The 115,343-nt window shown below is 39.4% G+C and carries 93 protein-coding genes, 12 tRNA genes, 6 rRNA genes and 3 pseudogenes (2 of these 114 only partly in view); 93 read left to right on the top strand and 21 right to left on the bottom strand.

Annotated features, from left to right (window positions below):
* The 8 genes from I6G50_RS08350 to I6G50_RS08315 form a co-directional block, all read left to right on the top strand.
* Positions 1–313: the 3' portion of an MmcQ/YjbR family DNA-binding protein gene (locus I6G50_RS08350; protein WP_197908531.1), read on the top strand. Its footprint begins 35 nt before the window's first position; only the last 313 of its 348 coding nucleotides appear in the window; the start codon falls outside the window, past its left edge; its stop codon occupies positions 311–313.
* A 2-nt stretch (positions 314–315) separates the two neighbouring features.
* Positions 316–564 carry a DUF1912 family protein gene (locus I6G50_RS08345; RefSeq protein WP_003134934.1) on the top strand — a complete coding sequence of 83 codons (249 nt, stop codon included), beginning with the start codon at positions 316–318 and terminating at the stop codon, positions 562–564.
* Between the two features lie 123 nt (positions 565–687).
* Positions 688–1,302 (top strand): FusB/FusC family EF-G-binding protein, encoded by a 615-nt coding sequence (locus I6G50_RS08340; protein ID WP_197908529.1) that lies wholly within the window; start codon positions 688–690, stop codon positions 1,300–1,302.
* A gap of 297 nt (positions 1,303–1,599) precedes the next feature.
* Entirely contained in the window at positions 1,600–4,242 is a 2,643-nt protein-coding gene (locus tag I6G50_RS08335; RefSeq protein WP_197908527.1) for a valine--tRNA ligase, read from the top strand.
* A gap of 149 nt (positions 4,243–4,391) precedes the next feature.
* Positions 4,392–5,738 carry a glucose-6-phosphate isomerase gene (locus tag I6G50_RS08330; protein ID WP_081168444.1) on the top strand — a complete coding sequence of 449 codons (1,347 nt, stop codon included), beginning with the start codon at positions 4,392–4,394 and terminating at the stop codon, positions 5,736–5,738.
* 92 nt (positions 5,739–5,830) lie between these two features.
* Positions 5,831–6,370 (top strand): 16S rRNA (guanine(966)-N(2))-methyltransferase RsmD, encoded by a 540-nt coding sequence (rsmD, locus tag I6G50_RS08325; protein ID WP_003134927.1) that lies wholly within the window; start codon positions 5,831–5,833, stop codon positions 6,368–6,370.
* Positions 6,360–6,857 (top strand): pantetheine-phosphate adenylyltransferase, encoded by a 498-nt coding sequence (gene coaD, locus I6G50_RS08320; protein WP_003134926.1) that lies wholly within the window; start codon positions 6,360–6,362, stop codon positions 6,855–6,857. The genes rsmD and coaD overlap by 11 nt, the downstream gene beginning before the upstream one ends.
* The gene (locus I6G50_RS08315) at positions 6,847–7,890 is read left to right on the top strand and encodes a SepM family pheromone-processing serine protease (RefSeq protein ID WP_197908526.1); all 1,044 of its coding nucleotides are present in this window, start codon (positions 6,847–6,849) and stop codon (positions 7,888–7,890) included. Before coaD ends, I6G50_RS08315 begins: the two co-directional genes overlap by 11 nt.
* A gap of 32 nt (positions 7,891–7,922) precedes the next feature.
* Here I6G50_RS08315 and adhE read toward each other — a convergent pair whose 3' ends face one another.
* Positions 7,923–10,622 carry a bifunctional acetaldehyde-CoA/alcohol dehydrogenase gene (gene adhE / locus I6G50_RS08310; RefSeq protein ID WP_197908524.1) on the bottom strand — a complete coding sequence of 900 codons (2,700 nt, stop codon included), beginning with the start codon at positions 10,620–10,622 and terminating at the stop codon, positions 7,923–7,925.
* A 157-nt stretch (positions 10,623–10,779) separates the two neighbouring features.
* Positions 10,780–11,820, bottom strand: a complete 1,041-nt coding sequence (locus tag I6G50_RS08305) for a lactonase family protein (protein WP_003134922.1) — start codon at positions 11,818–11,820, stop codon at positions 10,780–10,782.
* A gap of 272 nt (positions 11,821–12,092) precedes the next feature.
* On the opposite strand from I6G50_RS08305, the gene rpsB reads away from it, so the two are divergent.
* From rpsB to I6G50_RS08215, 18 genes are all read left to right on the top strand, one after another.
* Positions 12,093–12,866 (top strand): 30S ribosomal protein S2, encoded by a 774-nt coding sequence (gene rpsB, locus I6G50_RS08300; protein WP_003134921.1) that lies wholly within the window; start codon positions 12,093–12,095, stop codon positions 12,864–12,866.
* Between the two features lie 76 nt (positions 12,867–12,942).
* Positions 12,943–13,971 (top strand): translation elongation factor Ts, encoded by a 1,029-nt coding sequence (gene tsf / locus I6G50_RS08295; protein WP_003134920.1) that lies wholly within the window; start codon positions 12,943–12,945, stop codon positions 13,969–13,971.
* Positions 13,972–14,199: 228 nt separating this feature from the next.
* Positions 14,200–15,930 carry a septation ring formation regulator EzrA gene (gene ezrA, locus I6G50_RS08290; protein ID WP_197908522.1) on the top strand — a complete coding sequence of 577 codons (1,731 nt, stop codon included), beginning with the start codon at positions 14,200–14,202 and terminating at the stop codon, positions 15,928–15,930.
* A 491-nt stretch (positions 15,931–16,421) separates the two neighbouring features.
* Positions 16,422–17,528, top strand: coding sequence for a ribosome biogenesis GTPase YqeH (gene yqeH, locus I6G50_RS08285; RefSeq protein WP_197909424.1), 1,107 nt, complete (start codon positions 16,422–16,424; stop codon positions 17,526–17,528).
* Positions 17,529–17,530: 2 nt separating this feature from the next.
* Positions 17,531–18,766 (top strand): GTPase HflX, encoded by a 1,236-nt coding sequence (gene hflX, locus I6G50_RS08280; RefSeq protein WP_197908520.1) that lies wholly within the window; start codon positions 17,531–17,533, stop codon positions 18,764–18,766.
* A 14-nt stretch (positions 18,767–18,780) separates the two neighbouring features.
* Complete coding sequence (yhbY, locus tag I6G50_RS08275) at positions 18,781–19,089, top strand: ribosome assembly RNA-binding protein YhbY (RefSeq protein WP_003134915.1); 309 nt, start codon at positions 18,781–18,783, stop codon at positions 19,087–19,089.
* A 3-nt stretch (positions 19,090–19,092) separates the two neighbouring features.
* Positions 19,093–19,686, top strand: a complete 594-nt coding sequence (locus I6G50_RS08270; protein WP_197908518.1) for a nicotinate-nicotinamide nucleotide adenylyltransferase — start codon at positions 19,093–19,095, stop codon at positions 19,684–19,686.
* Complete coding sequence (yqeK, locus tag I6G50_RS08265; protein ID WP_197908517.1) at positions 19,679–20,272, top strand: bis(5'-nucleosyl)-tetraphosphatase (symmetrical) YqeK; 594 nt, start codon at positions 19,679–19,681, stop codon at positions 20,270–20,272. The genes I6G50_RS08270 and yqeK overlap by 8 nt, the downstream gene beginning before the upstream one ends.
* A gap of 22 nt (positions 20,273–20,294) precedes the next feature.
* Positions 20,295–20,654 (top strand): ribosome silencing factor, encoded by a 360-nt coding sequence (rsfS, locus tag I6G50_RS08260; protein WP_003134912.1) that lies wholly within the window; start codon positions 20,295–20,297, stop codon positions 20,652–20,654.
* Complete coding sequence (locus tag I6G50_RS08255) at positions 20,655–21,386, top strand: class I SAM-dependent DNA methyltransferase (protein ID WP_197908515.1); 732 nt, start codon at positions 20,655–20,657, stop codon at positions 21,384–21,386.
* Entirely contained in the window at positions 21,374–22,459 is a 1,086-nt protein-coding gene (locus tag I6G50_RS08250; protein WP_197908513.1) for a nucleotidyltransferase, read from the top strand. Before I6G50_RS08255 ends, I6G50_RS08250 begins: the two co-directional genes overlap by 13 nt.
* Before the next feature lie 39 nt (positions 22,460–22,498).
* A complete protein-coding gene (locus tag I6G50_RS08245; protein WP_081168461.1) occupies positions 22,499–23,212 on the top strand; it encodes a YebC/PmpR family DNA-binding transcriptional regulator in 714 nt (237 codons plus the stop codon).
* A gap of 353 nt (positions 23,213–23,565) precedes the next feature.
* Positions 23,566–25,114, top strand: a 16S ribosomal RNA gene (locus I6G50_RS08240).
* Positions 25,115–25,224: 110 nt separating this feature from the next.
* A tRNA-Ala gene (locus I6G50_RS08235) sits at positions 25,225–25,297 on the top strand.
* 167 nt (positions 25,298–25,464) lie between these two features.
* Positions 25,465–28,367 (top strand): 23S ribosomal RNA (locus tag I6G50_RS08230).
* 84 nt (positions 28,368–28,451) lie between these two features.
* A 5S ribosomal RNA gene (rrf, locus tag I6G50_RS08225) occupies positions 28,452–28,567 on the top strand.
* Together the 16S, 23S and 5S rRNA genes with 1 tRNA gene alongside form the textbook arrangement of a ribosomal RNA operon.
* A 56-nt stretch (positions 28,568–28,623) precedes the next feature.
* Positions 28,624–31,239 (top strand): DNA polymerase I, encoded by a 2,616-nt coding sequence (polA, locus tag I6G50_RS08220; protein WP_197908511.1) that lies wholly within the window; start codon positions 28,624–28,626, stop codon positions 31,237–31,239.
* A gap of 627 nt (positions 31,240–31,866) precedes the next feature.
* A complete protein-coding gene (locus I6G50_RS08215) occupies positions 31,867–33,045 on the top strand; it encodes an MFS transporter (protein WP_197908510.1) in 1,179 nt (392 codons plus the stop codon).
* 12 nt (positions 33,046–33,057) lie between these two features.
* Here I6G50_RS08215 and I6G50_RS08210 read toward each other — a convergent pair whose 3' ends face one another.
* Positions 33,058–33,780 (bottom strand): DUF975 family protein, encoded by a 723-nt coding sequence (locus I6G50_RS08210; RefSeq protein WP_197908508.1) that lies wholly within the window; start codon positions 33,778–33,780, stop codon positions 33,058–33,060.
* 132 nt (positions 33,781–33,912) lie between these two features.
* Here I6G50_RS08210 and tgt point away from each other — a divergent pair, with 132 nt between their 5' ends.
* The 4 genes from tgt (at position 33,913) to I6G50_RS08190 (ending at position 39,149) form a co-directional block, all read left to right on the top strand.
* On the top strand, positions 33,913–35,061 hold the full coding sequence (gene tgt / locus I6G50_RS08205; RefSeq protein WP_003136040.1) for a tRNA guanosine(34) transglycosylase Tgt: 1,149 nt from the start codon (positions 33,913–33,915) through the stop codon (positions 35,059–35,061).
* Positions 35,062–35,187: 126 nt separating this feature from the next.
* On the top strand, positions 35,188–37,137 hold the full coding sequence (locus I6G50_RS08200; RefSeq protein ID WP_197908507.1) for an alpha-amylase family glycosyl hydrolase: 1,950 nt from the start codon (positions 35,188–35,190) through the stop codon (positions 37,135–37,137).
* Between the two features lie 79 nt (positions 37,138–37,216).
* Positions 37,217–37,966: a tRNA1(Val) (adenine(37)-N6)-methyltransferase gene (locus I6G50_RS08195; RefSeq protein ID WP_197908505.1), complete on the top strand. Its 750-nt coding sequence runs from the start codon at positions 37,217–37,219 to the stop codon at positions 37,964–37,966.
* 133 nt (positions 37,967–38,099) lie between these two features.
* Positions 38,100–39,149: a BMP family lipoprotein gene (locus tag I6G50_RS08190; protein WP_197908503.1), complete on the top strand. Its 1,050-nt coding sequence runs from the start codon at positions 38,100–38,102 to the stop codon at positions 39,147–39,149.
* A 33-nt stretch (positions 39,150–39,182) separates the two neighbouring features.
* On the opposite strand, the gene I6G50_RS08185 is transcribed toward I6G50_RS08190, so the two are convergent.
* From I6G50_RS08185 to I6G50_RS08170, 4 genes are all read right to left on the bottom strand, one after another.
* Complete coding sequence (locus I6G50_RS08185; RefSeq protein WP_003136047.1) at positions 39,183–39,407, bottom strand: DUF1797 family protein; 225 nt, start codon at positions 39,405–39,407, stop codon at positions 39,183–39,185.
* A 54-nt stretch (positions 39,408–39,461) separates the two neighbouring features.
* Complete coding sequence (locus I6G50_RS08180) at positions 39,462–40,790, bottom strand: glycosyltransferase family 4 protein (protein ID WP_197908502.1); 1,329 nt, start codon at positions 40,788–40,790, stop codon at positions 39,462–39,464.
* Positions 40,791–40,802: 12 nt separating this feature from the next.
* The gene (locus tag I6G50_RS08175; protein WP_197908500.1) at positions 40,803–41,801 is read right to left on the bottom strand and encodes a glycosyltransferase; all 999 of its coding nucleotides are present in this window, start codon (positions 41,799–41,801) and stop codon (positions 40,803–40,805) included.
* A 97-nt stretch (positions 41,802–41,898) separates the two neighbouring features.
* A complete protein-coding gene (locus tag I6G50_RS08170; RefSeq protein ID WP_081165926.1) occupies positions 41,899–43,116 on the bottom strand; it encodes a S1C family serine protease in 1,218 nt (405 codons plus the stop codon).
* Between the two features lie 305 nt (positions 43,117–43,421).
* Here I6G50_RS08170 and rlmH point away from each other — a divergent pair, with 305 nt between their 5' ends.
* The 23 genes and pseudogenes from rlmH to I6G50_RS08060 all read left to right on the top strand — a co-directional run bounded on the left by rlmH (position 43,422) and on the right by I6G50_RS08060 (position 64,491).
* Positions 43,422–43,901 carry a 23S rRNA (pseudouridine(1915)-N(3))-methyltransferase RlmH gene (gene rlmH, locus I6G50_RS08165; RefSeq protein ID WP_081165923.1) on the top strand — a complete coding sequence of 160 codons (480 nt, stop codon included), beginning with the start codon at positions 43,422–43,424 and terminating at the stop codon, positions 43,899–43,901.
* Positions 43,898–44,545: a DNA alkylation repair protein gene (locus I6G50_RS08160; protein WP_197908498.1), complete on the top strand. Its 648-nt coding sequence runs from the start codon at positions 43,898–43,900 to the stop codon at positions 44,543–44,545. The genes rlmH and I6G50_RS08160 overlap by 4 nt, the downstream gene beginning before the upstream one ends.
* 74 nt (positions 44,546–44,619) lie before the next feature.
* On the top strand, positions 44,620–44,955 hold the full coding sequence (yajC, locus tag I6G50_RS08155; protein ID WP_003136054.1) for a preprotein translocase subunit YajC: 336 nt from the start codon (positions 44,620–44,622) through the stop codon (positions 44,953–44,955).
* 201 nt (positions 44,956–45,156) lie between these two features.
* Entirely contained in the window at positions 45,157–45,894 is a 738-nt protein-coding gene (locus tag I6G50_RS08150) for an isoprenyl transferase (RefSeq protein ID WP_003136055.1), read from the top strand.
* A complete protein-coding gene (locus I6G50_RS08145; RefSeq protein WP_003136056.1) occupies positions 45,891–46,685 on the top strand; it encodes a phosphatidate cytidylyltransferase in 795 nt (264 codons plus the stop codon). Before I6G50_RS08150 ends, I6G50_RS08145 begins: the two co-directional genes overlap by 4 nt.
* Positions 46,686–46,854: 169 nt before the next feature.
* The gene (rseP, locus tag I6G50_RS08140) at positions 46,855–48,102 is read left to right on the top strand and encodes an RIP metalloprotease RseP (RefSeq protein WP_197908496.1); all 1,248 of its coding nucleotides are present in this window, start codon (positions 46,855–46,857) and stop codon (positions 48,100–48,102) included.
* Between the two features lie 28 nt (positions 48,103–48,130).
* On the top strand, positions 48,131–49,981 hold the full coding sequence (locus I6G50_RS08135; protein ID WP_003136058.1) for a proline--tRNA ligase: 1,851 nt from the start codon (positions 48,131–48,133) through the stop codon (positions 49,979–49,981).
* Positions 49,982–50,099: 118 nt separating this feature from the next.
* Positions 50,100–50,633: pseudogene (locus I6G50_RS10565) on the top strand (PolC-type DNA polymerase III N-terminal domain-containing protein); the annotation flags it as partial.
* Positions 50,634–51,125: 492 nt separating this feature from the next.
* Positions 51,126–54,983: pseudogene (locus tag I6G50_RS08130) on the top strand (PolC-type DNA polymerase III); the annotation flags it as partial.
* Between the two features lie 310 nt (positions 54,984–55,293).
* Positions 55,294–56,842, top strand: a 16S ribosomal RNA gene (locus tag I6G50_RS08125).
* A 110-nt stretch (positions 56,843–56,952) separates the two neighbouring features.
* Positions 56,953–57,025 (top strand) — tRNA-Ala (locus tag I6G50_RS08120).
* A gap of 167 nt (positions 57,026–57,192) precedes the next feature.
* Positions 57,193–60,095, top strand: a 23S ribosomal RNA gene (locus tag I6G50_RS08115).
* Positions 60,096–60,179: 84 nt separating this feature from the next.
* Positions 60,180–60,295, top strand: a 5S ribosomal RNA gene (rrf, locus tag I6G50_RS08110).
* A gap of 4 nt (positions 60,296–60,299) precedes the next feature.
* Positions 60,300–60,372: transfer RNA gene (locus tag I6G50_RS08105), tRNA-Val, on the top strand.
* A 2-nt stretch (positions 60,373–60,374) separates the two neighbouring features.
* Positions 60,375–60,447: transfer RNA gene (locus I6G50_RS08100), tRNA-Asp, on the top strand.
* Positions 60,448–60,485: 38 nt separating this feature from the next.
* A tRNA-Lys gene (locus I6G50_RS08095) sits at positions 60,486–60,558 on the top strand.
* A gap of 46 nt (positions 60,559–60,604) precedes the next feature.
* A tRNA-Leu gene (locus tag I6G50_RS08090) sits at positions 60,605–60,686 on the top strand.
* A gap of 11 nt (positions 60,687–60,697) precedes the next feature.
* Positions 60,698–60,770: transfer RNA gene (locus I6G50_RS08085), tRNA-Thr, on the top strand.
* A gap of 50 nt (positions 60,771–60,820) precedes the next feature.
* Positions 60,821–60,892, top strand: a tRNA-Gly gene (locus I6G50_RS08080).
* 38 nt (positions 60,893–60,930) lie between these two features.
* Positions 60,931–61,016, top strand: a tRNA-Leu gene (locus tag I6G50_RS08075).
* A gap of 480 nt (positions 61,017–61,496) precedes the next feature.
* Entirely contained in the window at positions 61,497–61,985 is a 489-nt protein-coding gene (locus I6G50_RS08070; protein ID WP_197908492.1) for a competence protein, read from the top strand.
* A 92-nt stretch (positions 61,986–62,077) separates the two neighbouring features.
* Positions 62,078–63,274, top strand: a complete 1,197-nt coding sequence (locus I6G50_RS08065) for a phosphoglycerate kinase (RefSeq protein WP_197908491.1) — start codon at positions 62,078–62,080, stop codon at positions 63,272–63,274.
* Positions 63,275–63,321: 47 nt separating this feature from the next.
* Complete coding sequence (locus I6G50_RS08060; RefSeq protein ID WP_197908489.1) at positions 63,322–64,491, top strand: class I SAM-dependent rRNA methyltransferase; 1,170 nt, start codon at positions 63,322–63,324, stop codon at positions 64,489–64,491.
* A 56-nt stretch (positions 64,492–64,547) separates the two neighbouring features.
* Here the strand turns inward: I6G50_RS08060 and I6G50_RS08055 are convergent, their stop codons facing one another.
* The 5 genes from I6G50_RS08055 to I6G50_RS08035 form a co-directional block, all read right to left on the bottom strand.
* Complete coding sequence (locus I6G50_RS08055) at positions 64,548–65,582, bottom strand: YdcF family protein (RefSeq protein WP_197908487.1); 1,035 nt, start codon at positions 65,580–65,582, stop codon at positions 64,548–64,550.
* 161 nt (positions 65,583–65,743) lie between these two features.
* Positions 65,744–65,829, bottom strand: a tRNA-Leu gene (locus I6G50_RS08050).
* An 83-nt stretch (positions 65,830–65,912) separates the two neighbouring features.
* The gene (locus I6G50_RS08045; protein ID WP_197908485.1) at positions 65,913–67,181 is read right to left on the bottom strand and encodes an NAD(P)/FAD-dependent oxidoreductase; all 1,269 of its coding nucleotides are present in this window, start codon (positions 67,179–67,181) and stop codon (positions 65,913–65,915) included.
* Positions 67,182–67,296: 115 nt separating this feature from the next.
* Positions 67,297–68,799: an ABC transporter permease/substrate-binding protein gene (locus I6G50_RS08040; protein WP_197908483.1), complete on the bottom strand. Its 1,503-nt coding sequence runs from the start codon at positions 68,797–68,799 to the stop codon at positions 67,297–67,299.
* Positions 68,792–69,634 carry an ABC transporter ATP-binding protein gene (locus tag I6G50_RS08035; RefSeq protein ID WP_197908481.1) on the bottom strand — a complete coding sequence of 281 codons (843 nt, stop codon included), beginning with the start codon at positions 69,632–69,634 and terminating at the stop codon, positions 68,792–68,794. Before I6G50_RS08035 ends, I6G50_RS08040 begins: the two co-directional genes overlap by 8 nt.
* Before the next feature lie 449 nt (positions 69,635–70,083).
* Between I6G50_RS08035 and I6G50_RS08030 the strand changes: the two genes are divergently transcribed.
* On the top strand, positions 70,084–71,733 hold the full coding sequence (locus I6G50_RS08030; RefSeq protein WP_197908479.1) for a DUF6273 domain-containing protein: 1,650 nt from the start codon (positions 70,084–70,086) through the stop codon (positions 71,731–71,733).
* Between the two features lie 60 nt (positions 71,734–71,793).
* On the opposite strand, the gene I6G50_RS08025 is transcribed toward I6G50_RS08030, so the two are convergent.
* From I6G50_RS08025 to I6G50_RS08015, 3 genes are read right to left on the bottom strand one after another with little or no spacing between them, the layout of a single operon-like run.
* Complete coding sequence (locus I6G50_RS08025; RefSeq protein ID WP_003134868.1) at positions 71,794–72,807, bottom strand: Gfo/Idh/MocA family oxidoreductase; 1,014 nt, start codon at positions 72,805–72,807, stop codon at positions 71,794–71,796.
* Positions 72,804–72,953 carry a hypothetical protein gene (locus I6G50_RS08020; protein ID WP_003134867.1) on the bottom strand — a complete coding sequence of 50 codons (150 nt, stop codon included), beginning with the start codon at positions 72,951–72,953 and terminating at the stop codon, positions 72,804–72,806. Before I6G50_RS08020 ends, I6G50_RS08025 begins: the two co-directional genes overlap by 4 nt.
* 16 nt (positions 72,954–72,969) lie before the next feature.
* Positions 72,970–73,449: an S-ribosylhomocysteine lyase gene (locus tag I6G50_RS08015; protein WP_003134866.1), complete on the bottom strand. Its 480-nt coding sequence runs from the start codon at positions 73,447–73,449 to the stop codon at positions 72,970–72,972.
* Positions 73,450–73,563: 114 nt separating this feature from the next.
* Between I6G50_RS08015 and I6G50_RS08010 the strand changes: the two genes are divergently transcribed.
* The 21 genes from I6G50_RS08010 to rpsD all read left to right on the top strand — a co-directional run bounded on the left by I6G50_RS08010 (position 73,564) and on the right by rpsD (position 95,559).
* Entirely contained in the window at positions 73,564–74,409 is an 846-nt protein-coding gene (locus I6G50_RS08010; protein WP_197908478.1) for an aldo/keto reductase, read from the top strand.
* Between the two features lie 183 nt (positions 74,410–74,592).
* On the top strand, positions 74,593–75,687 hold the full coding sequence (locus tag I6G50_RS08005) for an alanine dehydrogenase (protein WP_003134864.1): 1,095 nt from the start codon (positions 74,593–74,595) through the stop codon (positions 75,685–75,687).
* Positions 75,688–75,711: 24 nt separating this feature from the next.
* Positions 75,712–76,719: a bifunctional threonine ammonia-lyase/L-serine ammonia-lyase TdcB gene (gene tdcB / locus I6G50_RS08000; protein WP_081168127.1), complete on the top strand. Its 1,008-nt coding sequence runs from the start codon at positions 75,712–75,714 to the stop codon at positions 76,717–76,719.
* Between the two features lie 250 nt (positions 76,720–76,969).
* Entirely contained in the window at positions 76,970–78,160 is a 1,191-nt protein-coding gene (locus I6G50_RS07995) for a glycine C-acetyltransferase (protein WP_003134862.1), read from the top strand.
* Between the two features lie 68 nt (positions 78,161–78,228).
* Entirely contained in the window at positions 78,229–79,182 is a 954-nt protein-coding gene (locus I6G50_RS07990; protein WP_003134861.1) for an L-threonine 3-dehydrogenase, read from the top strand.
* A 146-nt stretch (positions 79,183–79,328) separates the two neighbouring features.
* A complete protein-coding gene (locus tag I6G50_RS07985; RefSeq protein ID WP_003134860.1) occupies positions 79,329–80,690 on the top strand; it encodes an APC family permease in 1,362 nt (453 codons plus the stop codon).
* A gap of 109 nt (positions 80,691–80,799) precedes the next feature.
* Positions 80,800–81,312 carry a cysteine hydrolase family protein gene (locus I6G50_RS07980; protein WP_197908476.1) on the top strand — a complete coding sequence of 171 codons (513 nt, stop codon included), beginning with the start codon at positions 80,800–80,802 and terminating at the stop codon, positions 81,310–81,312.
* Positions 81,313–81,472: 160 nt separating this feature from the next.
* On the top strand, positions 81,473–83,713 hold the full coding sequence (gene nrdD / locus I6G50_RS07975) for an anaerobic ribonucleoside-triphosphate reductase (protein WP_197908474.1): 2,241 nt from the start codon (positions 81,473–81,475) through the stop codon (positions 83,711–83,713).
* Between the two features lie 212 nt (positions 83,714–83,925).
* The gene (locus I6G50_RS07970) at positions 83,926–85,371 is read left to right on the top strand and encodes an APC family permease (RefSeq protein WP_081168119.1); all 1,446 of its coding nucleotides are present in this window, start codon (positions 83,926–83,928) and stop codon (positions 85,369–85,371) included.
* 136 nt (positions 85,372–85,507) lie between these two features.
* Complete coding sequence (gene nrdG, locus I6G50_RS07965) at positions 85,508–86,107, top strand: anaerobic ribonucleoside-triphosphate reductase activating protein (protein ID WP_003134852.1); 600 nt, start codon at positions 85,508–85,510, stop codon at positions 86,105–86,107.
* Complete coding sequence (locus tag I6G50_RS07960) at positions 86,104–86,601, top strand: DUF2325 domain-containing protein (protein ID WP_197908472.1); 498 nt, start codon at positions 86,104–86,106, stop codon at positions 86,599–86,601. The genes nrdG and I6G50_RS07960 overlap by 4 nt, the downstream gene beginning before the upstream one ends.
* A 65-nt stretch (positions 86,602–86,666) precedes the next feature.
* The gene (locus I6G50_RS07955) at positions 86,667–87,500 is read left to right on the top strand and encodes an energy-coupling factor ABC transporter ATP-binding protein (protein ID WP_003134850.1); all 834 of its coding nucleotides are present in this window, start codon (positions 86,667–86,669) and stop codon (positions 87,498–87,500) included.
* Positions 87,497–88,342 (top strand): energy-coupling factor ABC transporter ATP-binding protein, encoded by an 846-nt coding sequence (locus I6G50_RS07950; RefSeq protein WP_003134848.1) that lies wholly within the window; start codon positions 87,497–87,499, stop codon positions 88,340–88,342. Before I6G50_RS07955 ends, I6G50_RS07950 begins: the two co-directional genes overlap by 4 nt.
* 1 nt (position 88,343) lies before the next feature.
* Positions 88,344–89,144: an energy-coupling factor transporter transmembrane component T family protein gene (locus tag I6G50_RS07945; protein ID WP_003134846.1), complete on the top strand. Its 801-nt coding sequence runs from the start codon at positions 88,344–88,346 to the stop codon at positions 89,142–89,144.
* A 118-nt stretch (positions 89,145–89,262) separates the two neighbouring features.
* A tRNA-Arg gene (locus tag I6G50_RS07940) sits at positions 89,263–89,336 on the top strand.
* A gap of 54 nt (positions 89,337–89,390) precedes the next feature.
* Positions 89,391–89,464, top strand: a tRNA-Pro gene (locus I6G50_RS07935).
* A gap of 339 nt (positions 89,465–89,803) precedes the next feature.
* Entirely contained in the window at positions 89,804–91,840 is a 2,037-nt protein-coding gene (locus I6G50_RS07930; RefSeq protein WP_197908470.1) for a DUF1430 domain-containing protein, read from the top strand.
* Positions 91,841–91,860: 20 nt separating this feature from the next.
* Positions 91,861–92,505 carry an ATP-binding cassette domain-containing protein gene (locus tag I6G50_RS07925; protein ID WP_197908468.1) on the top strand — a complete coding sequence of 215 codons (645 nt, stop codon included), beginning with the start codon at positions 91,861–91,863 and terminating at the stop codon, positions 92,503–92,505.
* 119 nt (positions 92,506–92,624) lie between these two features.
* Complete coding sequence (locus tag I6G50_RS07920; protein ID WP_197908466.1) at positions 92,625–93,074, top strand: hypothetical protein; 450 nt, start codon at positions 92,625–92,627, stop codon at positions 93,072–93,074.
* A 334-nt stretch (positions 93,075–93,408) separates the two neighbouring features.
* Positions 93,409–94,752 (top strand): APC family permease, encoded by a 1,344-nt coding sequence (locus tag I6G50_RS07915; protein WP_081168098.1) that lies wholly within the window; start codon positions 93,409–93,411, stop codon positions 94,750–94,752.
* 195 nt (positions 94,753–94,947) lie between these two features.
* Entirely contained in the window at positions 94,948–95,559 is a 612-nt protein-coding gene (gene rpsD, locus I6G50_RS07910) for a 30S ribosomal protein S4 (protein WP_003134840.1), read from the top strand.
* A 105-nt stretch (positions 95,560–95,664) separates the two neighbouring features.
* Here rpsD and I6G50_RS07905 read toward each other — a convergent pair whose 3' ends face one another.
* Both I6G50_RS07905 and I6G50_RS07900 read right to left on the bottom strand, forming a co-directional pair.
* Positions 95,665–96,861 carry a tyrosine-type recombinase/integrase gene (locus I6G50_RS07905; protein ID WP_197908464.1) on the bottom strand — a complete coding sequence of 399 codons (1,197 nt, stop codon included), beginning with the start codon at positions 96,859–96,861 and terminating at the stop codon, positions 95,665–95,667.
* A 92-nt stretch (positions 96,862–96,953) separates the two neighbouring features.
* On the bottom strand, positions 96,954–97,661 hold the full coding sequence (locus I6G50_RS07900; RefSeq protein WP_197908462.1) for a helix-turn-helix domain-containing protein: 708 nt from the start codon (positions 97,659–97,661) through the stop codon (positions 96,954–96,956).
* Between the two features lie 120 nt (positions 97,662–97,781).
* Between I6G50_RS07900 and I6G50_RS07895 the strand changes: the two genes are divergently transcribed.
* The 13 genes from I6G50_RS07895 to I6G50_RS07835 all read left to right on the top strand — a co-directional run bounded on the left by I6G50_RS07895 (position 97,782) and on the right by I6G50_RS07835 (position 106,505).
* Entirely contained in the window at positions 97,782–97,991 is a 210-nt protein-coding gene (locus tag I6G50_RS07895; protein WP_197908460.1) for a helix-turn-helix transcriptional regulator, read from the top strand.
* A gap of 331 nt (positions 97,992–98,322) precedes the next feature.
* Positions 98,323–98,496 (top strand): DUF1655 domain-containing protein, encoded by a 174-nt coding sequence (locus tag I6G50_RS07890; RefSeq protein ID WP_232252350.1) that lies wholly within the window; start codon positions 98,323–98,325, stop codon positions 98,494–98,496.
* A gap of 4 nt (positions 98,497–98,500) precedes the next feature.
* Positions 98,501–98,764, top strand: coding sequence for a hypothetical protein (locus I6G50_RS07885; RefSeq protein ID WP_232252349.1), 264 nt, complete (start codon positions 98,501–98,503; stop codon positions 98,762–98,764).
* 3 nt (positions 98,765–98,767) lie between these two features.
* Positions 98,768–99,037 (top strand): hypothetical protein, encoded by a 270-nt coding sequence (locus I6G50_RS07880; protein WP_197908458.1) that lies wholly within the window; start codon positions 98,768–98,770, stop codon positions 99,035–99,037.
* A gap of 337 nt (positions 99,038–99,374) precedes the next feature.
* Positions 99,375–99,704 (top strand): hypothetical protein, encoded by a 330-nt coding sequence (locus I6G50_RS07875; RefSeq protein WP_197908456.1) that lies wholly within the window; start codon positions 99,375–99,377, stop codon positions 99,702–99,704.
* Positions 99,701–101,416 carry a hypothetical protein gene (locus I6G50_RS07870; RefSeq protein ID WP_197908454.1) on the top strand — a complete coding sequence of 572 codons (1,716 nt, stop codon included), beginning with the start codon at positions 99,701–99,703 and terminating at the stop codon, positions 101,414–101,416. The genes I6G50_RS07875 and I6G50_RS07870 overlap by 4 nt, the downstream gene beginning before the upstream one ends.
* Before the next feature lie 482 nt (positions 101,417–101,898).
* Positions 101,899–102,402 (top strand): hypothetical protein, encoded by a 504-nt coding sequence (locus I6G50_RS07865; protein WP_197908453.1) that lies wholly within the window; start codon positions 101,899–101,901, stop codon positions 102,400–102,402.
* A 56-nt stretch (positions 102,403–102,458) separates the two neighbouring features.
* Entirely contained in the window at positions 102,459–102,638 is a 180-nt protein-coding gene (locus I6G50_RS07860) for a hypothetical protein (protein WP_197908451.1), read from the top strand.
* A gap of 177 nt (positions 102,639–102,815) precedes the next feature.
* Positions 102,816–103,352, top strand: a complete 537-nt coding sequence (locus tag I6G50_RS07855) for a hypothetical protein (RefSeq protein WP_197908449.1) — start codon at positions 102,816–102,818, stop codon at positions 103,350–103,352.
* Complete coding sequence (locus tag I6G50_RS07850) at positions 103,352–103,708, top strand: hypothetical protein (protein ID WP_197908448.1); 357 nt, start codon at positions 103,352–103,354, stop codon at positions 103,706–103,708. The genes I6G50_RS07855 and I6G50_RS07850 overlap by 1 nt, the downstream gene beginning before the upstream one ends.
* A gap of 733 nt (positions 103,709–104,441) precedes the next feature.
* Positions 104,442–104,765 (top strand): sigma-70 family RNA polymerase sigma factor, encoded by a 324-nt coding sequence (locus I6G50_RS07845; protein ID WP_197908446.1) that lies wholly within the window; start codon positions 104,442–104,444, stop codon positions 104,763–104,765.
* 158 nt (positions 104,766–104,923) lie between these two features.
* Positions 104,924–105,136, top strand: a complete 213-nt coding sequence (locus tag I6G50_RS07840) for a helix-turn-helix domain-containing protein (RefSeq protein ID WP_197908444.1) — start codon at positions 104,924–104,926, stop codon at positions 105,134–105,136.
* Positions 105,137–105,254: 118 nt separating this feature from the next.
* Positions 105,255–106,505, top strand: coding sequence for a hypothetical protein (locus I6G50_RS07835; RefSeq protein WP_197908442.1), 1,251 nt, complete (start codon positions 105,255–105,257; stop codon positions 106,503–106,505).
* Positions 106,506–106,824: 319 nt separating this feature from the next.
* On the opposite strand, the gene I6G50_RS07830 is transcribed toward I6G50_RS07835, so the two are convergent.
* Positions 106,825–107,436, bottom strand: a complete 612-nt coding sequence (locus I6G50_RS07830) for a nitroreductase family protein (protein ID WP_197908440.1) — start codon at positions 107,434–107,436, stop codon at positions 106,825–106,827.
* A 95-nt stretch (positions 107,437–107,531) separates the two neighbouring features.
* Here I6G50_RS07830 and I6G50_RS07825 point away from each other — a divergent pair, with 95 nt between their 5' ends.
* From I6G50_RS07825 to add, 3 genes and pseudogenes are all read left to right on the top strand, one after another.
* The gene (locus I6G50_RS07825) at positions 107,532–109,664 is read left to right on the top strand and encodes a Tex family protein (RefSeq protein ID WP_197908439.1); all 2,133 of its coding nucleotides are present in this window, start codon (positions 107,532–107,534) and stop codon (positions 109,662–109,664) included.
* Positions 109,645–110,094: pseudogene (locus tag I6G50_RS07820) on the top strand (SprT family protein). Before I6G50_RS07825 ends, I6G50_RS07820 begins: the two are co-directional and overlap by 20 nt.
* A gap of 101 nt (positions 110,095–110,195) precedes the next feature.
* Positions 110,196–111,230: an adenosine deaminase gene (gene add, locus I6G50_RS07815; protein WP_197908437.1), complete on the top strand. Its 1,035-nt coding sequence runs from the start codon at positions 110,196–110,198 to the stop codon at positions 111,228–111,230.
* Between the two features lie 16 nt (positions 111,231–111,246).
* On the opposite strand, the gene I6G50_RS07810 is transcribed toward add, so the two are convergent.
* The 3 genes from I6G50_RS07810 to I6G50_RS07800 form a co-directional block, all read right to left on the bottom strand.
* Entirely contained in the window at positions 111,247–111,711 is a 465-nt protein-coding gene (locus I6G50_RS07810; RefSeq protein ID WP_197908435.1) for a VanZ family protein, read from the bottom strand.
* A gap of 128 nt (positions 111,712–111,839) precedes the next feature.
* Positions 111,840–113,531: a ribonuclease J1 gene (gene rnjA / locus I6G50_RS07805; RefSeq protein WP_003134830.1), complete on the bottom strand. Its 1,692-nt coding sequence runs from the start codon at positions 113,529–113,531 to the stop codon at positions 111,840–111,842.
* 123 nt (positions 113,532–113,654) lie between these two features.
* Positions 113,655–113,885 (bottom strand): RNA polymerase epsilon subunit, encoded by a 231-nt coding sequence (locus tag I6G50_RS07800; RefSeq protein WP_003134829.1) that lies wholly within the window; start codon positions 113,883–113,885, stop codon positions 113,655–113,657.
* Between the two features lie 381 nt (positions 113,886–114,266).
* Between I6G50_RS07800 and tsaB the strand changes: the two genes are divergently transcribed.
* Together tsaB and rimI are read left to right on the top strand one after the other, a co-directional pair.
* The gene (gene tsaB, locus I6G50_RS07795; protein WP_197908433.1) at positions 114,267–114,977 is read left to right on the top strand and encodes a tRNA (adenosine(37)-N6)-threonylcarbamoyltransferase complex dimerization subunit type 1 TsaB; all 711 of its coding nucleotides are present in this window, start codon (positions 114,267–114,269) and stop codon (positions 114,975–114,977) included.
* A protein-coding gene (rimI, locus tag I6G50_RS07790; protein ID WP_042753095.1) for a ribosomal protein S18-alanine N-acetyltransferase crosses the window boundary here: on the top strand, positions 114,961–115,343 show its 5' portion. Its footprint extends 154 nt past the window's final position; only the first 383 of its 537 coding nucleotides appear in the window; it begins with the start codon at positions 114,961–114,963; its stop codon lies beyond the right edge, outside the window. The genes tsaB and rimI overlap by 17 nt, the downstream gene beginning before the upstream one ends.

Below are 115,343 nucleotides of genomic sequence, written 5' to 3'. Positions count from 1 at the left end.
ACTTGGCCCTACTTTTGCTGAGACACCTTTTGCAAAGATGGAAAAAGGACCAGCTACTCTTGTTGTGAAACATCTGAAAAACAAAAAATCTTTTGTTTATATCTCAGAGCGAGAAGGCAAAACCGTTGTTGCTGTCAAAGGTCTACCTGCAGTAAATGAAGAGCTGCGTGAAGCTTTTGACTCTGTAAAACCAGCCTGGCATATGAACAAAACCCACTGGAATGATATCCATTTTGAGGGCGATGTTTCTGATGCACAAGCAAAGCAAATGATTGAAAACAGTTATAATCTAATAAAACCAAAAAGAGAATAAACATGGAATACAAAGAAAAATTTTTAAAAGACTTTAGTGAGTGGGTTGATCAGCAGGTTGAACTTTCCGAAATGGCAATGAAAGCCGCTGAAAAGATTGCACACGAAGACAAAAAAATTGAAGCAAAAGAGGCTGCGATTCGTTATGAAAGTCGCCTTGATGCTTATAATTTTATTCAAGGAAAGTTTGAAAACTACAAGGCTGGTAAGGATTTTCATGATGTGCCAGATTTAGGAACAAAGACTTTTTAAAGAAAAAGGAGGATTTTATGTCTCTAAATACTATGGTTGGTAAACAAGTGCGAGTAATTGCTCTCGCATAAGTTTACCGCTAAGTAAAAAAATTCTCACTTAGCGGATAGTTAAGGAGAAAAAATGAAAGCATACGAATACAATAGAATAAAATATCTGACTTTTGACTTAATCAATGTCTATCACTCGGTAAATGATAAGGCGACTGTTGAGGCAGTCTATGCTCAAACTGTGTCGGAAGCACAAGAACTCTCTGATGAGATGGAACTTGCTCTTTTTCTGGAGAAACTTGCGGACAGCAAGATGACCAAAGAACAAGCTGAGAGAGACTTACTGGCCTTGAAAAACTTGGTAGAGCCCTTTGTTTTGCCTTCTGAGAGTCAGTTGAAGAAGATATTCAAGAAAGTAAAAAAACTCAAAGTCCCTGCTCAGTCAGCTTGGGATATGAGAGAAATCACTTACTTTTCTTGGAATGAAGTTTCGAGCAATCGTAAGTATATTGTGACGGCAGATGGTCGGGGCTTTTATGGCACCCTGTCTGGAAATTTGAAAAATATTTGTGCAATTTGTCAAAAAACAAGCCAAGTTACTCAGTTTTTAGCGACAACAAAAAGGGGTTCTGATGGAACTTATACTAAAAATGGAACCTACATCTGTGTGGATGGCGATACATGTAATCAGCAAATACAACAGATAGAGGGCTTTGAGCGATTTTTAGAAATTATCAAAGAACGCTAGTCATCTTGCAAAAATTAAATAAATCTGATAGAATAAATACACTAAATGAGGAGTAACAAACCTAATCTTTGAGAGAGAAATCGGTCGCTGCGAGATTTCAGATGAAGTTTGTGAAGGTTGCATGAAGGTCAGTTGAATAAAAAATAAGTGTCTGCTTTTCGTTAAGCAGGAATTTAGGTGGTACCGCGCGTGAGCGTCCTATTTTGGATGTTTGAGCGCGGTATTTTTATTACTCAAGACTTCTCTAAGCCCTACTCCATCAACATTAAGAGGTTTCGTACCGAAAGGAAAAAAGAAATGACCGAAGAATTATCGACAAAATTTAATCCTGCTGAAGTAGAAGCAGGTCGCTATGAAAAATGGCTTGAACAAGGCGTTTTTGCCCCTTCTGGTGATAAAAAAGCAAAGCCTTATAGTATTGTTATCCCACCACCAAATGTTACAGGTAAGCTCCATTTAGGACATGCGTGGGATACGACCCTGCAAGATATCATTATTCGTCAAAAACGTATGCAAGGTTTTGATACGCTCTGGGTACCGGGTATGGACCATGCGGGGATTGCTACACAAGCTAAGGTCGAAGCGCGTCTTGCAGAAGACGACATTACACGCTATGATTTAGGACGTGAAAAATTCTTGGACAAAGTCTGGGAATGGAAAGATGAATACGCCTCAACTATCAAGCAACAATGGGGTAAAATGGGTATTTCTGTCGATTACAGCCGGGAACGTTTTACTCTTGACGAAGGCTTATCCGAAGCAGTACGTAAAGTTTTTGTTAACCTTTACAAAAAAGGCTGGATTTACCGTGGTGAGTTTATCATCAACTGGGATCCTAAAGCCATGACTGCACTTTCTGATATTGAGGTTATTCACAAAGATGTGGAGGGCGCTTTCTATCACATTACTTACCCATTAGCAGACGGTTCAGGTGCGCTTGAAGTAGCAACGACACGTCCGGAAACTTTCTTTGGTGACACTGCAGTTGCTGTAAATCCGGCGGATGAGCGTTATGCTAAATATATTGGCCAAAGTGTCATCCTTCCAATCATTAATAAAGAAATTCCGATTGTGGGAGATGAACATGCAGACATGGAAAAAGGTACAGGTGTTGTTAAAATTACGCCTGCCCATGATCCTAATGACTTCCTAGTGGGTCAACGTCATGACTTGCCACAAGTAAATGTCATGAACGCTGATGGCACGATGAATGAGCTGACAGGTGAATTCAACGGAATGGATCGTTTTGAAGCCCGTGAAGCGATTATTAAGAAGCTGGACGAATCAGGTAACTTAGTCAAGGTTGAAAAAATGATGCACTCCGTAGGACACTCCGAACGTACAGGTGTCATGGTTGAGCCACGTTTATCTACCCAATGGTTTGTCAAAATGGAAGAATTGGCAAAAAATGCAATTGCCAACCAACAAACAGAAGATGCGGTTGAGTTTTACCCTCCACGTTTTAACGACACTTTCCTCCAATGGATGGAAAATGTTCATGACTGGGTTATTTCACGCCAACTCTGGTGGGGTCATCAAATTCCTGCATGGTACAATGAAGCGGGTGAAATGTATGTAGGCGAAGAAGCGCCCGAAGGTGAAGGTTGGGTACAAGATGAAGATGTACTTGACACATGGTTCTCCTCAGCCTTGTGGCCATTTTCAACTATGGGTTGGCCTGATGAAAATGCTGAAGACTTCCAACGCTATTTCCCAACTTCAACTTTGGTTACCGGATACGATATCATTTTCTTCTGGGTATCACGCATGATTTTCCAATCACTAGAATTCACGGGTAAAGCTCCCTTTAGCAATGTTCTCATCCACGGTTTGATTCGTGATGAAGAAGGACGTAAAATGTCTAAATCATTGGGTAATGGTATTGATCCGATGGATGTGATTGAAAAATATGGGGCCGATGCTTTGCGCTGGTTCTTGTCAAACGGCTCTGCACCAGGTCAAGATGTTCGTTTCAGCTATGATAAGATGGATGCATCTTGGAACTTTATCAATAAAATTTGGAATGTTTCACGCTATATCCTGATGAATGCTGAAGATATTACCGCAGAAGAAATTTCAGCCAATCTTGAAAAAGTTGCAGCGAAAACAGCGGGTAACGTTACAGACCGCTGGATTCTTACACGTTTGAACGATACTGTTGCACGTGTGACGGAGCAAATGGATAAATTTGAGTTCGGTGTAGCGGGCCACATTCTCTATAACTTCATCTGGGATGAATTTGCCAACTGGTATCTTGAGTTAACTAAGGAAGTCATGTTTGGTGATGATGAGTCAGAGAAAAACGTGACACGTTCGGTACTTGTTCACGTCCTTGATCAAGTCTTACGTTTGCTTCACCCAATCATGCCTTTCTTTACAGAAGAAATTTTTGAAAAGCTCCCTACTTCAAACGGTCAATCCATCGTCGTTTCAGCTTATCCAGAAGTTCATTCAGAGTTTGATGATGCAGAAGCTGGTGACGGAGTTGCTATGCTGATTGAAATTATTACAGCGGTACGTAATATTCGCGCCGAAGTAAATACACCTTTATCAAAAGCTGTGCCAATGCTCATCAAATCAGATAAAGAAGATTTTCTTAACAAGGTTGCTGCTTATATTCGCCGTTTCACAAACCTAAGTGAGTTGACTATTGCTGCTGAAATGGGAGTACCTGAACAAGCCATGTCCGCTGTAATCACGGGTGCAGAAATTTACTTACCTTTAGCAGGATTGATTAATATTGATGAAGAAATTGCCCGTCTTAATAAAGAGCTAGACAAATGGCAAAAAGAACTTGATATGGTTAACCGCAAGCTTTCAAATGAAAAATTTGTAGCAAATGCTAAAGCAGAGGTTGTAGACAAAGAACGTGCCAAACTGGCAGATTATCAAGAAAAATTTGAAAGTACACAAGCACGTATTGAAGAATTGAAGAAATAGAAATATATTGCTAGAAAAAGTTCCTAATTGTGGGAACTTTTTCGTTTTGGTATAGATAGGTTTACAATATCTTAAATTTTCATTTCTTGTTAAACCCATGAAAAAGTGATAAAATAAACAAAGAAAAAAACTCTAAGGAGAGATATAAAATGGCACATATTAAATTTGACTATTCTAAATTAAAACCATTTGTAGCTGATAAAGAACTTGACGAGATTCAATGGCAAGTTGACGGCGCAGATAAACTTCTTCGTGAAGGTACCGGTGCAGGTTCAGACTTCATCGGTTGGTTAGATCTTCCAGAAGACTATGATAAAGAAGAATTTGCTCGTATCCAAAAAGCAGCAAGCAAAATTCAATCTGACTCAGAAGTACTTATCGTTATCGGTATCGGTGGTTCATACCTTGGTGCACGCGCAGCGATTGATTTCTTGAACAACAGCTTTGTTAACCTTCAATCAAAAGAAGCCCGTAAAGCACCACAAATTCTTTACGCAGGAAACTCAATTTCTTCAAGCTATCTTGCTGACTTGGTAGAATATGTTGCAGATAAAGAATTCTCCGTGAATGTTATCTCTAAATCAGGTACGACAACTGAACCAGCTATTGCTTTCCGTGTATTTGAAGAACTTTTGGTTAAAAAATACGGCCGTGAAGAAGCAAACAAACGCATTTATGCAACTACCGATAAAGAAAAAGGTGCTGTTAAAGTAAATGCCGATGCAAACAACTGGGATACTTTCGTCGTTCCAGATTCTGTTGGTGGACGTTTCTCAGTCTTGACAGCTGTAGGTCTTTTGCCTATCGCTGCATCAGGTGCTGATATTACAGCGCTTATGGAAGGTGCTAATGCAGCACGTAAAGAATATACAGCTACAGATGTGCGCGAAAATGATGCTTATGCCTATGCTGCTCTCCGTAACATTCTTTACCGTAAAGGTAAACTGTCAGAAATCTTGATTAACTACGAGCCATCATTACAATATTTCTCAGAATGGTGGAAACAATTGGCAGGTGAATCTGAAGGGAAGGACCAAAAAGGTATTTATCCAACATCTGCAAACTTCTCAACAGATTTGCACTCTTTAGGACAATTTATCCAAGAAGGTACACGTTCTGTATTTGAAACAGCAATCCGTGTAGAAAAACCACGTAAAAACATCACTATTCCTGAACTTGAAGCTGATCTTGATGGACTTGGTTACTTGCAAGGTAAAGATGTTGACTTCGTTAACAAAAAAGCAGCTGACGGTGTCTTACTTGCCCACACAGATGGTGATGTGCCAAATATGATCGTGACATTGCCAGAGCAAGATGAATTTACTTTGGGTTACACTATCTACTTCTTCGAGCTTGCAATCGCAATCTCTGGTTACTTGAACGGTATCAACCCATTTGACCAACCAGGTGTTGAAGCTTACAAACGTAACATGTTTGCTCTTCTTGGTAAACCAGGATTTGAAGAATTAAGTGCAGAACTTAATGCTCGTCTTTAATAATAAAAACATTTAAAAAAAGTCATGATTCTTTGAGTCATGGCTTTTTTGTGCTCTTGGGTGATGGGCGATCAGTGTGCTATAATATAGAAATGAGAGTTGTAGCAGGAAACTATGGTGGTAGACCACTCAAAACATTAGCAGGAAAAACAACACGCCCAACGACAGATAAAGTAAAGGGTGCTATTTTTAATATGATTGGTCCTTATTTTGATGGGGGACGTGTCTTGGATTTGTTTTCAGGTTCAGGGTCTTTGGCTATTGAAGCCGTTTCACGTGGGATGGATAGTGCCGTGATGGTGGAGAAAGATCGATCTGCTCAAATGGTTATTCTTGAAAATATCAAGATGACAAAAGAAAGTGAAAAATTTCAACTTTTAAAAATGCCCGCAGAAAGAGCATTGACCAATATTACGGGGCAGTTTGATCTTGTTTTGCTAGATCCTCCTTATGCGAAAGAAACAATCGTTGCTAATCTAGAAAAAATGCAAGAAAAGAATCTGCTGGCAGAAGAAGCCATAATTGTTTGTGAGACAGATAAAGAAGTAGAGCTTCCTGAAGCGATTGGGCAGTTATCAATCTCTAAAGAAAAAATGTATGGAATTTCAAAGGTTACAATCTATGAAAAATAAAATTGGCTTATTTACAGGCACTTTTGACCCCGTGACAAAGGGCCATTTAGATATTATCCAACGCGCGAGTTTACTGTTTGATAAACTTTATATTGGTATTTTTAAGAACGAGACTAAAAGTCCGCTTTTCAGTCTTGAAGAACGTGTATTGCTGATTGAAGAAGCTGTCGCAGACCTACACTTGGATAATGTCGAAGTGATTGCACACAATAACGACCTGACAGTAAAGGTTGCTGACAAGCTGGAAGTCACGGCCCTTGTTCGTTCCGTACGTAATGCTACAGATTTAGAATATGAAAAAAATATGATTTATTTCAATCGCGAAATGACAGGAATAGAAACTATTTTACTGGCAGCAAGGCCTGAGCTGGAAAATATCAGTTCAACCCGGATGCGTGAGTTATATCATTTTGGGCAAGACCTTAGCCAATGGCTCCCTCAAAATGTTATTGAAGCACTGAATAAGAAGAAATCAAATGAAGACTGAAAAAATAAAAAATAAAAGAAAATTCAAGCTTATTTTATCGATAGGGCTACCGCTTATCCTTGTGGTAGGCCTATTCTTTCCTTTGCCTTATTATATTGAGCAACCGGGTGGAGCGATACCCGTGAATCAAATGGTAAATGTAGCAGGAAAAAAAGATGAGCATAAGGGAAATTTCTATCTGACTACAGTGGAAATGGTGCGAGGTTCTGCCGCAAGTATACTTTATTCTAAGTTCGACCCTTTTGCGGATGTGCTAAGCAGTAAGGAAATGACTGGTGGTTTGACGAACCAGCAATTTGACCTAGTTAATCAGTTTTACATGCAAACGGCACAGAACACAGCAGTTTATCAAGCTTTTAAACTGGCTGGTAAACCTTATGAAATGGAATATCAAGGTGTGTATGTTCTTAATATAAGTGAAGATTCGACTTTTAAAAATGAACTACAACTTTCCGATACGGTGACCGAAATTAATGGTAAAACATTTAAGTCTTCTGCAGAGATGATAAAGTATGTCTCTCAACAAAAAGTGGGTGACAGTGTAACTATCAAGTATACACGGATAGATGGAAGTCGCCATGAATCAATAGGGAAATATATTAAGTTAAGCAATGGTAAGACTAGTATTGGTATTGGCCTAGTTGATCATACACAAGTCGTAACTGACCCGAAAGTGAAAATTGATGCTGGAGCTATTGGTGGACCTAGCGCTGGCATGATGTTCACTCTAGAAATATATGGGCAACTTACAGGAAAGGACTTGCGTCAAGGACGAGAAGTAGCTGGAACTGGCACAATAAATGAAGATGGAAGTATAGGACAAATTGGAGGGGTAGACAAAAAAGTCACAACTGCCAGTAAAGAAGGTGCTAAAATCTTTCTCTGCCCAGATGAAACAGAAGAGCAAAGCAAGGCCTCAGGAACCAGTAACAACTATACTGATGCCTTGGCAGCAGCGAAAAAGTTAAAAACTGACATGAAAATCGTTCCTGTAAAAACGATTCAAGAAGCTCTGGATTATCTTGAAAAATAAAAAAGCTGTTATTCACAGCTTTTTTTATTTGTTTAATATTGATCTCTTAAGAGTGTTTTAATTTCGGCAATACTTGGCTGACGTGGATTTCCTGGTGTACATTGATCATCATAAACGAGGTTTGATAATTTATCTAATTCACGTTCCAAATGGTCTTTATCTACTCCATTGCCTGAGAGTGTTACATCAATGTCAATGCTGTCGGTCAACTTCTTAATCTCCATGATAAGTTTATCAACAAGTTCGGCATCATTTTGACCAGTCAATCCGATATAACGAGCAATTTCGGCATAGTCTTCTTGAGCACGATAAATTTCATAACGTGGGTAAGGCGTACGTTTCACATTGCCAGTAACTGCATTGAACTTAATCACGTGAGGCATAGCGATAGCAATAGCTAATCCGTGTGGTAATTCAAACTCTCCACCAACTTTATGGGCTAATGAGTGGTTGATTCCGAGGAAAGCATTGGCGAAAGCCATACCAGCTAGTGTTGCAGCATTATGCATATTGGCACGAGCGACCTGACCTTCTTTAGAAGGTTTTGAAGGATCGTATTGGTAAGAAGTTGTTAAGTTGTCAAAGATGAGTTTGATTGCGCGAAGTGACAATGGTTTAGTATAGTCAGAGGCCATTACAGAGACATATGATTCAAGCGCATGGCTGAGAGCATCAATACCTGACCAAGCGACTGTACGTTTTGGAACAGTCATAACAAACTCAGGATCCACGATAGCTACTTGAGGTGTTAATTGATAATCAGCTAAAGGATACTTCACGTGTGTCTCATCATCAGTAATAACAGCAAATGGTGTAACTTCTGATCCTGTACCAGAAGTGGTTGGGATACAGACTAACTGTGTTTGCTCTTGGTGAGGGAATTTGACAATACGCTTACGGATGTCGATGAATTTTTGGGCCAACTGCTCAAAGAGAGCTTTTAGGGCCACGTCATCATTAAGATCAACCTCGCCGCGTACAGAATATTCATAAATCAAGCGACCAATTTTAGCAGCATCAAGTGGAGAACCACCACCAAGGGCGATGACAGTATCTGGCTTGAAATCATTCATTTGGCGTGCGATTTCGATAGCTTGTGAGAGTGTTGGGTCGGGTTTTACAGAGCCATAGATAGCTGTCTGAACCTGTGTTTCACGTACGGCTAACTGTTCAAGCATGTGGTCAACAAAGCCAAATTGTAGCATGCCGTGGTCGGTTACGACAAAGGCGCGTTTCACATCAGGCATTTCTTGTAGATAAGAAATTGAGTTGTTTTCGTAGTAGATTTCTTTTGGCAGACGAACCCATTGTGGGCGATTACGACGACGTGCCACTGTTTTAATATTCAATAGATCATATGTACTCAAGTTGTGTGAGATTGAATTTTTACCCCATGAACCAGTTCCTAGCGTCAAAGATGGACGCATTGCATCAGTATAAATATCACCAACTCCCCCGATAGAGTCAGGTTGGTTGACCAAGATACGCGCTGCACCGATAGCATCCGCATATTCTTTGACGAATGGGTCGTCTTGTGCACCGATTTGGATCGCTGCATTGTGGCCTGCCCCTTGGTATGCTAAGAGCTTTTGGACAATTTCCTTACCATTCTCACGTGATGTAGATTTGTATAAGGAAAGAAGTGGACTAAGTTTTTCAGAAGATAAAGCTTCTCCAATGTTTTCTTGGTCAAGTTCAAAGAGAAGGACATCTTTACCCTCAGGTACTTTTACACCGGCTTGCTCAGCAATCCAAGGTCCTGGACGTCCTGCAACAGGTCCGGTTACTCCGAAACCTTCCCCTGCACGTTCAACAAAGACAAATTTTTCGATTGCTTCATAATCTTCCTTCGGTACTTTATAAGCCCCATGTTCTTGGAGTTTTTCAAGGAACTCATCGTAAATTTCTTCTGCAATGACAGCTGAATTTTCGGTTGCACAAATCATACCGTTATCAAAACGCTTAGAAAGAAGAAGGTCTTCAACAGCACGGTCAACATTGGCTGTAGCATCTACAAAGACTGCACCATTACCTGCACCAACACCTAAGGATGGATTACCAGATTTGAGGGCTGCATTTACCATACCCGGGCCACCAGTAGCTAAGATTGAAGCAATCCCCGTATTTTGAATAAGTGCTGTTGTATTATAAAGGCTAGGATCTTCAACCCATTGGATAAAGTTTTCTGGCGCTCCAGCTTTCAAGGCTGCTTCATAAACGATTCGTGCGGCATGTGAAGAGCATCTTTGGGCTTGAGGATGGAAGGCAAAAACGATAGCATTACGTGTTTTTGCTGATAATAGTGATTTGAAAATCGTTGTTGAGGTAGGGTTAGTTGTTGGCACAATACCGGCCAGAACACCTAGTGGGGCTGCAATCTCAACAGAGCCGGCAACTTTGTTTTCACTGATTACTCCGACAGTTTTATCATTTTTGATTGAATTATAAACGGATTCTGAAGCGAAACGGTTTTTAGTATCTTTATCTTCCACGATACCACGCCCTGTTTCATTATGAGCCTCGTGAGCCAGTTCGAGTGAATGTTCACTTGCGGCTAAAGCCATGGCAGCAACGATTTTGTCTACTTGAACTTGAGTGTAGCCTTCAAACTGCAAAGCGGCTTGATGGGCTTTTTTGACTAGACTATCTGTATAGGCTTCAGCTTTGGCTACTAACTCCATTTTATCAGCAGCTGTCAATTCTTTTTTGGTAGTGGTTTTATTGCTTGACATATATTAAATTTCTCCTTTGTGAAATTTATCACGTTATTATTTTAACAAAGTTTGTAAGTGCTGTCAAATAATATTGTGTAATTTAGCACAATATTATTCTTGATAAGATACTCCTCGCATTTTAATGCTAAAAAAACCGCCTTATTTGGCGGTTTTTTTAGAGTGTTGGTAAAATGCAAGTGCCCTCTGGGCTATAAAAGTCTTTTTGTTTAAGTGTAAGTAACCCTGTTTTCCTGTCTCGACGGAAAAGGCTAATGTTATCACTGTCTTGATGTGCTACGATAATGAAATCCTCTGTACTATTAAAATTAAAATCACGAGGCGTTTTGCCTTCGGTTTTTACGATATTTTCTAAAGTTATTTTTGTTCCTAATGGGCTGACACTGTAAATAGCTATTGAATTATCGCCTCGGTTGGAAGCATAAAGGAATTCTCCGTCGGAGGAGAGGCGAATCGCAGCTGCACTTTTTACACCATCATAATTAGCTGGAAGGGTACTGATAGTTTCTAAAGCTGCAAAGCGTCCTTTTTCTTCATTATAACTGAGAACAGTAACTGTTGAAGAAAACTCACCGATAGCGTAGGCTATTTTACCGTTAGGATGGAAAGTGAGGTGACGCACCCCTGTACCTGCTGGCATACGATACAAAGTAACAATAGAAAGCTTACCGTCTTCTCCGACCACATCATAAACAGTAATTTCATCTGTCCCAAGATCACACGTTACAAGACGACCATCTGGTGTAAGATCCGCATAATGTACATGTGGACGTTCTTGACCCGGATGAACTTTCGATCCTTCACCCTCATGTTTTACTGTATCAGTCAAAACCAATGAGCCATCTTTTTGAATTTTATAGACACGAATTTCACCCAAATGATAGTTTGCGCCATAAACAAAGCCACGTTTATCATCAACAGCTACATAACAAAGTGGAGCACCAGCGCCGGTAACATAATTTAAGAGCTCTGCTTTCCCTCTTTTATAAGATAAAGAAGCAATACCTCCGCCATGCTCATCCGCAGCACAGGTATAAAGGTGCTGTTTCTTTTTATCTAAAGCGAGATATGTTGCATTTTGAACAGTAGCAACCTCTGTTAAATTAGAAAGTTCTTCCTTTGCAATGTCTAAATCAAAACTGTAAATCCCCTTTGATTCACGCTTAGTGTATCCACCAACCAGAATTTTTTCGCGCATAGTTTGGCTCCTTTTACATTTAATATTCGTATAATTATTTTATCATAAATGAGCGTTTTCAGGAAACTAAATCTCTCACATTTTATAATACCGAGAGTGTCTCTCCAGAGATAAGAAGGTTACTTGCAATACAGCTTAACTTAGTGTATAATAGTAGTGTTGTCGCTTGGCAACAATTTCACATTTTGGCTTGACAGTGTCGTAGTGCACATGTGTAGCGGCATTGGCTGATGGTCAAAAGAGGAAAAACTATTTTAAAAGGAGACATTAATATGTCAGTTATTTCAATGAAACAACTTCTTGAAGCTGGTGTTCACTTCGGTCACCAAACTCGTCGTTGGAACCCAAAAATGAAACCATTCATCTTCACAGAACGTAATGGTATCCACGTTATCGACCTTCAAAAAACAGTTAAACTTGTTGACGATGCTTACAACTATGTACGTAACGCTTCAACTGAAGGTGCAGTAGTACTCTTTGTTGGTACTAAAAAACAAGCTTCAGAAGCTGTTAAAGAAGAAGCCCTCCGTGCTGGTCAATACTACGTAAACCACCGTTGGCTTGGTGGTATGCTCACTAACTGGAACACTATCCAAAAACGTGTTGCACGCCTTAAATCAATCAACAAAATGGAAGAAGACGGAACTTTCGAAGTTTTACCTAAGAAAGAAGTTGTTCTTTTGAATAAAGAACGCGAACGTCTTGAAAAATTCATCGGTGGTATCGCTGATATGCCTCGCATCCCAGATGTGATGTACGTTGTTGACCCACACAATGAACAAATCGCTATCCAAGAAGCACAAAAATTGGGAATCCCAGTTGTAGCTATGGTTGATACAAACGCGGATCCAGATCCAATCGACGTTATTATCCCAGCTAACGATGATGCTATCCGTGCAGTTAAATTGATTACTGCTAAAATGGCTGACGCTATCATCGAAGGTCGTCAAGGTGAAGATTCAGTAGAAGAAGAACTTGCAGTTAAAGATACTGCTGCTTCAGAAGAATCACTTGAAGAACTTGCTGAAATCGTTGAAGGCAAATAATTTGTAATGAATAATACAGGCGAGGCCCTACGCCTCCCTGTTTTTTTATAAAATATAATAATAGGAGAACTATACAATGGCAGTAACAGCAGCTCAAGTTAAAGAATTGCGTGAAAAAACTGGTGCAGGTATCATGGATGCTAAACGCGCACTTGTTGAAACTGATGGAAATATGGAAGCAGCAGCTGAGCTTCTTCGTGAAAAAGGTATTGCTAAAGCTGAGAAGAAAGCTGACCGTATTGCCGCTGAAGGTTTGACAGGTATCGCCGTAAATGGTAATACTGCAGCACTTATCGAATTGAACTCAGAAACAGACTTTGTTGCTAAAAATGAACAGTTTGTTGCTATCGTTAAAGAAACAGCTGAACTTATCGCAGAGAAAAAACCTGCAACAAATGAAGAAGCTTTGGCTTTGACAACTGCAGAAGGTATCAGTCTTGAAGACTCATATACTCAAGCTACAGCTACTATCGGTGAAAAAATTTCATTCCGTCGTTTCCAACTTATCGAAAAAACAGACGAACAAACTTTTGGTGTTTATCAACATAACCAAGGGCGTATTGGTGTAGTTACAGTTATCGAAGGTGGAGACGCTGAGCTTGCTAAATCTGTTGCAATGCACATTGCTGCTATGAATCCAACAGTTCTTTCATACAAAGACTTGGATGCTGAGTTTGTTCATGATGAATTAGCTAAAATGAACCACACTATTGATGAAGACAATGAAAGCCGCAAATTGGTTAACAAACCAATGCTTCCACATCTTGCATATGGTTCACGCAGCCAATTAACAGAAGAAGTTCTTGCTAATGCTGAAGCTGAAATGAAAGAAGAACTCTTGGCTGAAGGTAAACCTGAAGCTATCTTGGGTAAAATCATTCCAGGTAAGGTTGCTAAATTTATCATTGACAATACTAAAGTCGACCAAGCGTACACACTTCTTGGACAACTTTACGTAATGGATGACAGCAAAACAGTTGAAGCTTTCCTTGAAACTAAAGGGGCTAAAGTAGTTGCTTTCACACGCTATGAAGTTGGTGAAGGTATCGAAAAAGCTGAAAATAATTTTGCAGCTGAAGTTGCAGAAGCAGCAGGTCTTGCTTAATTTAAAAATAAAGAAAAAGCAGTTCAAAAGAACTGCTTTTTTCTTTGGAATTCATCCTTGTTTTTGGAAGAGTTTTCTAAAGGAATAGCTGTAATATTTTAGGCATTCTAAAAAATGTAGAAAAGTGATGTAAAATCAAATATAATGTGCTATAATAAAGAGTGAAACTTTGTATTTAAAAATAAGTTTAAATAAAAAGATAAAATTACCTAAAGTTTTGGAGAGAAGATGTCAAGTACAATAATTATTCTTTTGGGCGTTCTCATAGTCATTGTCGTTGGATTCTATGTTTTTTCAATGGTAATGCGTAAGAAAACAGAAAATCGTATTCTTGAGTTGGAAGAACGCAAGGAGCTGCTTTTTGATTTGCCAGTGCAAGAGGAATTAGATGCTGTCAAGAAAATGCATTTGGTTGGCCAATCGCAAACAATTTTTCGCGAGTGGAACCAAAAATGGATTGACTTGTCATCAGATTCTTTTGCTGACTTAGAAAACCATATTTTTGAAGCCGAGCAATTGAACGACTCCTTCCATTTTTTCCGTGCCCGTGAATCTGCAGACGACAGTGAAGCACAAATCGAGGTTATGGAATCAGAAGTTGAAGCTATTCGTGCAGGTGTTGCTGAATTAGTGGAACAAGAAAAACGTAATTCAACAAAGATTCAAGAATCCCTTGACTTATACGAAACACTGCGTGATGAGATTACTGACAATCAAGAAATCTATGGAACAGTTATCGATGAGATCAATCGTAATCTGGCAAATATTGAAACAGAATTTTCACAATTTGTAACCCTTAACTCAACCGGCGATCCAATAGAAGCGGCGGAAGTGTTAGAAACAGCCGAAGAGCATACTATTGCTTTGCGTGCGATCACTGAACAAATTCCAGATCTTTTAGTGGTTGTAGATAAAGAATTGCCTAAACAAATTGAAGAGTTAGAAGAAACAATCAAGAAGTTTGAAGATGAAGATTATGTTCTTCCTGCTAGCGTGGATCTTGAAAGTGAAATGGCAAGTGTTCATAAAGATCTAGAAGAAGCCAAAACACTACTTGATAGCTTTGAGCTTGAAGCAACTGAAGCACGTATTACATCAATCAATGACCGCATCAACAGTGTTTACGATATCTTTGAACGCGAGTATAAGGCACGCCGTAGTGTTGAAAAACGTGTGAATATTCTACGAAGCTATATTGAGCACACACGTGCCAACAACAAAAATCTTTTGTTGGAAATTGATCATACCATGCAATCTTACCTGCTTTCAGATAACGAAAAGGCAGCGGTACGAAGCTATTCCGAACATCTTGATATCCTTGAAAGAGAAGTTGACAGTGTACTTGAAGCTGTCACTGAAAAACAAAAACCTTATTCAGCTTTAGGTGGCAATGTAAATTCTATCGTTGATGCTTTGGAAGACATTGAAAAAAACCAAATCAGCATTAGTGAAGGTCTTGTTAACTTACGTGAACAAGAAAAAGTTGCGCAAGAAACTGCGGATCGTTTTGATTCAGAATTACGTATTATTAAGCGCTATGTTGAAAAACGTAATCTACCTGGTTTGCCAAAGGATTATTTGGATCTTTTCTTTGCTACGAGCGAACGCTTAGAAGCACTTTTCAAAGAGTTGGGTAAAGTACGAATCAATATTGATGTAGTGAATCATCAGTTAGATACTTCCACTCATGATATGGAAGCTCTGAAAGATGCGACAGATGACTTAGTCGATCATGCCGTTCTTGCAGAACAATTAATGCAATATGCTAATCGCTATAAAGCAAGTGACGAGCGTATAGCAGGAGCTATAGCACGTAGCTTACAACTCTTTGATCGTGCACGTAACTACGATGGTGCTTTCAATGAAATTTCTAATGCTCTAGAGATGGTTGAACCTGGTGCAGCTGAACGTATTGCTAACGTTTATAATAATCATAAAGAAAAACCAGATTATCGTTAAAAACAGCAAAAAGCGTAAGTATCAACTTATGCTTTTTATTTTTTCTCTTTTTTGTGAGGCTTTGTTTTTATTTGTTATTTAACTCGTGTCTTTTTCTAACACGTGAATGCACACGCATGCTGCAACAGGATGATTAAGGGGTATACATAGTGAGCCAATGAGGGGGGCCAGAGTGGGAGAATGCCCACCTTCTACAAGAGACACTTGCTAAAAGTGTAACGAGCATACCAGCTTTTCTTCACAGCTTATCTTAACATTGAAGGGGATTTTATGTATAATGTATCTGAAGAAGCCTTTTTTCATTTCTGAAGTTTTTTAGAAACATTCGTTTGGGATCTCAAAAGTGGTGAGTTCCTGATAGGAAGTCAAAAAACAGAAATAAAAGTACGAAGTGAGAAGAGATGAAAAAATATAGAAGCTTATGAAAGAACAGAGGAGAATAAAAGCACGATTTGTGTTAAAATAGCCCTATGACTGAAACTGAAAATATTATGGAAGAATTGCACTGTATTGGCTGCGGTGCTTTGATACAAACTGAAGATAAAAATGCTCTCGGCTTTCTGCCAGCAGGAGCTCTTGCCAAAAGAGGGGAAGACGACGCACTCTACTGTCAGCGTTGCTTCCGCTTGCGTCATTATAATGAGATTGCCGATGTCAGTTTGACAGACGATGATTTTTTGCGCCTTCTAAGTGAGATTGGAGAACATGATGCACTTATCGTGAATGTTGTTGATATCTTTGACTTTAATGGGTCTTTGATTCCGAGCTTGCATCGTTTTACAGGGAATAATGATTTGCTCTTGGTGGCCAATAAAAAAGATATACTACCTCACTCGTTAAAAGTTGGGAAGATGACTGCTTGGTTAAAAGAACAGGCCAAAAAAGCCGGCCTCCGTCCACTGGATGTACTCGTAACTTCAGCAAAAAACCAAGAAGATGTACGAGAACTCATGGAAAAAATTGAGAGAAGACGTAAAGGTCGTGATGTGTATGTGGTTGGTGTAACGAATGTGGGTAAATCAACTTTGATTAATGCGATCATCAAACTTGTTACAGGTGATGATAATGTGATTACGACAAGTCGTTTTCCAGGTACAACCTTGGATAAAATTGAGATACCATTAGACGATGATAGCCTTTTGATTGACACACCAGGAATTATTCATCGGGGGCAAATGGCTCACTACCTTGAGGCCAAAGATCTTAAGCTTGTTTCTCCTAAAAAGGAAATTAAACCGAAGACTTATCAGCTGAATGCTGGACAAACACTCTTTTTAGGAGGTTTAGCGCGCTTTGATTATATTAAAGGCGAAAAACAAGGGCTTACTGTTTTTTGTGATAATGAATTAAATATTCATCGTACAAAACTAGAAGGGGCTACTGAATTTTATGAAAAGCATGTAGGCAGTTTACTTGTGCCGCCAGGTGCCAAAGATCTTGCAGCTTTTCCAAAACTCATTCGTAAAGAGTTCTCTGTAAAAGAAAAATCAGACATTGTCTTCTCAGGACTAGGTTGGATTCGTGTAGCAGAGCGTGGTGTTGTTGCTGCATGGGTACCAGAAGGTGTCGATGTTGTTTTACGTAAGGCATTGGTATAAAAATGATAAATTTAGAAGAAAAACAAGAGCGTGTTTTACTCGCTGGCGTTGAAACCTTTGAAAACAGCGAGAATTTTGAGAGCTCCATGCTTGAGCTTGCCGAATTAACAAAAACGGCAGGAGGTCTTGTAGTTGACGCTTTTACCCAAAAGCGCGATAAATACGACAGCAGATTCTTGATTGGTACTGGTAAACTTGAGCAGATGCGTTGGGCAATTGAGGTCGGAGAAATAGACACTGTTATTTTCAATGATCGTTTGACTCCTCGACAAAATATCAATCTTGAAGAAGCTTTAGGCATTAAGGTTATTGACCGAATGCAATTAATTTTAGATATATTTGCTTTACGAGCACGTTCACATGAAGGGATGCTTCAAGTAGAGCAAGCCCAACTTAGCTATTTGCTGCCGCGTTTAGTCGGCCAAGGAATTATGCTGAGCCGCCAAGGTGGTGGAATTGGGTCCAAAGGGCCTGGGGAAAGCAAACTTGAAACAGACCGACGTTATATTCGTACGCGTATAGAGAATATCGAAAAACAACTCAAAAAAGTTGAAAAAACGCGCGAAACCATTCGGAAAAAACGTAATGAAAGCTCAATATTTAAAGTAGGACTCATTGGTTATACGAATGCAGGTAAATCAAGTATCATGAATGCTCTGACTGACAAAACACAGTACGAGAAAGATGAACTTTTTGCTACACTTGATGCAACGACAAAACTTGTTAAGATAAAAGAAGATTTTACTGTTAGTTTAACGGATACTGTCGGCTTTATACAAGATCTTCCTACAGAGTTAATCAAGGCCTTTAAGTCAACTCTCGAAGAGTCCACGCATGTTGATTTGCTTATTCATGTCATTGATGCCAGCAATCCACATCATGAAGTCCATGAGAAAACTGTTCAAAAATTAATGGAAGAGATGAATATTCAGGGTATACCTGTCTTGAATGTTTATAATAAAATGGATAAGGCTCAAGACTTTGTACCAACTTTGGCACCAGCTGTGCAACTTTCTATAAAATCAGAAGAAGGTGTGCAGTGGTTACGTACGGCTATTCTAGAAAAATTGCATGAACTTTTTGTTGATTTTGAATTGGAATTGCCTTATGCAATGGCTTATAAACTGCCTGAGTTGAAAAAAATAGCTATGGTCAATGATGTTGTTGAAGGCGAAACAGCTTACAAGGTTAGAGGGCTTATCGCTCCTAATATGACTTGGAAGCTTGATAATTATTAGAAAAGAGAAATAAAATGGAATTAACTGGAAAACAAAAGCGCTATTTGCGTAGTTTGGCTGTAAATATTCGTCCAATTGTTCAAATTGGTAAGTCAGGTTTGACTAATGAAATATTGACAAGCATTCGTCATGCTGCTGATGCGCGTGAATTAATCAAGGTCAACATCTTACAAAACTCTGATGAAACTGCTAAAGATGTTGCATCAATGATTGATGAAATGGGCCTTACTGTGGTGCAGATTATTGGGCGTAATGTTGTTGTTTTTAAGGTCAGTGACCGCAAAGAAAATCGTAAAATTTCAGAAGATGTAAAAAAGGTATAAAATATGTCGCTTGAACTTCTAACACCTTTTACTAAGGTGAATCTACAAGAGGAAAGTGCTGGTGTTCGCCGTGCTATCGGCCTTTTTTGGGGAAGCTTCAATCCTGTACACATTGCACACTTAACAATAGCTGATCAAGTGCGTCAGCAGCTTAATTTGGAAGAAGTCATCTTTCTCCCAGAGCATAACACAGATGGGCATGTAACCCGGATGCTGGAATTGGCTTTGGAGGGAAAAGAAGGCCTTAAACTTAATAAATGTCGATGCCAAGCCAAAGAGGGCATCTATGAAACGGTGAAAGCACTTAAAGCAGAGTATCCAGATACTGATTTTTACTTTATAGTTGGTGGTGATTTAATTAATAGTCTCTCTAGTTGGGAAAGTATCGACAAGCTCTTGGAGCTTGTACAACTTGTAGGAGTGCGACGCCCACGTTTTCGTGCAGGAACAAGTTATCCTATTTTATGGGTAGATGTTCCTGGTATGGATATATCGGGAAATATGATACGTGAACAGTTTAGTCGTGGAATCGTACCTAATTTTTTGCTGGCGCCAAAAGTGTTGGATTACATCAAAAAGGAGGGGCTGTATGTTTGAGTTTTACCCAGAAGTAGAATTGTCACGTGAGAGCCTGCTGGATAAAATAAAAGAACAGATGTCTGAAAAGCGTTTCCGACATATACTCGGTGTCGAAAAAGCGGCCATTTTTCTTGCTAAAAAATATGGTGTAGACCCTCATAAAGCGAGTCTTTCTGCTCTTTTACATGATTATGCAAAAGAAGTACCTGATCACGTTTTTTTAGAGCTGATTGATAAGTATGAGTTAGATGAAGACTTAAAAAACTGGGGCAATAATATCTGGCATGGGCGTGTAGGAATCTATAAGCTCCAAGAAGATTTAGGCTTGCGGGACCCGGAAATTTTACATGCTATCGAAGTCCACACTGTAGGCAGTGCAGAGATGTCCGCATTAGCTAAAGTTCTCTATGTAGCTGACTATATTGAAGAAGGTAGGGATTTTCCAGGTGTCATTGAAGCGAGAGCTATCGCGAATTGTTCACTTGATATGGCAGTAGCATTTGAAACCATGCGACTCATTGATTATTTAGCAGAACTCCGGGTAAAAATTTACCCTCAAAGTATTGAAACATACAATGCTTTTGTAAAATATTTAAAAAATTAATAAATAGAAAATAGGAATATTAATGAATTCAAAACAATTACTCGAAACAGTTGTAAAAGCAGCCGATGATAAAAAAGCCTTGGATATTGTAGCACTTGACGTAGCTGCTGTTTCAGGTGTAGCCGATTATTTTGTGGTGCTTGAAGCCATGAACATGCGTCAAATCGATGCAATTGTTGATAATGTTGCAGAAGAAGCCGAAAAACTTGGTGTTCAAGCTGCTGGACATATTGAAGGCGATGCGCGTACAGGTTGGGTTCTTGTTGACCTTGGTGATGTAATCGTCAATGTTTTTGATCACGATTCACGCTTACGTTTTAATTTAGAAAAACTTTGGTCAGATGCGCCGCTTGTTGATGTAAATGAATGGGTTTCTGAATAAATGACAGCTTCTTATGAAGAATTTGCCCGAGTTTATGACTCGGTCATGGATGAAGACCTGTATGAAGCATGGTTTGATTTTAGTCAGCGACATTTTTCGAAGAATACTGAAAAGCTTATGGAACTTGCTTGTGGTACAGGGATTTTGTCCGTGAGATTTAGTCAGGCCGGGTATGATGTAACTGGTGTTGACTTATCAGAGGAAATGCTAACAATTGCCGATCAACGCGCGCGACAAGCTGGAGAACAGATTACCTTTGCGGCTGGAGACATGCGAGAACTTGCCTCAAAAGCAGCCTTTGACGCTGTAACTTGTTATTCTGATTCCCTATGCTATATGTCGGACCCTTCAGAGGTTAAGCGTGTATTTGATGGCGTGTATGGTGCTTTGAAAGATAAGGGAACTTTTATCTTCGATGTGCACTCCACTTTTCAAATCAATGAGGTTTTTCCGGGCTACTCTTATCATGAAAATGAAGAAGATTTTGCTTTTCTCTGGGATTCTTTTGAAGGGGATGATTTGCACTCAATTGTTCATGAGTTAACTTTTTTTGTAAAGGATGCTGATGGAAAATTCGTGCGTAAAGATGAGGTACATCAAGAAAGAACGTATCCAATAGCTGAATATTTGAAATTACTTCACAAATTTTCAAAAGTTGAAGTATATGCTGACTTTCAAGATGAAAAACCTGATGATGAAAGCTTACGTTGGTTCTTTGTATGCAAAAAATAATAGGAATTATTGCTGAGTTCAATCCTTTCCATAATGGACATAAATATTTGTTAGATCAGGCAGGCGAAGGTATTAAAATCGTTGCCATGTCTGGGAATTTTATGCAAAGGGGCGAGCCAGCTCTTTTTGATAAGTGGACGAGAGCAGAAATGGCTCTAAGAAATGGAGCCGATATCGTTGTTGAGCTTCCGGTGATGGGAGCTGTACAATCTGCAGACTTTTTTGCAAAATCGGCAATAGCGATTCTTAGTGAGATGAATGTAGATGAAGTCGTCTTTGGATCTGAAACCACAATTGACTATCAAAAAATTGTTGAATTATATCAAAAACAGGCGGATGAGATGGATGACTTTGTTAAAAGTTTACCCGATAAACTCAGCTACCCTGAAAAAACGCAGCTGATGTGGCAGAAATTTTCCGGTTTAAATTTTGATGGTAATACTCCTAATCATGTGTTGGCTTTAGCTTACGCTAAAGCTAGTGCGGGGAAAGACATTCAACTTCGAGCGATTCGACGCAGCAATGATTTTCACTCTCAAAGTTTAAATGGTGATATAGCTTCTGCAACAGCTATCCGTGCCAATATTGGACGTGAAGATATTCGGAAATTTATTCCTGAAAATTCACATATGCTTTATCAAAATCCACGGGTTTCGTGGGAGGACTATTTTCATTTATTGCGCTACAAAATAATTTCAAGTAGTCTAGACTCCATCTTCCAAATGAATAAAGAATTAGAGAGTCGGATAAGAAATGCCATCAACAAAGTAGCATCCTTTGATGAGCTAGTAGAAGCCGTTCATACAAAACGCTACACAAGAGCAAGAGTGCGAAGACTCTTAACCTATGTGTTGTTAGATATCCCTCGGGAGTTTCAATTGCCTGAAAAAATTCATGTATTAGGCTTTACGAAAGAGGGACAGAATCATCTGGCATCAGTTAAGGATAAACTTGTAACACGCATAGGTAAAGAATCATGGGATTTACTCACGCAGAGATCTGACGATATTTATCAAATGGGTAATAGTGATTTAAAAGAACAGAACCATGGGCGCAAACCCTTGATTTTGTGATATAATATTTAAGAATAAATTGAAAATAGGAGGTGTCCCATGGGACGCAAATGGGCCAATATTGCCGCTAAAAAATCAGCAAAAGACGGAGCAACATCAAAAGTTTATGCAAAATTTGGTGTCGAAATATATGTAGCCGCAAAACAAGGAGAGCCAGATCCAGAATCAAATACTGCTCTTAAATTTGTTATTGAACGTGCTAAACAAGCACAAGTACCAAAACATGTTATCGATAAAGCGATTGATAAAGCTAAAGGTGGAGCAGAAGAAGCTTTTGTATCAGGACGTTATGAAGGATTTGGGCCAAACGGTTCAATGATTATCTGTGAAACCCTGACATCTAACGTGAACCGCACCATCTCAAATATCCGTACCATTTTCCATAAAAATGGTGGAAATATTGGTGCTGAAGGTTCAGTGGGCTATATGTTTGATAATACAGGTGTTATCGTTTTTGCAGGAGACGATGCAGATGAGATTTTCGAATATCTGATGGAAGAAGAAATCGATGTGCGTGATGTTTCAGCTGAAGAAGGTCAAATTGTAGTATATACAGAGCCTACTGACTTGCATAAAGCTATCGCAGCTCTTAAGGCAAAAGGAATTACTGAATTTACAACAACTGAACTTGAATTAATCGCTCAAAATGAAATTGAGCTTTCAGGAGAAGACTTAGAAATCTTTGAAGGACTCGTTGATGCGTTAGAAGACGACGACGATGTGCAAAAAGTTTATCATAATGTTGATATGTAAACGAAAAAGCTGACGAATTCGTCAGCTTTTTTTATTTTTAAACAACGTTTGAGCAAAATTACCAGTTTATTTTAAAATAAAAAAATAGCTATAAAGCCCATGATATAAGGGTAAAACCGAACAAGATAAAATTTTTTATAGAAATTCACAGTTTATTCTTGACAGCTGGGAGGTAGTTTGATAGAATATAATAGTTGTCGCGAGAGAGCACATCTCTTGAGAGAGCGATAGACCTTTGAAAACTGAATAAAGTAGAATGACTATATGCGAGAAGGGAACTTCTTGTATACCAACTGTCAATTCAATAATGAAAGACAAAACAAAAACACAGCCAGTTCATTTGTGAACTAAAATTAAATGAGAGTTTGATCCTGGCTCAGGACGAACGCTGGCGGCGTGCCTAATACATGCAAGTCGAGCGATGATTAGAGATAGCTTGCTATCTTTATGAAGAGCGGCGAACGGGTGAGTAACGCGTGGGAAATCTGCCGAGTAGCGGGGGACAACGTTTGGAAACGAACGCTAATACCGCATAACAATGAGGATCGCATGATTCTTATTTAAAAGAAGCAAATGCTTCACTACTTGATGATCCCGCGTTGTATTAGCTAGTTGGTAGTGTAAAGGACTACCAAGGCGATGATACATAGCCGACCTGAGAGGGTGATCGGCCACACTGGGACTGAGACACGGCCCAGACTCCTACGGGAGGCAGCAGTAGGGAATCTTCGGCAATGGGGGCAACCCTGACCGAGCAACGCCGCGTGAGTGAAGAAGGTTTTCGGATCGTAAAACTCTGTTGTTAGAGAAGAACGTTAAGTAGAGTGGAAAGTTACTTAAGTGACGGTATCTAACCAGAAAGGGACGGCTAACTACGTGCCAGCAGCCGCGGTAATACGTAGGTCCCAAGCGTTGTCCGGATTTATTGGGCGTAAAGCGAGCGCAGGTGGTTTCTTAAGTCTGATGTAAAAGGCAGTGGCTCAACCATTGTGTGCATTGGAAACTGGGAGACTTGAGTGCAGGAGAGGAGAGTGGAATTCCATGTGTAGCGGTGAAATGCGTAGATATATGGAGGAACACCGGAGGCGAAAGCGGCTCTCTGGCCTGTAACTGACACTGAGGCTCGAAAGCGTGGGGAGCAAACAGGATTAGATACCCTGGTAGTCCACGCCGTAAACGATGAGTGCTAGCTGTAGGGAGCTATAAGTTCTCTGTAGCGCAGCTAACGCATTAAGCACTCCGCCTGGGGAGTACGACCGCAAGGTTGAAACTCAAAGGAATTGACGGGGGCCCGCACAAGCGGTGGAGCATGTGGTTTAATTCGAAGCAACGCGAAGAACCTTACCAGGTCTTGACATACCAGTGCTATCCTTAGAGATAAGGAGTTCCTTCGGGACACTGGATACAGGTGGTGCATGGTTGTCGTCAGCTCGTGTCGTGAGATGTTGGGTTAAGTCCCGCAACGAGCGCAACCCTTATTACTAGTTGCCATCATTAAGTTGGGCACTCTAGTGAGACTGCCGGTGATAAACCGGAGGAAGGTGGGGATGACGTCAAATCATCATGCCCCTTATGACCTGGGCTACACACGTGCTACAATGGATGGTACAACGAGTCGCCAACCCGCGAGGGTGCGCTAATCTCTTAAAACCATTCTCAGTTCGGATTGCAGGCTGCAACTCGCCTGCATGAAGTCGGAATCGCTAGTAATCGCGGATCAGCACGCCGCGGTGAATACGTTCCCGGGCCTTGTACACACCGCCCGTCACACCACGGAAGTTGGGAGTACCCAAAGTAGGTTGCCTAACCGCAAGGAGGGCGCTTCCTAAGGTAAGACCGATGACTGGGGTGAAGTCGTAACAAGGTAGCCGTATCGGAAGGTGCGGCTGGATCACCTCCTTTCTAAGGAATATAAAAAAAGATGTTGTTCTACTTTATTCAGTTTTGAGGGGTCTATAAAGACCATACAAGCAGTCTTTTGATGCAAGATAGAGAAGATTGCGTTGAGAGAAGGGGCCTTAGCTCAGCTGGGAGAGCGCCTGCTTTGCACGCAGGAGGTCAGCGGTTCGATCCCGCTAGGCTCCATAAGATACGGAAGTATCTTGTCAACGAAGACGTAAAAATAGGAATTGATCATTGAAAACTAAATAACAATATCTTATAACGATAAATAAACCGAGAAATGTTTTAAACATTTCTGTAAAGCTGCGAATTATTTTAAATAGTTCGAAAAAACTTATACTTGTTTTAATGGCAAAGTTAATAAGGGCGCACGGTGGATGCCTTGGCATTAAGAGCCGAAGAAGGACGTGACTAACGACGATATTCTAGGGGGAGCAGTAAGTACGCATTGATCCCTAGGTCTCCGAATGGGGAAACCCACTATGTTATGCATAGTATCCGTAAGTGAATACATAGCTTACGTGAAGGTAACGCAGAGAACTGAAACATCTAAGTACCTGCAGGAAGAGAAAGTAAAAACGATTTCCTAAGTAGCGGCGAGCGAACGGGAAACAGGCCAAACCAAGAAGCTTGCTTCTTGGGGTTGTAGGACTGCAACGTGGACTTAAAGTTTATAGAAGAATTACCTGGGAAGGTAAGCCAAAGAGAGTAATAGCCTCGTATTTGAAATAGACTTTATACCTAGCAGTATCCTGAGTAGGGCTGGACACGCGAAATCCAGTTTGAATCCGGGAGGACCATCTCCCAAGCCTAAATACTCCTTAATGACCGATAGTGAACCAGTACCGTGAGGGAAAGGTGAAAAGAACCCCGGGAGGGGAGTGAAATAGCACCTGAAACCGTGTGCCTACAAGAAGTTCGAGCCCGTCAATGGGTGAGAGCGTGCCTTTTGTAGAATGAACCGGCGAGTTACGTTATGATGCGAGGTTAAGCTGAAGAGGCGGAGCCGTAGCGAAAGCGAGTCTGAATAGGGCGCTTTAGTATCATGATGTAGACCCGAAACCTAGTGACCTATCCATGAGCAGGTTGAAGGTGCGGTAAGACGCACTGGAGGACCGAACCAGGACACGTTGAAAAGTGTTTGGATGACTTGTGGATAGCGGAGAAATTCCAAACGAACTGGGAGATAGCTGGTTCTCTCCGAAATAGCTTTAGGGCTAGCGTCGCAATTTAAGTGTATTGGAGGTAGAGCACTGTTTGGATGAGGGGCCCATCTCGGGTTACCAATTTCAGATAAACTCCGAATGCTAATACACATGTGCGGCAGTCAGACTGCGAGTGCTAAGATCCGTAGTCGAAAGGGAAACAGCCCAGACCACCAGCTAAGGTCCCAAAATATATGTTAAGTGGAAAAGGATGTGGGGTTGCACAGACAACTAGGATGTTAGCTCAGAAGCAGCTATCATTCAAAGAGTGCGTAATAGCTCACTAGTCGAGTGACCCTGCGCCGAAAATGTACCGGGGCTAAACATATTACCGAAGCTGTGGATTTAATAATAATTAAATGGTAGGAGAGCGTTGTAATCAGCGATGAAGGTATACCGTGAGGGGTGCTGGAGCGATTACAAGTGAGAATGCCGGTATGAGTAGCGCAAGATAAGTGAGAATCTTATCCACCGTAAGACTAAGGTTTCCAGGGGAAGGCTCGTCCGCCCTGGGTTAGTCGGGACCTAAGGCGAGGCCGAAAGGCGTAGTCGATGGACAACAGGTTGATATTCCTGTACTAGTATTATAAGTGATGGAGGGACGCAGTAGGCTAAAGGGAGCCAGTTAATGGATTCTGGTCTAAGCAGTGAGGTGTGGAATGTGTCAAATGCATTTTCCTTTAACATTGAGCTGTGATGGGGAAGCAACTACGGTTGCGAAGCCCTTGATGTCACACTGCCAAGAAAATCTTCTAGCGTTTAATATAATACTACCCGTACCGCAAACCGACACAGGTAGTCGAGGCGAGTAGCCTCAGGTGATCGAGAGAACTCTCGTTAAGGAACTCGGCAAAATGACCCCGTAACTTCGGGAGAAGGGGTGCTGTACTATGTACAGCCGCAGTGAAAAGATCCAAGCAACTGTTTATCAAAAACACAGCTCTCTGCTAAACCGCAAGGTGATGTATAGGGGGTGACGCCTGCCCGGTGCTGGAAGGTTAAGAGGAGGGGTTAGACTTCGGTCGAAGCTCTGAATTGAAGCCCCAGTAAACGGCGGCCGTAACTATAACGGTCCTAAGGTAGCGAAATTCCTTGTCGGGTAAGTTCCGACCCGCACGAAAGGCGTAATGATTTGGATACTGTCTCAACGAGAGACTCGGTGAAATTTTAGTACCTGTGAAGATGCAGGTTACCCGCGACAGGACGGAAAGACCCCATGGAGCTTTACTGCAGATTGATATTGAGTACCTGTGAAGCATGTACAGGATAGGTAGGAGACTTTGACCTTGGGACGCTAGTTTCAAGTGAGTCGCTGTTGGGATACTACCCTTGCTTCATGGTTGCTCTAACCCACACGCATAATCGGCGTGGGAGACAGTGTCTGTCGGGCAGTTTGACTGGGGCGGTCGCCTCCTAAAGAGTAACGGAGGCGCCCAAAGGTTCCCTCAACATGGTTGGAAATCATGTGTAGAGTGTAAAGGTATAAGGGAGCTTGACTGCGAGAGCTACAACTCGAGCAGGTAGGAAACTAGGGCTTAGTGATCCGGTGGTACCGCATGGAAGGGCCATCGCTCAACGGATAAAAGCTACCCTGGGGATAACAGGCTTATCTCCCCCAAGAGTTCACATCGACGGGGAGGTTTGGCACCTCGATGTCGGCTCGTCGCATCCTGGGGCTGTAGTCGGTCCCAAGGGTTGGGCTGTTCGCCCATTAAAGCGGCACGCGAGCTGGGTTCAGAACGTCGTGAGACAGTTCGGTCCCTATCCGTCGCGGGCGTAGGAAATTTGAGAGGATCTGCCCTTAGTACGAGAGGACCGGGGTGGACTTACCGCTGGTGTACCAGTTGTTCCGCCAGGAGCACCGCTGGGTAGCTATGTAGGGAAGGGATAAGCGCTGAAAGCATCTAAGTGCGAAGCCCACCTCAAGATGAGATTTCCCATTCTTTATGAATTAAGAGCCCTGAGAGATGATCAGGTTGATAGGCTGGAAGTGGAAGTCCTGCGAGGGATGGAGCGGACCAGTACTAATAGCTCGAGGACTTTACCAAAGAATAGAACTTATGAGTTCAGCTTTACATATTTATTGTGAGATTGTTATTTAGTTTTGAGTGTTCAATACATTCAGACCATGATTTGGTATTCATTGCATAGGAGATACACCTGTTCCCATGTCGAACACAGAAGTTAAGTCCTATTACGCCGGAAGTAGTTGGGGGTTGCCCCCTGTGAGATATGGTAAATGCCAAGTGAACTAAAGAAGCTAAGGCTTCTTTTTTTTTATAGATTTGAGGTATAATAGGAGTTATGGAAAACAAGAAAAATAAATTACTGCTTATCGATGGTTCCTCGTTAGCTTTTCGAGCCTTTTTTGCTCTTTACAATCAAGTCGACCGTTTTGTGGCACCAAGTGGTTTGCATACGAATGCGATTTACGGCTTTCACCTTATGCTTAATAACTTGGTGGAAAGATTAGAACCTAACCATGTACTGATTGCCTTTGATGCTGGGAAAACTACGTTTAGAACGGAATTGTTCTCTGCTTATAAAGATGGTCGTGCACGCACACCAGATGAGTTCCGGGAACAGCTTCCTTTTATTAAAGAGCTGATCGAGAAACTTGGTTATAATCATTATGAACTAAAAAATTACGAAGCGGATGATATTATTGGTACTTTGGACAAATTGGCTGAGCTTCCAGAAGCAGGCGATTATGACGTTACCATTGTCACTGGTGATAAAGACTTAATCCAACTTGCTGATTCAAACACTACTGTTGAAATCTCTAAAAAAGGTGTAGCGGAGTTTGAAAGTTTTACCCCAGCTTATTTGATGGAGAAAACGGGCTTAACACCAGAACAATTTATTGACCTTAAAGGTTTAATGGGTGATAGTTCAGATAATTACCCGGGAGTAACCAAGGTAGGAGAAAAAACAGCTTTAAAATTGTTACAAGAGTGGGGTTCTATCGATAACCTTTATGAAAATATTGATTCACTCAAGCAAAGTAAAATGAAGGAAAATCTCATTGCTGATCGTGAGATGGCTTATTTGTCTCGTACTTTAGCAACAATTGATACAAAAGCACCTATTGAAATTGACCTTGCGGATACCCTGATAAAAGAAGCAGATGCCGCATCTCTAATTAAGTTTTATGATGAGATGGGCTTTGCTCAATTTAAAGCAAAGGTAGAAACGGCAGAAGCTGAAGAGGTTCCGATGACTTTTGAAGTTGTTGAAGATGCTTCTAATATAACCGTAGCGAAAGATGATTTCTTCTATATTGAGATTCTAAATGAAAACTACCATAAAGAAGAAATCATTGGCTTTGCTTGGGGGAATGAAGAAAAGATATTTGTTTCCAAAAATACAGATATTTTAAAAGGTTTTGCTTTCCCTGAAAATACATATGATTTTAAGAAAAATAGAGTATTACTTCAACGCTTAGGCATTGAGCTTCCGCTTGTAAAATATGACAGTATGCTAGCAAAATATCTCATCTCAACAACAGAGGACAATAAAATAGAGACAATTGGTCGTTTGTTTGCGAATCGGTTTTTGCCTACAGATGAAGAAGTGTATGGAAAAGGTACAAAACGTACAGTTCCTGAAGATGATGTGTTATATAAACATCTTGCGGGAAAAATACATATCTTAGCAGCGACCAAAGCTATAATGATTCGAAATTTGGAGGAAAATGAGCAATATCATCTTTTGACAGAGATGGAAATTCCTCTTGCGAATGTACTCGCGAAAATGGAAATAGCCGGTATTGGAGCTGAAGTAAGTACTTTAGAAGAAATTGGTCGTGAAAATGAGAAACTTCTTGCTGATTTAACGGAAAAAATTTATGAACTTGCAGGTGAGGAGTTTAATATTAATTCTCCAAAACAACTTGGTGTTATCCTCTTTGAAAAGCTCCAAATGCCACATGGTAAAAAGACGAAAACAGGTTATTCAACGGCAGCAGATATTTTAGAAAGTTTGGCACAGGAGTATGAGCTGGTAGCTAAGATACTCGAATACCGTCAAGTTTCCAAAATTCAGTCAACATATGTTCAAGGACTAATCCCTCAAATCGCAGCAGACGGGCGTATTCATACACGTTATGTTCAAGATTTGACGCAAACGGGACGATTATCTTCTGTTGAACCTAATCTGCAAAATATTCCTGTCCGCTTGGAAGCAGGGCGCTTAATCCGTAAAGCATTTGTCGCGGCTGAAGACAATATTCTCTTAAGTTCTGACTACTCACAGATCGAGCTACGTGTTTTAGCACATATGTCTAAGGATGAACACCTGATCGATGCTTTTAACCATGGGGCGGATATCCATAGTAGCACTGCTATGCGTGTTTTTGGAATAGATAAACCAGAAAATGTTACGCCAAATGATCGGCGTAATGCAAAAGCAGTAAATTTTGGAATTTCTTATGGGGAAACGGAATATGGCTTAGCTAAACGCCTAAATATTTCTAACAAAGAAGCGGGGGACATGATCCGCGCCTACTTTGAACGTTATCCCGGAGTTGCAAACTATATTGCGGAAACTAAGCGTGATGCTAAAGATAAGGGCTTCGTAAGCACGATGTTTAACCGCCGTCGTAAATTACCAGAGATTAATAACCGTAATTTTATGGTTCGACAAGGTGCGGAGCGTCAAGCCATTAATGCTCCTATTCAAGGTTCAGCAGGCGATATTCTTAAGATTGCTATGATTAATTTAGATAGTGCTTTGTCCGAAGGAAACTTCAAAGCAAGACTTTTACTCCAAGTCCACGATGAGATCATCCTTGAAGTACCTAAAGAGGAGCTCGCTGAAGTACAGGCCTTGGTAAAACAAACAATGGAGTCTGCTGTCGAATTGAATGTACCTCTTCTGGCTGATGAAAATACTGGTGCCAGCTGGTATGAAGCGAAATAAGCGGCTTAGACAGATAAAAACACCTCCCATCACTTGAGAAGTGTTTTTTATATATTAATAGTTTTGCCTTCTGACTGTGCTGATCAACCAAACGAAAAAGGCAATTATTGCTACTGTAAAGAGAAAGTGAGTGTTAAAGAAGAGAAATAAACCTCCTACAAAAAGTTTTATAAGTAAAAGGAAAATGAAGAGGGGAAGGATGAATTTGAACAGCCCTTTGAAAAATAGGTAAGTACATAAGAGGAAGAAGAACAAGAATAGCATATAAATTTTAACTCCTTAAATTTTTTATTTACTTTATTATACCTTCCAAAAAGCACAGAGAATTCAGTCTTTCGAATGATTTTTCCTATAATAAAAATAAAGTGAACTTTGAAGGAGAAATGGCAAACGGAAAATACAACAGTAATATTGTCGCAGTTTAAAAATACAACACTCGTTAAAGATTGCTGAATGAGGGTGGATATAATATAGGAAAGCTTCGGGAAATTAAAATAAGCAGAAAAATGATATAATAGTTTGTAACTAAAATAAGCTATAATCAATAAAATGATAGGATAAGCTCTCGGAAACGGGAGTTTTCCTGCTTTTTATTTGCTCGATAGCGCATACAAGAGAAGGAGAAAAATGAAAAAAGAAAAGTTATGGACGACAAGTTTTATTATTAATATGTTACTTAATTTTATATATTATTTAGTGTTTTATATTCCAACGATTGTTATCGGTACACATGCAATGGCAAAATATCATGCCTCAGCAGGTACAGCTGGTATTTTAACAGGACTTTTTATTGTCGGTAGTTTGTTTGCCCGTCTTTGGACAGGAAATAATATTGGAAAATGGGGAGCAAAGAAAATGCTCTATATAGGGACAAGTATCTACCTTCTTTTTGGGTTGGTATACTATATTGTTCCTAGTGTTGAGAGCTTACTTTTACTTCGCTTCTTACATGGTATAGGATTTGGTATTGCAACCACAGCTTCAGGTACACTTGCAGGAGCAACTGTCCCCCCATCTCGTAGAGGTGAAGGAATTGGTTACTATGCTTTATCTGTCACGATGTCTTCTGCGATTGGCCCTTTTCTTTCCATGTTTCTGTATGGTAAGTATGGTTTCACCCTTTTAATTCATCTTTCTAATGTGCTTTTGTTTATCGCACTTATTGGTGTTTTCTTTATCAAAGCGCCACATACAGTGCCAACTGTAGAAAGTCAAATGAAGAAAAAATTTGCTTGGTCAAATTATTTTGAGAAGAAAGCTGTTTCTATCTCAGTAGTGGGTATGCTCATAGGGGTATCCTATTCAAGTATTTTAGCTTTTATGAATGCTTATTCTTCAGCAATTGGTTTAACTACTGCGGGTTCCTTGTTTTTCCTCATCTACGCTCTGGCAATCTTATTTTCTCGTCCTGTAACTGGGCGTATCTTTGATACAAAAGGAGACAACTATGTTATGTATCCTGTGTTTATCTTATTTGCGATTGGTTTAACTTTGATTGGTTGGGCACAATCTTCATTTGTTTTGCTTTTTGCAGCTATTTTTATTGGCTTAGGATATGGTTCGTTTTCACCTTTTGGTCAAGCTATTGCTATTCGTAGTTCAGGTATTGATCGCATAGGTGTTTCTACATCAACATTCTTTGGCTTTTTGGACATGGGTGTAGGATTTGGGCCGTTTATCATGGGATTACTTGTTCCTTTTTTAGGTTATCGTAATCTTTACTATGTATCAGCAATTTTTACATTATTTATTATCGTAATATATTATTTCACACATGGGAAAAAAGTAAAAAAAGAAGTTCAATAGAACTTCTTTTTTTTAGTATGAATTTTGAGGATTGTCGATCAAACTTTGGTAGTAAGCGATTGTTGACATCTCTATATATGGTGTAGTCCAGAATTTGGCTAAACCAAGGGTAACCCCTACAAGAATGTACCAAAGGATAAAGCTGAGCATAAAGAGGAAGTAGTTGCCACGTGAACCGCGCATAACCTGAGAAGATGTGTTAAGTACACCCCACACTCCATTGTAAGTTCCTGACTCTAACTGGTCAAAAAGGATATAATCCTTTTGAGACCAACCAAGGCCGAGATAAATTGCAAATGGGATACCAATAATAGTAATAGTTAAAAGACCAATCAGTAATCCAGAAACCAAATGAATGATAAAAATCTTAGTCCAGCTTCCGTCTTTAAAAGGAATGAAAACATTTTTAAAGCGTGGATTTTCTCTTTCACCGCGGTAAATTTTAATGTAATTAAATCGAGCACCAACGGTAATAACATCAATAGCTACAGAAATCAAAAGGCCTACCAAGGCTCCTAAAAGTATCGCTATCAGTACAGAAAATAGCAGTGTAGCAGTTACATCATTTGCATCAAAACTATTGAGTGTACTCATATTAGAGTCATTGTTTGATTGGTAAGTGACGTTTGTTGTAATAATTCCCCAGAAAATAGGAATCAGAAAGAGACGTAGTTTAGCACCAAAATTCTCTCTCAGTGCGTCTTTTGCTCTCTCTTTTAAATCTTTAAATATCATAGAAACCTCCAATTCTTAGAATACCATAAAAGATAAAGCTGAACAAACAAAAACTTTTAAATAAGCGGCGGGAGATAGGCTGGGAAAAAACAAAGTTTTTTGGTATACTTGTAGAAGTTTAAAGGAGTTTACATGACTGAACATGCAATAAAATACAGACTAATTAAAAAAGAAAAACACACTGGTGCTCGTCTTGGTGAAATTATCACCCCACACGGAACCTTCCCTACACCTATGTTTATGCCTGTAGGTACGCAAGCGACGGTCAAGACCCAATCCCCTGAAGAATTAAAAGAGATGGGTTCTGGGATTATTCTTGCCAATACGTATCACTTATGGCTGCGTCCTGGTGATGAGCTTGTTGCACAAGCGGGAGGACTCCATAAGTTTATGAATTGGGACCAACCTATTCTCACAGACAGTGGAGGCTTTCAAGTTTACTCGTTGGTACAAAACAAGAAAAACATCACTGAAGATGGCGTGAAGTTTAAGAGTCATTTAGATGGGCGTGAACTTTTTCTAAACCCCGAAAAGGCCATTTCCATTCAAAATAATTTGGGCTCAGATATTATGATGAGCTTTGATGAATGTCCACCTTTCTATCAGCCTTACGATTATGTCAAGGCTTCTGTTGAACGTACATCGCGTTGGGCAGAACGTGGTTTAAAAGCGCACCAACGTCCACATGATCAAGGGCTTTTTGGCATCGTTCAGGGTGCAGGCTTTGAAGATCTTCGTCGTCAGTCAGCGCGTGACCTTGTCAGCATGGATTTCCCAGGCTATTCTATTGGAGGACTTGCAGTAGGGGAATCCCATGCCGAAATGAATGCAGTTCTTGACTTTACAACGCCACTTTTACCTGAGGACAAACCTCGTTATCTTATGGGAGTTGGTGCTCCTGACAGCTTGATTGATGGTGTAATTCGTGGTATAGATATGTTTGACTGTGTCTTGCCGACACGCATTGCACGTAATGGTACCGCAATGACCAGCTTTGGACGTGTGAATATCAAAAATGCAAAGTATGAATTGGATTTCACACCGCTTGATCCAGAGTGTGATTGCTATTGCTGTTCAAATTATACACGCGCTTATTTACGTCATTTGTTTAAAGCAGATGAGACATTTGGCTTGCGCTTGATGAGCACTCACAACCTCCACTTCTTGATTAACCTTATGAAGAATGTTCGTCAAGCCATTATGGATGACAATCTCTTAGAATTTCGAGAAGATTTCTGTGAAAAATATGGTTATAATAAGCCAAATGCTAAGAATTTTTAAAAAAGGAGAAGAAGGCTTTAAGCTTTCTTTTTTCTTTAGCAGAGCCCTTATAAGAATATAATCTCCTGTAAAAAAATGTTAGAATAAAAGAACATTAGGCCAGTTGTTAAAGGGAGGTTTCTCACAATGCTAAATATTTTACAATACGATCCATACCTAGAACCATTTAAAGAAGATCTTTCTCTCCGATTATTCGAGTTTGCTAGGACCAAAAAAAGACTGTTAGGGATGGAAGGTAAACTGTCTGATTTTGCTAATGGCTATAAGTACTTTGGTTTCCAGCAAGAAAAAGACAATTGGACTTTCCGTGAGTGGGCGCCTCATGCAGAAAAAGCTTTTTTAGTGGGAGATTTTAATGAATGGGACGGCAAGCAACATGAGTTAAAAGCTGCTTACGGAGGGGTATGGGAAATCACTGTTCCTGGCCTTTTACCCATTGGTTCAAAAGTTAAGGTTAAACTTATCATTAATGGAGCGGAAGTTTTTAGAGTGCCTTCCTATGCGCTGTATGCTGTTCAAAATGAATATTTAGAACTGGATGGAGTCATTAGTAATCCCCAATATTCTTTTAAGCATAAGTCACCTGTTTTAAAGGATGAAGCGCCTCTTATTTATGAAGCTCACATAGGTATTTCTAGTGAAGACTATAAGATAAATAGCTACAAAGAATTTACAAAAGATATCCTGCCGCGTATCAAAAAAGCAGGTTACAACACAATCCAACTTATGGCTATTATGGAGCATCCACTGTATGCGAGCTTTGGCTATCAGGTCTCTAATTTTTTTGCTATATCAAGTCGCTTCGGTCGTCCTGAGGATTTGATGCTTTTGATCGATACAGCCCATGGGATGGGACTTCGTGTTTTATTAGATGTGGTACACTCCCATGCCGTGAAGAATGTTGGAGATGGCCTTAATCTTTTTGATGGAAGTAGTTCTCAATATTTTCATGAAGGGGCGCGGGGAGAGCACGAGGCATGGAATACAAAATTATTTAATTATGGCAAAGACGAAGTTATCCATTTTCTTCTCTCTAATCTTAAGTTCTGGTTAGAAACCTATCGTTTTGATGGTTTCCGCTTTGATGGAGTAACCAGCATGCTGTATCATCATCATGGGTTAGGAGTAAGCTTTGACAGTTATGAAAAGTATTTCTCGACGGATACTGATATGGATGCAGTCGTGTATTTGATGTTAGCCAATGAACTCGTGCATCAAATTAATCCGAATGCGACAATGATTGCTGAAGACATGTCAGCTATGCCAGGGATGGCTATGCCGATTTCTGAGGGGGGGTTAGGTTTTGATTACCGGCTTTCTATGGGTGTTCCTGATTATTGGATCAAGCAGTTTAAAGAGAAAAAAGATGAAGATTTAGATTTGATGGCACTCTGGTGGGAACTCACCACACGTCGGCCTGGTGAGAAAAATATCGGTTATGCGGAGAGTCATGATCAAGCCTTGGTTGGAGATAAAACACTCATGATGTGGTTAGCGAATGAAGCTATCTACGATGCAATGGATATTCAGACGGATTCCTTGATTATTGATCGTGCTTTAGCTTTACATAAGTTAGTCCGTTTAATTACTTTCAGTCTAGCAGGGGAAGGCTATCTTAATTTTATGGGAAATGAATTTGGCCATCCTGAATGGCTGGATTTTCCAAGAGAAGGCAACGCGGACAGTTACCAGCACGCGCGGCGTCAATGGTCCTTAGCGGAAAATAAAGAGTTACGTTTTAAATATCTCTTGGCCTTTGACCATGATATGATTGCTTTAGAACATGACTATAAATTTTTGAACCAGACGGATAGTCTTCAGCAATATTGGATTAAAAATGAAGATAAACTTCTAGCCTATCGTAAAGGAAAACTGTTGTTTGTCTTCAATTTCCATCCCAATCAGGAACAAAAACTTAGTCTACATTTGCTACTGAAGCCAGAACTAATAATTGACACAGACGCGGCTAAATACGGTGGCTTTGGACCACGATCAAACTTTATTTATCAAGAAAAGGATGAAAAACTTGAACTGGTATTGGCTGCACGTACTGCCATGGTTTTTCGAGTAGAATAAAAAAAGTGAGTGCTATGCTCACTTTTTTGATGTCTCGCCTCCAATAGGATTTTAGATATGAAAATTGTATAATAGTAGAATGACAGATATCGAACTAAATCCTGGTGAGCGTATTGATCAGATTGCTGCATCAGAAGTACAAATAATCCAAAGTCGAGACGTTTTTTCTTTTTCTATAGATGCTATTCTTCTTGCACGCTTTCCTCGCCTTCCAAAGCAAGGAAATATTGTAGATATGTGTGCGGGAAATGGAGCGATAGGCCTTTTTGCCAGCTCAATGACAAAATCTCAAATTATCGAAATTGAACTTCAAGAACGTTTGGCGCAAATGGCAAAACGCTCGATTAAACTCAATCGTCTAGACGAGCAGATGACGGTCATCAATGATAACTTAAACAAGGCATTGGACTATATTAACACCTCATCTGTAGATTTAATTTTTTGTAATCCTCCTTATTTCAAGTTGGATGAGGAGAGCCATATTAATGAAAATCATCATTATACTTTGGCACGACACGAACTGGCTACGAATTTAGATGAGATATTTGAAACAAGTAAACGTCTCTTAAAAACTAATGGTCATCTCGCCATGGTGCATCGTCCAGAGCGTTTCTTTGAAATTGTCGATAAAATGAGGGAACATAATCTGATTCCAAAGCGTATCCAGTTTGTGTATCCAAAAGCTAATCAAGCAGCCAATATCTTACTGATTGATGCCATCAAAGATGGTAAGCCTGGGGGAGAGATTTTTCTACCACCTTTAATTATTCATGACCAAGACGGAAGTTATACCCAAGAGGTTCAAGAAATTTATTATGGAAAGTCCTAAAAGCTGGGGCTTTTTTACTTTATAATTTCTGTAAAGTTTTACTAAAAAGCATTTTTTATGCGAAAATATTTTCAAAATAAGTATTCTTATGTTATAGTAGGTGTCTATTAAAATGTTGGAGGAATTTAATTTAATGAATAAACGTATTTTTACACTCGGTGCGCTTGCACTTGCATCAGTCACTCTTTTAGCGGGCTGTCGTGGCCGAAATTCAGAGTCATCGGCTGCTAAAACAGATTTAAAAGTAGCACTTGTACCAAGTACAGGCGGAGTGGACGATCGTTCATTTAATCAATCTGCTTGGGAAGGCCTCCAAGATTGGGGTAAAGAAAATGGCTTGTCACAATCGAAAGGCATCAACTATTTTAATGCCAGTTCGGTTTCTGAGTACACAACCAACTTTAACTCAGCTGTGTCTGCAGGTTATGGTTTAGTATTTGGCGTGGGTTTTGACCTTCAAGAAGCAACTTCACAAGCAGCAAAAAATAATCCTGATACTAAATTCACCATTATTGATTCTGTTATAAAAGATCAAGACAATGTAGCATCAGCAACTTTTTCTGACCAAGAGGCAGCATATCTTGCAGGGGTAGCAGCAGCTAAAACTACTAAGACAAACAAGGTTGGTTTCATCGGTGGTATTGCCTCTGATATTATCACAGCCTTCCAAGTTGGTTTTCAAGCAGGTGTTAAATCGGTAAATCCTGATATAAAAGTAGACGTACAATATGCAGGATCTTTCCAAGATGCAGCCAAGGGTAAAACAATAGCTGCGGCAATGTACGGATCGGGTAACGATGTGATCTATCAAGCAGCAGGTGGTTCTGGTTCAGGCGTCTTTTCAGAAGCCAAAGCACTTAACGTAACGAAATCGGAAGCAGATAAAGTTTGGGTGATTGGAGTAGACCAAGATCAAGAATATCTAGGAAAATATACATCTAAAGATGGTAAAGACTCTAACTTCGTATTAGCATCATCAGTGAAAGAAGTAGGAGTTGCTGTTAAAGATATTGCTAATAAAACTAAGGACGATAAATTCCCTGGTGGACAAGTTCTCAACTATAATTTAGCAAATGGTGGAGTGAGTCTTGCAAAAGATAATTTATCAGATAAGACTTGGCAAGCAGTAGAAAAAGCAAAACAAGATATTATTGACGGCAAAGTAACAGTAGCTGAAAAATAAAAGACAAAAAAATCCATCAGTTGATGGATTTTTTTAATAAATCATATCGTAAAGTTCAATTGCTATGAGGTCGATATCATCAAAGATAGCAACATCTTTTTGCTTAGGGTATTTGATAGAAAAAGCAGTTTCTTCTGGCACGAAGCTTACAGTTGCAATAACTTCACCTTCGCGTTCAAAGTTGTAAGTTTCTTTTGGATCAGCAGTTTCAATCAAGCGATTTAAACGATCCATGATTGCCATCAAATGTGATTTCATTATTTCCTCCAATGCTTATCTTAGGACTGTTTCAGTTGTCCCGCAAGCCTTATTTCAATTTTCTTTATCTATTTTAACATAATTCTGTAGATTTTTAGCGAGTTTAGTTGCTTTTCTCGTTAAATATTGCGCTCTAATCTTTTCACGACGCAAAGAACGTTTCATTTGTCGTGACCATTTTTGAGTAATTACATCAAACTCATCTAAAAAGTGTTCAGAATTTTTACGTGCTTGGTATTCAACAATCGTATCTTGATAAAAATTATAGACTTGTTGAGCAAAGTTCTCTGCAGAAATTTCATATAATTTTTTATCGAATTTTTCTTGGTCAAGCTCTTGACTTTCATGTATAGCTGCTAGCACTGTTTCAACCATGTCTTCCTCTGAAGCAAAGAGACGACCAAACTCTTTATCGTCAATAAGCTGTGCAAGATAAGGGTTAACAGTAGCCAGAACTCTTGTGCCAGCGGCGAGTGCTTCCAGATAAGTCAATCCTTGAGTTTCAGAAGTAGAAGCCGAGATGAAAAAGTCAGCAGCTTTATAGTAGTAGGCTGTTTTTATATTTTCTACGGCACCCGTAAAGATAACATAATCTCCCATACCTAGCTCTGCTACTTGTTCTTGTAAGGATTTCATGTAGGGACCATCGCCGACAATAACCAGCTTAACTGCAGCTCTTTCCACTAACTGTGGCATGGCAGCAACAACCGCTTGGATATTTTTTTCAGGCGCAATCCGTGATAAGCTGAGAAGCATTGTTTCCCCGCTTGTGAGTCCTAAATTTTGTCGCAGCTCTTGGATTTCCGCTGGAGTAATTTCATCACGCTTGAAGCGAGACAGATCAATCCCGGTGGGAATAATCCGTTTAGGCAAGTCAATACCGTAACCATTGACAGTATCTAGTACCATTTGACTTGGACAAATAATGGCTTCACTCCCACGCAAAAAGTTTCTGATGATGTACTTAACCATGCTTGGACGAATTAAACGACCTTTAGCAATGTAATGAACATAATCTTCATATTTTGTATGTAGAGTGTGGATAACAGGTATTTGGAGCTGCTGAGCCACCATTTTTCCTAAGATGCCCATACCAAACTCAGTTTGTGTATGTATAATATCAAGCTGATAAGTTTGAGCAATTTGGTAGGCAGCAAAAACACCCTTGATGACCACCTTGCGCTCCGCAAGTGAGACAAAAGGGACACTTTGAAAGCGAATGATATTTTCAGGTTCATGGTCTACATCAGCATGTGGATCTGTTGTAGTAAAGATAAAAACCTGATGTCCGAGTTTTTCTAACTCAATGGTTAGGCTCTGAATACTTGTTGCTACTCCACTAATTTGTGGAAAATAGCTGTCTGTAAAAATTCCGATTCTCATAGTCTTTTTCTTTTATAACTCCAAAGTTTGGCGATAAGCAGCAGCAAGTTCAGAAGCGACATTTTCAATGGCGCGTGCTTGTGCTACTTTATAGCCTTTTTCTGTTTTATCAACTCTACCCTCTAATACTTCTTCGAGGGCATGGACGAAGCCGTCAATATCTGTCGCCATGCTCGCTGATGTATTATCAAGCCAGCCTTGATAGACGGGAATATCTCGCACGACTACATCTTGATGACTTGCGAGTGCTTCCAGAACCACTATACCTTCAGTTTCTTCACGGGATGCAAAGAAGAAGGCATCAGCGGCCGTCATAGCACCCTCAAAAACATCACCTTTAATATAGCCTGGGAAGAGGACGTTATTAGGATGATTCTTTTTGACTAAGCGGCGTACCCAGCCAGGGATAGTCCATAGGTTTTGATAGCCAAACCAGATAAAGCGCACATCTGGCATTTTTTCTGCTACTTTGACAAAATCATCAATGCCCTTGCGTTTAAAATAAAGCCCAGCGCAGATGACAACTTTTTGATTATCCTCAATGTTGAAATGCTGACGAAATGCCTGCTCTTTCTCTGGGCTTGCTTGATATTTGCTCAAATCAATCCCGTTAGAAATGGGTAAAATAGGACATGTTAAACCATACCCCCTTAAGAGACTGGCAGAGTATACTGTAGGCGTAATGACCAAGTCGGCTTGGCGATAAAAACGCATCAAATAGCGTTTAAATAAAGGAGATATCAAGTTGGAACCGACAAAAGAGTCACGAAAATCTTCTTCCGTAGAGTGACCATGAAAGATCACTTTTTTGCCAGCTTTTTTGGCTTTTTTGAGCATACGCCAGCTCTGAGGCCCATAGGTATTGAGATGCAGAATATCATAGTCATCGTTTGGATTTTGGGTCCACTCGACTTGCATCAAATCTAAGGCACGTTGTTGATGTTTCATTGCACGACCAATTCCTGAACGACTCAAAATTTGCTCGGCTTCTAAATAAAGTAATATTTTCATGCTTGATTCTATTTTACCATAATTTTATTAACAAAAAATAACTATCCGTCATATTGTCTGTCAATTAAAAAATCCTCTATCAAGAGGATTTATATTTTCAATTTTGTTTGTCGAAGTTAATATCACTGCTTGTTTTATCAAGCTTAACGTTAGCAGTAGCTTTTTTCCCATCACGGTAGTAAGTTACTTTAATAGTATCACCGATAGAAGATTTATAAAGTGTACTTTGAAGATTTACGCTTGAAGTAATTTCGTCATCATTAATTTTGACGATAACATCGCCTTGTTTGAGTCCAGCCTTGGCTGCGGGCATACCTGATTGAACTTCAGCAACCGCTACACCATTTGTGACATCTTCTGGTAGATTAAGGGAAGCCAAACTATTTTGTGAAAGGCTTGAGAGGTTGACCATTTGAACGCCTAAGGCAGGACGTATCACTTTTCCATCTTTTTCAAGTTTATTAATGATATTGACAACATCATTTGCAGGAATAGCGAATCCCATCCCTTCTACAGACACGCCACTGCTACTTGTACCACTTGGTGTTGAGGTAATCTTACTTGATGTGATACCGATGACTTGTCCTTCGATATTGATGAGGGCACCTCCAGAGTTACCTGGATTGATGGCCGCATCTGTTTGGATAGCATTGACATTGATGGTTTGGCCTTGACTATTTTGAAGGACAACATTTCGGTTAAGACTTGAAACAATTCCTTCCGTTGCAGAATTGGCATATTCACTTCCAAGAGGAGAACCAACTGCTATTGCAGGTTCACCAACAGTCAGTTTATCCGAATTCCCAAAAGTGGCTGTCTCTTTGACATATTTAGCATCAATTTTGAGGACAGCCAAATCAGAAAAGGCGTCTGATCCCACGACTTCGGCAGTTACTTTTTGGCCGCCCGCCATGAGAACCTCTAATGAAGATGCACCTTCGACCACGTGGTAGTTTGTCACAACATAAGCTGTATTGCCATCTTTTTTATAGATTACACCAGATCCTTCCCCTGCCAGCTGTGGACTACTAGAACTTTCATTACTTCTATTGCCATTACCAAAGATACTATCTAAATCTTCGCTTGAAGATGACTTTTGATAGTTGAGGACAGAGACGACAGTGTTTGAAATTGTTTTTATTGCTTTGGTTGTATCTGTATTGACTTGTACATTAACCGTACTAACAGCGTTATTTTGACTATTAGTGGTTGTTGGTGTGTTGGTCATGCTTTGATAAACAGCACTACCTCCTAGAGCGATAGCACCACCAGCTACGCCAGTGATTAGCAGTGAGGCGATATTTTTTTTTGCCATAGTACAAGATTCTCCTTTTTCCATTAAGAAATATTTATACACAAGTATAATGCACATTCCTTAAATAATCTTTAATATAATGCTAATAATTAAGGGATACTCACACCTATAATAATACCTTAAAAGCAGATAAAAAGGAAATAGTAGGAAAAGTTTTCCACAATTTTGTGTAGAACTCTCCCTGAATTGTGAACAAGTGAATAAAATTTAAGGCTTTTCCACAGAAATGTGGATAAACTATTGAAAATGTTGATAAATATTGCTTTCATTTTGCTTTCAATTGGGGAAAAAGATAAAATAGGAGTATGAAAATAAAATTTATCGTTGTAGGAAAGCTGAAAGAGAAATATCTAAAGGATGGTATAGCGGAGTATCAAAAGCGGATGCGTACTATGATGCCAGTAGAAATCATAGAATTGCCTGATGAAAAGATTCCCGATAACCCATCGGATAAGGAAAAAGAAGCTGTTAAAAACCGTGAAGGTGAAAAAATTCTCGCACGTATTGAGGATGGGGATAAGTTGGCCATACTTGCAATTCAAGGAAAGCTAATGACGAGCGAAGATTTAGCAGAATTTGTAAAACATTGTGAAGTTTATGGTACACGCAATTTAGTTTTAGTAATCGGCGGTTCCTTAGGGCTTTCTGATGCTGTGTATAAAAGAAGTGACTTACAGATCTCATTTGGACGCTTTACCTTACCACATCAACTTATGCGCCTCGTATTGATTGAACAAGTTTATCGGGCACAGATGATTAACCGAGGGAGTGCTTACCATAAATGAAAATTATTGAGGAATTTCAGACACATGCGGACATCGATAGAGCAGCCAAACAAGAAGCATATTTACGTCATCAGTTTAAATTTTTAGGTTTAACTTCTCCAGTGCGCCGTGCCTTATCCAAGGAGTTTCTTAAAGAAAAAGCCAAAGAGAAGGCCATTGATTGGAGCCTTGTGGATAAGTTATGGTTAGAGGAAAAAAGAGAATTTCAGTATCTCGCTTGTGACTATCTTCGTCAAATGAAGAAAATTCTGACTGTTTCAGATTTACCTAAAATCCAGCAACTCGCAACGGAAAAATCTTGGTGGGAAACAGTAGATAGTTTAGATGAACTTGTAGGAACGATATTGCAATCTGATTCTTCTGCTGTCCAAATCATTTTACAATGGTCTAGGCATGACAACTTTTGGGTTCGGCGAATTGCTATTGATTGTCAACTGGGTTTTAAAGAAAGTACCGATAAAGACCTCTTATCAAAAGTTATTCTCAACAATTTGGGATCAAATGAATTTTTTATTAATAAAGCAATAGGTTGGGCTTTGCGTGACTATTCCAAGACTAATCCAGAATGGGTGCGAGCGTTTCTCTCACAACATAGCGATGAATTATCTTCTTTATCCCGCCGAGAAGCAGGAAAATATTTATAGACAGCCCTTACAAAATGTGCTATAATAGTCCTATTGTCTGTGGATAATCAATGTTTTAAAGGAGAAATTAATAAATGAATATGATGTCTTTGATCTTAATGGTTGTTGTAGTAGGTGGGATGATGTTCTTCATGAACCGTAGCCAAAAGAAAGCCCAACAACAACGTCAAGAACAATTGAATTCAATGGTTATTGGTGCAGATATCGTGACTATCGGTGGTTTGCATGGTACTTTGAGTGCTGTCAATGAAGCTGATGCTACAATCGAACTTGATTGTGAAGGTGTAATCTTAACTTTTGATCGTGCAGCTGTAAAAACAGTAAAAAACAATACTGTTGTAGCACCAACAGTTTCAGAAACACCAGTGGTTGAAGAAACAAAAACTGAAGATAACCCAATCGAAGAATAAGCAATAAAAGATAAGTTTAAAAGCCTATCAAGTTTGATAGGTTTTTTCTTTTTCAAAAATTGCCTCTCATTTTAAAGAAATCACATGAAGATAAAGCATGTATGAAAACCTCTCCAGACCTATCAGAGAGCAAAACATGTCGAATTACACTGTGTTTTTCTTCAAAATATGATAAAATGGGGGTACTAACTGTGAGGTGCTATGTTTAATAACTTAAAAAATAACTCGCAAGAGCAAATTCCAGTGCCACAGCATATTGGAATCATTATGGATGGAAATGGTCGTTGGGCTAAAAGCCAAGGTAAGCCAAGAATTTTTGGGCACAAGGCCGGAATGGATGCCTTGAAAACAGCCGCTATTCATGGTCAACACCGTGGAGTAAAGGTAATGACTGTCTATGCTTTTTCGACAGAAAATTGGTCTCGTCCGATGGATGAAGTTAAATTTATCATGAGTTTACCGATTGACTTCTATAGTAAATATCTGCCAATTCTTAATGCAGAAAATATCCAAATTAGGATGATTGGCGAACGGGATGGCCTACCAAAAGCGACATTGAATTCCATTGATCGAGCTGCGGCTGAAACAGCCAATAATACGGGAATGATTTTAAATTTTGCCATGAATTATGGTGGGCGACGCGACATTTTGTTAGCTGTACAAGAACTGGCGAAAAGTGGCAAGGACATGACTAACATTACTGAAGAAGAACTTTCTTCGTACTTGCAAACGTCTATCTTACCTGAGGAATTACGCGATCCAGACTTGATTATTCGTACCTCAGGCGAGTTACGCCTGTCTAATTTTTTACCTTGGCAAGCTGCGTACAGTGAACTTTATTTTACTGATACATCTTGGCCAGATTTTGATGAAGCAGCCCTAGATGCTGCCATCTTAGAATTTCAAAAGCGTGATCGTAGATATGGAGGAGTAAAATGATAAAGCGTATAATCACCGCTATTATCGGAGGAGCCGTTTTTATAGGACTCATGTTGATGGGCGGGGCTTTTTTCCAAATTTTCATAGCTATATTGGTTATGTTAGCTATGAATGAATTATTCAAGATGCATAAACTGCAGCTGATGTCCTTTGAAGGCATTTTATCAACAATGGCGGCACTTTGCTTAGCCTTACCTATCGGTAAATATTTCTTTGGAATGCCAACTGAAGGGAGTATGCTTCTCTTCATGCTATGCTTGTTTGCCATGTTGACAGCTATGGTTTTATCCAAAGGTTCGTATAATTTTGATGATATTGGCTTCCCTTTCCTTTCTGCTTTTTATGTAGGGATTGGGTTTCAAAGCTTACTTTTAGCACGCGAAAGTGGTTTAGCTGTTGTCTTTCTCGCCTTATTCATTGTTTGGGCAACAGACATTGGAGCTTACTTTGTGGGGAAATCTATTGGTAAACGTAAGCTGATACCTGAAGTTTCACCTAATAAAACAGTGGAAGGTTCTATTGGAGGAGTGGCCTCAGCAGTGGTTGTTGCCATCCTTATGTTTATCTTTTATAAGAATGAATTACCGCAAATTGGATTTATCAAACTTATTCTTTTCACTATAGTCTTCTCAATCGTGGGACAAATCGGAGATTTAGTAGAATCAAGTATTAAACGTCATTATGGTGTTAAAGATTCAGGTAAACTATTACCTGGACATGGAGGCGTACTTGACCGCTTTGATAACTTAATTTTTGTCTTTCCAATTATGCACTTACTTGGCCTCTTTTAAGCTTGGTCAGTTAAAGTTGTTGCACTTAAAATACTCTCACTTCACTTTTTATTACGCTTTAGGTAAAATAGAGTGTTAAGGAGAGTTTTATTTCAAAGAAAATAAGAAATCGAGCTCTAAAAATCTTCAGAAAAGAACAGAAGTTTAGAATATTAAGGGAGGATCATTATTGATTCAAACACTGGTAACATTTATTATTGTCTTTGGCATTATTGTTGTTGTACATGAATATGGTCATCTTTTCTTTGCAAAGCGCGCGGGGATTTTAGTTCGGGAATTTTCGATTGGTATGGGTCCGAAAATTTTTGCGCATCAAGCCAAAGACGGTACATTTTATAGTATTCGTATTCTTCCTCTTGGTGGTTATGTTCGTATGGCTGGCTGGGGTGACGATACTACAGAAATAAAAAAAGGTACACCAGCCTCTGTAATGATTGCTGACAATCAGGTCGTAAAAATTAATCTTTCAGACCGGGTAACCTTGGAAAATAGTGTCCCCATGTTGGTCACTGAATACGATTTTGAAAAAGAACTTTTCATCGAAGGCGAAGTTTTTGGAGAAATTACACGTTATTCAGTTGACCATGATGCAACGATCATTGAAGGCGATGGCACGGAAATCCGTATCGCGCCTCTCGACGTACAATATCAAAGTGCTAGCGTAATCGGCAAGATATTGACAAACTTTGCAGGTCCTTTAAATAATTTTATTTTAGGAATTATAGCTTTTATCATTATCACTTTTATGCAAGGTGGTGTACCTTCAAATACAAATCAGATTGGACAAATTCAATCAGGGACACCAGCTTATACGGCAGGGCTGAAACCTAAGGACAAAATCCAAGCCGTAGATGGACATGAAACAAACAACTGGAATGAAGTTGTTCAACGCATAAGTGCAAATGAAGGAAAAGCCATCACGTTTGATATCGAACGGGATGGGACCAACAAGTCAGTAGAAATTAAACCTGAAAAAATAGAAGGTAGATACCGTATTGGTATCACCCAATCCATCAAGACGGGCTTTATAGATAAACTCACAGGTGGGTTTACACAGGCGATCAATGCCACGACTTTAATCTTTAAAGCTTTAGGTAACCTCATCTCCCAACCGAGTCTTGATAAGCTGGGTGGTCCGGTTGCTATCTATGACTTAAGTGGTCAGGCAGCGCGTGAAGGAATAGTATCTGTTATTGCTTTGCTTGCTATGCTGTCCATTAATCTCGGAATTGTAAATCTCATTCCAATACCTGTTCTTGATGGTGGTAAAATTGTTCTTAACATAGTTGAAGCGTTACGTGGTAAACCACTTTCACAAGAAAAAGAAGGAGTATTAACCCTTATTGGTCTTGTCTTTATGGTTGTCCTCATGATCGCTGTGACTTGGAATGATATTCTCCGCGCTTTTATCAGATAAGAAACGAAAATTTAAGGAATAATAAAATATGAAACAATCAAAAATGCTTATCCCAACACTTCGCGAAATGCCAAGTGATGCACAAGTTATCTCCCATGCTCTTTTAGTACGTGCAGGCTATGTGCGCCAAGTATCAGCGGGAATCTATGCTTATTTACCATTAGCAAATCGTGTGCTTGAAAAATTAAAGACAATCATGCGTGAGGAATTTGAAGAAATTGGGGCTGTAGAACTCTTGGCACCGGCTCTATTAACAGCGGATCTCTGGCGAGAATCTGGCCGTTACGATACTTATGGGGATGACCTCTACAAGCTTAAAAATAGAGATCACTCAGATTTTATCTTGGGCCCTACCCATGAAGAAACAATGACCGCTTTGGTGCGTGATGAAGTAACATCTTATAAAAAACTTCCTTTAAATGTTTATCAAATTCAATCAAAATATCGTGATGAAAAACGACCTCGTTATGGTTTACTCCGTGGTCGTGAATTTATCATGAAAGATGGTTATAGTTTCCATGCAGACTATGAAAGTCTTGATGAAACTTACAACGATTATAAACGTGCTTATGAAAACATTTTTAGACGAGCTGGCCTTGATTTCAAAGGCATTATTGGTGATGGGGGCGCGATGGGCGGTAAAGATAGTCAAGAATTTATGGCTATCACAGCAGATCGTACAGACCTTGAAAAATGGTTAGTGTTGGGAAATTCTATTGAATCCATTGATGAAATCCCTAATTCAGTTATTGAGCAAATCAAAGAAGAATTAAGTAAATGGTTAGTTGCTGGGGAAGACACTGTTGTCTATGCTGAAGGTGGCGACTATTCAGCCAACTTAGAAATGGCTACCAATAAATTTGAAAATATTGCCAGCTATACTGAAACGTTGGAACTTGAAAAAGTTGCAACTCCTAATGCCAAAACAATTGACGAAGTAGCAGAATTTTTGGGAGTGGACGTTGCGGAAACAATCAAAACACTCGTTTTCCGAGCTGATGAAGAATTAGTTGTCGTTCTTATGCATGGAAATGATGAACTCAATGAAGTTAAGCTACAAAATTATCTGGAGGCAAATGTTGTTGAGCCAGCTACAGAAGCAGATGTTGAAAGCTTAGCTGGAGCACATTTTGGTTCCCTTGGACCAATTGGACTTCAAGAAGTTAGAATTATTGCTGATCGTGAAGTTGAGCCTCTCAAAAATGCTGTTATTGGTGCAAATGAAGATGGTTTCCACTATCGTAATGCTAACCTTGGCCGTGATTTTGAAGTCTCAGAATTTGTTGATTTACGTACCGTAAATGAAGGCGAAATGTCACCAGATGGACGTGGAACACTTAAATTTGCCCGAGGTATCGAAATTGGTCATATCTTTAAGTTAGGTACACGTTATTCTGATTCAATGGGTGCGAATGTGCTTGACCAAAATGGCCGAGCTGTTCCTATGGTAATGGGCTGCTATGGTATTGGTGTAAGCCGTATGCTCTCTGCTATTCTTGAGCAGTTTGCTCGCATCTATGTAGAAAAAACACCACGTGAAGAGTACAAATTCAGCTGGTCAATCAATTTCCCTAAAGAATTGGCGCCATTTGACATCCACTTAGTCCCTGTCAATATAAAAGATGAAGAAGCGATGTCTGTAACTGCGGAGCTGGAAACAGCGCTCAGAGGCAAGGGTTATCAAGTACTTGTTGATGATCGTAATGAACGTGCAGGTGTCAAGTTTGCGGACAGCGATTTGATTGGTTTACCTGTTCGAGTGACTATTGGTAAAAAAGCAAGTGAAGGTATCGTCGAAGTTAAAATTCGTGCTACTGGTGAAGTCATTGAAATCAACAAAGAAGAGCTTGTGAATACTATTGAAATTCTGGCTAAATAATAAAAGTAAAAGTTTTTCACAAAAGAAAAGAGGAAAATATCCGTCGAATGAGACGGTTTTTTCTTTTTGATTTTGTTATAATTGAGGATAAAGAAAAATAGAGATATTCGGAGAAAACATGGAAAATCTTTTTGAAAAATTGATGGAACAGATAAAAATGCCAGGCCAAATTCGCGAATCGGCTCTTTTTTCCACCGCAGAAATCGAAAATGTAGAGGTTCACACTGAGCGTAAACTTTGGAAGTTCCAATTAAGATTTGAGGAAATTCTTCCTGTTGAACAATGGAAAGTCTTGTCAGGGCTAATTGAAACGGCTTTTTCAAATATCGCAGAAACAGAACTCTCAATAGAAGTAAATCAGCCAGAATTTAACGAGCAACTACTCAATGATTACTATCAAGTTGCTTTAACATTACCAGACTTAGCGGATACAGCTTTCGCTAATATCTTCAAAAAATACCATATCGAACAACGCGGCGTGCAGATAAATCTTCTTGTTGAAGATAATCCACAGTTGGATCATTTTGTAAAAAAAGATTTTCCGGTTTTAGAGGAAAAATTAAAGGCATTTGGCTTTGGTGAGCTTACTATACGCCCCGTGGTGGACGAAAAGCTCACACAGGAAAAACGTGAAGCGCACGAGCGAAAAGTTAATAATATGTTAGCGGCAGAGTCTGCATCACAACATCAAATCAGCGATTTGAAAAAAATGCGTTCTGATGAAGCAGCTACTAAAGCCGAAAAAACACCAGAAAAGATTGATACGGCTCTAGCAGAAGGAATTTCATTTGGACGTAAAATCAATGGCTCAAGTCCTGTAACTTCGATGAGTTTTATTGCTGGTGAAGGTAGTGGCGTTGTCTTTGAAGGTTATGTCTTTGAAGCGCAACACCGGGAATTTGGAAGCAGTAGTACAGGCAAAGTAAATCATGTTTTGGAGATAAAGATTGCGGATGAGACTTCTGTTTTTCAAGTCGTTAAATGGGGACGAAAAGATAATGAAATTTCGCAGTTTGATGCGATTGTTGAGAAAGTAAAAGCTGCTAATCTTAGTGAAGATGGCTCCATTCAGTTTGACCAAGGCATTTGGTTGCGCGTGCGTGGTAATATTGCGCATGATGTTTACAAAGATGATCTAGTCATGACAGCAAATGATGTGGTGGAAATTTCTAAGAAGGAAGATTGTAGCCGTATTGCTTCACAGATTAGTGCGGTAAAATCTGATAAAATTCAGATGGGTCGTGAAATCAAAAACTCTGAGCCAATTACACCGATGCGTTCAGTGAGTGAATTTTCAACTCATGGTTCGATTGTTTTTGAAGGATATATTTTTAAGAGCGAGCTACGTGAGATTAAATCACGCAAAACGGGAAGTATTAGTCACTTGCTTGAGATAGAGATGACCGACTATACGTCTAGTTTTTATATTTCAAAATGGGTTCGTGGTGATGAAGAAATAGCCACTGCAAAACAACTTACTGGACTTTGGGCCCGTGTCCGAGGCACTGTCCAACATGATGATTATAAAAAAGACCTTGTTTTGCAAATGAGTGATTTGCAAGAAATTCCGACCCAAAGAGTTCGGGAAGATAAAGCAGCAGCTGAAGATAAACGTGTCGAGTTTCACAGCCATACCAATATGTCTACGATGGATGCCATGCCACCTGCAAGTAAACTTGTGGCGCAAGCTGCCAAGTTTGGCCACAAAGCAATAGCGATTACCGACCATGCTGGACTTCAGGCCTATCCCGAAGCCCATCAAGCAGGGAAAAAGCACGGTGTCAAAATCATCTATGGCGTGGAGGCAAATCTTGTTGAAGACAAAATTCCAATTGTTTTTAACGAAGAAGATGTCGATATGTATGAGTCAACCTATGTGGTTTTTGACGTGGAAACGACAGGTTTGTCTGCCGTACATAATGATTTGATTCAAATTGCTGGGACAAAGATGCACAAAGGGAATCCTATTGCAGAATTTGACGAATTTATTAATCCTGGTTACCATATTAGCGAATTTACAACAGAATTAACGGGAATCACACAAGACCATTTGAAAAATACAAAACCTTTGTATGAAGTTTTAAAATCTTTTCAAGAGTTTTGCGAAGGAAGTATTTTGGTCGCACATAATGCAACCTTTGACGTTGGTTTCATGAATATAAACTATCAAAGAAACGGTCTGCCAATCATCAAACAGCCCGTCGTTGATACATTGGAGTTTGCACGTAACCTATATCCAGAAATGAAGCGTTTTGGTTTAGGACAACTGACGAAAAAATTTCAGATTGGTTTAGAGCACCATCACATGGCTAACTATGATGCAGAAGCTACCGGAAGACTTTTATTTGTCTTTCTCTATGAGGTTAGAGATCGTTATGGTTGGACCTCTCTTCTTGACTTAAATGATAAGCTTGTGGCGGAAGACTCGTATAAAAAAGTTCGCCCAAAACACATGACGCTCTATGCTCAAACGCAAGCAGGCCTGAAAAATCTGTTTAAGCTCGTAAGCTATTCAAATGTTAAATATTTGGCTGGTGTGCCACGTATTCCGCGCTCTGTCTTGCAAGAACACAGAGAAGGTATTATTGTTGGCTCAGGCTGCAAATCAGGTGAAGTTTTTGATGCGATAACGAACAAAACCTTTGAAGAAGCTTTGGAAGTTGCCAAGTTTTATGATTTTATCGAAGTCATGCCTCCTGCACTTTACCAGTCCTTAGTTGTTGGCGGTAATTTCAAGAGTGAGAAGGAATTGCACCAAACGCTAAAAGAATTGATTAAACTTGGTAAGACGTTAGATAAACCTGTGTTAGCCACAGGAGATGCACATTATCTTAACCCGGAAGATGCGATTAACCGTGAGATTATTATCCGTTCTCTTGGACAAGGGGCAGAAATAAACTGGAATCAAGGAAGAGGCGAACACGCCAAACCTTTGCCATTGCCTGAAGCGCATTTTCGCACGACCGATGAAATGCTAGAGGAATTTAGCTTTTTAGATGAAGCCACAGCGCGTGAAATTGTTATTACAAATACGCAGAAAATGGCAGATAGATTTGAAGAACTCACTCCCGTAAGAGATGATCTCTATACACCGAAGATGACTTTCGAAGGTGGAGAAAGTTCAGAAGAACGTATTACACGTTTAACTTACGAAAAGGCACATGAATGGTATGGGAACCCTTTGCCAGATATTGTTGACGCACGTTTGGAGAAAGAATTACGTTCAATTATTGGTAATGGTTTTTCTGTCGTTTATATCATCTCCCAAGAGCTTGTGCGTCGCTCCAATGATCGGGGTTATATAGTAGGTTCACGTGGTTCGGTAGGTTCATCACTCGTTGCGACGATGATTGGTATAACGGAAGTTAACCCACTTGCACCGCACTATCGCTGCCCTCAATGTCAGTATTTCGAGTGCTATGATGACGGAAGCTATGGTTCAGGATATGATATGCCTGATAAAGACTGTCCCAAATGTGACCATAAACTAGTAAAAGATGGACATGATATTCCTTTCGAAACTTTCCTTGGTTTCAAAGGGGACAAAGTTCCTGATATTGACTTGAACTTCTCAGGTGATGATCAACCGCTAGCCCACTTAGATGTTCGAGATATTTTCGGAGAAGACTATGCTTTCCGTGCCGGGACAATAGGTACGGTTGCCGAAAAAACGGCCTTTGGTTTTGTAAAAGGTTATGAGCGAGATTATAACCAGTTTTATAGCAATGCCGAAATTGATCGACTCGCTATGACATCCACCGGAGTAAAACGTACCACAGGACAGCATCCCGGGGGGATAATTGTAATTCCTAACTATATGGATGTTTATGATTTTACCCCGGTCCAATATCCCGCAGATGATGTTCGCGCAGAATGGCAAACGACTCACTTTGATTTCCATGCTATCCATGATAATATCCTGAAACTCGATATACTAGGGCATGATGACCCCACAATGATTCGAAAACTGCAAAGTTTATCCGGTATTGTGCCTCAAGATATCCCAATGGATGATGAAGAAGTGATGAAGTTATTTACAGGCACAGAATCCTTGGGGATTACAGAAGAACAACTTGGTGCCAAACTTGGCACGTTGGGTATTCCAGAGATGGGTACTTTCACCTCAATGAATATGATTGCGGAAGCTAAACCGAAGTCTTTTGCAGACTTATTACAAATTTCAGGACTGTCGCATGGCACGGACGTTTGGGCTGGAAATGCCCAAGAGTTGATTCGCTCTGGAATTGCGGACTTATCAAGTGTTATTGGCTGTCGTGATGATATCATGGTTTATCTTATTCACGCTGGTTTAGATGAGTCTATGGCTTTCAATATTATGGAGCGTGTCCGCAAAGGTATGTGGAGTAAGATTGGAGCAGAAGAAAGAGAGACTTATGTTAACGCGATGCGTGAACATGGTGTACCCGACTGGTATATTGAGTCCTGCTCTAAAATCAAATACATGTTTCCAAAGGCCCATGCTGCTGCCTACATTATGATGGCTCTACGGGTTGCTTACTTTAAGGTACATAAGCCCATCCTTTATTACTGTGCTTGGTTTTCCATCCGTGCTACAGCATTTGATGTCGCTACGATGGGTGCTGGACTTGAAGCAGTTAAAGCCAAAATGAAAGAAATCCGCGATAAAGGTTTTGACGCTACAAATACCGAAACAGCTTTGATGACAACATTAGAGCTTTGTAATGAAATGCTTGAGCGTGGCTATAAATTTGGCAAAATCGATCTTTATCGCAGTGAGGCAACAGAGTTTGTCATTGATGGCGACACACTTATCCCTCCATTCATTACAATGGATAGCCTGGGTGAGAATGTGGCCAAACAGCTTGTTGAAGCACGTAAAGATGGAGAATTCCTAAGTATTATGGAGCTTCGTAAACGTGGTGGGGTTTCTCAAACCGTTGTAGACAATATGAAATCAATGGGAATTCTAAATGGTATGCCAGAAGATAATCAATTAAGTCTCTTTGAAGACCTCTTTTAAGATAAAATAGTCCAAACAATCCAAAAGGATTGTTTTTTTTAGCGTTAAAGAAGCTGACAACGGCGGGGTTTTCCGAACGTAGGCGAAAAAAAAGGTAAAAATTCACAGTTTATTCTTGACAGCTGGGAGGTAGTTTGATAGAATATAATAGTTGTCGCGAGAGAGCACATCTCTTGAGAGAGCGATAGACCTTTGAAAACTGAATAAAGTAGAATGACTATATGCGAGAAGGGAACTTCTTGTATACCAACTGTCAATTCAATAATGAAAGACAAAACAAAAACACAGCCAGTTCATTTGTGAACTAAAATTAAATGAGAGTTTGATCCTGGCTCAGGACGAACGCTGGCGGCGTGCCTAATACATGCAAGTCGAGCGATGATTAGAGATAGCTTGCTATCTTTATGAAGAGCGGCGAACGGGTGAGTAACGCGTGGGAAATCTGCCGAGTAGCGGGGGACAACGTTTGGAAACGAACGCTAATACCGCATAACAATGAGGATCGCATGATTCTTATTTAAAAGAAGCAAATGCTTCACTACTTGATGATCCCGCGTTGTATTAGCTAGTTGGTAGTGTAAAGGACTACCAAGGCGATGATACATAGCCGACCTGAGAGGGTGATCGGCCACACTGGGACTGAGACACGGCCCAGACTCCTACGGGAGGCAGCAGTAGGGAATCTTCGGCAATGGGGGCAACCCTGACCGAGCAACGCCGCGTGAGTGAAGAAGGTTTTCGGATCGTAAAACTCTGTTGTTAGAGAAGAACGTTAAGTAGAGTGGAAAGTTACTTAAGTGACGGTATCTAACCAGAAAGGGACGGCTAACTACGTGCCAGCAGCCGCGGTAATACGTAGGTCCCAAGCGTTGTCCGGATTTATTGGGCGTAAAGCGAGCGCAGGTGGTTTCTTAAGTCTGATGTAAAAGGCAGTGGCTCAACCATTGTGTGCATTGGAAACTGGGAGACTTGAGTGCAGGAGAGGAGAGTGGAATTCCATGTGTAGCGGTGAAATGCGTAGATATATGGAGGAACACCGGAGGCGAAAGCGGCTCTCTGGCCTGTAACTGACACTGAGGCTCGAAAGCGTGGGGAGCAAACAGGATTAGATACCCTGGTAGTCCACGCCGTAAACGATGAGTGCTAGCTGTAGGGAGCTATAAGTTCTCTGTAGCGCAGCTAACGCATTAAGCACTCCGCCTGGGGAGTACGACCGCAAGGTTGAAACTCAAAGGAATTGACGGGGGCCCGCACAAGCGGTGGAGCATGTGGTTTAATTCGAAGCAACGCGAAGAACCTTACCAGGTCTTGACATACCAGTGCTATCCTTAGAGATAAGGAGTTCCTTCGGGACACTGGATACAGGTGGTGCATGGTTGTCGTCAGCTCGTGTCGTGAGATGTTGGGTTAAGTCCCGCAACGAGCGCAACCCTTATTACTAGTTGCCATCATTAAGTTGGGCACTCTAGTGAGACTGCCGGTGATAAACCGGAGGAAGGTGGGGATGACGTCAAATCATCATGCCCCTTATGACCTGGGCTACACACGTGCTACAATGGATGGTACAACGAGTCGCCAACCCGCGAGGGTGCGCTAATCTCTTAAAACCATTCTCAGTTCGGATTGCAGGCTGCAACTCGCCTGCATGAAGTCGGAATCGCTAGTAATCGCGGATCAGCACGCCGCGGTGAATACGTTCCCGGGCCTTGTACACACCGCCCGTCACACCACGGAAGTTGGGAGTACCCAAAGTAGGTTGCCTAACCGCAAGGAGGGCGCTTCCTAAGGTAAGACCGATGACTGGGGTGAAGTCGTAACAAGGTAGCCGTATCGGAAGGTGCGGCTGGATCACCTCCTTTCTAAGGAATATAAAAAAAGATGTTGTTCTACTTTATTCAGTTTTGAGGGGTCTATAAAGACCATACAAGCAGTCTTTTGATGCAAGATAGAGAAGATTGCGTTGAGAGAAGGGGCCTTAGCTCAGCTGGGAGAGCGCCTGCTTTGCACGCAGGAGGTCAGCGGTTCGATCCCGCTAGGCTCCATAAGATACGGAAGTATCTTGTCAACGAAGACGTAAAAATAGGAATTGATCATTGAAAACTAAATAACAATATCTTATAACGATAAATAAACCGAGAAATGTTTTAAACATTTCTGTAAAGCTGCGAATTATTTTAAATAGTTCGAAAAAACTTATACTTGTTTTAATGGCAAAGTTAATAAGGGCGCACGGTGGATGCCTTGGCATTAAGAGCCGAAGAAGGACGTGACTAACGACGATATTCTAGGGGGAGCAGTAAGTACGCATTGATCCCTAGGTCTCCGAATGGGGAAACCCACTATGTTATGCATAGTATCCGTAAGTGAATACATAGCTTACGTGAAGGTAACGCAGAGAACTGAAACATCTAAGTACCTGCAGGAAGAGAAAGTAAAAACGATTTCCTAAGTAGCGGCGAGCGAACGGGAAACAGGCCAAACCAAGAAGCTTGCTTCTTGGGGTTGTAGGACTGCAACGTGGACTTAAAGTTTATAGAAGAATTACCTGGGAAGGTAAGCCAAAGAGAGTAATAGCCTCGTATTTGAAATAGACTTTATACCTAGCAGTATCCTGAGTAGGGCTGGACACGCGAAATCCAGTTTGAATCCGGGAGGACCATCTCCCAAGCCTAAATACTCCTTAATGACCGATAGTGAACCAGTACCGTGAGGGAAAGGTGAAAAGAACCCCGGGAGGGGAGTGAAATAGCACCTGAAACCGTGTGCCTACAAGAAGTTCGAGCCCGTCAATGGGTGAGAGCGTGCCTTTTGTAGAATGAACCGGCGAGTTACGTTATGATGCGAGGTTAAGCTGAAGAGGCGGAGCCGTAGCGAAAGCGAGTCTGAATAGGGCGCTTTAGTATCATGATGTAGACCCGAAACCTAGTGACCTATCCATGAGCAGGTTGAAGGTGCGGTAAGACGCACTGGAGGACCGAACCAGGACACGTTGAAAAGTGTTTGGATGACTTGTGGATAGCGGAGAAATTCCAAACGAACTGGGAGATAGCTGGTTCTCTCCGAAATAGCTTTAGGGCTAGCGTCGCAATTTAAGTGTATTGGAGGTAGAGCACTGTTTGGATGAGGGGCCCATCTCGGGTTACCAATTTCAGATAAACTCCGAATGCTAATACACATGTGCGGCAGTCAGACTGCGAGTGCTAAGATCCGTAGTCGAAAGGGAAACAGCCCAGACCACCAGCTAAGGTCCCAAAATATATGTTAAGTGGAAAAGGATGTGGGGTTGCACAGACAACTAGGATGTTAGCTCAGAAGCAGCTATCATTCAAAGAGTGCGTAATAGCTCACTAGTCGAGTGACCCTGCGCCGAAAATGTACCGGGGCTAAACATATTACCGAAGCTGTGGATTTAATAATAATTAAATGGTAGGAGAGCGTTGTAATCAGCGATGAAGGTATACCGTGAGGGGTGCTGGAGCGATTACAAGTGAGAATGCCGGTATGAGTAGCGCAAGATAAGTGAGAATCTTATCCACCGTAAGACTAAGGTTTCCAGGGGAAGGCTCGTCCGCCCTGGGTTAGTCGGGACCTAAGGCGAGGCCGAAAGGCGTAGTCGATGGACAACAGGTTGATATTCCTGTACTAGTATTATAAGTGATGGAGGGACGCAGTAGGCTAAAGGGAGCCAGTTAATGGATTCTGGTCTAAGCAGTGAGGTGTGGAATGTGTCAAATGCATTTTCCTTTAACATTGAGCTGTGATGGGGAAGCAACTACGGTTGCGAAGCCCTTGATGTCACACTGCCAAGAAAATCTTCTAGCGTTTAATATAATACTACCCGTACCGCAAACCGACACAGGTAGTCGAGGCGAGTAGCCTCAGGTGATCGAGAGAACTCTCGTTAAGGAACTCGGCAAAATGACCCCGTAACTTCGGGAGAAGGGGTGCTGTACTATGTACAGCCGCAGTGAAAAGATCCAAGCAACTGTTTATCAAAAACACAGCTCTCTGCTAAACCGCAAGGTGATGTATAGGGGGTGACGCCTGCCCGGTGCTGGAAGGTTAAGAGGAGGGGTTAGACTTCGGTCGAAGCTCTGAATTGAAGCCCCAGTAAACGGCGGCCGTAACTATAACGGTCCTAAGGTAGCGAAATTCCTTGTCGGGTAAGTTCCGACCCGCACGAAAGGCGTAATGATTTGGATACTGTCTCAACGAGAGACTCGGTGAAATTTTAGTACCTGTGAAGATGCAGGTTACCCGCGACAGGACGGAAAGACCCCATGGAGCTTTACTGCAGATTGATATTGAGTACCTGTGAAGCATGTACAGGATAGGTAGGAGACTTTGACCTTGGGACGCTAGTTTCAAGTGAGTCGCTGTTGGGATACTACCCTTGCTTCATGGTTGCTCTAACCCACACGCATAATCGGCGTGGGAGACAGTGTCTGTCGGGCAGTTTGACTGGGGCGGTCGCCTCCTAAAGAGTAACGGAGGCGCCCAAAGGTTCCCTCAACATGGTTGGAAATCATGTGTAGAGTGTAAAGGTATAAGGGAGCTTGACTGCGAGAGCTACAACTCGAGCAGGTAGGAAACTAGGGCTTAGTGATCCGGTGGTACCGCATGGAAGGGCCATCGCTCAACGGATAAAAGCTACCCTGGGGATAACAGGCTTATCTCCCCCAAGAGTTCACATCGACGGGGAGGTTTGGCACCTCGATGTCGGCTCGTCGCATCCTGGGGCTGTAGTCGGTCCCAAGGGTTGGGCTGTTCGCCCATTAAAGCGGCACGCGAGCTGGGTTCAGAACGTCGTGAGACAGTTCGGTCCCTATCCGTCGCGGGCGTAGGAAATTTGAGAGGATCTGCCCTTAGTACGAGAGGACCGGGGTGGACTTACCGCTGGTGTACCAGTTGTTCCGCCAGGAGCACCGCTGGGTAGCTATGTAGGGAAGGGATAAGCGCTGAAAGCATCTAAGTGCGAAGCCCACCTCAAGATGAGATTTCCCATTCTTTATGAATTAAGAGCCCTGAGAGATGATCAGGTTGATAGGCTGGAAGTGGAAGTCCTGCGAGGGATGGAGCGGACCAGTACTAATAGCTCGAGGACTTTACCAAAGAATAGAACTTATGAGTTCAGCTTTACATATTTATTGTGAGATTGTTATTTAGTTTTGAGTGTTCAATACATTCAGACCATGATTTGGTATTCATTGCATAGGAGATACACCTGTTCCCATGTCGAACACAGAAGTTAAGTCCTATTACGCCGGAAGTAGTTGGGGGTTGCCCCCTGTGAGATATGGTAAATGCCAAGTGATTGGGAGTTTAGCTCAGCTGGGAGAGCATCTGCCTTACAAGCAGAGGGTCAGCGGTTCGATCCCGTTAACTCCCATAGGTTCCGTAGTGTAGCGGTTATCACGTCGCCCTGTCACGGCGAAGATCGCGGGTTCGATTCCCGTCGGAACCGTTTCAAGTAGAGATACTTGAAAGGAAATAGAAGAAATAGACTCGTTAGCTCAGTTGGTAGAGCATTTGACTTTTAATCAAAGGGTCGCTGGTTCGAGCCCAGCACGGGTCATACTTTAACATTAGGTTGAGGTATAAAGCGTAAAAGAACTTGTCAAGCGGATGTGGTGAAATTGGCAGACACGCTAGATTTAGGTTCTAGTGCTTTAGGGCGTGGGGGTTCAAGTCCCTTCATCCGCATTTCTTTTATAGCCGACTTAGCTCAGTTGGTAGAGCATCTGATTTGTAATCAGAGGGTCGCGTGTTCGAATCATGTAGTCGGCATTACTTTAACTGTTCGGACCTTCGGGTACAGCTAAAGGATTTCAAGCGTTGCGAACGTAGTTCAGGGGTAGAACACAACCTTGCCATGGTTGGGGTCGCGAGTTCGAATCTCGTCGTTCGCTTTGTTAGTTCTCCCTTAGTGGGAGATTTTCCATATTTTGCCGGGGTGGCGGAACTGGCAGACGCACAGGACTTAAAATCCTGCGAAGGGTAACCTTCGTACCGGTTCGAAACCGGTCCTCGGCATCATTAGCACCAAGAGTTGCATGACTCTTGGTGTTTTATATTGCACTTTTTAGTTAAGCTTCAGTATAAACAAGTGGTACAAGTAGTAAAAAGATAAGCGTTAAACGAAATTTATTCTAGAAATTTAATATTGAAGAACCAGTTAAAATATTTATTTAGCTGGTTTTTTGTTTTTGTGAAGAAAGTGAAGTTCCTATGTTAACTATCAGATAATTTTTATAAATTACTTTAGTGTAAAAATAAGTGTGCTTATATTCTAGTTAGTTTGGTAAAATGTCATTTTTCAATCTGTAACTTAAAAAATGTCTAGATTTTCTATTATGTTTTATAAATTTAAAGAACAAAAATAATTTGATAAATAAAATTATTCTGTGCTGTGGTATCCTACTGTTAGGAGTAGAACACCAGCTAAGAAGGGGGAAAGCATAAAAACTAAAGATAAGAGGTTCAGGACTTGCTTAGAGAGGAGAGAAATGCAAGATGGCAGAAAATAATTTAGATAAAGAACAGCTTGAAGAGTTATTCCATTCACTTCAACATATTGTTTGGAAGAACAGTCATTTAATTAAAATAAATTTTTGGACAATGGATGATTATCAGCAAGAAGGGCGACTAGTTTTATACCATTTACTTGAAGATGGCGTGACACAGGAAAAACTATTTTGCCATTTTAAAGTGCGATATAAGCAACGGTTGATTGATATAAAAAGACGAGAAAGAGCATTTAAGCGGGGTTTTGATTGTGGGGCTGGTTTAGATATATATGAATATTCTGATGCCCTTAAAGGCAAAGCTACCAGTCCTGAATATAACTTAATTTCAGTTACTTTACTTGAAGAGGTTCATCAAAGTTTGAGTTTGAGATACCGTAATTTATTGGAGAATCATCTGTCAGGAGTGGAGTTGCATCGAATGGAAAAATACCGTTTAAAGGAAAAAATCAAGAGAATACTCTATGAAGAAGAATGACTTTTAATCCAAAGCTTGTACAGAAAGTTTTGTTCAAATTGTGATATAATTACTTTATTACTAAATAAAAATTTATAGGAGATTTCCAGAAAATGGCAAAATTGACTGTTAAAGATGTAGATCTTAAAGGTAAAAAAGTTCTTATTCGTGTGGACTTCAATGTCCCACTTAAAGATGGCGTAATTACTAATGATAACCGTATCACTGCAGCACTTCCAACAATCAAGTATGTACTTGAACAAGGCGGACGTGCAATTCTCTTCTCTCACCTTGGACGTGTTAAAGAAGAAGCAGACAAAGCTGGTAAATCTCTTGCTCCAGTAGCAGCAGCTTTGGGTGAAAAATTGGGCAAAGAAGTTGTCTTCCCTGGTGCTACACGTGGTGCTGAGTTGGAATCTGCTATTGCTGAATTAAAAGATGGCGATATCTTGCTTGTTGAAAACACTCGTTTTGAAGATGTTGATGGCAAAAAAGAATCTAAAAATGATCCTGAACTTGGTAAATACTGGGCTTCACTCGGAGATGGTATCTTCGTAAATGATGCTTTCGGTACTGCTCACCGTGCACATGCTTCAAACGTTGGTATTTCTGCAAACGTTGATAAAGCCGTTGCTGGTTTCTTGCTTGAAAACGAAATTGCTTATATCCAAGAAGCAGTTGAAAACCCAGTTCGTCCATTTGTAGCGATCCTTGGTGGTTCAAAAGTTTCAGATAAAATCGGTGTTATCGAAAACTTGCTCAGCAAAGCTGACAAAGTTATCATCGGTGGTGGTATGGCTTACACATTCTTCAAAGCTCAAGGCATCGAAATCGGTGATTCATTGGTTGAAGAAGACAAACTTGACTTGGCAAAAGAATTGCTTGAAAAAGCAGAAGGTAAACTTATCTTGCCAGTTGACTCAAAAGAAGCTAACGCTTTTGCTGGTTATACTGAAGTTAAAGACACTGAAGGTGAAGCAGTTGATGCTGGATTCCTTGGTCTTGATGCTGGTCCTAAATCAGTTGAACGTTTTGCTAAAGAACTTGAAGGTGCTAAAACTGTTGTATGGAATGGCCCTATGGGTGTCTTTGAAAACCCTGACTTCCAAGCAGGTACTATTGGCGTAATGGATGCAATCATTGCTCAACCAGGAGTTAAATCTATCATCGGTGGTGGTGATTCAGCTGCAGCAGCAATCAACCTTGGCCGTGCAGATAAATTCTCATGGATCTCTACAGGTGGTGGTGCTTCTATGGAACTTCTTGAAGGTAAAGTTCTTCCAGGACTTGACGCCCTTACAGAAAAATAATCAGATAAAAAACAGACCAAGGTCTGTTTTTTTGATACAATAATATCATGAAGAAAATCACAGTAAAAAAGCAGGCGGCGTCCAAACTTCGTCGTGCTTTCCCGTTAATTGTTGAAGAAGACTTAAAAAGTCTCCCACAGGAAGATTCTTTTGTCGATTTTGTAGACGAAAAAGAAAACTTTTTGGGAAGAGGGTACTTATCAAAGCAAAATAAAGGGGCAGGATGGCTCTTGACTCAAGCACAAGAGAAGATAAATCAAACCTTCTATAAAACCAAGTTTGAAGCTGCAAAAGCTGCGCGACTAGCTTTCTTTCAAGATGAACTGACGACAGCTTTCCGTATTTTTAATGGTGAAGGTGACGGGCTAGGTGGACTGACTGTTGATTATTATGCGGAGTATGCTGTTTTTAGTTGGTACAATACCTTTATCTATGAACAACGGGCAATAATTATTGCAGCTTTTCAAAAGGTTTATCCAGAAATCAAAGGTGCATACGAAAAAATTCGTTTTGAAGGACTTAACTTTGAGTCACAGCATATCTATGGGCAAACTGCTCCCGAACCTTTGGCTGTCATGGAAAATGGTGTGACTTACGCCACATACATGAATGAAGGCTTGATGACGGGGATTTTTCTGGATCAGAAAAATGTTCGAGGTGTTTTGTCTAATGGTTCAGTTGCTGGCAAAACAGTTCTTAATATGTTCAGCTATACTGGTGCTTTTTCTGTAGCAGCTGCCTTTGGTGGCGCCAGTCAGACGACTTCGGTGGATCTCGCAAAACGTTCACTGGAGAAGACACGTGAGCAATTCTCTATGAATGGTATTGATCCCGAGACACAAAAAATCTATGTGATGGACGTCTTTGGCTATTTTAACTATGCTAAGAAAAAAGAGATGAGTTATGATGTCGTGGTTTTAGATCCACCAAGTTTTGCTCGTAATAAGAAAAAGACCTTTTCGGTTGCGAAAAATTATGGAGAGCTCGTTCAAGAAGCTGTAGATATTTTAAATGAGCAGGGCCTCTTGATTGCGTCGACCAACGCAGCCAACGTGAACCGGAGCAAGTTTCGTCAGATGGTTGAGCAAGCATTGAAAAGTAAAGGTGTAGCGTTTGATATTCTACAAGAGGAACACTTGCCTTCTGACTTCAGAGTTGCTGAATCATTTCCTGAAGGGGATTATTTGAAAGTGCTGTTTATCCAGCTCCATAAATAAAAACAAAAAGTATAAAATAAAACACATGTTCAAAGGGACATGTGTTTTCATTTTATCTAGAGAGGTAAGAAGCTCACCAACAGCAATAAGAAGACGATCAGGACAAGTCCACTCACTCCAACTTTGTTGTGAGACAAGAGTGCCATATATTCACGGATAAGAGCAGTAGGTAAAAAGTAGAAAGCTGTCGGTGCCCCAACTCCCTCTGCTTTGAGATGGACTCTACGCGCGTATAGTCGGGCACGCAGTACATGGTAGTTATTTGTTGAAAAGATAACAACAGGCTGGGCTTTACCATCCTGAGCATGGGGTTGCCAGTCTTCTTCAATGCGTTGTTTTGAAAAGAGCATGTTTTCATAAGTTGTTGTAGATTGATCTTCCATGATGATGCTCTCTTGAGGGATATGCTGCGAGACAAGATATTTTCTCATGGCATAAGCTTCAGAAACAGGCTCGTCAGCTCCTTGACCACCGCTGACTATGAACTTTGAAGATGGATTTTTATAAAAATATTCGATGCCTTTATCTAAACGACTTTTTAGTAGTGGTGGAACCTCCTCGCTCGTAATGCCTGAACCTAAAACAATAATATAGTCGATTTGCTTTTTAACAGGGAACATCTGATACATCCAAGAGTAGAACAGGTAAGCAAGAAAGATAAATGTAAGTATTAAATCAAGCAACAAGATGAAGATGAGGATAATATTAAGTGCTAAAGGAACGTTTATAACCCCAGTAATCAAAAAGAGAAACAGAGGAATGCTAATGATTAAGTTCAATCCTAAGACCGCAGAAAGTTTAGCAGTCAAACTTTTACCCTCTTTTGTACGCATGGTTTGCGAGTTAAAGATAAGGTAAATACAAATGCCTAAAAAGATTAAAGGAAGCAGCAGATAGAAAATACCTAGTGCAAGCATAGAACCTTGAGGGCTTTTCTGATCAAGAAAAACCAAGGCTAAAATCAATAGAGTAAAGAAGGAGAGAAGCAGTCCCGCAGAAAAGAGTAAACCACCGAAAATACTGCGGTCCTTATATTTGGTCAGGAGAAAGCCCCCTGCAGCAAGTGCGAGAAAGAAGAATAAATAAAGCATAATGTCCTCCAATAAATAATTTTAGTAGAACAGGAGGCAGGCGAATAAACTCAATAGGTATATCGTCTAAATGTATTTTACCAATGTTCTCACTGAAAACTTTTGTTTTAATTTGTGTAAAGAAAAAGCACCAGTTAAATAACAAGTGCTTTTAAGATAGATGCGGAAGGCGGGACTTGAACCCGCACAGCCAAGATAGGCCACAGGATCCTTAATCCTGCGCGTCTGCCAATTCCGCCACTTCCGCGAATTGGTACTTAAATATAATACCATTTCGTTAGAAAGAATGCAAGAATTAACTTGTTTTCTGAAGACTTTCAGTAATAATGTTCAGTATTTCATATATGAAGCTGCTTCGGCAGCGTGGCTTCCTGCGACATGGCCGGTAACAAAAGCACAAGTGATGTTATAGCCACCCGTGTAACCATTGATGTCTAAAAGCTCTCCTGTCATATAGAGACCAGGAGTTATCTTGCTTTCCATCGTTTTAGGATTGATTTCTTTGAGGTGCACACCACCACCGGTGACAAAAGATTTTTCGATAGGGAAAGTTTTATCAATTTTGATAGGAAAAGCTTTGAGTATCTGACTGAGTTTTTCCAGTTGTTTTTCGGTCAATTGTTTAGCAGGCATATCTGCATCAATTTGGACGTGATCCAACAAGAAGAGTAAAAAGCGTTCCTGAGTTAAGTATGAAAAGGCATTTTTTGCTGCTTTTCCATTGTCATGAGCAGTTTGTTGCAATTCATGTAGGAGTTGAGCTGCAGATTTTTCAGGAAAACTATCGAGTTCTACAGTGACACTTTCTGCACCTTTTGCAAGCTCTTGGTTAATAAAACTTGAGCAACGCAGCGCAGCTGGACCACTGATACCAAAGTGTGTAAAGAGCATGTCCATCTGCTGCTCAACCAGCGTTTTCCCTTTAGAATTAAGCACACTTAAACGTATATCACGAAGAGAAATGCCCTGTAAAGTTTTGTCACTGATAAATTTTTCAGAAGACATCAAAGGTGATTCTGTCGGGTAGAGTGAAGTGATCGTGTGTCCCGCACTCTTCGTGAGTGTATAGCCATCTCCCGTAGAACCTGTAGAAGGATAAGCGCGTCCCCCAGTGGATAAGACAATACAAGAAGCCTCAAAACTATCAGACTCGGTTTCAAGACCTTGAATAGCGCCGTTCTCTATATTAAGTTGCGTAACGGCAGAGCTTGGGAAATAATCGACTTTTAGTGCGTTTATTTTATCAAAAAGAGCATCCACAATCGTTCTTGATTTATCAGTGACAGGGAACATTCGCCCGTGATCTTCTTCTTTTAGAGCGATACCGTTCTTTTCAAAGAAGTCAATAATATCAAGGTTAGAAAATTGTGCAAAGGCGCTGTGTAAGAAGCGGCCGTTTCCTGGTACATGGGAGATAATCTCATCAACAGAGTGACTATTGGTCACATTACAACGCCCACCACCTGTCATCAAGAGTTTCTTTCCTACTTTTTTATTTTTATCTATTAAAGCTGTATGGGCACCATTTTCAGCAGCAGCAATAGCAGCCATCATGCCTGAAGGGCCAGCCCCCACAACAATTACATCATATTTTTTCATAACTTAATTATAGCATAGATTAACTTTGGGATTTTATGGAATAACTTTCTAAAAACAAAAAGAGCTCCTGTGGCAGAGCTCTTGATAGAGAGAAAACAGTGCTTAAGACAAAAAACTAGAGGAGGTTATGCTTTTCTAAAAAGTCATGGGCAACAGCTGCAGGGTCTTTTTGTTCAACATTGACCGCATAGTTCATATCAATCATTTCTTGATTCGTAATCTGTCCGGCTAACTTGTTTAAGATTTGTTCTAACTGAGGATGTTTTTTCAGCAATTCCTTACTCATCAATGGTGCAGCCTGATAAGGCGGGAAAAGATTCTTGTCATCTTTTAATACAGTAAGCTGATATTGCTTGATTTGACTATCCGTAGAATAGACTTGAGCCACATCGATATTGCTGTTTTTTAAAGCGTTATAGATGAGACTCGTTTGCATAGTCTTAACATCAAAGTTTAAACCATATAAACTCTGTATGCCTTTGTAACCATCTTGTCGGTTTGCAAACTCTAAGTCGAATCCCGCTTTGACTGAAGGTAAACGGCTCAGATCTGAAATGTTTTTAAGATTATGTTTTTGTGCATAGCTGGTTTTAACAGCTAAGGCATAAGTATCTTGAAATTCCATCGGTGAAAGATAAATAAAGTTATCAAGTTTATCAATACCAGCGCGTGCCTCCTCATAGACTTTTTCTGGATCCGTAGATTGAGTCGGCTGTTTTAAAAAGGTCGTTAAGACAGTCCCTGAAAACTCGGGGTAAATATCTATCTTATCAGACTTCAAAGCATTGTAGAGGAAAGTAGTGTCACCAAAGTTAGGTTTAAGCGTTACCTCGATATCACTGTTCTTTTCGATTACTTCCTTATACATATTAATCAAGAGCGTCGGCTCAGCGCCCAACTTACCCGCAATAGTAATCTGCGGATGATTAGTCGCTTGGGGGTTGTAGTAGGAGCCAAGGAGCAGTAAGAAACCAGCAAAGAAGCTGATCAAGATTGTCCGAATCTTGGCTTTTTCTAAGAAGCGAAGCAAGGTTGAGAAGAGAACCGCCAGCAAAGCAGAAGAAATCGCTCCAATCAAGATAAGATACACATCATTGGAATTTATCCCTAGAAGGATAAAATTACCAAGTCCACCTGCTCCGATAAGAGCAGCTAGAGTAGCTGTACCAATAATCATGACGGCACTGGTCCGGATACCTGCCATAATGAAGGGCATAGCAAGGGCCAACTCAAATTTCATCAAGCGTTCTCGACGGTTCATACCAAAAGCAGTTGCTGCCTCAATCAGTGACTTATCAATTTGTTGGAGTCCCGTATAGGTGTTTTGAATAATGGGAAAGAGAGCATACACCACTAGGGCCACGATAGCCGGGAGTGAGCCTATCCCGATAAAAGGGATTAAAAGTCCTAAAAGAGCTAAGCTGGGAATGGTCTGAAAAATCCCTGTGATTTGCAGCAAGGGCTCAGCCATCTTCGGATAACGTCTTAACAAAAGAGCGAGAGGGAGGGCAATCAAAATAGCAATAAATAGCGAAATCAGTGAAATCTGAATATGCTGCAGTAACGCCTGCCAAAACTGATGTTCTTGCTGCTGAAAAGTGGTAATCAAATTATTCATGAGTCTTTACCTCCATCTTTTTCAAAACATCAGACAATGGAGTATCTTCCGAAAAGTCCTGCTCTTGGAGTACTTTTTCGAGATTTTTTAGCTTGTACTGAGAAAAGTCTTGCTGATAGTCCGTAAAAAAGTCCGCCACAAAGTCATTAGCAGGGGCACTCAAAATTTCTTGAGGAGGACCAACCTGCTGGAGTTCTCCGTCTTTGATGATTGCGATACGATCCGCCATCGCCATGCCTTCCGCCATATCGTGTGTGACAAAGACTGTTGTAATCTGTAGAGTTTTTTGTAAATCCTTAACAAGATCTTGCAGTTGTTTACGAGAGATGGGGTCAAGAGCGGAAAAAGGCTCATCCATTAAAATGATTTTAGGTTTACAAGCTAGCGCGCGTAAAATACCGACCCGTTGAGCCTCTCCACCAGAAAGTTCGTGCGGGTAACGATTGAGATATTTATCTGCATCAAGTCCCACTAAGGGCAGTAACTCGAGTACACGGACACGGACTTCACTTTTACTCCAGCCTTTCATGGTAGGTATGATACCGACGTTTTCTAAAACGGTCATGTTAGGAAAGAGCGCAATCTGCTGTAACACATAGCCTATCTGCAAACGCAAATCACGTAAATTGATTGATTGTATATTTTGATCGTCAATAAAAATTTGTCCTTGGTTAGGCTCAATTAAACGATTAATCATTTTGAGTAAGGTTGTTTTCCCACCACCAGAAGATCCAGCAAGTACAAAAAATTCATGACTTTCAATGGATAAGTTAATATCAGAAAGTACGGCTTTATCCCCGTAGCTTTTAGTAACATTTTTAAATGTAATAGTCATAGTGCAATTTTACCATTTTATCGAACGCATCTTCTGTGAAATGCTTACTGATTTTTCCAGCAAGGACGGTTTTCTTTTTATTATTACTTATGTAATCTATATGAAATCATTTTAACCTTAGAGAAACAAATGTTAAAATATTATGAGAGAGATTCTTAGTTTATTTTAAAAGACTTGACGGGGTGAACGTGATGACTTATAATCGACCAGCACAGCACAGCACAGCACAGCACAGCACAGCACAGCACAGCACAGCACAGCACAGCACAGCACAGCACAGCACAGCACAGCACAGCACAGCACAAGCGGTAGACACCCGCCTCTTTTTACTTGCACCTAAACGCTCGGGACCTCTGGAGCGCTTTTTTCGTGGCCCGCCCAAAGCGAGAGACACGAAAGTTTGAAGTCAAAAGATAAAAAAGATAAATCAAGAAAGAAAGGGTATCACTATGACACCAGAAAAGAAAAAGAACCGGAGATTACGCAATTATGTCCTTCTCTCCCTCCTCTTGCTCCTCATCGGAGGCACCTATGCCTTTACCGCCTTTAACCAGCGGGCCATCAATGACCGAGAAAACCAAATCGAGATTAACGTGGGTGGCCGTGTTCACGACTACTATAACCGCGACACCGAAAACAAAGATGTCTTTGTCGAAAACTACGGCGAACGTCCCATCATGGCCCGTATCCGTTTGACGGAGTTTTTAGAAACCCGACAAACAGGTCAAGACAGCTGGACTCAGCTTGTAGCGGGAACAGAGCGTAACAACTTGGACTCTTGGACCACATGGATGCCCAATGCCACCAATATCAATGACCGACTGAACACCGACCCGTCCAATGCTTTTGACCGCTACGCCCGCCTGACTTTTGGCTGGAGCCGTGAAGGACGAGATGCGCCATGGTACATGCCAACCTTCAACCATGACAACATGGACCAGATGACAGCCGCCGCAGGTCATGCCCGGGACTACATCGCAGGAGGCGGTGCAACAGACGGCACGACCGATGGTGCCACGCACCCCGGAGATGGGACCGACGATTACTGGTCAGAAACAGACAGCTTTGATAATACCGCAGGCACGTGGCCGGGCGAAACGATTACCAATGATGCGGCTCAAAACCTCCACCAACAACGTGCCCCAATGACCATCGAACAGTGGGCGCAACTCCAACCTTACCAACAGATTGGTGACTTCTGGGTCGTGGACCACCAAACAGGCTGGGCTTACTGGGCCTCGCTCCTAGAACCGGGCGAAGCGACTTCTTACCTGCTGGATGCGGCAGAGATGACGGCGGCTATCGAAGACACAGTCTTCAATGGCTCTTACTACTATGGTATCCATGTGGAGAGCGGACTGGTCAGTCCCGACAATAGTGACGACTTCCTGCCTGAGGGTCATGACCGCTTAGCCGACTTCCTCACAGGTATCCGTAACAATGCCATGGATGGGGAAGGCTCGAACCCGCGTGCTGATGTGGATTCTCCACCCTCTGCTTTTAACTTTGAGGCTATGCTTCCGGGCCGTGTCTTTACTATGAGCGGTGTAGAGTACCGCTACCTTGAGCAACAAGGGGATAACCATCTCATCATTCGTAACGAACCTATCCGTGACACAAGCTTTAATGAGCAAGGAAATGTTTTAGCGGATTTCTATGACAACCTCAACCCAGACGTTCAAGCAATCGTTCAGCCTGTATCTATACCAGAGGATGTACCAAGTATCACGGATGCTCAAGCTGCGCCTTGGGGAGGTTCAGGAGAACGTTGGTTGCCTGCGGAGTGGAGCACTGCACGCTTTGCGGCAGTCCGAGCAGATAGAACAAGTGTAGCGGCTTCTGGTGGCACTTCACAAGCCTTTGCCCTTTCCCTCGCCGATGTAGTTCACTTATCCACTGAAGAAGGGCCTTTCCCTTACCATGCGGCTCGTACAGGTGCCCGTAGAAGCTTTTGGTGGTTACGTACCCCTAGCTCTACAGCCTCTATGTGGTATGTAACGTGGTCAAGCATTGCAGGCCGATTGGATGGCCGTGGTTCCGTAAGCGTTAGCAATGCTGGTGGCGGAGTCCGCCCAGCCCTCATCATCAGCAACCCTTAGGTAAAATCCCTTACTTCAAGAACTGAAAGGACAAAATAAAAAATCCCTCATGAGGGATTTTTATTTAAAACCATTTTCTAAAATTTCAATCACACTTAAAATCTGTGCGTCGGACACTAATTTATCAGCTCCATGAACCAAGCTCTCATAAGCTGCATCATATACACGCCCATAATCACCAGAAACTGATGGAATAGTTTTTTCGATACGGTCACCATTTTGGTTATAGTAAGTTAACTGAGCAAAATCTTGCGGTGTGTCAGTACCGAAGTCCTCGGCGCTTGGTAAAATCCCAACTTTAAGATCGTTTTCTTGTTGGTCCACATTCTCTTTTATCAAAGTACCACGGGAGCCGTAGAGTGTCCATTTTGGTCGATTAATAGCAGCGAGTTCGGTCGCTTGGACTGTGGCACGGAAATTCTTGTAAAGCAAGTTTACAGAGAAGTAATCATCCACAGCCTCTGTATCACGTGTTGCTCGGATATCGTACTGCACCGTTTCAGGTTTACCAAAGAGCGAAACCATCTGATCTACCATGTGTACACCATGACCATACCATGCACCATCAAAGTTTTTACCCGGACTTGCGTCATGTGGGCGATAGTGGTCCATTGTGACTGTAAGGTCAATCAAGTCTCCCAAATAACCTGTTTCCAAAACTTTTTTGACAGTCAAAAAGTCGCTGTCAAAACGACGGTTTTGGAAAGGCATAAAGAAGAGTCCTTTTTCTTGTGCGATTTGCACAAGTTCTTTTGCTTGCTCGAGAGTTTCCACAAGTGGTTTATCGCAGATAACGTTTTTCCCTCCAAGCAGAAGCTTTTTGCTTGTCTCATAGTGGGCAGAACCGGGTGTAACAACGACAACTAAGTCAATTGTTGCATCATTGATAATATCATTGATATCTGTGGAAAAAACAGTCCCCTCTGCTTCAAGAAGCGCCTGCTCGGGACGTTTTCCTAACGTGCGGTTGACAATGCGAGAAATATTGAAATATTCACGAGTCTTAACATAAGGAATATGGTAGCGATTGGTGGACTTACCAAACCCTACATAAGCAATGTTTAACTTTTTCATGCTTTTTTCTCTTTTTTCTTCTTGTCTAGATGTTGTTTTTTTAATTCTTCGATTTTTGACAGTTTGTCTGTCTTCGTATTTGAATTTTTTTCGTGGAATTTTTGGACAGATGCCTGCCCTTTATAGTCTAACTGATACTTTCCCATGCTGTACTTTCTTTCTTTACTTTACAAGTCGACGCTCGAAGGCGTCTGAGGAGATGCCTTCACTTAAAATTTTCTTTGCCCATTCTTTAGCTGAAAATAGAGAATGATCACGATAATTTCCACATTCTTTTTCTGCCACACCGGGAACATCATCCCAAGTGAAACTATCTCCGGCGAGTTCTTCTAAAGAAGAAGTGATGACTTTAGCGATTTGTTCTGCTGTTGGTTGGCCCCACATAATCATATGGAAACCTGTACGGCAGCCAAAAGGAGAAAAGTCAATCATGCCGTCAATACGGTCACGGATCAAACTTGCCATAGAGTGTTCAATCGTATGTAAACCGCTCGTAGGGATTTCACCATGATTAGGCTGTACAAAACGTACATCAAAGTTTGTGATGATGTCGCCTTTAGGCCCTGTTTCGGTACCGATTAAACGCACATAAGGTGCGAGTACTTTTGTATGATCGAGTTGGAATGATTCTACTTCTGCCATTTTTTACCTCCAGTCTACTTTATTTCTCTATTTTAACATTTTTAAACCAAAATTTTTTTGTCTGGCCTCGTAAAGTGATAGAATGAAGCTAGAAGATAGAGAAAAGGAGAAATTATGTCACTTACAGAAACTTACACACTCTCAAATGGTATAAAAATTCCTAAAGTTGGCTTTGGGACTTGGCAATCAAAAGATGGGGAAGAAGCCTATCAAGCTGTTAAAACAGCCTTAGAAGTTGGCTATCGCCATATTGATACGGCAGCTGTTTATGGCAATGAAGAATCCGTGGGTCGTGCGATTAAAGACAGTGGTATACCGCGCGAAGATTTGTTTATCACAACTAAACTTTGGGCTTTAGGTACAACTGAAGATGCCAAGGCTGCGCTTGATGAAAGCTTGCAAAAACTCGGTTTGGACTATGTGGATCTTTATCTGATTCACTGGCCAAATCCAAAGGCTTTTCGTCCGAATTTTGCTGAGCGCAACGCGGCTGTTTGGAAAGCAATGGAAGAAGGCGTAAGAGAAAAGAAAGTACGTGCTATTGGAGTATCTAACTTCCATCCACGTCACTTGGAACCTTTACTTGAAGTTGCTGAGATTAGACCAGTGGTCAATCAAATCATGGTCAATCCTTCAGACCAACAAGAAGAAGTTGTTGCTTTTAATAAAGCGCATGATATTTTGACAGAAGCTTACAGCCCACTGGGAACAGGCCGTATTTTTGCCGTCTCAGAGTTGGAAGATATTGCAGCTAAGTATGGAAAAACAGTGGCACAAGTGGTTCTACGTTGGAGTTTACACAAAGGCTACCTACCTTTACCAAAATCAGTAACAGCAAGTCGTATCAAGGAAAACGCAGATATTTTTGACTTTGAACTGACAGATGAAGACATCACTTTTATTGATAGCCTTCATGGGAAAGCAGGCCTCGCTAGAAATCCAGACGAAGTTGATCATTAAGATGTTTAATAGAAAAAGAGCACTCAAATTTAAAGATTTGAGTGTCTTTTTTTATAATTGGCAGAATATAGACAACAAGAATAAGCGGGGATTAAATTAGTGTTTTAATTCACATAATCATTGCCAAAAACAAATGAAAGTGCTATCATATACATGATAAAGATTTCACAAAGGAGAAACAATATGAAAATCGGTGTAATTAAAGACCCTAAACAAGGTGAAGCGCGTGTAGGGATGACTCCAGAAAATGTCAAGATTCTCGTCGAAGCGGGAAATGAAGTATTTGTAGACAGCAACGCAGGCGCGGGCTGCGGTTTTACAGATGAGCTTTATAAGGCAGCTGGTGGTCAAATCGTGGACACTGAAACTGCTTGGGAAGCAGAACTCATTGTTAAAGTCAAAGAACCAATGGAATCGGAATATAAATACTTCAAGCCAGGTCAAATTATTTGGGGCTTCCTTCATTTAGCAGCAAACAAGGCGTGTGTTGAAAAAATGATGGAAGTGGGCGTAACCGCTATTTCTGGTGAAAATATATCAATCAATGGCGTGCTTGAACTTCTTAAACCGATGTCAGCTATCGCTGGTCGTCGCGCGGTTAATATTGGTCAGTACTACCTCGAAAAACAACATGAAGGTGAAGGGATTCTCTTGCCGGGTATCGAAGGCATCGAAGCAGGAACGGTTGTCATCTTTGGTGGAGGAAATGCCGCAGAAAATGCTGCAGACATGGCTGTAGCTTTGGGATGTAAAGTTATTATTATTGAGCTTGGCGATGCCCGTATTGCACAGCTTAAAGAGCGCTATGCAGGTAAGACTGTTGAGATTGTGAAATCAACTACGGAAGCTTTGGAAGAAAACATTAAACTTGCGGATGTTTTCATTTCAACTATCTTGATTCCAGGGGCTAAGCCACCAAAACTGGTTAAAGAATATATGGTTGAATCAATGAAACCAGGTTCTGTTATTGTAGATATTGCTATCGACCAAGGTGGGACGGTTGAAACAATCGATCACGCCACTAACCATGCAGATCCTGTATTCATCAAGCATGGCATCATCCACTACGCTGTGCCAAATATGCCGGGTGCAACACCTCGTACAGCGACCATTGCCTTGGCACAAGGTAATATTTCCTTCCTCAAAGAAATTTCGGTTAAAGGTTTAGATGAAGCCTTGAAATCAAAAGAGCTCCTTTCAGGATTAAGCGTTTATAAAGGTAAAGTTGTTTCCAAAGCACTCGCTGATTCAATCGACGTTACATATACGGAACTTTAAAAAGAAATCTAAGGAAAAAGAACTATGTCAAATCTAGCAAATCTGCCAATCACAATTAAAGATATTAAAAAAGCTCAAAATACTGTCAAACAATATGCGCGTGAAACACCATTGATTCAGTCTATGTTCTTGACTGCTAAAACTGGCGGGGAAGTCTACTTGAAACTTGAAAATATGCAATTAACAGGCTCATTCAAGTTCCGTGGTGCTTTCAACAAAATTGCCCAATTATCTCAAGAAGAAAAAGACCGTGGCGTAATCGCTTGTTCAGCGGGGAATCACGCACAAGGTGTTGCCTTAACTTCAAAACTTTTGGGAATTAAGAGTATCATTGTTATGCCCAAAGGAGCACCACAAGCTAAAGTAGACGCAACCCGTGGCTATGGAGCAGAAGTAATGCTTGAAGGTGAGCAATTCGATGATTCTAAAGCATTTTGTGAAGCTTATGCGAAAGAAAATAATATTACCTATATCCCTCCTTATGATGATGCAGAAGTAATGGCTGGCCAAGGGACCATTGGTTTGGAAATCTTGGATCATCTTTGGGATGTAGACACTGTGCTTGTGCCAGTAGGCGGAGGCGGCTTAATTTCAGGGATTGCCGTAGCTTTAAAATCTTTCAATCCTAATATCCAAGTTATTGGGGTGCAAGCTGAGAACTGTCATGGGATGACAGCATCCTTTAAGGAACGCAAAAAAGTGCATCATGATGAGGCTCCCACAATAGCGGATGGATGTCATGTGGCTTATCCTGGAGATTTAACCTTTGAGGTTGTGAACCAAATCGTTGATAATATGGTTCTTGTTACAGAGTCTGAAATTGAGCTTGCGATTAAAGATTTAATCCAGCGTACGAAGATTGTTGTGGAGGGTGCGGGTGCCCTTGCAACAGCAGCTATCCTTTCAGGCAAAGTAGACGAATATGTGAAAGGTAAGAAAGTTGTTTCTATCGTTTCAGGTGGGAATGTTGACTTGGCACGTATCGAAGATATTGTGGACCATTTTCTGATTGCTAATGACAATGAACAATAATCTTCCTCACTTGCCTTAACTAAAAACAAATAAGCTCTGAATATTTCAGGGCTTTTTTGTTTTTAGATAGTTCAGTCTTTTTTTAATCGTGAGACAATTTACCTAAAAATCACAAAATTCACAAAGTCATGTAATTTAAATTAAAATATAATCAAAACGCAAAAAACACTTGCGTGCTTATCTGAAAAGTGTTACACTTATTGTAAACGGTTACAGAAAGCGTAACCAAATATTGAAAGAAGGTTATAGAATGACTTCAAAAGTTTTAACACAGTTCCTTGAAAAAGGCCTTGGAGACCTTAAAGAAAAGGGTTTACTCAATACTATTGACGTTTTAGATAGTGCCAATGGACCCGAAATTACGGTTGCAGGCAAGAAGATGATTAACCTGGCTTCAAATAACTATTTGGGATTTGCCACTCGCCCAGAGTTGATTCAAGCAACGAAAGATGCCACAGATAAATATGGAGCGGGAGCCGGCGCTGTACGTACAATTAACGGGACACTCGACATTCACATTGAGCTGGAAAAAACGATTGCTGAGTTTAAAGGTACGGAAGCCGCAATTGCATTTCAATCTGGTTTCAATTGTAACATGGGAGCCATTAGCGCAGTCATGAAAAAAGGTGATGCGATTCTTTCTGATGAACTTAACCATGCTTCTATTATTGACGGATGTCGTCTCTCTGGCGCTAAAATAATTCGTTTGAAACACCAAGATATGGCTGATCTCGAAGCGAAAGCAAAAGAAGCAACAGAATCAGGTGAATACAACAAAGTTATGTATATCACAGATGGTGTTTTCTCCATGGATGGTGATGTGGCAAAACTTCCCGAGATTGTCAAAATTGCTGAAAAATACGATTTAATTACTTATGTTGATGATGCACACGGTTCAGGTGTGATGGGCGGCGGTGCCGGTACCGTGAAACATTTTGGCTTGCAAGATAAGATTGACTTCCAAATCGGTACACTCTCTAAAGCAATTGGTGTAGTAGGGGGCTATGTAGCGGGAACACAACTTTTGGTGGACTGGCTTAAATCACAAGGGCGTCCTTTCCTCTTCTCAACTTCTTTGACACCTGGTGCAGCTGCAGCAGCAAAAGAAGCCTTTGTCTTAATGCATGATCACCCCGAATACGTCGAAACACTATGGGACAATGCAAAATACTTCAAAGCGGAACTTCAAAAAGCTGGTTTTGACACAGGCGTGTCTGAAACACCAATCACACCCGTTATCTTAGGAGATGAAGCAAAAACGCAAGAGTTCTCTAAGAAATTAATTGAAAACGGAGTGTATGTGAAACCTATCGTCTTTCCAACTGTACCTCTGGGCACAGGGCGCGTGCGTGCGATGCCAACAGCAGCACATACAAAAGAAATGCTAGATGAAGCTGTTGCAGTTTTTGCCAAAGTAGGTAAAGAAATCGGTTTGATTTAAATTAACGTAAAAAGAGAATTATTTCCTGTTACAAATAAACATATATTAGATATATTGGAGAAGATAAAATGAAAAAAGTACTCATCACAGGCGCACTTGGACAAATTGGATCAGAATTAACAGAACGTCTCCGTAATGATCTCGGCGTAGATAACGTAATCGCAACCGATGTACGTGAAGTTGAAGGAAATCCAGTGGTGACTGACGGACATTTCGAGATTTTAGATGTTATGGACCGTGAAAAAATGATGAAAATTGCTAAAGATAATGGTGTAGACACAATTATCCATTTAGCTTCACTTCTCTCAGCAGTAGCTGAAGCAAAACCTCAGTTTGCTTGGAATCTTAACATGGGTGGCTTAGTGAATGCTTTGGAAACAGCGCGCGAACTTGGCTTACAATATTTCTCTCCATCATCTATTGCTGCCTTTGGTCCAAGTACCCCAATGGACAATACACCACAAGTAACCATCCAACGTCCAAATACGATGTATGGTGTAACTAAAGTTTCAATGGAATTGCTCTGTGACTACTACTATACGAAATTTGGTGTGGACACACGTGGTGTACGTTTCCCTGGCTTGATTTCGTATAAAACTTTGCCTGGTGGTGGGACAACGGATTATGCTGTAGATATTTACTACGAAGCTATCAAAAACGGTCACTACTCAAGCTTTATCGCTGAAGGCACGAAGATGGATATGATGTATATGCCTGATGCTATTGATGCCATTGTTGACCTCATGAATGCTCCTGCAGATAAGTTAGTAAACCGCAATGCTTTCAATATCACCGCTATGAGTTTCGAACCCGAAGAAATCGCGGCATCAATCAAGAAATTTATGCCTGACTTTACAATGGATTATGATGTGGATCCAGTGCGTCAAGGCATTGCCGACAGCTGGCCAAACTCTATCGATGCAACTTGTGCCAAAGAAGAATGGGGCTTCAATCCTAAATATGATTTGGATGCCATGACTAAAGATATGCTTGAAAAACTTACTGAAAAATTGAAAGGGTAGAAATCAAGTTCAACCTCTCACAAAACAGTGAAATATGCTAAAATAAGAGAGTAATCAGTTTCACGATTACTCTCTAATGCTGATGTTTGACATGAGCATTGATATTATTAATCTTATCAAAATTTATCTTTGAAAGAGGAGCTCTTATGGAACAAAAAAATGAAATGAAGCGTACGCTTGGTTTCTTCCCTGCCCTTACAACAGTAATGGGTACGGTTATTGGTGCAGGTGTATTCTTCAAAGCTGGACGAGTTGCTGAACTTACTGGCCAGCCTGGATTACATATATTAGTATGGGTGCTCGGTGGTGTCATCTCTATCTGTGGTGGTTTAACGGCGGCAGAACTTGCAGCTGCAATCCCAGAGACGGGAGGGATGATTCGTTATATCCAACGCGGTTTTGGTAAACGCTGGTCATTTCTCTTGGGCTGGGCGCAATCCATCATTTATTTCCCTGCCAATATTGCAGCCCTGTCGGTTGTGTTTGGTACACAGTTTTTAAACTTGTTTGGAATGAATGTAAGTGCAGCGAATACCGCTATAGTTGGCGTTATTGCTGCAATTACGGTTACCTTGATCAACTTCATTAGCTCCAAAGCAGCAGGAGGGCTACAATCCGTTACAACTGTAATCAAGCTCATTCCGATTGCCTTGATTGTTGTGGTTGGGTTACTTCGTCCTGGTGGTGTTGAGTTCCAGTTGCTTCCTATCACTGCAGGAGAAAACTTATCCTTGGCTTCAGCTATCGGTTCAGGTTTATTAGCAACTATGTTTGCTTATGACGGTTGGATCTATGCCGGAAATATTGCTGGAGAAATGAAAAACCCAGCCAAACACTTGCCACGTGCGATTATTCTTGGTATTGTTGCCATTATGTTTGTGTATGTGTTCATCAATGCAGCTTATATCCGTACATTAGGTATTCCAACCTTGATGGAAAATGATCCTAACCTCCCTGCTCTTGTAGCTAACAAAATATTTGGCGGTCTAGGTGGTAAACTTGTAACGGTTGGTATCTTGATTTCTGTTTATGGAACAATCAATGGTTATTCTATGACAGGTATGCGTGCATCTTATGCCTTAGCAACTGAAAAATCTTTCCCATTTTGGAAAACATTTAAGAAGCTTTCAGCTAGTGGTGTCCCAGTAAATTCAGGCCTTCTTCAAGTTGCGATTGCGGCTATCATGTTAGTGGTAACAATGCTTTCAAGCGACGCTTTCAATTTCTTAACAAATATGTTGGTCTTCGTTATTTGGATCTTCTATACAATGGTCTTCATTACAGTCTTTATCTTACGTAAGAGAGAACCAGAGTTGGTAAGACCTTACAAAGTGCCTCTCTATCCAGTAATTCCAATTATTGCGATTGTTGGTGGTTTATTTATCTTGATTATGACTCTGATCAGTTCAGACTACATGGGTAATCAAATTCCAGCCTTAGTAGGTGTAGCCTTTACTTTAATTGGTATACCCGTCTATAATCACTTAGATAAGAAGTATCATCGTTAAATAAAAAACTCCGATAAGGAGTTTTTTTTATATAAAATAAGTGGGGAGACAACTATGTACTTATGGATGTTGCTATTGCAATTTACATTAATTTTGCTATAATTTGCTTATGAAAAAACTACTGGTACTGATTGATTTTCAAAATGATTTTATTGATGGTTCTTTGGGAACAGCAGAAGCACAAGCTATCGTTCCTAATGTTATTGAAAAGCTCGCTACTTATGAGGAAAGCGAGCGTTTAGCTACGCAAGATACACACTTTGAGGACTACTTGAGTACTCAAGAAGGACAGAATCTACCTGTGATACATTGCCAAAAAGGAACGTTAGGTTGGGAAATCCGTAAAGAGGCGCAGGTTGGTTTTAAGCGTGTGTTTGAAAAAAGTATATTTGGGTCGGTCCAACTTGCCGAATATGTGAGGGATACCGAGGTAGATCAAGTTGAACTTATCGGAATATGTACGGATATCTGTGTCGTTTCTAATGCTCTATTGATAAAATCTTTTGCTCCTGAAGTGAAAATTATAGTTGATGCATCATGTTGTGCTGGAGTGACCCCGGAAAGTCATGAGGCAGCATTGCAAACTATGGCATCTTGCCAAATTCAGATTATTAATTCATAAAAAAGAGGGATTTTTTCACTCTTTTTTATTTTTGCCCTCAACACTATATATAGTATGCTTTCTTTTATTTTCATAAAAATAGATACTAGATATAGTGGAAAAAATAAATATTATTTGATAGAATATAGACAAGATATTTCAAATTTTGGGGGATAAATCAATGAAAATAGTTGAGGAAAGCATCACAGTAGAAGTTCAAGAAATCAAAGTCATTAAACGTGATGGACGCTCTGTAAAATTTGACAGCAGCAAAATTTTTGACGCTTTGAAAAAAGCTGGGGATGAAATATTACCGCCAGCTTCTGAAGCACGTATTGCTGAAATTTGTGACCGTGTCGTCCGCGAAATTTTCACACGCTTTACAGACAATGTAAAAATTTATGAGATTCAGAGTATTGTAGAACACGAATTGATGGAACTTGGTGAAACAAAGTGGGCGGAAATCTATACGACTTACCGTACACAACGTGACCTTGAAAGAAGTAAAGCGACAGATATAAACTTTACTATTGAAAAACTCATTAACAAGGACCAATCTGTTGTCAATGAGAATGCGAACAAGGACAGCGATGTTTTTAATACACAGCGTGACTTGACAGCTGGGGCTGTTTCCAAAGCTATTGGTTTAAAAATTCTCCCTCCTCATGTGGCCAATGCGCACCAAAAAGGTGAAATTCACTATCATGATTTAGATTATTCCCCATTTACAACTATGTCAAACTGCTGTTTGATTGACTTTAAAAACATGTTTGAAAATGGTTTTAAACTCGGTAATGCTCAAGTGGATTCACCCAAATCAATCCAAACCGCAACTGCTCAAGCTTCACAAATTATCGCAAATGTTGCCAGTTCACAGTATGGTGGCTGTTCCTTTGACCGTGCGGATGAAATTTTGGCGCCCTATGCTAAACTGAACTATGCCAAGCATTTGAAAGATGCTGAAGAATGGATTGATAATCCTGATAAACGCGAAGACTATGCCAAAGCTAAGACACAAAAAGATATTTACGATGCGATGCAGTCATTGGAGTATGAAATCAATACCTTGTTCACCTCTAATGGTCAAACACCTTTTGTAACTGTTGGTTTTGGTTTAGGAGAAGATTGGTACGCGCGTGAGATTCAAAAAGCGATTTTAAAAGTACGTATTGGTGGTTTAGGAAAAGAACATCGTACAGCGATTTTCCCTAAATTAATTTTCACACTCAAACGTGGTCTTAATCTTGAAGTTGGAACTCCAAACTATGACATTAAGAATTTAGCTCTAGAATGTGCTACAAAACGCATGTATCCAGACATTCTTTCTTATGATAAAATTGTCGAATTGACGGGTTCATTTAAAGCAAGCATGGGGTGTCGTAGCTTCCTTCATGGCTGGAAGGATGAAAATGGCAATGAAGTTACAGCAGGTCGTAACAACTTAGGTGTTGTAACGGTAAACCTTCCACGTATTGCTCTTGAAGCTGCTGGTGATAAAGACAAGTTCTGGGAAATTTTCAACGAACGCATTTCTATTGCTAAAGATGCTCTTGTTTTCCGGGTGAATCGTACTAAAGAAGCGCAACCTAAAAATGCTCCTATTCTCTTTATGAATGGTGCCTTGGGTCGATTGAATGCCGAAGATTCGGTAGATGAACTTTATAAAAATGACCGAGCAACGGTTTCTCTAGGTTACATTGGTCTTTATGAAGTTGCCACTAGCTTCTATGGCCCAACTTGGGAAAACAACAAAGAAGCAAAAGACTTTACGATTGAAATCGTCAAACGCATGAATCAAGACTGTAAGGAGTGGAGTAAAGAAACAGGGTATCATTTCTCTGTCTACTCTACACCGAGTGAAAGTTTGACTGACCGTTTCTGTCGAATGGATAAGGAAAAATTTGGTTCAGTTGCGGATATTACAGACAAAGACTACTATACAAATAGTTTCCACTATGATGTCCGTAAAAACCCCACACCATTTGAAAAGTTGGAATTCGAGAAAGATTACCCTGTCTATGCGAATGGTGGATTTATCCACTATGCAGAATATCCAATGATTCAACAAAATCCACGTGCACTTGAAGCAGTATGGGATTTTGCTTATGATCGTATTGGTTATTTGGGTACAAATGCGCCGATTGACCACTGTTACGAATGTGGCTTTGAAGGTGACTTCACAGCGACTGAACGTGGCTTTAAATGTCCTCAGTGTGGCAATGCCAACCCACAAACGTGTGATGTCGTTAAACGTACTTGTGGTTATCTCGGAAATCCTCAAGCAAGACCAATGGTTCATGGACGACACAAAGAAATATCAGCGCGTGTGAAACACATGAATGGCTCAGTAGGTGTTCTTGAAGATGGTGAGAGCATTGAGAGTGAAGATGTAGACCATGCTAAAAGTAAATTTGTAAAATAATCCAATAAAAAAAGAATCCCTCGGGGGTTCTTTTTTATTGGGTTATAGACGAGTAGGGACAATTATTTAATTGTCTTGAAATTTTAGGGGGCGAATTGACAGTGTTTAAGTTTTATTTTATAATTTTAATGGAATCGTTTTTATTATGTAATAAAAACGTGAAAAATCATTTTGTCTTGTCCGCAAAATGATAAAAAAAATTAAGGAGTGATATGGACACTAAAAAAATTAGATGGTTTACCGTCGCATTTATTGCCTTCAACATGGTATGGGGTATGGGAAATGTTGTTAATAACTTTGCCCAACAAGGGATTACCGTTGTAACCTCATGGATTTTGATTTTGGCACTTTACTTTATACCTTACGCACTTATTGTTGGTCAGTTAGGTTCGACTTTCAAAGACAGCAAAGGTGGGGTGAGTTCTTGGGTGGAACAAACTTCAACAAAACGTCTAGCTTACTATGCTGCATGGACATACTGGGTTGTGCATATCCCTTATTTAGCACAGAAGCCTCAAGCTATCCTGATCGCCTTTGGTTGGATTGGTCGTGGTGATGGTCAGCTTGTTAGTCTGATGTCCGTTCCGATGGTTGCTATCGTTTCATTGGCTATCTTTTTGGTTTTCCTTTGGTTGGCAACTAAAGGATTGAATACCCTAAAGGTTATTGGTGGTCTAGCTGGTACAGCCATGTTTGTCATGAGCTTACTCTTTATTGTTATGGCAGTGAGCGTACCTTTCATTGCAAAAGATTTTGCAATTGCTACACCAGATATGGGAAATATTAAAACTTATATTCCTAAGTTTGACTTCAGTTATTTCACAACAATCTCAATGCTTGTTTTCGCGGTGGGTGGAGCAGAAAAAATCTCACCTTACGTTAACCAAATGAAAAATCCAGCACGTGAGTTTCCAAAAGCGATGTTCATGCTTGCCGCAATGGTAGGTGTCTGTGCTGTACTTGGATCAGTAGCGATGGGTATGCTCTTTACCAGCGGTAACTTGCCCGATGATTTGATGGCAAATGGTGCTTATGCTGCCTTCCAAATGTTAGGCGAACACTATGGTATTGGTAGCAGTTTGATGTATGTTTATGCCTTTACCCAAGGGATTGGACAAATTGCTGCATTAGCTTTCTCTATTGATGCACCACTACGTATCTTGCTTGCAGATGCCGACCCACAATTTGTTCCAGCATGGTTGCGTAAAACAACAGCTAAAGGAACGTTGATCAATGGTTTTGTATTGACAGGAATTTTGGTAAGTATCGTTATCTTAATGCCACTTCTTGGTATTGGTAACATGAACGAGTTGGTCAAATGGCTGACAAACTTGAACTCTGTCGTAATGCCGATGCGTTATATGTGGGTATTCTTTGCCTTCATCATGCTTAACCGTGCGATTAAACATTTCAAGTCAGAATATAAATTCATCAAGCAAAAACGCTTGGCAATGTTTGCAGGTATCTGGTGCTTCTTGTTCACTTTAGTAGCCTGCGTCTTGGGTATGGTTCCAAAAGTCGACTTTGCCGCAGATCCTTCAGCATGGTGGTTCCAATTAACATCAAATATTTTAACGCCAGTTGTATTGATTCTTCTCGGTATGCTTCTTCCATTTATTGCACGCCGTGAGCAAAAAAAATCAAATGATTTAGTCTAAAAAGTAGTATAATAGAATGAGTAGTTTCGCAAGAAATTGCTCATTTTTTAATACAAATAAAATAGAGTGAGGTTCAAGCTTAGAGCTTATAACCGCTATTTTTTCAGGATATATTTAGATACAGGAGTGATGACAGATGAATAATCCAAAACCACAAGAATGGCTGGCTGCTGATTTAGAGCAGGGCTATGTTTCAGATTATAAACCCTTCAACTTTGTTGATGGCGAAGGTGTACGTTGCTCGCTTTACCTCTCAGGCTGTAAGTTTCACTGTGAGGGCTGCTATAATCAAGCGACATGGAACTTTAGATACGGTAGTCCTTATACCCAAGAGTTGGAAGAAAAAATCATGTCAGACTTGAGCCAGTCTTATGTTCAGGGCTTGACTTTGTTAGGTGGGGAGCCTTTTCTTAATACAGGAGTTGTTTTACCGTTGGTCAAGCGTATACGTACCGAATTGCCCGAGAAGGATATTTGGTCATGGACTGGCTATACATGGGAAGAACTCATGCAGGAGGATGAAACCAAGCTAGAGCTCCTGCGAAATATTGATATCCTTGTCGATGGTCGCTTCAAATTAAGCAAGAAAAACTTGCTCTTACAGTTCAGAGGGTCTTCTAATCAGCGCATTATTGACGTGAAAAAATCTTTAGCTGAAAAGAAGGTGGTAATCTGGGCTGGACTCAATGATGGTAAAGCAGCAGTAGAGCAGATTCATAAGGAAAAGCTAATATGAAAACAGTATTGGTCATTTGTGAATCAGGCTACTGGCATGATTTGCGAGAAGGCTTGGCCGCGGTGGGTGTCAGTTTTTTAGGATTTGATAAAAAGAAACCTAAGCGGTCTGAGATTGATCAACTGGTGGCACAAGCAGACTTTGTGATGATACGTAATCTCAATGTCGCTCATGCTTCTGTACGCTTTGCTAAGGAAGCGGCTAAAGCGAGTGACACACCTTTTTGGATAGGGAGTAATTTTGGTGTAGAAAAAATCATCGAAAAGCTCACGCCCTTATTTCCAGAACTTGATTTTTCTAGTAAGAAAGAGAGGACAACGTCCTCGAAGAATAAAAGAAGTAACAAGCAAAAAATACCAGAATCTAAAAAATTGGAATCTACCAGCCATTATCAGTTGCCCAAGCAAAAGAAAAATTTAGCTTTAAAATCAGCGCTTAAAGATTTTAAAATTGATGAAGATGAGATTGATTTTGAAAAAATGTTTAAGCCTTGATTTTAAGGCTTTTTATAAAAAAGGAGAGATAGCGAAAACGACTATCATTTGGTATAATTAGTTTTATGAATAAAATCCTTGAAGTAGAAAATCTTACTTTCAAATATGAAGAAGAGCAGGAAAGCCCCACTCTGGATGGGGTGTCTTTTGCTGTTCAAGCAGGAGAATGGGTCTCCATTATTGGTCAAAATGGTTCTGGGAAGTCCACAACGGCGCGAGCAATCGATGGCTTACTGGAAAATGTATCAGGGGACATAAAAATCGATGGACAAGTTTTGAATGCTGAGAATGTCTGGTCACTCCGTCAAAAAATAGGCATGGTTTTTCAAAACCCAGATAATCAGTTTGTGGGCGCCACCGTCGAAGATGACGTGGCCTTTGGCATGGAGAACCAGGGTATACCTCGTGAAGAGATGATTATACGTGTTGAACAAGCTTTAAGACAGGTTAATATGCTTGATTTTAAGGGAAAAGAGCCGGCTCGTCTTTCTGGTGGGCAAAAGCAACGTGTAGCTATCGCGGGGATTATTGCTTTACGACCTGAGATTATTATTCTTGATGAAGCAACTTCAATGCTTGATCCTACTGGTCGTGCTGAAATCATGCGCGTTATCCGGGAAATTAAGGCAGAATATAATTTGACGGTACTTTCTATCACGCATGACCTTGATGAAGCGACTCTTTCTGATCGTGTTTTGGTAATGCGTGCAGGAAAAATTATGAAATCAGCCAAGCCAGAAGAGCTTTTTGGCTCGGGCGAAGATATGATTAATATTGGTTTAGATATGCCTTTTACTTCAAGCTTAGCGAAAGAATTAAGAGAAAATTTTAATTTGCCAGAAAAATATTTGAATGAAGAAGAGCTGGCAGATATCTTAGCAGAAAGACTGAGAAAATGATTAAATTTGATAAGGTAAATTTCACTTACCAACCGAACACCCCCTTTGCCAGTCGGGCCCTCTTTGATATCAACTTAGAGGTAGAAGAAGGGAGCTATACTGCCTTGATTGGGCATACAGGTTCAGGCAAGTCAACACTATTGCAACATCTGAATGGTCTGCTCCAACCTACTGAAGGTGCCGTACATATTGATGATATTGTCATTAAATCGACAAGTAAGCAAAAAGAAATCAAGCCCGCTCGTAAAAAAGTTGGCGTTGTTTTTCAGTTTCCTGAAAGCCAGCTTTTTGAAGAAACAGTTTTAAAAGATGTCGCTTTTGGCCCGCAAAACTTTGGCGTTTCTCAAGAAGAGGCATTGAAAATTGCACGCGAGAAGTTGGAACTTGTAGGTCTAGCAGAAAAGAATTTTGAAAAATCCCCATTTGAACTCTCAGGCGGGCAAATGCGTCGCGTGGCGATTGCAGGGATTTTAGCAATGGAACCTAAAGTTTTGGTTCTTGATGAACCCACGGCAGGCTTAGATCCTAAAGCACGTATTGAAATGATGGAGTTGTTCAGTCATTTGCATCAAGCAGGACAAACAGTTGTGCTGGTTACACACAATATGGATGACGTTGCGGAATATGCAGATAAAGTATACCTGCTGGAAAAAGGGCGCGTAATTTCTTGTGGGGAACCGCAAGAGGTTTTCCAAAATGTTGATTTTTTACTGCAACACGAACTTGGAGTGCCAAAAACGACAGAATTTGCAGTAGAGTTGCAACAGCGCGGTGTTCTTTTTGAACGCTTACCCATCAAGCGTCAAGAATTGATTCAAATGTTGAAGGAGGCGCAAAAGTAATATGCAAAATATGCTTATGGGACGCTATATCCCAGGAAATTCGCTGATTCACCGTCTGGATCCCCGCAGTAAACTTTTAGTCATGTTTATTTTTGTTATTGTGATTTTCTTTGCACATGACTGGTTAGGCTATCTGTTATTGATTCTGTATACCTTTGCAGGTGTACTTTTATCTGGTATATCTATTTCCTACTTTCTCAAGGGCCTACGGCCGATGATTGGTTTGATTTTATTTACTGTTATTTTTCAAATGCTTTTTACACCAGGAGAACATATCATTTTTCACGTGTGGATTTTGAAAATATCAACAGAAAGTTTGATTAATGCTCTTTATATTTTCTTCCGTTTTGTGTTGATTATTTTTATGTCAACCGTTCTAACCTTAACTACACCACCATTGACTTTGGCTGATGGGATTGAGACAGGTTTGGCCCCCTTGAAAAAAATTAAGGTTCCAGTTCATGAGTTAGGTCTGATGCTCTCAATCTCTCTGCGTTTCATTCCTACATTGATGGATGATACAACGATGATTATGAATGCGCAAAAGGCTCGAGGGATGGATTTTGGTGAAGGTAATCTATTGCAGAAGGTGCGATCAATTATTCCAATATTAATTCCACTTTTTGTTTCAAGTTTTCGTCGTGCTGAAGATTTGGCAGTAGCCATGGAAGCACGAGGTTATCAAGGAGGAGACGGTCGAAGCAAGTACCGCCAGTTAAAGTGGTCTAAAAAAGATTTTGTTTTATTAGTGAGTATATTTATACTTGCTGTCCTCTTACTTACTTGGAATGCTTTGAGTTAAAAAGAGTCGGGAAAATTTTATTAAAAAACTGAATAATGTCAGTTTTTTTTGTTTATTTATGAGTTTATTCTTGCATTCGCAAAATGGATTTGCTATAATAATCAAGTAGTTAAGAAACGCACCCGTGGCTCAACTGGATAGAGTACCTGACTACGAATCAGGCGGTTGCAGGTTCGAATCCTGCCGGGTGCATAATAATTAAGTCGGGCTTGCCCGTTTTATTATTGCAAAAAAATTTTAGACCATCGGGAAGTAGCTCAGCTTGGTAGAGTACTTGGTTTGGGACCAAGGTGTCGCAGGTTCGAATCCTGTCTTCCCGATTACCGACTAACCCTAACTCATCTTTCGTAGATGAGTTTTTTTTGTTGGAAAGGAAAGCTGTCCTTGTATTGCGGCTGATGTCATTGTGTTAAGTAATAGATTCTTCGGAGTCTATTTTTTTTGTTACATCTTGTATTTTTTTACGAATAATAGTGTGGGTATGAATAAAAATTATTGGAAAAGAGATGCATGATGGTGAAGAGAAAACTAGGATTGTCTATCGGGCTGAAGAAGGGACTTTGTTAACATTAAAAGGATGGGGAGCTGCCCAAACATATCAAAAAAATAATAGAAAACAGACCTTTAGAGTAAAAGTACTAAAGTGAAATGAGGCTTTTTTGAAAAAAAGAATTTTAAAATTTAATCTTGTCATTCTTCTGCTTAGCATTTTATTTGGAATGTTTGTTTCTCAAGTAGAGCAATATTCAAGAAATAAGGTGACCGATTTTTTTAGGTATACGGATAGTTATTCTCCTGTAAAAAAACCAAAAAAAGTAACCAGTAAAGAAGAGAATGATAAAGTAATTAATATTATAGAAAAGATTTCAAAACAGGAAGGTTTATTTACTCTGTACAAAGTTGTAAACCAAGGATATTTTATTAAAGAGGGGATCAACTTTAAATTCCTACCAAAAGAAGAGATAACTTTGTATACACCTAATACGAAACAAAAAAACGTATACACCCCTCCATTTAGTAAGTCAGTCTTATCTATAGACAGTATAGATAGTTTAAAAAATCAAAATGAATTTGAGTGGCAGGTTTTTATAAAAACAGAAGATGAAAACAGATATAAAGATAAGATAGAACAGATTAAAAACGCTTATAACAAAGAGTTTGATGAGAACTATACTTATCAAGATTTTTCGGATTTTGAAAAAAGTGAAAGTTACGAATTATCATCGGGTGGGGACATTTACAATATTTCAAGCTATATAAAGATCGGCATAGTCTTTTTTACGGTGATGTTAAGTTTTTGGATTTTTTCAGTTAATAAAAAAATTCAAATTTTACGACAAAATGGCTACTCTATCATAGCAAGCATAAATAACTTTATCGGCAAGGGCTATACAGTTTGTATTTTTGCATCAATTGCTTTACTTACATATTTATTAGGAACCATTTCGAGTGACTATTGTACCCGTTTTATAATAAACATTGGACTCCTCCTTTTCTTTAACTATTTTTGGTTGATGATGATGGTTTATGTAGTGGAGAGATTAAACTGGAGAAAAAAAGAGCATAAAAATAAAACAGAAAAGTTATTTATCAATTTATTGCCAACAGTAATAAAACTTATTTTTCTGATGATGTTAGTCGTAACCAACCTTGATTTAGCAAGGATTATGTATGAAGCATCCAATATCACGTTTAATAGTGAAGTGCCTAAAAAAATAAGTGAAGATAACTACCATGTTTTTTACCCCGTTATCGTTGGAAAAAACCAACTTGAATTTGTCCATGACAAAGATTCTAGGGAAGAAGAAGAGGAAGAAATATATCAATATTTAAACCAAAACGGAAGCTTGCTCGTAAGTATAGAACATTATAATATAAAAGAGAATGAAGTATTCGGGAGAACGATACAACTCAACCCTAATTATTTAAAAAAATTCGAGATTTTAGATGAAAATAATCAGAGGGTTTTTATAGAAGAAAATGAAGAAAAAAGAATATTACTCATTCCCGAAAGATTCAAGGGAAGTGATGATTTAACTAAGATAAAAGAATACTATTTTAAAGACTTATCCCAATTTGAGAAAAAAATAACTGATATTATCTATATCAAAGATAAGCAACCTATCTATAGTTTTGTTCCCAATAATCCATGGATTGATGACTATCCTATTTTAGATATTTTAACACTCAAAAACAGCGACAGTTGGGACAGGAATATTTTTAGTGGTGATAGGTATCCACCCATCAAAATAAAAACAGCGGGGAAATCAAGTGAAAAACTTAAGGAGCTTTTAGAGAAAAACAGGCTGACGGATAATTTACCTTCTTTTGTTCCCTATGAAAAAGCAGATATCACGCTAATAAAAAGCCTGTCCGGTTCATTCAGCTATATATTAACCAGCTCCTTATTGACAGTATTTGTATTTTCTATTGTGTGCTTACTAACCACTGCCTATTTTTTCCAATATCATAATAAAAAGTTTTATTTACTAAGGCTAAACGGTTATTCTTTTTTTAAAACCTATGCATCCGTCTTTTTATTGTTGCTATTCGAGCTCACAATAGGTTTATCTATAGCGGTATTCTTGTCTGAAATCAGCAAAGAATTTGTTATTAATATATTTCTGGCTATGTTACTCAATGTTATTATAGTCAGTCTGACTTTATTTAGAGTTGAAAAAAGAATGTCTAATTAAATTCTTAAAAGGGGAAAGTGATGAATAAAAATGAAATAATCTCTATGTGTAATATCCAAAAAAAAATACAGGATAAACTAATTTTTTCAATAAATGAGTTTACTGTAAATAAGGGTGATTTTGTAACGATTAAAGGTGTTAGCGGTTCTGGAAAGACGACTCTGTTAAACATATTGGGGATGAAAGACACGATAAGTTCAGGAGAATATTTATTCGAAGGTGTTGAAACGGAAAAGCTGAAAGAAAAAGTAAAACTGAAGATAAAGAGAAATAAAATATCTTTTTTATTTCAAGATTTCGGTCTAGTTGAAGAAGAAACAATTAATTTTAATTTAGAAATAGGCTTAAAATATAGCAAATTAAGTAGGAAAGAGAAACTAAAACAAAAAAAGGAGGCACTGAATGCGGTCAATTTAAATAAAAAACTATCCACATCGATTAGTAGTTTATCTGGAGGCGAAAAACAGCGTGTTGCACTCGCGCGAATTATTTTAAAGCCATCAATACTTATTTTGGCAGATGAACCCACAGGTTCTTTAGATTCACTCAACAGAGATATCGTTACTGATATTTTATTTAAACAGTCAATAAATGGGAAAGCCGTAATAATTGTAACTCATGATGAGGAACTTGCAAAGAAAGGGAATAAAACCATAGAGCTTTAATTCTGCACCGTCATTTTAAAAAAATCAAACTTACACAAGACCATGAACTATCCTAGGCTTTAAAATTATCGGAGACAGAGTAGAGTAACATTGTATATAAAAAATTTTTGGAGGTAAATATGAAAAAAACGATATATTTAGCAACTTTCGTACTTTCTTTTGGGCTGTTTGGAAGTTTACTAGGGGGATCAGTTGCTTTTGCGGACAAACTAGAGCCGTATGGGGATATCACACACACATCAGATTCTGAAGGTTATATCCATTTTGACTCTAATGGGAATATTGTAGAAAGTAATTTAGAGTCTAACACCAATAAGAAAGCAAGACCAGCTATTAATCATGCTTCAGGAAGATGGGTATATTTCTCTGAACTTTATGATTGGGGAAGAAAGAAAAGAGGACATTCAAATCATTACAGCTCTAAATATCAAAGACATGGCGCTAAAGCTCGAGTAGGTCAGAACATCAGAATAGCAAATGCTGGCCTTAAACAATGGGCACTTGCAACTGCCTATGGGAAATCTTCTGATACTTTTGCCTGTTGGTATAACCCTACGAGCTGGTATTAATTTTTAAGATGATTGTTCATGGTCTTGTGTAAGATTGTTTTTAGAAAAGATTGGATATGGAACATAGTACCGAAATAGTGCGGAAAGGTAAAAACAAGAATAGCTATAATGAGTTATAGCAGAGTGTAAAAAGTTGTGGCTTTCGGACAGCGTTTTAGCTGTGTGTTGAGGGCTTTTCTTAGATGAGCTTTTTATGAGTTTAAAAACAGAATGTTACAATCATTTAACAATTGTCAGAATGTTCACTAATCATTTGGTGTATAGAAGTACTAAAGTATAATAGTGCATAACACTAAAATTTTTAGTGAATATATGATGTAAGGAAATATACTACATGGAAAAAGACTTGAAAAATGATATCGGTTTTTTCGGAGCCTTGTCTATTGTTGTTGGGACTGTTATCGGAGCTGGCGTTTTCTTTAAGATTGCTGCGATGGTTGCCGTAACGCAATCTGCTTCATTGACACTGCTTGCCTGGGCTGTTGGCGGAACTTTAACTATCTGTGCTGGGCTAAGCGTGGCGGAGCTTGCAGCGGCCATACCGGAAACAGGTGGTGCTGTGAAATATTTAGAGCGAAGTTATGGGAAACTGATTGGCTTTCTGTTTGGTTGGGTACAGGTTCTGATTTATAATCCAGGGAATATGGCGGCATTAGGGATTATTTTTGCGACGCAGGTTCTTAATTTATTGGGCTTGCCACAAAACTTACTGATTCCTATCGCGATTATCTCTATCTTATCAATCATGGCGATTAATTTACTGGGATCACGCTTTACTTCACGTTTTCAGCAAGTTACTTCAATTCTAAAATTAATCCCTATATTTTTGATTATTGTGTTTGGTTTGACAGCGAATTCTCAAGTAGAAGTACAATTATTCCCGATACAGGCTGGACAAAATGTTAATTTTTTTGCGGGACTTGGTGGTGCTCTAGTCGCAAGTTTATTTGCCTTTGACGGGTGGATGAATGTCGGAAATATTGCTGGTGAGATGAAAAATCCACAAAAACATCTCTCAAAAGTTATTACTATAGGGTTATTGATTATTTCTTTTATCTATGTTGCTATCAGTTTAGGCTTTCTCAAGGTTCTTCCCTTAGAGCAAATTTCGGGTAATGTAAATACAGCTTCAGATGCTGCACAAAAATTATTTGGTGTTAACGGTGGAAAATTAGTAACCATTGGGATTTTAATTTCGGTTTACGGAACTTTAAATGGTTACACGATGACTGCTATACGTGTTCCCTATGCCTTAGCTTTGGAAAACTCTTTGCCATTTTCAAGACATTTGAGTAAACTCAACAAAAATGCAATTCCATTTGTATCAGCTGCGTTGGTGACAAGTTTAGCATGTATCTTTATGGCGGCGGGATCGTTTGATATCTTGACGAACCTCGTTATCTTTGTCATGTGGTTCTTCTCGTTCTTACTTATCCTTGCTGTATTTATTTTACGGAAAAAAGAACCTGATCTGCACCGCCCATACAAAGTAATACTTTATCCTGTACTGCCTGTTGTGGGAATGTTGGGTGCTCTATTTATTATGTGGACCACGATTACACAACAACCCGTACTTGCGATGATTGGGATAGCAATAACCCTTGCCGGAGTGCCTGTCTTTTATTACCAAACAAAAATGAAACAAGTAGCAACCGTTGTTAAAGTAAAATCTAAATAAGCAGACTCCTGTTAAGATATTAGGTTGACAGGACAGGAGAATTTTGCTAAAATAGTAAAGTTGAATATAGCAGTCAGCTAGAAAACTCGTCAACATTTTGCTTGTTACGAAGTAACCGAAGCTGTAAGGCGAAAGTGAAATGCACGAATTCGAGGCTGTCAATATTCTTCAAAAAAATTTGAAGGAGACATACATATGTCACGTTATACTGGTCCATCATGGAAACAATCTCGCCGTCTCGGCATCTCACTTACAGGTTCTGGTAAAGAACTTGCACGTCGTAACTACGTACCTGGTCAACACGGTCCAAACAACCGTTCAAAACTTTCTGAATACGGTTTGCAATTGGCTGAAAAACAAAAACTCCGTTTCACTTACGGTGTTTCTGAACGTCAATTCCGTAACTTGTTCGTAGCAGCTACACGTGTTAAAGAAGGAACACTTGGTTTCAACTTCATGACATTGCTTGAACAACGTTTGGATAACGTTGTATACCGTCTTGGTCTTGCAACTACTCGTCGTCAAGCACGTCAATTCGTAAACCACGGTCACATCCTCGTTGACGGAAAACGCGTTGATATCCCATCATACCGCGTAGCACCTGGTCAAGTTATCTCAGTTCGCGAAAAATCTATGAAAGTTCCTGCAATCCTTGAAGCTGTAGAAGCAACTAAAGGACGTCCAAACTTTGTATCATTTGACGCTGAAAAACTTGAAGGTTCACTCGTTCGTCTTCCAGAACGTGACGAAATCAACACAGAAATCAACGAAGCACTTATCGTCGAATTCTACAACAAAATGATGTAATATCTCTTTGAGATAAAATATAGCTCTAAGCCCTATATGATTGGGTTTAGAGCTTTTTTATTTTTGTTTAAAAAGTAATTAACTACGTTTTTACTAACGTTACCTCTAAAAATTAGCATATTTAGAAAAAAGTTCTACTGCCTCAACTTCTTTCTCTTGTTCAAGATGACTGTAAATATCCATAGTCATTTTAATACTTGCATGACCTAGTCTTGTTTGGATTTCTTTATACGATACTCCAGCATTGAGCAATAGTGAAGCATGAGAATGCCTAAAACCATGGAATCCTATATCATGTAGTCCAGCTACTTTAAACGTTTGCTGCAGGGGCTTTCTAAGCCGTTGGTAATCAAGGACTGATCCTGAACTTGTAGGAAATACGAGTTGTTGATTAGGACTACCAAGTTTTAAAAAGTGGGACTGTTGATACCATTTCCATTTCTGTAAGCTTGATATAGCTTTCTGATCAATAATTATAGTCCGCTTACTGTGCTTTGTTTTTGGAGTATCTTGAATTGTCTGATGTCCAGTTGTTGTTTTACTGACAGATAGAGTTTGCTTTTCAAAGTTAATGTCGGACCAATATAGAGCAGTAGCCTCTCCAATTCGCAGACCAGAAGCCACCAATAGGCGGCAAATAGTTTTTAGTTCATTATTTGTCCAGGTACTTGATAAGCTATCCATATATTCAAAATATGCTTTTAACTGCTCTTTGTTAAAATGCTTTATTTCACGTTCTGTAGCTTCCATTTTGATATTTGGAACAATTACAGTAAGGCAAGGATTAAAGCTCACTAGCCCTATAGAAATCGCGTATTTGAATATTCTATTAGTTATATTGAGAAGAAGTTTATATCCTTTAGCATTCCCTTTATTTCGGCGCTTTGCTCCATTAAGTGGAGAGCTAGCATTTTTAGCCCATTTATTAATTTGTAGTTGTATTTGAGTAGTAGTAAGCTTGTCAATCTTAGTAGTACCAAAAGCGGGTAAGATATATCTATTTAAATTTGATCGCATGATTTCTATAGAATGGCTTTTTACAGTATGCTGATAAGTGTCGAACCATGCTTCTGTAACTTCAGCAAAAGTTTTAAGTTGCTTTTCTTTTTTCACACAGTCATTTTTTATAAAGGCACTCTGCTTACGTTGAAGTTTGTTTTTAACATCTTTTTTTGTACGACCGCGAATGTCTGTACGTACTTGTTTACTTGTTAATTTGTCAGTGCCAATATAAGCACCTCGAAGAATGTAACGTATTTCTCCAGTTTTAGTTTTGTATTCTTTGATATTTAGTTTATTCATGTTGATTCTCCTATTGCATTTGGCCGTGCGCAAAATTGAGAACATGAAATTTTTATATTAGTTAGCCTTTTAATATAAATAGATATTATCGATTATTTAATTCTTTGGTCTATTTTTGCTGTAAAATCGGGAAGCAAATCAAGATTAGATGCTATTTGAGGATTATCCAAAAAACGCAAGGCATCAAAATAGGCATCTATGAAATCCTCTAAAGAATGAAGTCTTTTAAGTATTTCACTAGAATTTTCTGTTAAATATTCCCCCGAACTTATTTTTTCTTCAGAATTATCATAGTAGCTTTTGTAAGAATATTTCATAGTATCTAGAATTCGAGTACGTAATTCTCTACTGAGATTTGTTAAAATATTATTTTCCAAACTTTCAGGATCAGACCAAGACTCAATTGTATATTTCTTGACTTCATTAAATTTTTTATCTGCTTGCTTAGTACTAAAAAAACTAGAAGCATTTGAATACATTATATTCTTTATTTCATTAAGAATGAAAGGGACAATATTATTACTTATACTTTTATCTGTTAACAAGTCTGTTTGAAGTTGAGCCACAAGACTGTCAATATATTCATCCATAGTTCCATGGAGAATATATTCTATAGTAGTATCTCCAAGAGATGAAATCTTTAATAAATTTTCTTTGTTGGGAAGATTACGCCCTTTTTCCCAATTGTTTACAGTTCCTTTAGATGTATTAAATAGCTTTCCAAATTGTTCCATAGATAAACCTAAAGAAAGTCTAATATCATTGATTCTTGAACCAACAGCTTTTGCATTTATATTCATATATTATTTTCCTCTTTTACCATAATAAACTTTTTTTTGTAAAAAGTAAATAAAAGTATTGACAAAATAAACAAATAGTTTTATAATTGTTGTATGCAAAAGTAAAGGAGGTGAAAAACTATGGGGTATTGCAATAAGGTAAAGGGTTACAGAAACATGTTAGGACTTACTCAACAGCAATTGGGGAAACAATTAGGTATTAGTAAACAAACTTATCATAACAAGGAGAAAGAAAAAACATCTTTTACTGATTCTGAAAAAGTTGCATTTAAAAAATTACTAGTACCACTATTTCCAGAAATTACAATAGAAGATATTTTTTTTAATTAAAAAGTATGCAAAAGTAAAGCAAACAAAATTTGGCCGTGTGTAAAATTGGGATTATGAAAGGGATTAATATTTTTATTACCTTAAATGTAAGGTAGACAGGATTAGTAATTAAATAGTTATTTCAGTTTAGTCTATTGAAATTATATATTAAATTGAAATACTTGAGTGATGGATAATTTTGCCATAAGTATTATTATGGTAAATCTAGAAAAAGCACAATAAAAAAAGCCGTGAACGCTCCCCAGCAATAAACGACTTTTAAATAATAAGCAGAATTACATAGGTAATCCTATTTCTGCTCTAATTATAACAAATTGGAGATAAAAAACAAATGACACAATTTATAAGCATAGATGAAGCAAAAAAATTATTCAATAAGTGTTTATTGAAAGCACGCCACCATATCGAAGTAGACGACAACACAGACAAGCTGTTTGACGGCAGAACCATTGTTACATTTACATTCTTAGGGGATGGTTACCAAGTGGAGTTATCGGAGGTGTAAGGGTATGAAAAATAAAGATACTGCTAAACAAGAAATGATTGATGATATTAGAGATAAAAACGCAGAAAATACAGCTTTAATCACTATGATTATAGATGAAATAACAGGTTTATATCAAAATGAGGGTAACGGACGACTTTACGAAATCAACCGATTAGAAAATTCACTTGTTACTTCTCTATATATGATTGATAAGCGAGTACAAGATATTGCGGAACTTACAGACGAATTGATTGAAGCTGAACTCCACAGGGAAAAGGAGGGTTAATAAATGAGTTTGTTATCTGAACAGGCTGAGCAAGAACTAACGCAATCAGTATTAAGTCGATTAGACAAGATGATTAATATTAAGTTGCAGCAAGCCGATAAAATTAAATATAAAAAGAAAGCTGATCTGAAGAAAAAACTAAAAATCAATGAAGCTTACTATAAAAAATTAGTAAAAGCTGGACTTCGAGAAGTTATTTTAGAAGACGGAGATCGAACTATCTGGAACTCAGAAGAACAATTTAACCAACTCATGGACGAGTTAGCAGAGTGATTACAATTTGGCGATAAGTAACCACTTTTAGAAAACAAGTATAGAAAATACACGGCAAAATATAAAATTGAAAGGTAAAAAATAAGAAAATGAAAAAATGTTGTAGCGGTGCGAACTGTGAACACGAGATTAACGCTAGTTTTGATTCAAACACTGGGTGGGTAATTTGTACTAACTCCACTGTGTACGCTCAAATTTTAAAAGCATTTGTAAATGAAACTGCAGTGTTAAGCTATTCAAAATTAATGCAAAATAATTACGCAACGATTAAAACTAAAGATGTTTTATTAGTGCGAAATATTATATCTGAACTTGAAAAGTAGGAAGGAAATTTTTCATGAAATTAAAGGATTTTCAAAAAACAGACCAGGCAATTATAAAGGCTTTAAAATCACACATAGGCATTGATAAGGCAATTAAGCTTAATGCACTAGCTCAGCAACTCAATCTTACAGAAAGAGGCTTACAATATCGCATTGAGTACCTACAGGGTGTAGGTTGTGCCATTGGGTCGACAGACAATGGATATTTTATCCCAGTTGATGAAGCAGAACGAACCGCAGGTATTATGAAAAAAGAACAAACAGGTTTTTCTATTCAAAAAGCAGTCATGGGCTACCGAATGGCCGATTTAGAATGGATGGAGAATTTAGAGGTGATCGAGTGACAGGAACAAATCAACGCCTTGAAGAATTGGAACAGCAAAAGGAATTTAGAAAAATACTTGAAAAGAACCTCTCTCAAGTAAAATCTTTACCATGGGAACTGTTCGACAACGTAGATAGTGCAGAAATTCCTAAAGCTTTAGACTTAGTACACGTCTTACATAATGATGTGTATGAGTACCCCTTTGTACAGATAAATGGTGCAGAAAAGAAACGTATAAAACGACCGAGCTTATTTCTGAACAATGGACTAAATGCTATTTCAGTGTTCTATGGTGAAACTCACACAAAAGAAAGAACCACAGAGGACGGTTCGGGAAAAGTTGAGATTATTACAACAAGTAAAACCATACCTCGCTATGTACGAACAATATTAGACTATCTCTTTGGTACTATAGCTTTTCAAAATAATGCTATGTACTTGATTAATGATAAGCAATTTCAATTACTTTCAGAGTTTGAAGTTTCAAGGCGCTACAAAGTAGGTGGAAAAGGAAACAAGTTTTCTACTCATGAATTATTAGAGATTATCAAGTTCATACATACTCATTTAGAATTACAGCCGATTAAAGCAATCAAAACAGCAGTTATTGCATGTAATGATTTTCAACTCGATTTACAAACTAAAAAACTTATACCAAATCGAGCTATTCAAGAAAATGAAACTTATTTTAAAGTCTTTGATTGTGATTGGCGTGAGGTCATGGACTGCTCAAAAACTTATGACGATTATCTCGATATGGTTATAGATGATGCGGACAGCTTGCACAATGCTAAATTACAGCCCGTTTATACCATGCTTGTAGCTTGTCGTGAAATCACGAAGTCACGCTTTTTTATCAGCAAGTCGGGAGTACGAACAGGTAAAGGATTAAGGCACAAGGTTATTAGTTCAATATTTGATACAAAAGATATTGATTTGGACGCCCTCAAAGGTAAAATGAGTGACTTTGCCTGGGCAAGTTATGACGGAGGCGAAATGTTGCTTGTGACTGAAGCAGGCGAGATTAACCGAGAGCTAGAACGTTACCTTAAAATACTGGCAACTGAAAGCAAACGGCCCGCACGATCCATAGGACAAAACTATGCAGAGGTTAACCTCACGGGAGTATTAGCAATTGACAGTAACGAAGCTGTGTTACTGTCATCAGACATGAACAGTCGAGCGGTAAACATTGCTTTTCGAGACCGTCCAAAAGGAGAAAGTACCAAGGAAAGAGAAACAATATTCAAGCCTTATTGGGAAACATTCACAGACCAAACAAAAGAGAGTGCTAGTCGAACAGGCAAGGCAACTGCTGGTCTAGGTGCTCTTATAAGTTCTTTTCTCTACTGGCAAACAGAAGATTATCAATTTAATTATAGAAATGTTGAAATGAATAATTTTAACAGTGAAACGTTTGAATTTGATGATGTACAAGTTTTTATTCTTGAAGAACGAAGTAAAGGGCTTGATGTTATTTATTATGGTGAATATCCTGAACTCGTCCAACTGCTTAAAGAAACCTATCAAGGAAAAGGAAAAGTTGAACAGCGTAGACGAGCTTTATTTAACATTGGCTGGAAACAGGCGAATAGAAAAGTATTTCTACAAAATGAACAACGTTATACGTCTAAAAAAGCCTTTGTGATTGCCAACGCAAACCGAGCAGGAAAGGCCATGACAGCTTATCTTGAAAGTCTTATGGAAAGCCCAAAACCTCAACCACCTTAAAAAGGTATCCCTCATACCATAGTATACTTTTTTTAAAATAGCTATAAATAGCACTACTATAATAAATAATACCAATAATACTAATATAAACGGTATTCCTCTATATAGTATATAAATATTATTTTTATTACTTATTATCTTATAAAAATGTTTTCTAAAAATTATACCAATTTTTGTAGTAATGAATGTTTTTTAACTCCCTTCTTAAGGGGAAAATACTAAAATTTAGGTATTTTAGGTATTCTTAGCTCAACCATGCTATTTATGGGTATTTAATTTTAGTATTTCAACGGTATTCAAAAGGTATGGATACTAAAATTAAGAGTGAAAAAAGGAACATTTGAAAACAAATTAATTAAAAAACATAAATTGGTATAGTTAAAATTTAAGAAAGAAATATTATGAAAAATCAAAACAGAACACCACCCTTATCCTTAGCTTAAAATAATCAATAACTAAAATAAAACAGAAAAGGGAAATACATGACAACCGTACATAAACCAAAAACAGAAATCGGTAAAAAGAAATTTGAGATTGCAGAAGCACTCAATACAATCACAGATTTACAAAATGCACACAAAAATAAAGAACTTACTGCAGAACAACGTTATCAGTTATTCAATACATCAATGCGCACCGTTTGCGATATCCTAGATATTGATTTAGATATGCATGAGCTATTGAAAACTGGTTCAGAGGGTTTTAGTTATTCAGACAGCAAAGAAGGTACTGATGCATTACAGACACTATTAAACTATAAAAGCGACAGTATTACTTGTGTTCATGACCGAGAATTCCAAAACAAGACAGCCCAAGAAAATCTACCAGTAGGAGATGAACTCAATGTAGATATGTTAAATAACCTCCACGAAGTCCAAGACTATATTTTTAAGAGAGGACAAACAAACATAGGAGTAAACCGTATCACAACAGCTATTTCTATTCTTGAGGCTAGCTTAGGTGTGCTAGGTGAAGTGGAGGAATAATCATAGATAAGATAATAAAGGTTTGTGACTTTATTGCAGGTATACCGAGCCAAGGCATGGAACAACTTGCTAAGGAGTTTGCACCATTGCCAAAAGAACAAATAGATAAACGCGATCCTTACAACGCTAATAACTCTTTTGTAGGTTTTCGAGCAAGACCATTACAAAACAGGTCTAAAACAGGCGTTCGATATGAGGGTGAAACAGAGGGAGGAGAGGTAAAACTTTTCGAATAATTAGGCTGTTTTAATGATTTTTATTAAAGGGCTATAAACTCAGTGAGCAAAAGGAGTTACAGCTTGTTAAGCAACTTCCGATTATACTATATATTTACCATAAGAAAGAGAGCAAGTATGAGAGCAAGACATCCCACAAACAACTAATAAATGACAGATACAATTACTAATAGAACTATGGAGAAAATTAAAATGAAAACACTTGAAGAAATTAAACAGCATATTACAGAAGCTCAAGCTAAAAAGGCGAAAGATATTCAGGAATACACCGAAAAAATAGCAACAGCCCAAGAAGATTTGAAAAAAGCAAAACAAGAGATGGCAACTGCTGAAACATCAGTCAATGTTGATGATTATTCTAAAGCTAAGGACATGATTCGTACGGCTAAGAATGCAATTGAACTCTACCAAAAACATAAGGCAAAGCTTGAAGCTGGAGACTTCTACGATAAGCAAGCTATGCATAATGAAATTATAACAGTGGCAGGGAAAGTAAATGCTGACCTTATCAATCAAACAGCAGAACCAATTGAACGACTTAAACAGATAGCTGACAATTCGTGGGATAATATTGTGAAAGCTAATGACCTCATAGATACTATCAACGGCAAACCGTATGGCTATAGTCACAATCACCATAAAGAGTTTCTACCACAGGAGTTTGATTGGTCTAAAATTAAGAACTTTAAACAACCGAAAGCGAGTAATAAATAATGAGTGAGTTAAATAAAGGTTTAATTAAAGTTGGAGACGGCACACATATTGTAGACTTTAAAGCATTACAAGAAGGTGCTGAAGAAGAACAACGAAAACGTGAGGAACAGTATTCTAAAGCTGTGAAAGCAACAGAAGACAAGCACGAGAAAGAACAGGCTAAGTGGTCTGCCTTAATGACTAAAGTTGGTAAAGATATTCGTGATAACAATGTTTCTAATCGTTCTGCTGAGATGGAAGCAGAGAAAGCAAAAGCCATTGCTGAAGTAGAAGCTAAGTATGAAAGCCACGGTCTAAAGTCAGAACATACGCGAGGGCTTGACAATTCTTATCGTGATTTAATCAAAGATATATGAGGACTGAATGATTAAGCGTGAGTTCAAAGTAGGAGATAAAGTATTCGGGATCCTGTCAGGATATTACTACAGACAACATGGAACAATTGTAAAGCGCAGTCAAGTTCAATATGGTAGGGATACACGCTATACTATCGAACTAGATATAGGTTATAACGATTGGTTTAGAATCTAAATATATTAAGTATCAATCTGAGAAAGACTGTGATATCTGTGACAGTCGTAGCAAGAAATACTTTCGGACACTGGAAGAAGCTTATGAATATAGGCGAAAATACGGAGAATAAAATAGTATTAAGCTCTTAAACATAAGCTTGAATTTTGTGTAATAAATAAAATAATTTATTTATTTTAGATAATTACTTAATTGAAAATCTTGTCAGTAACTAATCTCAATAAAGTAAATAGGGGGGCATAGCACCCTCCCCCTGGGTCGGCTCGTACTTCACGCCGTCACTGTACATTTTTTCTCGTGTATGTGTGTTTAACAAAGAAAGGAGAGTGTAAAAATGGGGGTAAGATTGTGCAAAAGGTGCAAAGAGAAGTTCCATACAAGCCGTAACGCTCACTATTGTAGTGAAGAATGCAGAAAAGATGCACGTAAATTGACACGTAAGAATTGGGAAAAAGCTAATCCAGCTTACATGAAAGAGTACATGCAAAAATATCGCAAGAAATAAAAAATAGCCTGGTCGATTGACTGGGCTATTCGTAAAAAATGAGGTAATAAAAAATGACAAAGCATAAATTTTTGATACGGTTCTATTTGCTGGGTATATTAGAAGAATCTACTAGCCGAGCAGAGAAGTTTGTCGAGCGATTTGGAGGTAATGATGCCAATATCAAGAAGAACCGACAGACCATTGACAAACTAGATGAGATATTTAATTCACTGACTGAGCAGGTACGCAACCTTATACGTTTAAGATTTGTGGACGAGTTAGAGATTAAGTACGTTGCAGAACAAACAGGGCTAACTTATAACAAAGTTTATAGCTTATGTGCTGATCCTATTCGAGAAGTTAAGAAGTTGGCTAAAGAGTATTACAAGAAATAAGCTTTATAATTTGATACAATATAACTAGATAGATAAAATATCATGCCTAAGTACCGCTTTATGCGGGCTTTTTTATTATATTTGGATTTCTTATTTTTTAAGAATCAACTAGAAAAACTATAAAAATAAAAAAACATGCAAAAATAGAAAGATGTGAAATGGTAGACAGAAAAGCAAAAAACGATTTAGAATACCCTCTGTTTTTATATAAGAAAGAAGCGGCCGAGATGATGGGTGTTAGTATCCCTTGGTTTGATGGAAATATTGCACATTGTCCAGGATTACCTAAAGTAAAAATTGGAACGGAAATAAGATATCCACGGGATTCATTTATTAATTGGATAGGTCAAAATTGGGAGCGATTTAAGTAAAATAGTTTGGAATAAAATGCATTATCCTATTATTTAAGGTGTAAAGCTTATAACAATGAGGAGACTTATTAATAAAATGATATAATATTTATAAAATAATAGCTTGAAAGGGAAGTGTATGGGCAACAAAATTCAAGATAACAATTCAATCAATGAATTAGAAAAAATGATTAAAACTTCAAAAGTGTTGGCACCTTTTTTAAAACTATTCAAAATAGATACAGGTATTGATATAAAAAGTATAGAAAAACAATTTGGTGAACTAATAACATTAAATGATGATTTTAATACATATTACCATGAAAAAGGATGGATTTCTCATGAATCACTTAATATAGATGTTCTGAAATTTTGTGTTAGTGTAGCAAAAGAAGGAGATATTGATCGCGGTGAAGATGCTCTAATAGAATATTATGAAGGTGAATTAAAAAACTTTGAGAAATATTCTTATAGGAAACATTTTTATGATAGACAAGAGCTATTAAACCTTGCAATAGAAGATTATTTTGCTGAAAGATACCATTCTTCTATACCAATAGCCCTATTAAGTGCTGATGGAATACTAAATGACGTTGAACCAACAGGATTGTTTGCGAAAGAAACTGACTTAGAGGTTTGGGATAGTATATCTGGACACGGGAGTGGTTTAAAATCCTTGGTTTCATTATTAAGCAAAAATCGTAAAAAAACTAGTACTGATCCGATTTATCTTCCGTATAGGAATGGTATTTTGCATGGGAGAGATATAAATTATTATAATAAGACAGTTGCAATTAAATCTTTTGCATTATTGATATATTTAGCGGATTGGATAAGAGAAAAATATAGTGAAGCTGAAAGGATAAGAAAAAAAGAAGAAGTTGACTCAACAAGTTTAAAAGATATAATTAAAAGTATTTCTGAAACTAGTAGGAAGCAAAGAAAATCAGAAGAATTATTAAAAGAATGGAAACCTAGAGTTTTTGAATCTGTCCCCAAAAACTTTGAAGATAATACACCAGAGCAAAAAGTCTTTGAATTTTTAGAATGTATTAGAAATAAAAATTATGGTACACCAGTTTCTATGTACCCATCAATGATATATAAAACATTGTCAGTAAAAACTAAAGCGGGATTTCTTAGAGAAGAATTTCAAAATATTGTAATAAGAAATTATTCATTAATTAAAATAGAGGATACAGCAGGAGCAGTAACCCTTGTCACAGTTAATATTAATTATGAATATGGAGACAACTCGAATGAAGAGGTTTTTGAGTTTCGGACCCTGTATGAAGTTGATGGAGAGGTAGAGAATAGACTTGCTTTAAATGGCGAGTGGAAGATAGTTAACTTAGAAGGACTGAGCTATCATTTGAAGAATTTGAAATAAATAATAATTAACAATATTTATTATAAATTCTATATCATATTTTCAATTTTACGCACGGCGATGCAGTTTTTAATAACGTTTTTACCTACGTTAGAAAATAAAAGTAAGTTGTTGTATGTTAATTATTTTAGTTTAAATTATTGATATTACGCTATTAAATATCTCTAAGTGCCTTGATATAACTGTGTCAAGGCAACAAAATGATGTAATCTCGTTTCACACGAGCTATAACTCTAAGTCATTCACTTGTCTTAGAGTTTTTTATTTTAAAAGAGTATAGGGCAAACAAAAAAATCCGCATCTGCAGATTTTTTTTGTTTTAACGAATATCCATAATATCCTCAAGTCCTAAACGGAAACTGGCTTTCCCCGTTTCATCGGAAGTTCCAAAAGGAATGATGAGCTCTGGGCGGAATTTTTTATCAATATTGAGAATCTCATTTATCTTTTCTGAGCGTTTATAGCCAAGAACGACATTCGCCTTATAACCTTTATCATAGATGGCATAAAGGAGATTCATAGTGACTAAACCTGTCGTTGTTGACATATAGGTGTTAAGATATTCGGAGTCAAAGTTGCTCACATAAGCTTGATAGCGCTTGGTGAAGCGTTCGGTTTCGAGGTCATTGAGCTCATCCTTTGCGCGTTCACTAATGAGTTCTAATCGCTCTACGTAGTGGCTGTCAGCAAAAATCATGATAAGTCCGCCAGCGGTCTTAATTTGTTCATGGTTTGAAGGGTTGACTTCTTTTAAAAGAGCAGCTCTTGCTTCAACGGAATCAATAACGACAAAATGCCAACTCTGGATATTGATACCAGAAGGGGCTAAACTGGCCGTTTTAATAATGTCTTTGATATCTTCTAAAGGTACTTTTTTAGTGTCAAATTTTTTTACAGCATGACGTGCCTTGGCTAATTCTATATATTCCATTGGTTACACTTTCTATTTTTTACTAGAGCTATTTTAGCAAATTAATTTCGGAATAGCATGAATTGAAAATGGAGAGAATGTGGTAAAATGGAAGAATGGAAAATACGCAAAAAATAGCCGAAATGTTAAATATTAAAAGTTCTCAAGTACAAAAAGTGCTTGAACTTACAGCAGAAGGTAATACGGTACCTTTCATCGCCCGTTATCGAAAAGAAGTAACTGGAAGTCTTGATGAAGTCGAAATAAAGAGAATCATTGACGAAAATGACAGCTTAACTAAACTTGCGGATCGTAAGACAACAGTACTGACTAAAATAGAAGAGCAAGGGAAATTAACTGCCACACTCAAAGCACAAATTCAAGCGGCTGAGAAGCTTTCTGAAGTTGAAGATCTCTATCTTCCTTATAAAGAAAAACGTCGCACAAAGGCAACTGTAGCTAAAGAAAATGGTCTTTTTCCTCTCGCTCAACTTATTGTGAAGAACGCAGCAAATATTGAAGCGGAAGCTGAAAACTTTACAAATGAAACTTTTGCGACACCCGCAAAAGCCCTCCAAGGTGCGATGGATATCTTAGCTGAAGCAATCTCAGAGGATGCGAAGTTACGGAGCTGGCTTTTGAGTGAAGTGAAACAGAACAGCTTGCTTGAGAGCAGTCTTAAAGATGCAAGCTTAGATGATAAAAAAGTTTTCCAAATCTATTATGAATTTGCAGAAAAAGTATCTGAACTGCCAAACCATCGTGTTCTTGCTCTTAATCGTGGTGAAAAGATGGGAATCCTTTCTGTAAAATTTGACAATAATGAGGATAAAATTCTCCGCTTTTTTGAAAATCGCTTTGCGGCTCGTAATAATAAGTACATGAGCTTAGCCATCAAAGAAGCGGTTAAAAAGAAACTCCTCCCTGCTATGGAACGTGCTGTCCGTGCAGAGTTAACAGAAAAAGCTGAAGATGCAGCGATTGAAGTTTTTGGTGAAAACTTGAAAAACCTTCTTTTAGTTGCTCCGCTAAAAGGACGTACAGTGATGGGCTTTGACCCCGCTTATCGCACAGGTGCAAAATTAGCCATTGTTGATGCGACGGGTAAACTTTTAACGACCACCGTTATCTACCCTGTTAAGCCTGCAAATGCAAGACAAATAGCTCAAGCAAAGAAAGATTTGGCCGAACTTATATCTACTTATAAAGTAGATATGATTGCTATTGGTAACGGTACGGCTAGTCGTGAATCAGAAGCTTTTGTTGCAGAAGTCTTAAAAGAAAATAGCCTATCAGACGTTTTCTATGTTATTGTGAGCGAGTCTGGGGCTTCCGTTTATTCTGCTTCAGAGTTGGCACGTGAAGAATTTCCGGATTTAACTGTTGAAAAACGTTCAGCAATCTCCATCGCCCGACGTTTGCAAGATCCCTTAGCTGAGTTAGTAAAGATTGAACCAAAAGCTATTGGTGTCGGACAATATCAACATGATGTGGCAGAGAAAAAGCTGACTGAAAATCTAGACTTCGTCGTGGAGACAGTTGTTAACCAAGTGGGTGTAAATGTAAATACAGCTAGTCCTGCACTTCTTTCACACGTAGCTGGTTTTAACAAAACACTCGCCACTAATGTTGTCAAATTCCGTGAAGAAAATGGCGCACTAGCGAGCCGAAGCCAGCTGAAGAAAGTCCCACGCTTAGGTGCGAAAGCCTTTGAGCAAGCCGCAGGTTTCCTCAGAATCCCTGAAGCAAAGAACTTCTTGGATAACACAGGGGTGCATCCAGAATCTTATAAGGTTGTGGAGAACTTACTTAAGAAGCTTGGCATATCTGAACTCGATGAGCATTCTGCCGAAGTTTTGAAAAAGGTAAATATTAAAGAAATGTCTGAAGAACTTCATGTAGGTCGTGAAACTTTGACCGACATTATCTCTGACTTAACCAAACCAGGACGCGATTTACGTGATAACTTTGATGCACCAATCTTGCGTCAAGATATCCTCTCTGCTGGCGATTTACGTGTAGGGCAAAAACTTGAAGGTGCTGTTCGGAATGTTGTGGATTTTGGTGCTTTTGTTGATATTGGCATTAAAAATGACGGCTTGATACACGTTTCTGACTTGAGTAAGAATTTCGTGAAAAATCCCCATGAGGTTGTGGCTGTTGGACAGATCGTAACTGTATGGGTGAAGTCGATTGATAAAGAACGCGGAAAAATTAATCTAACTTTAGTTGAGCCTCGTGAACAATAAGGAATTGACAGCGCATGTCCACAAGCTTTCTCTAGAAAGATTTGGTGTTCCCTTTAAACATACTGCACAGTGGAATAACCGTTTGCGGAGTACGGGTGGGCGGTTTTTCCCCAAGGATATGCACTTAGATTTTAATCCTAAAATGGCTGATATTCCTGAATTTGACCGTATCATACTCCATGAACTCACCCATTATCATCTTTATGCACAAAAACGGGGCTATAAACATCGGGATAGAGATTTTAAAAAAATGCTGGCTCAGGTCGGAGGATTGCGTTATGCACCCACGATGGGTAAAGCAAAACATACATATATCTGCCAAAAATGCCAGTAGACCTATCAGCGTCAACGGAAAATTGATACCCAAAAATATGCTTGTGGTAAATGTCGAGGACGTTTGGTAGAATATCAGAAAAAAGAGCAAGGTTAAACTCGCTCTTTTTGTTTCGGATTGGGAAATAAAAAGATTTGCATGTCTTAGGAAAAAAGCGTAAAATAGAAAAAATATATTTTAATGGGGGCTTTTAACCAATGCTGAATCCAGAAACAATCGCTTTAATGCCAAAAGTTGAACTTCATTGTCATCTCGATGGTTCTCTTAGCTTGGCTTGTATCAAGCAACTTGCTAATAATATAGGGCAAGACTTGAATATGAGTGATGAAGAGATATTGCGCCACACACAAGCTCCAGAGATGACCCAGAATCTTCTAGAATATTTAGAGCGTTTTGATTTTGTCCTCCCTTTACTTCAAAGCTATGTGAATTTAGAACTGGCAGCTTATGATGTCGCACGTCAAGCTGCGGAAGAAAATGTGAAGTATATTGAAATTCGCTTTGCGCCAGGTCAACATTTAGAAAAAAACTTAAGACTCGAAGAAGCGGTAGAAGCTGTTATTGAGGGTTTGGCACGTGCAGAGGAAGACTTTGATATTGTAGCCAATGTGTTGGTATGCGGTTTGCGCCAAGTTCCAGTGAAAGATCTAGAAAAACTTCTCCCACTCTTTGATGGAATCAATGATGAGCATTTAGTTGGTTTTGATTTGGCCGGAGACGAGGTCAATTACCCACAAATCAAGTTCAAAAACTTGCTTGAGAAAGTAACAAGCCGTGGGGTACAAGTGACGCTGCACGCGGGAGAGTGTCCAGGCTGTGAGCAAAATATCATCGACTCTGTCGAGATGGGAGCGACACGTATCGGCCATGGTGTAATGAGTAAGGATCTTACAGACTATAAAAAAATTCTGATTGAGCGGGGCATTGTTTTAGAAATGGCACCTACAAGTAATTTTCAGACGAAAGCTATCAACGAGGTGGGGGAATATCCCTTTATGGACCTTTACAAGCAAGGAATTCATGTGACAATCAATACAGATAATCGTACGGTGAGCGCTACAAACCTGCAAAATGAATATGAAAAAATTGCAGAATGGTATGATTTTCAAGTAAGCGACTTTGAAAGAATTAATCACTACGCTATTGATGGCGCCTTTATTAGTGAAGACGAAAGGGAACTGTTGCATCAGAGGTTTAAAGAAGAGTACGCTAAAATAGAAAAAGCTGACTAATGTCAGCTTTTTTTGCTTAGTGAGAAAGAAGGAGGAAAGTAGAAAAAGCAAGTACACAAGCAATAAGGATATTGATAAAATCTTGGCCCGCTTTTGTTCTTTTGACGGTTTGAAAAAGTAAAAGGCCTAACAAACCTCCAGAAGTATTTGTTATTATATCTGTTATATCACTGGCTCCAATCCCAAAAATAAACTGAAGGACTTCGACAAGCAAACTAATGAAGAAAATGGTGGAAACTTTTCCCAATAAAGATTTCTTATCTGATAACACACTGAGGTAATAACCAAAAGGTATAAAAATAAGAATATTAAAAATGACCTCTAAACGACCGCCTGAAGCATTGAAAGGTGAGAGGTTAAGGCTGTATGTGGGGAAATTCTGAGCCACACTTATCGTATCGGTAATGTTAAATTTAAAAAGAATTCCCCAAAATAAGAAGAAGAGGTAGTAACTGAAGATGATTTTGGAGAATTTGTGCATGTGAGCCCCTTGAACACTGAGAAGTGATTTTACTTCCTATTATAGTAAAGTAGCTGAAAAGAACCTTAATTTTTAGAAAATCTAGAAACAAAAAAGTCATAATCGTAAGATATGACTTTTAATAATTCTTATTTTTCTTCGTCAGGGGTCATAATCATTGGTACGATTAGAGGACGGCGTTCTGTTTGTTTATAAAGGAATGGCGCGAGAGCCTCACGCATCGCCCGAGCAACAACAGCTTCGTTGACATTTTCTGTGTTCAACATTGCCTCACGGATTGCATTAAAGAGTACGCGCTGTCCGTTACGAATTAAATCGCCAGATTCACGCATGTAGATAAATCCACGGCTCAACATGTCAGGGCCTGCAAGGACCGTTTTGTTTTTGAAGTCCACAGTTGCGACAGCAAGCACGATTCCATCTTCAGCAAGCTCATGACGGTCATGCAGAACTGCATTACCTACATCACCAATACCTGAACCATCCACGTAAGTATCAGAAGCCGGGAAGTGATCAGCATAACGTGCGGAGTCTGCAGTCAACGCAAGAACGTCCCCATTTTCAAAAATAAAGCAATTTTCTTTTGGTACACCTGTATCTTGTGCTAAGCCAGCATGAATCTTAAGCATGCGGTATTCACCGTGGACAGGCATAAAGTATTTTGGCTTAATCAAACGAAGCATTAATTTTTGCTCTTGCTGTCCGCCATGTCCTGAAGTATGGATGTTGTTCATTTTACCGTAAACAACAGTTGCGCCAGCTTCCGTAATGGTGTTAGCCAACTGGTTTACACCATGAGTATTACCTGGGATGGCATTAGATGAGAAGACAACTGTATCCCCCATTTGGAGGGTGATATGACGGTGCATACCGTTAGCGATACGGCTAAGTGCAGCCATAGGCTCACCTTGCGAGCCGGTACACATAATAAGAAGTTCACTAGAGTTGTATTGATTTACTTCGTTTGGCTCAATGAAAGTCCCTTTAGGAGCTTTGATGTACCCAAGTTCCAAACCATTTACAATGGCTTTTTCCATAGAACGGCCGAAGACGACGATTTTACGGCCAGTCTTGACAGCTCCATCAACAGCTTGTTGCAAACGGAAGATGTTTGAAGCAAATGAGGCGAAAATGATACGTCCTTCGATGCGTTCAAAGATCTTCATGATGTTTTGTCCAACAACCTTTTCAGAATGAGAGAAGATTGGGATTTCTGCATTTGTTGAATCAGAAAGAAGCAGTAGAACTCCTTCTTCACCGAGGGCGGCCATGCGGTGTAAATCAGCAGGCTCGCCTACAGGAGTAAAGTCAAATTTGAAGTCCCCTGTAGCAACAATTTTACCTTGTGGAGTTTCAACGACAATTCCTAAAGGTTCTGGAATTGAGTGGGTAGTACGGAAGAAGTTAACGCTTAAGTTGTTAAACTTGATTTCGCTGTCTGCATGGATTTCGAAAAGTTTTGCGTCACGCAAAAGTCCATGTTCTTCTAGCTTTCCACGAATGAGAGCAAGCGAGAGCGGTCCTGCATAAATAGGGATATTTGCTTGTTTCAGGAGGAAAGGTATACCACCAATGTGGTCTTCGTGTCCGTGAGTGATGAAGAGACCTTTGATACGATCGATATTTTCGACAATGTAGCTATAGTCAGGGATAACATAGTCAACACCCAAAAGATCATCTTCAGGGAATTTTATTCCGGCATCAATAATAATGATTTCATCTTTATATTCAACACCGTAAGTATTTTTACCGATTTCGCCCAGCCCGCCTATGGCGTAAACTGCGACTTCCTCGGAGTTAATTTTAAGTGGTTTAATCATTGTTTTCTTTCTATACATATTTGTATGACAAAATCACTTTAGATTTGTGACTTGCGCCAAATTTCTAAAGTGTCTTGCTGTAAATCTTAGATAATGCAATAGGCATCTATCTCTTTTTTCTAACTAAAATTTGGTGATCTCAAGACCACCGTTTTCTTTTTCATATTCAACGGCTTCGTCTGAAAGTGAGTCGATGAATTCAACGTGGTAATCTGTATTTGCAGCCAAAAGTTCGCGTGCTAAGATGACACCTTCACGAGTGTCTGTAACATCAAGGTCAAGGTAGAGTACCTCTGTTGTTTCACGACGTGGTGAACGTGTTTTATCGACTTGGTAAAATGCTTTGAAAATCATACTATATTTGAGCGAGAAAAACTCGCCTTCCTTTCTTGTGTTTCCGAATGTTTCAGTTTTACAGTTACTTTCATTTTAGCATAATTTGCAGATAATGGAAAGTATGGCTTTATAGAAGTGGATTTAGGCTATATGCCCCTCTTCGTTTTCTCAGATATAATAACCGACTGTTCCTCTATTTGGAACCTCTTTTCAAAATATAAAAGTGAAAAATTTCAAGTAAAATAAAAAATGGTATAATAGGAGCTATATATACTTCAAGTTAATAAAAAAGCGTACAGACCATTTTAGAGAACACTCCTCAGGATGGGAGAGAATACTCGGTCTCAGCCTACAAATATTAAGGTATAATAGAATAGGAAAGAATGGAGAAAACTACCCGTGAAAATCTTAGCTTTTGACAGCTCTAGTAAGGCGCTATCTGTAGCACTTGTCGATAAGGATATCTTGTTGGGAGAAATCACCCTAAATTTAAAGAAAAATCACAGCACAACTCTGATGACTTCCATAGATTTTTTGATGCAACAATCTGCTGTGGAAGCGAAAGAGCTTGACCGTATCGTTGTGGCACAAGGTCCAGGCTCTTATACAGGTTTACGTTTGGCAGCAACAGTCGGTAAGACACTTGCTTATAGTTTAAATAAAGAGATTGTTGGTGTTTCAAGTCTTTTGTCAATTGCAAAAAGACTGCATACAGATAAGGCCATTGTACCTGTGGTGGATGCACGGCGAGGAAATGCTTACGCAGCTCTGTATCAAGGTGACCAAGAAGTGATTGCAGGACAACACTGTTTATTCCGCGAGTTTTTGGAAAAACTAGACAAGCGAGAGCCTGTTATATTTACTGGTGAAACAGAAAACTTTATTGTCGATATTGAAGCTGCTGGCTTTGAAAGTTTTGAAATTATCAAAGACAGTCAAGAAAAATTACCTTCGGCTTATCAGATGGCACTTTTTGGGGCAAAACTTGAGCCTGTAGCGGTTCATGGCTTTGCGCCAAATTATCTCAAAAAAGTTGAAGCAGAAGAGAAATGGTTGGAAACACATGAAGAAGCTGAAAATGCTGCTGACAGATATGTTCAAAGGATTTGAACCACGTCGTTATATAAATATAGATGAAGTTGATTTAAAATCGAACATTGAAGGTGTCGACTATCGCTTGGCAGAACGTGAAGACATCGTTGAGATGCTGGCTATTGAGCGTGATGTTTATGATGGCGAAGTACCTTGGACTTTTTCACACTTTGAACATGAAATTGTTCAAGAAGAGAATGCTTTCTTTGTTTCTGCACTTATCGAGGGTAAGCTTGTGGGCTTTATCGGTATTCGTCTCACAGAACGGGGCAAAGTGGTACATATCACTAACTTGGCTGTTTCCGTGGCACATCAAGGTCAAGGGATTGGAAGTACTCTCGTGAAGCAAATGGTTCGCTTGATGACGCTTTTAGGCAAACATCA

The organism is Lactococcus garvieae, assembly GCF_016027715.1.
Taxonomy (GTDB): domain Bacteria; phylum Bacillota; class Bacilli; order Lactobacillales; family Streptococcaceae; genus Lactococcus; species Lactococcus garvieae_A.
The sequence above is the reverse complement of the archived record's forward strand: the minus strand, read 5'-3'. Positions and strand labels throughout refer to the sequence as shown.

Excerpts from the sequence above, each read along its gene's own strand:
- I6G50_RS08065 (WP_197908491.1), top strand. The coding sequence starts at position 62,078 with ATGGCAAAATTGACTGTTAAAGATGTAGATCTTAAAGGTAAAAAAGTT.
- I6G50_RS07825 (WP_197908439.1), top strand. The coding sequence starts at position 107,532 with ATGGAAAATACGCAAAAAATAGCCGAAATGTTAAATATTAAAAGTTCT.
- I6G50_RS07985 (WP_003134860.1), top strand. The coding sequence starts at position 79,329 with ATGGAACAAAAAAATGAAATGAAGCGTACGCTTGGTTTCTTCCCTGCC.
- ezrA (WP_197908522.1), top strand. The coding sequence starts at position 14,200 with ATGTCAAGTACAATAATTATTCTTTTGGGCGTTCTCATAGTCATTGTC.
- I6G50_RS07835 (WP_197908442.1), top strand. The coding sequence starts at position 105,255 with ATGGGCAACAAAATTCAAGATAACAATTCAATCAATGAATTAGAAAAA.
- coaD (WP_003134926.1), top strand. The coding sequence starts at position 6,360 with ATGAAAAATAAAATTGGCTTATTTACAGGCACTTTTGACCCCGTGACA.
- I6G50_RS08245 (WP_081168461.1), top strand. The coding sequence starts at position 22,499 with ATGGGACGCAAATGGGCCAATATTGCCGCTAAAAAATCAGCAAAAGAC.
- I6G50_RS07830 (WP_197908440.1), bottom strand. The coding sequence starts at position 107,436 with ATGGAATATATAGAATTAGCCAAGGCACGTCATGCTGTAAAAAAATTT.
- nrdD (WP_197908474.1), top strand. The coding sequence starts at position 81,473 with ATGAAAATAGTTGAGGAAAGCATCACAGTAGAAGTTCAAGAAATCAAA.
- I6G50_RS08060 (WP_197908489.1), top strand. The coding sequence starts at position 63,322 with ATGAAGAAAATCACAGTAAAAAAGCAGGCGGCGTCCAAACTTCGTCGT.
- I6G50_RS08040 (WP_197908483.1), bottom strand. The coding sequence starts at position 68,799 with ATGAATAATTTGATTACCACTTTTCAGCAGCAAGAACATCAGTTTTGG.
- I6G50_RS07850 (WP_197908448.1), top strand. The coding sequence starts at position 103,352 with ATGAGTGAGTTAAATAAAGGTTTAATTAAAGTTGGAGACGGCACACAT.
- I6G50_RS08030 (WP_197908479.1), top strand. The coding sequence starts at position 70,084 with ATGACACCAGAAAAGAAAAAGAACCGGAGATTACGCAATTATGTCCTT.
- yhbY (WP_003134915.1), top strand. The coding sequence starts at position 18,781 with ATGGAATTAACTGGAAAACAAAAGCGCTATTTGCGTAGTTTGGCTGTA.
- I6G50_RS07865 (WP_197908453.1), top strand. The coding sequence starts at position 101,899 with ATGACAACCGTACATAAACCAAAAACAGAAATCGGTAAAAAGAAATTT.
- I6G50_RS08250 (WP_197908513.1), top strand. The coding sequence starts at position 21,374 with ATGCAAAAAATAATAGGAATTATTGCTGAGTTCAATCCTTTCCATAAT.
- rpsD (WP_003134840.1), top strand. The coding sequence starts at position 94,948 with ATGTCACGTTATACTGGTCCATCATGGAAACAATCTCGCCGTCTCGGC.
- I6G50_RS07945 (WP_003134846.1), top strand. The coding sequence starts at position 88,344 with ATGCAAAATATGCTTATGGGACGCTATATCCCAGGAAATTCGCTGATT.
- I6G50_RS08070 (WP_197908492.1), top strand. The coding sequence starts at position 61,497 with ATGGCAGAAAATAATTTAGATAAAGAACAGCTTGAAGAGTTATTCCAT.
- I6G50_RS08015 (WP_003134866.1), bottom strand. The coding sequence starts at position 73,449 with ATGGCAGAAGTAGAATCATTCCAACTCGATCATACAAAAGTACTCGCA.
- I6G50_RS07855 (WP_197908449.1), top strand. The coding sequence starts at position 102,816 with ATGGAGAAAATTAAAATGAAAACACTTGAAGAAATTAAACAGCATATT.
- I6G50_RS08335 (WP_197908527.1), top strand. The coding sequence starts at position 1,600 with ATGACCGAAGAATTATCGACAAAATTTAATCCTGCTGAAGTAGAAGCA.
- I6G50_RS07800 (WP_003134829.1), bottom strand. The coding sequence starts at position 113,885 with ATGATTTTCAAAGCATTTTACCAAGTCGATAAAACACGTTCACCACGT.
- I6G50_RS07845 (WP_197908446.1), top strand. The coding sequence starts at position 104,442 with ATGACAAAGCATAAATTTTTGATACGGTTCTATTTGCTGGGTATATTA.
- I6G50_RS07875 (WP_197908456.1), top strand. The coding sequence starts at position 99,375 with ATGAAATTAAAGGATTTTCAAAAAACAGACCAGGCAATTATAAAGGCT.
- I6G50_RS08200 (WP_197908507.1), top strand. The coding sequence starts at position 35,188 with ATGCTAAATATTTTACAATACGATCCATACCTAGAACCATTTAAAGAA.
- I6G50_RS08170 (WP_081165926.1), bottom strand. The coding sequence starts at position 43,116 with ATGGCAAAAAAAAATATCGCCTCACTGCTAATCACTGGCGTAGCTGGT.
- I6G50_RS07900 (WP_197908462.1), bottom strand. The coding sequence starts at position 97,661 with ATGAATATAAATGCAAAAGCTGTTGGTTCAAGAATCAATGATATTAGA.
- rsfS (WP_003134912.1), top strand. The coding sequence starts at position 20,295 with ATGAATTCAAAACAATTACTCGAAACAGTTGTAAAAGCAGCCGATGAT.
- nrdG (WP_003134852.1), top strand. The coding sequence starts at position 85,508 with ATGAATAATCCAAAACCACAAGAATGGCTGGCTGCTGATTTAGAGCAG.
- yqeK (WP_197908517.1), top strand. The coding sequence starts at position 19,679 with ATGTTTGAGTTTTACCCAGAAGTAGAATTGTCACGTGAGAGCCTGCTG.
- I6G50_RS08045 (WP_197908485.1), bottom strand. The coding sequence starts at position 67,181 with ATGAAAAAATATGATGTAATTGTTGTGGGGGCTGGCCCTTCAGGCATG.
- tdcB (WP_081168127.1), top strand. The coding sequence starts at position 75,712 with ATGTCAAATCTAGCAAATCTGCCAATCACAATTAAAGATATTAAAAAA.
- I6G50_RS07960 (WP_197908472.1), top strand. The coding sequence starts at position 86,104 with ATGAAAACAGTATTGGTCATTTGTGAATCAGGCTACTGGCATGATTTG.
- yqeH (WP_197909424.1), top strand. The coding sequence starts at position 16,422 with ATGGAAGAATTGCACTGTATTGGCTGCGGTGCTTTGATACAAACTGAA.
- rlmH (WP_081165923.1), top strand. The coding sequence starts at position 43,422 with ATGAAAATAAAATTTATCGTTGTAGGAAAGCTGAAAGAGAAATATCTA.
- I6G50_RS08135 (WP_003136058.1), top strand. The coding sequence starts at position 48,131 with ATGAAACAATCAAAAATGCTTATCCCAACACTTCGCGAAATGCCAAGT.
- I6G50_RS08330 (WP_081168444.1), top strand. The coding sequence starts at position 4,392 with ATGGCACATATTAAATTTGACTATTCTAAATTAAAACCATTTGTAGCT.
- I6G50_RS07890 (WP_232252350.1), top strand. The coding sequence starts at position 98,323 with ATGACACAATTTATAAGCATAGATGAAGCAAAAAAATTATTCAATAAG.
- I6G50_RS07995 (WP_003134862.1), top strand. The coding sequence starts at position 76,970 with ATGACTTCAAAAGTTTTAACACAGTTCCTTGAAAAAGGCCTTGGAGAC.
- I6G50_RS08255 (WP_197908515.1), top strand. The coding sequence starts at position 20,655 with ATGACAGCTTCTTATGAAGAATTTGCCCGAGTTTATGACTCGGTCATG.
- I6G50_RS08345 (WP_003134934.1), top strand. The coding sequence starts at position 316 with ATGGAATACAAAGAAAAATTTTTAAAAGACTTTAGTGAGTGGGTTGAT.
- rsmD (WP_003134927.1), top strand. The coding sequence starts at position 5,831 with ATGAGAGTTGTAGCAGGAAACTATGGTGGTAGACCACTCAAAACATTA.
- I6G50_RS08160 (WP_197908498.1), top strand. The coding sequence starts at position 43,898 with ATGAAAATTATTGAGGAATTTCAGACACATGCGGACATCGATAGAGCA.
- I6G50_RS08270 (WP_197908518.1), top strand. The coding sequence starts at position 19,093 with ATGTCGCTTGAACTTCTAACACCTTTTACTAAGGTGAATCTACAAGAG.
- I6G50_RS08190 (WP_197908503.1), top strand. The coding sequence starts at position 38,100 with ATGAATAAACGTATTTTTACACTCGGTGCGCTTGCACTTGCATCAGTC.
- I6G50_RS08035 (WP_197908481.1), bottom strand. The coding sequence starts at position 69,634 with ATGACTATTACATTTAAAAATGTTACTAAAAGCTACGGGGATAAAGCC.
- I6G50_RS08195 (WP_197908505.1), top strand. The coding sequence starts at position 37,217 with ATGACAGATATCGAACTAAATCCTGGTGAGCGTATTGATCAGATTGCT.
- I6G50_RS07925 (WP_197908468.1), top strand. The coding sequence starts at position 91,861 with ATGAATAAAAATGAAATAATCTCTATGTGTAATATCCAAAAAAAAATA.
- adhE (WP_197908524.1), bottom strand. The coding sequence starts at position 10,622 with ATGTCAAGCAATAAAACCACTACCAAAAAAGAATTGACAGCTGCTGAT.
- I6G50_RS08150 (WP_003136055.1), top strand. The coding sequence starts at position 45,157 with ATGTTTAATAACTTAAAAAATAACTCGCAAGAGCAAATTCCAGTGCCA.
- I6G50_RS07810 (WP_197908435.1), bottom strand. The coding sequence starts at position 111,711 with ATGCACAAATTCTCCAAAATCATCTTCAGTTACTACCTCTTCTTCTTA.
- I6G50_RS08210 (WP_197908508.1), bottom strand. The coding sequence starts at position 33,780 with ATGATATTTAAAGATTTAAAAGAGAGAGCAAAAGACGCACTGAGAGAG.
- I6G50_RS08215 (WP_197908510.1), top strand. The coding sequence starts at position 31,867 with ATGAAAAAAGAAAAGTTATGGACGACAAGTTTTATTATTAATATGTTA.
- I6G50_RS08175 (WP_197908500.1), bottom strand. The coding sequence starts at position 41,801 with ATGAAAATATTACTTTATTTAGAAGCCGAGCAAATTTTGAGTCGTTCA.
- I6G50_RS08305 (WP_003134922.1), bottom strand. The coding sequence starts at position 11,820 with ATGCGCGAAAAAATTCTGGTTGGTGGATACACTAAGCGTGAATCAAAG.
- tsf (WP_003134920.1), top strand. The coding sequence starts at position 12,943 with ATGGCAGTAACAGCAGCTCAAGTTAAAGAATTGCGTGAAAAAACTGGT.
- rnjA (WP_003134830.1), bottom strand. The coding sequence starts at position 113,531 with ATGATTAAACCACTTAAAATTAACTCCGAGGAAGTCGCAGTTTACGCC.
- I6G50_RS07840 (WP_197908444.1), top strand. The coding sequence starts at position 104,924 with ATGGTAGACAGAAAAGCAAAAAACGATTTAGAATACCCTCTGTTTTTA.
- yajC (WP_003136054.1), top strand. The coding sequence starts at position 44,620 with ATGAATATGATGTCTTTGATCTTAATGGTTGTTGTAGTAGGTGGGATG.
- rpsB (WP_003134921.1), top strand. The coding sequence starts at position 12,093 with ATGTCAGTTATTTCAATGAAACAACTTCTTGAAGCTGGTGTTCACTTC.
- tgt (WP_003136040.1), top strand. The coding sequence starts at position 33,913 with ATGACTGAACATGCAATAAAATACAGACTAATTAAAAAAGAAAAACAC.
- I6G50_RS08315 (WP_197908526.1), top strand. The coding sequence starts at position 6,847 with ATGAAGACTGAAAAAATAAAAAATAAAAGAAAATTCAAGCTTATTTTA.
- I6G50_RS07860 (WP_197908451.1), top strand. The coding sequence starts at position 102,459 with ATGGAACAACTTGCTAAGGAGTTTGCACCATTGCCAAAAGAACAAATA.
- I6G50_RS08010 (WP_197908478.1), top strand. The coding sequence starts at position 73,564 with ATGTCACTTACAGAAACTTACACACTCTCAAATGGTATAAAAATTCCT.
- I6G50_RS07990 (WP_003134861.1), top strand. The coding sequence starts at position 78,229 with ATGAAAAAAGTACTCATCACAGGCGCACTTGGACAAATTGGATCAGAA.
- I6G50_RS08005 (WP_003134864.1), top strand. The coding sequence starts at position 74,593 with ATGAAAATCGGTGTAATTAAAGACCCTAAACAAGGTGAAGCGCGTGTA.
- I6G50_RS07880 (WP_197908458.1), top strand. The coding sequence starts at position 98,768 with ATGAGTTTGTTATCTGAACAGGCTGAGCAAGAACTAACGCAATCAGTA.
- I6G50_RS07915 (WP_081168098.1), top strand. The coding sequence starts at position 93,409 with ATGGAAAAAGACTTGAAAAATGATATCGGTTTTTTCGGAGCCTTGTCT.
- hflX (WP_197908520.1), top strand. The coding sequence starts at position 17,531 with ATGATAAATTTAGAAGAAAAACAAGAGCGTGTTTTACTCGCTGGCGTT.
- I6G50_RS07895 (WP_197908460.1), top strand. The coding sequence starts at position 97,782 with ATGGGGTATTGCAATAAGGTAAAGGGTTACAGAAACATGTTAGGACTT.
- I6G50_RS07950 (WP_003134848.1), top strand. The coding sequence starts at position 87,497 with ATGATTAAATTTGATAAGGTAAATTTCACTTACCAACCGAACACCCCC.
- add (WP_197908437.1), top strand. The coding sequence starts at position 110,196 with ATGCTGAATCCAGAAACAATCGCTTTAATGCCAAAAGTTGAACTTCAT.
- I6G50_RS07970 (WP_081168119.1), top strand. The coding sequence starts at position 83,926 with ATGGACACTAAAAAAATTAGATGGTTTACCGTCGCATTTATTGCCTTC.
- I6G50_RS07905 (WP_197908464.1), bottom strand. The coding sequence starts at position 96,861 with ATGAATAAACTAAATATCAAAGAATACAAAACTAAAACTGGAGAAATA.
- I6G50_RS08055 (WP_197908487.1), bottom strand. The coding sequence starts at position 65,582 with ATGCTTTATTTATTCTTCTTTCTCGCACTTGCTGCAGGGGGCTTTCTC.
- I6G50_RS07955 (WP_003134850.1), top strand. The coding sequence starts at position 86,667 with ATGAATAAAATCCTTGAAGTAGAAAATCTTACTTTCAAATATGAAGAA.
- I6G50_RS07885 (WP_232252349.1), top strand. The coding sequence starts at position 98,501 with ATGAAAAATAAAGATACTGCTAAACAAGAAATGATTGATGATATTAGA.
- I6G50_RS07920 (WP_197908466.1), top strand. The coding sequence starts at position 92,625 with ATGAAAAAAACGATATATTTAGCAACTTTCGTACTTTCTTTTGGGCTG.
- I6G50_RS08020 (WP_003134867.1), bottom strand. The coding sequence starts at position 72,953 with ATGGGAAAGTATCAGTTAGACTATAAAGGGCAGGCATCTGTCCAAAAA.
- I6G50_RS07980 (WP_197908476.1), top strand. The coding sequence starts at position 80,800 with ATGAAAAAACTACTGGTACTGATTGATTTTCAAAATGATTTTATTGAT.
- polA (WP_197908511.1), top strand. The coding sequence starts at position 28,624 with ATGGAAAACAAGAAAAATAAATTACTGCTTATCGATGGTTCCTCGTTA.
- I6G50_RS08185 (WP_003136047.1), bottom strand. The coding sequence starts at position 39,407 with ATGAAATCACATTTGATGGCAATCATGGATCGTTTAAATCGCTTGATT.
- I6G50_RS08180 (WP_197908502.1), bottom strand. The coding sequence starts at position 40,790 with ATGAGAATCGGAATTTTTACAGACAGCTATTTTCCACAAATTAGTGGA.
- I6G50_RS08025 (WP_003134868.1), bottom strand. The coding sequence starts at position 72,807 with ATGAAAAAGTTAAACATTGCTTATGTAGGGTTTGGTAAGTCCACCAAT.
- I6G50_RS08340 (WP_197908529.1), top strand. The coding sequence starts at position 688 with ATGAAAGCATACGAATACAATAGAATAAAATATCTGACTTTTGACTTA.
- I6G50_RS08145 (WP_003136056.1), top strand. The coding sequence starts at position 45,891 with ATGATAAAGCGTATAATCACCGCTATTATCGGAGGAGCCGTTTTTATA.